Source organism: Pricia antarctica, assembly GCF_900101815.1.
GTDB lineage: Bacteria > Bacteroidota > Bacteroidia > Flavobacteriales > Flavobacteriaceae > Pricia > Pricia antarctica.
The window spans coordinates 173,015-288,357 of sequence record NZ_FNAO01000001.1; the positions used below are offsets into that span (position 1 = coordinate 173,015).

A 115,343-nucleotide genomic window follows, 5' to 3' on the forward strand; every position below is an offset into this window, starting at 1 on the left:
TCCGATAAAACTGCAAAATACCGTCATCATGGAAACCGGCGGAATGAAAGGCCGAAGAAAGGAGTTGATTCGGGAAGAACTGCACCAAATCTTAAAATCCGGGTTCGGGGTTTCCTACATCCACTCGGAATACGGTATGACCGAGTTGTTATCCCAGGCCTACTCCAAAGGAAACGGAAACTTCGAAACCCCACCTTGGATGAAAATTATGGTCCGAGATACCGAAGACCCTATGAGCTATCAGCCCGTGGGAAAGACTGGCGGAATGAATATTATCGACTTAGCCAACATCAATTCCTGTGCCTTTGTAGCCACACAAGATTTGGGAAAACTGCATAAGGACGGTACTTTTGAGATACTCGGCCGTTTCGATAATTCAGATGTAAGAGGGTGCAATTTGATGGTGCTATAAATCATCCCAGCCTTTAAAAGCAACAATTCCTGGAAAAAAGCTTCGTACCTTTGCTTCCTCCAAAAAAAGAGTACCGAATGAAGCCCATCAACTTAAAGGAAAAGCACGCTGCCTTCAACAAACGATGGCATCCACACCAGATTGCCGTCGTAGACGATATGCAAGTACTTCTGGCCAAAATTCAGGGGGAGTTCGTATGGCACGCCCACGAAAATGAAGACGAACTTTTTCAGGTATTGAAGGGTACCCTGTACATGCAGTTCCGTGACCGCACCGAAATAGTTAACGAGGGCGAGATTATTGTCGTACCCAAAGGGGTCGAACATTGTCCGTCGACCAAAAACGGCGAAGAAGTCCAGCTTTTGTTATTTGAAAAATTGACTACGGCGCATACCGGCAATTTGGCCCATGAGCTGACACAAACCCAATACCCGAAGATCTAGTATTCATGAAAATATTACACGTAGACCGAAACCATCCGTTAATCATCGAACAATTTGCCGAACTCGGCTTTCAGAACGATGTCGATTACACTTCTTCGAAGCAGGAGATAGAAGAAAAGATCAGTGCATACGATGGCCTGATTATCCGAAGCCGATTTAGTATCGATAGCGAGTTTTTGAATAAAGCGGATAATCTAAAATTTATAGGACGCTTGGGAGCAGGTCTCGAAAATATCGACGTCAGACATGCCGAAGCGAACGGCATCTTCTTGGCCGCGGCCCCAGAAGGTAATCGAAATGCGGTGGGCGAACATGCGGTGGGTATGTTGTTAACGCTTTTTAACAAGCTCAACAAGGCCGATCGGGAAGTACGTTCCGGAAAGTGGGACCGCGAGGGCAATCGTGGGGTAGAACTGGAAGGGAAAACCGTAGGCATCATCGGCTACGGAAACATGGGCAAGGCGTTTGCCAAAAAATTGCGAGGCTTTGATGTCGACCAAGTTATCTGTTACGATATCAAAGGGGGCGTCGGAGACGAAAATGCACGACAGGTGGGAATTATGGAACTTCAGAACCGCACCGATGTTTTGAGTCTTCATATTCCGCAGACGGATAGTACAATTGATATGATAAATTCGGAATTCATTAGTAAGTTCCAAAATCCGTTATGGCTCTTGAATACGGCTCGCGGTAAATGTGTCGTGACCGAGGATTTGGTTGCTGCCCTAAAATCGGGCAAGATTTTAGGCGCAGGATTAGATGTGTTGGAATATGAAAAATCATCTTTCGAAAATATGTTCGCCGACCGCAAGCTCCCGGAAGCTTTTGAATATCTGATCAAAGCGGAAAATGTCATTCTCTCCCCGCATGTGGCCGGTTGGACCTTAGAAAGCCTTGAAAAGCTGGCGCAGACCATTGTTGATAAAATTAAGGCGGAGTTCTGTTGACATTTATTAAGTTTTCCATCTACATACTTCGTTCTCAATTGTACATTCAAAAATAAATTCTCAATCGGCATCGTTCAGATAACTTAATATTTGCTACATTTAGTGGTACAACCTAAAAACTGTTTACATGTCAGACGAGGATAAAAAATTCGGTGAAGGCTCGGAAGGGTCTTTCGACAAAGACCACAAGAAATCAAGCGAGTTTGGCGAAAAAGCCCAATCGGAATTCGAAAAGGCCAAAGAATCTACGAAGCAATTCAGCGAGGACACCAAAAAGGTCGCCAACGGATTCGGGGAAGGCGCCAAAAAAACGGCGAATGAATTTAGTGAGGGGGCCAAAGAGGCGTTTGCAGGGGGAAGTAAGGAGAATAAAAAGATACTGGCTGGTATTTTAGCCATTGTACTCGGGTCGCTAGGCATCCATAAATTTATCTTGGGATATCAAAAAGAAGGTATCATCTTATTGGTCGCCACGGTTATCGGTTATGTATTAATGTGTGTTGGAATTGGTTTTTTCTTTGTTATGGCAACTGGTTTGGTCGGTCTTATCGAAGGCATCATTTATCTAACCAAAACGGACGAAGAATTCTATAACACCTATCAAGTAGGGAAAAAGCCTTGGTTTTAATGCACTCAAGAAAAAGCCAAGATACTTCAATTCTTGGTTTTTTTGAATAATGGGTTCGGCGCGGACCTTTAGGGTAATAGATTACTTTTGGGGAAGTGAACTCATCGCGAAGTCTTAAAATGTTATAATTACCTTGACTCTGATATTATTGCTTATCACCATTTTGCTGCCCCTCTACAAACTTCCTTTCCAATTCAGCCTGAAACTCCTCCATCACGGGCTTAACTGTGCTTTCGGGAAGATCTGCAATTTTTATATACATGAGCCCGTCGACGGCATTGTTAAAAAGTGGATCGACATTAAATGCGACCACTTTTGCGTTCTGCTTGATGTATTTTTTAATTAACACAGGTAACCGCAGATTGCCCGGTTCGACCTCGTCTATCATACGATCGAACTTGTTCAGATCGGCCTGGGTCTCATCGAAAACGAATTCCTTGTCCGCATCCTTCAATTTTACCTTGAACTCCTTTTTCGGGCGTACATACTGAGCGACATAAGGATCCCAATAATGGCTTTTCATAAACTCGATCATTAGTGATTTCGAGAAATTCGAGAATTGGTTGCTGATACTTACCCCCCCGATAAGATATTTATGCTCCGGATGCCGCAGCGTAGTATGCACAATTCCTTTCCATAACAAAAACAGGGGCATGGGTTTCAGCTGGTATTCCTTCATAATATAGGCCCTTCCCATTTCGATAGATTGCCGCATCATACCAAAAAGCTCGGGCTCAAAACGAAAAAGATCTTGCAGGTAAAAACCATCGATTCCGTATTTGGTAAAAATCTCGGAACCCAGTCCCATACGATACGCACCGGCAATGACCTTGGCCTCGTTGTCCCACAGAAACATATGGTGATAATAGGCATCGAACTTGTCGATATCGATGGAATTATTGGTACCCTCACCGATTTCCCGAAAAGTAATTTCGCGTTGCCGTCCAATTTCTTGCAGCGCGAAAGGTATTTCGCTGGCAGGGGCCAAAAACACTTCATAATTTTTACTCTGTACCATACGTCGGTCTTTCTCGACCAATTTCGTAATTTCCCCCTCTATCAATTCCGTACGGATTGCCTTGGCTATTTTACGGGGCTGTTTGGGAAGTTTTAAGGTTGTGGGCAGATGATTGATCATTCGCTCCTTTTCATAGGCATTGGCAAGAATATAGGTCTTTCGCCGCAGTAGTTCGCCTAACTCTTCGATTCCCGGTTGCTCATTTTGAGTATCTACGGAGATAGGCTGTCCGATACGGACCTTTATGGGTCGGAATTTTTGGGAATAGACCTCGGATGGTAATTTTGCCGTTCGGAAGGTATCGTTTATTTTGGCAAGTCGATAAAACAATTGGCTGTTTCTAGCGTGAAAATAAATCGGCACTACAGGTACTTCAGCTTTACGTATTAACTTGATGGCGGCCTCTTCCCAAGCTTTGTCTACGATTATTTTGCCTTCTTTACGGGTAGATACCTCACCCGCGGGGAAAATACCGAAAGGATGTCCCTCCCTCAAATGAAGCATCGCATTCTTAAAGCCTGCCAAACTGCTTTTGGCGTCTTTTCGATTTTCGAAAGGATTTACGGGAAAAATATACGGTTTCATCGGTTCGAAACGCTGTAACAGAAAATTGGTCATTACCTTGTAATCGGAACGATGGCGTAACATTATTTTCATGAGTACAATACCGTCGATACCACCAAGAGGATGGTTGCTGACGGTGATATACGGCCCTTCTTTAGGTAGTCTTTTAAGGTCTTCAGCTGGAATCTCGTAATCGATTTCGTAATGTTCAAGAGTGGCGTCAATAAAGGCCGGGCCGTCAAGATGGCGGACCGTATCGTACCAGTTATTAAGATTCGATAATTTAGTGGCCTTTAATAAGATCCAGGCAAAGAAAGTACCCAATACACCGAACTTATCGAGGTTGGTGACCTTGGCCACTTCTTTTGCGGTCACTAAACCCATAGTTATTTACCCATTAGATGATTGCGAAGATAGCAAAATCACCACAGGCGAAACCCGTTTTAACATTTTGCCGTGGAAGCGGATGATTATTTGACGACCAATTGCAAGGTCTCTTTTCCGCGTTGTTCCAAAAGAATCTCATGTCCATTTTGCAGGGAGGTAATGGCCTTCTCGTCAAAATGACGGATGGTGTACAACGAGACCCCTTCTTCGCACACCACGTTGAAATGGCTTTTCAATAGCTGTAATAGTTCTTGCAACCTACCGAAACGGTTATCAACACAGACCGAAAAACTGATGGCGGAATTCTGGATCAGGTCGACCTTCATCTTGTGCTCGTGAAACAGTTTAAAAAGGGCACTGATACTATCTTCGACGATAAAAGAAAAATCCAAGGAGGATAGTTTCATCAATACCTGGTTCTTTTTCACAATGAAACACGGCACCTTGGGCTCTATTCCGACACCCTTGCCTACAGTTGTTCCAGCGTCTTTCGGATGGATGAATGATTTCACGTGCAACGGTATCTCCTTTTGCTGTAACGGCTGAAGGGTCTTTGGATGGATTACCGAGGCGCCGTAAAAGGCCAATTCAATGGCCTCGCGATACGATATATTATTCAGAAGTTGCGTTTCCTTAAAATATCTGGGATCGGCGTTCAATACGCCCGGCACATCCTTCCAAATGGTGACGGAATCGGCATTCAGGCAGTAGGCCAGAATAGCGGCGGTATAATCAGATCCTTCGCGGCCAAGCGTAGTGGTAAAATTGTTCTCGTCACTACCCAAGAAGCCCTGGGTGATATTGAGTTTCTTGGTATCGATTCCTTGGGACACCCTTTCTTGTGTTTTATCCCAATTTACGGACACATCGCGATAACTGTCATCCGTTTTTATAAAGTCGCGAACGTCTAGCCAATTATTGGTGATACCGATCTCGGTCAGATAGGCACTTATAATGGTGGTGGCCACCAACTCGCCATAGCCAACAACCTGATCGTACACAAAATTGTATTTAGGGGATTTGTTCCATGCCAAAAAACCCTGCACCTCATCGAAAAGACCTTTGACCCTTACATATATAGGATGGCCCGGATTTCCGAAAAGATCGGTCAGTATCGCATGGTGGTAATCGATTGTTTCCTGGAATACGGCCGGCAATTTCGCCTTATCCTCAAAATAGGTGTTTACAACGGCCTCCATAGCATTGGTGGTCTTGCCCATGGCCGAAACGACCAATAGCGTGTTTTCATGACCTGTGTGGCGCAAAACTTCTACTACGTTTTTTATGCCTTCCGCATCTTTGACCGATGCGCCCCCAAACTTGAAAATCCTCATAAAAAATCGTTTTTTTTTGTTCGACATCGCGAGCGAAGCGATGCAATTTGTTGAGCCTACTAGAAAGTTGGACAGATTGCTTTGCTGCGCTCTAAATTTGCTGCTTTTTTCAATCTTTCCGATTGGTGTTTTCCAAAAAATTCTTTATCCCCGCCTCATCCAACTGCACTACATCCCAATCACGCATAACGTTTGCGCCCTTGCTCTCGTAGAATTTAATGGCCGAATCGTTCCAGTCCAAGACTTCCCAACAGATGCGTTTTACTGCCAATTGATGGCCATATTTGACCACTTCTGCCAACAAGGCGCTACCGAGTCCGCTGCCGCGCATCCTCTTGGTAACGATAAGATCTTCGAGATGTATAACCGGGCCTTTCCAAGTAGAATATCGCTCATAGATCAAGGCCATACCCACAATTTCACCATCAGATTCGCCGATGAAGCAGTGAAATAATTTTCTAGCACCGAAACCATCCCTAATCAAATCATCGACAGTCACCTCAACCGCGTCTCCCTCTTTTTCATAGGTGGCCAATTCATGTACCAATCGTAAAACTTCGGGCATATCCCCTTCCTGTGAAGGTCGTATTGTAAATATCATAATTGTTACAAATAAAACACAAAGTTATAAATTTAAAAAATGAAAGCGGTGTAAAAGCTGAAAAGAGTAACAAAATAGCCGATATTTGTGTAAAGGCGAACATCAAAACGTATCGAATTCAGCCTTAACCAACGCTGCTTATGAAAAGGAAAAAAAATGTCACTCTAGGTGAATTCATTATCGAAAACCAAAGTTCATTTGCCTATTCCACTGGTGAACTATCTAAATTGATCAATGCCATCCGACTGGCCGCAAAAGTCGTAAATCATGAGGTCAACAAAGCGGGGCTGGTCGATATCATCGGTGATGTCGGAGAAACCAATATTCAGGGCGAAGAGCAGCAAAAACTTGATGTATTCGCGAATGACAAGTTCATTCAATCACTTAAGAACCGTGAAATTGTCTGTGGCATCGCATCCGAAGAATCCGAAGAATTTATTAGCATTAACAGCAACGACGAACGCAACCAAAATAAGTATGTGGTCTTGATCGATCCTCTTGATGGCTCTTCGAACATTGATGTCAACGTATCGGTAGGTACCATTTTTTCGGTGTATAGAAGGATAACCCCAGTGGGTACGCCCGTAACCCTGGAGGATTTTCTACAGCCCGGGAAAAATCAAGTCGCCGCAGGATATATCGTTTACGGCACCTCGACCATGTTAGTGTATACAACGGGCGCCGGTGTTAACGGATTTACATTGAACCCGGCCATAGGTACCTTTTACCTTTCGCATCCCGACATGCAATTTCCGGAAACGGGCACCATTTATTCGGTAAACGAGGGTCATTATATCCATTTTCACCAAGGCGTGAAAGACTATATCAAATACTGCCAAAAGGAAGAGGAAGACAGGCCCTACACCGCACGGTACATAGGTTCGCTGGTTTCGGATTTCCACAGGAACATGATTAAAGGGGGTATCTATATGTATCCTAAGAGTAGCGTTACCGAAGAGGGGAAACTACGCTTATTGTACGAATGCAATCCGATGGCCTTCTTAGCGGAACAGGCAAACGGACTGGCTATCGGTGGGCGTAGCCGTATTTTGGATGTCGTGCCCACCGAACTTCACCAACGCATTCCCTTTTTCGTCGGTAGTAGGAAAATGGTGGAGAAACTACAGGAGTTTTTGGATAAATACCATTGAGGTTAAAATTCCAAAAAAAATTAGGGATAATGCGGTATAGTATATGGCATAGCGCCCCTATTTTACCGATTACTGTTTAATGTAAACTGCACCTGATGACCGTCTCAAGTCACCGCTCACTTTTTAAGTAGATACAGATAATCATCGAAGTCGATCCGGCCGCTAAAAATAACGACCGACCGCTGAATGATATCATCGGCCTTATCGCTAGAAAAGCCCAGCCCGATGGCATATTTCTTCAACAGTACCATTTCTTCAATATCGATCTCATGGTCCGAAAAAATAATCCGGAACAGGTCGAACAGGCGTTCCAACCGCCTTTCGGCAGAATTGGGCGGATCGATGGGATATTTATTCTCCGTACGCATGACCTCTTCATATTCCGAATCGGTAATATCCAACTTGTTGGCAAAACTATCCAACATCTTTTTTTCCCTGTCACTTACTTCGCCATCGACCGACGCCAATGTAGCGATAGCCGCAAAATGGGCCAAATTTCTTCTATGCTCACCACTCGTATACAAATCCGAAAAACCCATATTTTAAATTTTTAAGAGAACAAATATAATTTTTTTAGAGGTCATATTTTGTCTTCACCGCAACTTTGTTTTCCAGTCAAATTCGTATTTTCACAAAGCTATGAAAAAACCACTTCTCGAATTTACTGGCAAGGGTATATATTGCAGTGCCGCCGATGTGTATTTAGACCCTTGGAAACCTGTAGATAAGGCTATTATCTCACACGGCCACGCCGATCACAGTCGATGGGGTCATAAGCACTACATCACCCATCATAGGAATGTGCCGATAATTTCACACCGTTTGGGAGATATCAATGTCACCGGAAAAGAATGGGACGAAACCTTCGCCATAAATAATGTGAAATTTTCTCTGCATCCGGCGGGGCATATCATCGCCTCTTCACAGATCAGGGTAGAACATAAAGGCGAAGTCTGGGTATTTACCGGGGATTATAAAACGGAGAATGACGGTATCTCAACTCCCTATGAGGTCGTGAAATGTCACACTTTCATTACCGAATGTACCTTCGGATTGCCCGCCTTCAAATGGACCCCACAAAAAGAAGTTTTCAAGGATATCAACCAATGGTGGGCCGAGAATCAGGCCGAAAATAAAACGTCTGTACTCTTTGGATATTCCTTGGGAAAAGCCCAACGGCTACTGAAATATTTGGATACGGATATTGGAAAAATTTACACGCACGGTGCCATTGAGAATATGACCGAGGTACTTCGGCCACTGGTCGACTTCCCTAAAACCACGCTCATTACCAAGGACACCAAGAAAGAGGAACTTTTGGGCAACGTTGTTCTTGCTCCGCCCAGTGCGCACGGTAGCCCGTGGATACGAAAAATGGTGCCCTATGTCACAGCGTCCGCAAGCGGATGGATGACGTTTCGCGGAGCCCGCCGCCGCCGCGCGATCGACAAAGGTTTCGTTTTGAGCGATCATTGCGATTGGGACGGACTGCTGGAAAGCATCAAAGCGACGGGCGCCGAAAAGATTATCTGCACCCATGGGTATTCGGATATTTTTTCGAGGTATTTGCGGGAACAGGGACATGATGCTCGAACGGAAGAGACCCAGTACGGGGAAGAAGAAGATGCAGGGTCTAAGAAAGATGAATTCGCTCCGGTGTTTTCTGAAGGCGAAGCAAAGTAATCGTCCTTGAGGGGTCGCACAATGAACATAATAAATAGCAGAAGCGGGTTCGACACATTGTCTGGCTTAAAAACGGACAGTCCGCGGTTTTTTTGACAAAGAATAAGGTCTAAAAATGATTAAACAGCGGGAGCGGGTTCGACAGATGGCCGCGCTATACTTGCAATGACCATGAGATGAAACATTTTGCACAACTTATAAAAGCGCTAGATAGCACCAATAAAACCAATATTAAGGTCCAGGCGCTGACGGATTATTTCAAAATTGCCGGTGATACCGATAAGGTGTGGACTATCGCCATTCTTTCGCACCGGCGCCCGCCAAGGCCCGTGAACACGACCCTGTTGCGCGAGTGGGCTTCTGAATTTTCTAATATTCCCCTGTGGCTTTTTGAAGAGAGCTATCACATTGTGGGCGATCTTGCCGAAACGATTGCACTGGTCATTCCTGCCGACCCGGCATCTACAGAAAAGAGTCTTACCCAGTTCTTGGAGGAAATGATCGCCCTCAAAAAAAAACCGGATGACGAGAAAAAAGCCTATCTCTACGAAAACTGGAAAGTGCTCGATTACTACGAACGTTTCGTTTTCACCAAGCTGATTACAGGCAGTTTCCGTATCGGGGTCAGCCAAAAGCTGATGACGCGCGCTTTGGCAAAGGCCACCGAAATCGATGAGGATATTTTGGCCTATAAACTGATGGGCAATTGGAACCCCGATACAATTTCCTTTCAGGATCTGATTTTGGAGGAAAACGAGAGCGATTATCTTTCCAAACCCTATCCTTTTTATTTGGCCTATGCCATCGAAGGCGAAGTAGATGATTTAGGGGATGTCAACGATTGGTCCGCAGAGCATAAATGGGACGGTATCCGCTCGCAGGTCATCCTTAGAAACGATGAAATCTTTGTCTGGAGCCGTGGGGAGGAGCTCGTAACTGACAAATATCCTGAATTTGATGCATTTATCGGTATTATCCCCAATGGCACGGTCATCGACGGCGAAATATTGCCTTATCCAAAAGGTGAAATCGGAACATTTAACGACCTGCAGAAACGAATCGGCAGAAAAACGGTCTCTAAAAATTTATTGGCAAAAGTTCCCGTGATTCTGAAAGCCTACGATTTGCTGGAATGGGAAGGGGAAGATATTCGGGAGATGGCATTTATCGAACGCAGGGAATTACTGCAAAAACTATTTTACTCGGTCACCGAGCCTTCCTCATCTGCTAGCAGGCGGAGCTCTACTAATGTCGAATCGGGTCCTACGATTACGTCTGAACCAAATCCAAGGCAGTCGGCCGGTCGGTCAGCTAGTGACCTTGTATCGAGCCGACAGGCCAGGAACGCAGACATAGTCGAGAATCTTAGTCCGAGCGCAGCCGAGATACCCCTTCACCTCTCCGAAACCGTACATTTTACCTCGTGGGAAGAAGCTGTCAAAGAGCGTGAACGCTCACGGGAAGTCCACAGCGAGGGCCTAATGCTAAAGCGCAAGGACTCTCCCTATCTCGTCGGACGTAAAAAAGGCGACTGGTGGAAATGGAAGGTCGAACCCCTGACCATCGACGCCGTGCTCACCTATGCCATGCGCGGACATGGAAGGCGCAGCAACCTGTTCACAGATTACACCTTCGCCCTTTGGGATGAAAAGGAAGACGGCGAAAAGGAATTGGTCACCTTCGCCAAGGCGTACTCCGGACTTACCGATGCCGAATTCCGAAAAGTGGACAATTGGATCAAGAAGAATACCTTGGAACGTTTTGGGCCGGTACGGTCGGTGACCCCTCATCATGTGTTCGAAATCGCCTTTGAAGGCATTGCGCTATCGAAACGGCATAAAAGTGGCGTGGCCACAAGGTTTCCAAGAATACTGAGATGGCGTCAGGATAAAAAAATCGAGGAGGCCAATACGCTTTCGGATCTTAAGGATTTGATTGTTTGAAAGTGGTGACAAAGGGAAAATAGGTAATGGCCAAATGATGCAATGGTTCCTTTCTCTAGCAAGGGAAGTAGCCAAAATTATTTATGAACAGAGACGAACTTTACAAAATAGCCGAAGCTTGGTTCCAGCAGCAAGACTGGAAACCTTTCAAGTTCCAAAAAGACACTTGGAAGGCCTTTTTGCAGGGTAAGCATGGGCTGCTGAATGCGCCCACTGGCAGCGGTAAGACCTATGCGCTGTGGTTTCCGATTGTGTTGAACTACATAAAGAACAATCCCGGGTACAAAACCAATTATCAAAAAGGACTGAAGGCAGTCTGGATTACGCCACTACGCGCCTTGTCCCAAGAAATCCGACAATCCGCTGAAAGGGTCACGGCCGATCTGGGCACCCAGATGACCGTGGGTATCCGAACGGGGGACACATCGACAAAAGAAAGGACGCGAATGAAAAAACAGATGCCCGACCTGTTGATTACCACGCCCGAAAGTCTACAATTATTGCTGGCATCAAAAGGCTACGATAAAGTTTTCAAGCACTGCTCCGCCATTGTGGTCGACGAATGGCACGAGCTTTTGGGCACCAAGCGCGGGGTGCAGATGGAATTGGCATTATCCCGGATAAAAACGGTTTCCAAAGACCTTCGTATTTGGGGAATTTCCGCCACTATCGGCAATCTAGAACAGGCTCGGGAAGTGCTTTTAGGGCCCGACACCCTAGCCTTTGAAAATTCAGTATTGATCAAGGCAAACCTCAAGAAAAAAATTACGGTCCGGAGTATTATTCCCGAAAAAATGGAAACCTTCCCGTGGCGGGGGCATTTGGGATTGCATTTACTGGAATATGTAGTCCCGATAATCAATACTAGCAAAACGACCCTGCTGTTTACGAACACTCGCAGCCAATGCGAGATATGGTTTCAGAAAATCTTGGAAAAACATCCGGAATACGCCGGCGATATCGCCATGCACCACGGTAGTATCAATAAAGAGACCCGCAATTGGGTGGAACAGGCCATTAGAAACGAAAGTCTCAAAGCAGTGGTCTGTACCTCTAGTCTGGATTTAGGCGTCGATTTTGCCCCCGTGGAAACCGTCGTGCAAATCGGCGGTCCGAAGGGGGTGGCCCGATTTTTACAACGCGCAGGGCGAAGCGGGCATCAACCGGGCAAGGAAAGTGTTATCCATTTTCTACCTACCCATGCCATGGAACTTATCGAGGCATCCGCCTTGCAAAAAGCGGTCACGCACAACACGGTAGAAGATAGACTACCGTATCTCAACAGTTTCGACGTACTGCTACAATACCTGACCACGCTCGCCGTTTCAGACGGGTTTTATCCCAAAGACATCTTACCGGAAATCAGACAGACCTTCTGCTATCAGGCCATTTCAGAAAATCAATGGCAATGGTTGCTCAACTTCTTGGTCATGGGTAGCCAAAGCCTGCAGACCTATGATGAATACAAAAAAATAGAGGTCGAAGACGACGGCAGATTCAAGGTCAACAACCGTGGTATCGCCATGCGGCATAGGTTTCAGATAGGAACCATCGTAGGAAATGCCCACCTTTCAGTCAAATATCAAAGTGGTGGGTATATCGGCTCCATCGAAGAGTTTTTCATTTCAAAATTGAACCGGGGCGATGTGTTCACCTTTGCGGGAAGAAATCTGGAATTCATCCGTATCAAAGACATGCAGGTACATGTAAAGAATTCCAAAAAGAAGACACGTAGAGTGCCGAGTTGGGCCGGTGGCCGCATGACGCTTTCCGCCCAGATGTCGGAACTCTTACGGAACGAATTATACACGGCCAATCAGGCTACAGCAGGGCAATCCAAAGAAATCAAGTCCCTGAACGATTTGTTCAAAAGGCAGCGACGAGAAAGTATTGTGCCCAATACGGACGAATTTCTGATAGAAACTTTTAAGACCCGCGACGGCCACCATCATATCTTTTATCCGTTCGAAGGCCGTTTTGTACATGAGGCTATGGGCAGTTTGCTGGGCTATCGCATCAGTCTGCTTTCACCGATCACCTTTTCATTGGCCTTTAACGATTATGGTTTCGAATTGCTTTCCGACCAAATAATCGATATCCAACAGGTCATCGACAACAATCTATTCTCTACCGACTACATGTCAGATGACCTGTACAAAAGTCTAAACGCAACCGAAATGGCCCGCAGAAAGTTCCGTGACATTGCGGTCATCAGCGGCATGGTCTTTACCGGCTACCCCAATAAAGGGATTAAAATGAAGCACCTACAAAGCAACTCGCAACTACTATTCGATGTTTTTCGGGATTATGAACCTGACAACCTACTCTATCAACAGGCGTTTCGCGAAACTTTTGAACATCAACTCGAAGAGGGTCGTTTACGATTGGCACTCGAACGTATCGCCACGCAGGAAATCGTTTGGAAACCCTGTGAAAAACCGACGCCCTTTTCCTTTCCGTTGATTACAGACCGTATGAGCCGTGAAAAACTTTCGAGCGAAAAACTGGAAGATCGGATCAAAAAGATGGCGGCGATTTTGATGCGAAAATGAAGTTCCTACCCGATAACATGGTCCCAATAAAAAACGTCTGGTTTTTGTGATTTCATTTCCCCCTTACTCCCGAAACTTCTGGATTACAATTTTGAACCGCTGCTAAAGCAATGCATAAAAATTTTGCTTTGGCAAGGCAATAAAAAGTTTCCCAAAATTTCCGAATTTCTAAATGGTATGAGTATAGTACCTTTGACATCCATGAATACCCAATCCATAGAGATAAAAAACAAGAAGTTCATCATGCATCCTTCGGGCGTGCTGTTTTGGGATGAAAAATCAATACTTCTTATCAGTGACGTTCACTTGGGCAAGGTTTCCCATTTCCGGAAGTTCGGAGCTGCCGTTCCCCAAAAAGCGATTTATAAAAATTTTGATCTACTGGGTGAAGCCATTGCCTTCTTCAAACCGGAATACCTGATTTTTATGGGTGACCTATTTCATTCTTCCCTAAATAAGGAATGGCAGTTGTTCGAAAAGTGGACTGTCACGGTCGATTCCAACATCATTTTAGTGGTCGGAAACCATGATATAATTTCTCCTCTTAACTATGAAGATCTGGGAATTCAGGTAGTGTCCGAAATTCAATTGGATGGATTTTTGTTGACCCACCACCCCGAAGAAAGAGATGGTTTTTTCAATTTTTGCGGTCATGTGCATCCCTCTATTAGAATGGTTGGGTTGGGTAGACAATCCGCACGCCTCCGCTGTTTTTTTAAAACGGAAAACCAGCTCTTACTTCCGGCCTTCGGAGAATTTACCGGGTCGCACGCTCTCAAGCCGGTGGAAGGTTGTGAAGTTTTTGCACTTTTAGGCGACATGGTACTTCCTGTGCCTTTTAAAGAGAAAGAACCTAGGGGGCCGCTTTTGTAAATAGTTCAATTTTGATGCGAATGGTATCCTCTTAAATTTTTATAATCCTTAATTTTACAGAAAAGCAAATATGAAAAAGAGATTTGCCCTTTTGAACCTTCTTTCGGTGGTTTTGGTCATTGCGGTCAACTATGTCTCACAGGCCATCCGCATCAACGAAACTACGATTGGCGAGGTTAGCAACAAATACTTTAACCTTTTCACTCCGGCAGCATACGCCTTCGCTATTTGGGGACTCATATTTCTGGTATTGTTGGCCTACGGTATATTTCAGGTACGCCGAGCCTACTTCAGCGACAAACAAAGCGATTTTATCGAACAGACCGGCTACTGGTTTTTGGTCGCCAACCTATTGAACTGCGCATGGGTATTCGCTTTCGCCTATGAATATACAGGACTTTCCGTTTTGATCATGCTGGGAATTCTAGGTTCGTTGATCAAGATTATCTTGAACACCAATATGGAACGATGGGACGCCCCAATCGGAATCATTGCATTCGTTTGGTGGCCGATTTGCCTATACAGCGGGTGGATTGCTGTAGCGACAATCGCCAATATTTCGGCCTATCTATCCAAATTGGGATGGGACGGCGGTTTTCTTTCGGAGTCCGCTTGGACGATAGTTATGATTCTAATTGCGACAGCTTTGAACCTCGTCATGATTAAAACACGTAATATGCGCGAGTTTGCAGCAGTCGGGGTTTGGGCGCTGTTCGCGATTTACATTCGTCATAAAGGTGATATGGAAACCATTGCCTATACGGCCTTGGCCGGAAGTATCGTACTCTTACTTGCAATAGCTATTCATGGCTATCAAAATCGTAAAACCAACCCCGCTTTTAAGCTTATGGAAAGACTTCGGGATAATTAGCGATTGTGCCGGGTAGCATCTCGTTCAAGCTTTGAACATGCGTAATGACAGGCTAGATTAACAACTTTAGGCAACCTTGAATTTAACCCCTCCATTGAGATTGCGCACTGGCACCTAAACTTAAACCATGCTTTTCACATCGTTGGCCCAAGACGGATAAGTGAAAATGGTTCGTTTGATGTCTCCCGCAGTCATTTTATTGTTGATTGCCATAGTGAACAGATTAATGGTTTCCGCTGCTTCCGGGCCTATGATATGGGCGCCGACAATCTCTTCGGTACGCTCGTTCAATAGAATTTTATAGGCATAAACCGGGGCATTAATCCGTTTGGCGTTGAACCAATCGGGTACGGAACCTTGTTTTACGACGACATTTTTATAGCGGTCTCTGGCTTCTTCCTCAGAGTACCCGACACTTGCAAGATTCGGCAGCGTAAATACTACGGAGGGAATGACTGGTGTATCCAATTTCTTTTTATTCCCTTTGACAATATTTTCGCCGACCACATAACCTTGGCGCCCTGATAAGGGGGTCAAGGGAACATCATGGTCGCTCACATCGCCACAGGCATACACATTCGGGTTAGATTTACTCTGTAGATAGGCATCCGTCTCTATTCCCTTTTCGTCGAATGCCACGTTACCGCTTTCCAAATCCAGATCGGAAATCGAAGGAATCCTTCCCGCGGTATTGAACATCATATGCGCTTTTACGGATTCTGTCTTGCTTCCCTTTTTATAGGATATTTTATATTTCTTTTTGGTCTTTTTAATGGATTTGACATCCGCCTTAAAAATAAATTCGATACCCAGCCTTTTTGAGTAATCCGTAAGTTCCTTGACCAGCTCCGCATCGAAAGGTCCCAACGGCCGATCTTCAAAGTCGACAATCGTCACTTTAGAACCGCTACGGGCGGCCATATGGGCGAATTCCATCCCTATATATCCAGCACCTATAAATATGATGCTTTTCGGCAACTTTTTGAGGTTCAGAAAATCGTCGCTCTCTTTTAACAGTTTAGCCCCATCAAACGGCAATTTTCTTGGTTCGTAACCGGTCGCTATAACAATTTTATCGGCATGAACCGTCTTGCCTTCTACGGACAAGGTATTTTCCTCCAAAAATTTAGGGGATTGATGGTACAGTTTTATCCCCAATTTTCCCAAATTCTCTTCTGTTTTTTTGGGAACCGCACTGGTAAATTTCCTTTTGAACTTTTGTAGCTTTTTCCATTTAATCTTGGGCATCTTTTTGAGGCCCTTGCCTTGCAAGTTTTTGGTCATCTCCCAAGCCTCCGTTGCGCCCAGCAATACTTTTTTGGGATCACAGCCGCGATTGGCGCAGGTACCCCCATATTCCCGACGATCGGCGATGGCGACCTTGAGTCCCGCTGCCACACAGGCTTTCGCCACGGTCTGACCCGCGATTCCGCTGCCGATTACGAAAACATCTAAATTCTTGCCTACGGTATTCTCTTTCTTTGCCATGGTGTATTATTTGAAACGTCTTTCTTGTTACATCGCCATCCCATATTATGCGCTGCCGTTGTTAACGGATTTCCAATGACACAAGATGAGAAAATTTTTAGGATAATGGGTAATCCAAATTGGATAAAAATGGATGCAATGCATCAATAACATTTCGCCAGCTATTAGTATCTTTGCACTTTCAAAAAAATAAGGTTGACCTATTCTTCGATCACCCAATTGTTCGCACAGTCTCCGCAAAGCCGGAAACTGCGGGAGGCTATTGCCACATCTGTACCGCTGAGCGGTTCCACTAAGCCAAGTCTAAGTGCAGTCGAAGCCCCTGTTAAAATAAGCATTACCGGCCTTGTAGGTTCATCGCTGTCATTCGTTATTTCGGATGCGTTTCAGCACTCGGATTCGCCCTTCCTTCTAATTTTCAATGACAAGGAAGAAGCCGCCTACTATCTCAACGACCTGGAGCAGTTGATCGGCGAAAAGGATGTGCTGTTCTATCCCGGAAGCTATCGCAGGCCCTACCAGATCGAGGAGACCGACAATGCCAACGTGCTGCTGCGCGCCGAGGTGCTGAACCGCATCAATTCCCGAAAAAAACCGGCGGTAATCGTTACTTATCCCGATGCGCTTTTCGAAAAGGTAGTCACGCGAAAGGAACTGGACAAAAACACCCTGAAAATAAAATTGGACGATTCCCTCTCCCTGGATTTTCTGAACGAGGTGCTTTTCGAATACCAGTTCAAACGGGTCGATTTTGTGACCGAACCGGGGGAGTTTTCCGTCCGCGGGGGTATTGTAGACGTATTTTCATTTTCTAATGACGCGCCCTATCGTATCGAGTTTTTCGGGGATGAAGTGGAAAGTATCCGCACCTTTGACGTCGAGACCCAACTTTCTACGGAAAAGATCAAAAAAATTACCGTTATTCCCAATGTGGCGGATAAACTAATCCAAGAAAAAAGGGAAAGTTTCTTACAGTACATATCCTCTGAAACTATAGTTTTCGCCAAGAATTCCGACTTTATTTTTAATCGTTTGGATGATTTCTACACAAAGGCCATAGAAGCTTTCAGAAAACTATCCGAAGACATCAAACACGCAGAACCCGAGGAACTGTTTATGAATTCCGAGGGTTTTAGGATGCAATTGGAAGGGTTTGGGTTCATCACTATAGGGAACTCGGCTAGCCAAGATATTTCGAAGGAGCCTGTACGGAGTACATCAAAAGTGCCCGAAGCAACCAACAAGGTCACATCGAGCGCAGTCGAGATGCAACCAACGACTATACCTTTCAACACCAAACCCCAACCTTCCTTCAATAAAAAATTCGACCTGCTAATCGAAAACCTCAACGGACACAAAGACCAGGGCTACACCAATTATATCTTTTGCGCCAGTGAAACACAGGCCAAACGCTTTCAGGCCATTTTTGAGGATGCGAACCAGCATGTACACTACCAGACCATCGTTTTTCCATTATACCAAGGCTTTATAGACGATGATTTGAAAATTGTCTGTTATACGGATCACCAGATTTTCGAGCGGTATCATAGGTTCCACCTGAAAAACGGATACGCCAAAAAGCAGGCCATCACGCTCAAGGAACTCAACAAACTCGAGATCGGCGATTACGTGACCCATATCGACCACGGTATCGGGAAGTTCGGGGGACTGCAAAAAATCGATGTAGAGGGCAAAAAGCAGGAAGCTATAAAGCTCATGTACGGCGAGCGCGATATTCTCTATGTAAGCATCCATTCCCTGCATAAAATCTCAAAGTTCAACGGCAAGGACGGGGCACAGCCGAAAATCTACAAACTAGGTTCCGCCGCTTGGAAAAAACTAAAGCAAAAAACCAAGACCCGTGTCAAGAAAATAGCTTTCGACCTTATCAAGGTATATGCGAAACGTCGTTTGGACAAAGGATTTCAATACGGTCCCGATAGTTATTTACAAGACGAGCTGGAGGCTTCGTTCATCTATGAAGATACGCCCGACCAGGGCAAGGCCACCGAAGACGTAAAACGGGATATGGAAAGTGAACGCCCGATGGACCGTCTCATCTGTGGCGACGTCGGCTTCGGAAAAACGGAGGTTGCCATCCGCGCCGCGTTCAAGGCGATAGATAATGGCAAACAGGTCGCGGTATTGGTACCGACAACTATCTTGGCCTTTCAACACGACCGGACCTTCAAGGAACGCTTGTCCGATATGCCGGTAACCGTAGATTACCTTAACCGTTTCCGCACCACCAAAGAGCGTCGGGAAACCTTAGAAAATCTAGCTGCCGGAAAAGTCGATATCATCATCGGTACCCATCAGCTGGTCAACAAAAAAGTAAAGTTCAAAGATCTTGGACTCCTCATTGTGGACGAGGAACAAAAGTTCGGCGTTTCAGTAAAAGACAAACTAAAAGCCATCAAGGAAAATGTTGACGTGCTGACCCTGACGGCCACGCCCATTCCGAGAACCTTACAGTTCAGTTTGATGGCGGCTAGGGATCTGTCCGTCATCAATACCCCCCCCCCGAACCGGTATCCCATCGAGAGCCGGGTCATTGGATTCTCCGAAGAAACTATCCGCGATGCCATCAGCTATGAGATCCAGCGCGGCGGGCAGGTGTTCTTTATCCACAACCGCATCGAGAACATCAAGGAAGTTGCCGGAATGATCCAGCGCCTAGTACCCGATGCCAAAGTCGGTATCGGCCACGGACAGATGGAAGGCAAAAAGCTCGAAAGCCTTATGCTCAGCTTTATGAACGGGCAATTTGACGTGCTTGTTTCTACCACCATCGTTGAAAGCGGACTCGACGTCACCAATGCCAACACTATTTTTATCAACAACGCCAACAATTTCGGACTCAGCGACCTGCACCAAATGCGCGGCCGTGTAGGGCGTAGCAATAAAAAGGCTTTTTGCTATTTTATCACTCCCCCGTACGACGTAATGACCGCCGATGCCCGAAAGCGTATCGAGGCCCTAGAACAGTTCACCGAACTTGGTAGCGGATTCAATATAGCCATGAAAGATCTCGAAATCCGCGGTGCGGGTGATCTGCTCGGTGGCGAACAGAGCGGGTTTATCAACGAGATCGGGTTCGAGACCTACCAAAAAATACTGTCCGAAGCCATCGACGAACTCAAGGAAAACGAATTCAAGGAACTCTACGACGAAGTCGAGGGACACCACGAAAAAATCTTTGTAAAGGAAACCCAAATCGATTCCGATTTCGAACTCCTCTTTCCCGACGATTATATCAACAACATCACCGAACGCCTAAATCTCTACACGGAACTCAACCAGGTCAAGGATGAGGAAGGGCTACAAAAATACGAGGCAGAACTTATCGACCGTTTCGGCGAATTACCCTCTCAGGCCGAAGACCTGTTGAACTCCGTCCGTATCAAATGGATCGCCAACGGTATCGGCCTCGAAAAAATCGTAATGAAAAAAGGCAAGATGATCGGATATTTTATCGCCGACCAGCAATCCGGCTTTTATCAGACAGCTACGTTTACCAAATTGCTACAGTTCGTACAGTCGCATGCGCAACTTTGTAAAATCAAGGAAAAGCAGACCCGGAATGGGCTACGGTTGTTATTGGTTTTTGAAGGGGTTACGAGTATGGAAAGAGCATTAAAAGCACTCGCCCCATTCGAAACACATACCCCGGTAGATGCATCAACGTCATAATAGAAATACCGGAACAGAGGCTGCCAACAGTACATCCATTTTCAATCGTCACTTTCCACTTTATAAACACCCTCTGCAAAATCATTACCTGAAGCAAAACAGATATCAACACAAGCATCAACTAGTGCCAACCGCTTAGGGTTCACTTATCAAAGTAGCTTCCTCCTTCAAATCAATAGCATGGTATAACGCTGCAAAAGCTGAATGGATCCACATAATCGAGACTATTATCCCAATAATAAAACAAATTAATCCAAGGATAAATATAGGGATGGCCAGCAAGGCCATACCTAAAATACGCCAACCGTGGCCTCGGGTCATGGCCCAACTTTTTTCTATAGCGGCGATAGGCTCCATGTTTTTATCCATCACCAAATACGAAACAAAGACGAGCCTACAGGCAAAAATGACTCCCGGAACAATAAAAAAGATAAAGCCGATGATAATTATTGCAGTGGTTATCAAGTGGGCAAGTACGATATTGAGATAGTTCTTTTTAAAACCGACTACCAGTGCGCCGAACTCCAATTCCTCATTGCGAATGCCCCGAAGTATAAGAAGGTCGCCGCCGTATTTGATGATGGGCAAAAAAAGAATACCATAGGCCATGGCCAACATTTGAAGGAAGTAGGTGACAGGGCTATTTTCCCATTCCATATCACTGATCTTTGAAAAAGGGGATTCCGCAATGCTAACAATCAATATGATGGCCAAGAAGTATAAAAAGTACTTCTTCATTTGTTGCCAACCGTACGCATAACTTCCCGAAGCGGTGGCGATAGGAATTTTTTCTCCAGTATGGTTTTCCATGAGTGTGCTTTATTTTTGATAAATGTAGGCTAGCCCTTTTTATTTTACATCCAACTTTAGTAGTGATTTATAAATTCACTACCAAGGTATTGGGTTGTATTATACCCGTTTACCTACTTTTAGCCTATAAATCACCGAACCTTGCTGAGCCTTACTTTTATAGTCGTATTTGTATTGTGTTTTGCCATTGCCATCATATGTATCTTGATTGGCCATGAGCTGGTCAATACGTACAAATCGGCTTTCTGCCGTTCGTATTTTTACTATCTCATTGCTTTTTTTGTTTTTTCCCTCTACGCAGTTTGGGGCCAAATCGGAATGCAGGCGCTACTGGTAGCAATTCATACAACGAACGATGTCGAAATTCTTGTCACTCACTTTATTCCGGTTTTGGGCATGCCTTTTTTTGGTATTGCCATGATTATGTTTCTAAAAATGGTATTTGACTTGGTCGAGGCGCCCTTAAAAAGTAGTGCCCTTTCTTTCCACCTGATTATATTCTTGATTATCGCAACTGTGCTCGGAGGACTATATTTGGGAAATAAAGAAACCCTGCTATTGGGTAAAACTATTTCATTTTACTTTATCCTTTTGATTTGGGGCATTGAATTTCTATATCTCTTATTTTTTACGGGTATCATTGTAAGGCACCAGAACAAAGTGCCCCCCGAAAAACGGAAAAAGGTCCTGCAATTCACCCTTTTACTAGTTACGGGACTTCTACTGCGTGGGGTCTCCCTCGCTTTCTATGAGGCAGTATCCTGGATGCTAGCTCCATTGATCTTACTCTATTTTATTTCGCACTTGATGGCGTTATGGTACATAAGACAGCAGTCCGATCGTCTGTTTGCACCAATCGGTGCCGAGCAACCAAATACGGATAAAAAAGAACACTTGTATCAAAAATACCGGATTACCCCCCGCGAGCAGGAGGTCATTGAGCAGCTTTGCCTGGGTAAAACCAACCAACAGATTGCCGATACCTTATTCATCAGTTTACAGACCGTAAAAGACCACACCCATCGGATTTACAATAAGGTCGGTATCAATAGTCGAATGAAATTGTTGCAGATGGTCAATGATTAGTCCTAGTTTTCTGGATGATGCACTCTGCGGTTTGCATTTATTGGTGGTTTTTGAAAGGGAGTACGAAACTGAGTAGGCTATAGATGTATGACAATTTGATAAGAAAGTTGTACAAATTTATGATTTCAAAAATCGTTAACCTTCACAACTGTGAATGCAAAGAATCTGCCGTGGCATTAAAGCCTCGATTACGTAACACCTCCAATACGCAGTCATTGGCAAATATCTCTTTTGTTGATTTTGCGAAAGGCCTGTTTTAAGAACTATTTTCAAAGATACCGATAGTCTAAGAAATCGTACTTTTAAGCAGTGAACCCAAAAATCAGTGCTATTATGGACAAAAAATTGATGTTATTCTTTTGCGCTACGTTGTTTATACCTTGGGCCTGCGCCCAACAAACTACAGGCCCCAGCCCAAAAGAAAAACCCCTCTACACCCTGATCGACCAATACGCCCAGGCACGAGAAACCAAAGACACGGTACTGCTTAAACAAATTCTTACCGATAATATCGACCAATTGGTATCGACCGGCGAATGGCGCAGGGGTTTTGAAACGGCGAAGCAAGGGATGCTACGAAGTTCTAGTGCTAACCCGGGGAGCCGGACCTTGACTGTAGACCAGATTCGTTTTTTGAGCCAAAAAACGGCAGTGGTCGATACCCGATATGAGATTGAGAATGCCGACGGCTCCCTTCGGAAAATGTGGAGTACCTTTATCGTAGTCTACGAAGGCAAGCGTTGGAAAATCAGCGCGATCCGCAATATGTTGCCTGCCGGAGGATCGTAGCAGTTCATTAATATTCGTTGATTTACTCATTAGTATATATTCGAAAAACAAAAAATATCAATCCCCCTTATCCCCATCTATTATGAAATCGAACAACAAGCATCGCAGACAATTTTTAAAACAAAGTGGCCTGGGCCTTTTGGGCCTGACCCTGTTACCCTCGGCATACGGAAAGGTCGCGCCCAGTGACCGTCTACGGGTGGCACACATCGGTGTAGGCGGTATGGGCAATAACCATATGAAATGGTTCGCCGGCCTACCTGAGGTCGATATAGTCGCGCTTTGCGATGTCGATGAACAGCACCTGGCCACAAGTCTAAAAACGATGAACGCCTTACAGCCCGGCAAAAAGGTGGACGGGTATGGTGATTTCCGACATATTCTAGATCGAAAAGATGTGGATGCCATTACCTGCGCTACGCCGGATCACTGGCATGCCCAGATTGGTAGCCTCGCTTTTCAAGCTGGAAAGGATGTGTATGGGGAAAAACCCTTGTCCTATGATGTAAAGGAAGGCCGGATGATGCTCAAAAACATGGAAAAGAACAATCGCATTTTTCAATTGGGCACACAGATTCATGCGACCGATAACTATCACCGGGTCGTCGAAATCATTAGGGCCGGTGCTATCGGCAAGGTCCATACCGTGCGTTTATGGAAAAATGGTCAGCCTCCCAATTTAGGCAATCCGAAAAGTGTGGCCGTACCAAAGGGCCTCAACTGGGATATGTGGCTGGGGCCTGCACCCTACGTGGATTATATACCCGAGCGGTGTCATTTTACCTATCGGTATTTCTTGGATTACTCCGGAGGTATCTTTGCCGATTTTTGGTGCCATATCGCCGATGTGGCTTTCTGGGCGCTACAGCCAAAGGGCTTAAAAAGTATTGCCGCCCAAGGCGAGGAAGCCGAAGGTATTGCCGACACTCCACAATGGATCAATGTCGATTATGAATTTGAGGATTTAAACCTGCATTGGACTACCGAGCCCCCAAAAGTGCCCGGTGCCGCGGAACGCAATATTGGTGCCTATTTCGAGGGAGACAAGGGTACACTTATCTGCGATTACGAAACGCGTGAAATCACTATCAATGGCGAAACGGTCACCGATATTCCCGAAGTACCGAAAACCATAATCCGCTCGCCCGGACACCAACAGAATTTTGTGGATGCCATAAAGTCGAGAACCTCCCCAGAATCGAATCTCGCCAATGCCCGGGAATTGACCCTTCCCATGCATTTGGGACTCATCTCATACCGCTTGAAAAGAAAGCTTCAATGGAATTCGGATAAAGAAAAATTTATTGGTGATTCAGAGGCTAATAGTCTGTTATCCCGAAAGCCAAGGAAAGAATGGCGGTTGGCAAAATAAAACGTATCTCATAGGTATTAACTACCATTCAGCATCCATTTAAAATCAATGCCAATTTCCATTCGAAGGGCATCTAAAACTATCCGAACAAATGAAAACTAATCATTACAGCACCTTCCTCGCAGCCCTCCTCTTCACGGTCTACCTCACCGCCCAGCCCAGCAAACAACTGGTCGAGGTCATCGTAAGCCCCAATCATACGGACTGGACGTACGAAGTCGGCGAACAGGCCGAATTCTCGATCAATGTATTGCGAAACCATGTGCCGATCGAAGGTGTGAAAATCAACTATAAAATCGAGACTGACCCCGGCTATCGCGAAGTCAAGATTTGGGACGAGGGCACGCTATCCCTAAACAATAAGACAAAAATCAAAGCTGCAAAATTTAAGGAACCGGGGTTTCTGCGCTGCACCGCCACCGTAACGGTAGATGGCAAGGAATATTCTTCCTACGCTACTACGGGGTTTGCACCTTACAAGATAGAACCGACCACGACCCTGCCATCCGATTTCGAGGCGTTTTGGGACAAAGGCAAGGAAGAACTGGCCGAAGTGCCCATGAACCCCGTATTGACTTTGCTGCCCGAACGCTGTACCGATAAGGTCGATGTGTACCATGTGAAACTGGACAATGTTCAGGGCAAGATCTATGGTATTTTATGTATCCCGAAAAAGAAGGGAAAGTATCCAGCCATCCTACATGTGCCCGGGGCGGGCATTCGGCCGTATTACGGGGAGGTCGATGAAGCGGCCGAGGGTTTTGTTACATTTACCATCGGTATTCATGGTATTCCCGTTACTTTGGACAAGAGCGTTTACGATGATCTTCAAGCCGGCGCGTTAAACAATTATCAAGTCTTTAACCTTGACGATAAAGATAACATGTACTACCGCCGTGTCTATTTGGGATGTGTGCGAGCGGTGGATTTTCTGGACAGTCTCGATAGTTTTAACGGCAATAATATGGCCGTAACCGGAGGAAGCCAAGGCGGGGCGCTTTCCATCGTCACCGCAAGCCTCGATGACCGTATCGATTATTTGGCCGCCTTTTATCCGGCCCTTTCCGATATGACGGGATTCTTGCATGGCCGCGCCGGCGGATGGCCCCAGATCTTTGTGGATGAATTTACCAATAAAACCGAAAAAATAGAGGTATCAAAATACTACGATGTGGTCAATTTTGCACGCTCGGTAACCGCCGAAGGCTGGTACAGCTGGGGCTATAACGACAATGTGTGTCCGCCTGCCTCGACCTTTTCAGCCTACAATGTCATCGACGCAAAAAAAGAACTTCATGTTTTTCAGGAAACCCAACATTGGACCTTCCCAGAACAGCAAGAATTAAAAAACCAATGGTTGTTTGGGAAACTAAAGCAGTGAACCAGTACTGGGTTAAGCCAAAATCACAGCATAAATCAATGCGTCTTTTGTGGCATTTATGCTTTAACCCAGTACTGGTTTACACCTTTTCTTTTGCCGAGTTCAGTAGTTTTGCCAAATGAAAAAAGCAATCTATGCCGTAGCTCTGTGTGCCCTGATAGCCGGTACGAACGGCCTACTCATAAAATATATGTCCACCTTGAGTACGGGCGCCATCGCTTTTTTTCGGACCATGGTACCCATCCTATTTTTGGCGCCCGTTCTGTTCAGCAAGTCCAACCCCCTGTTTACCGGCAACTACAAAAAGATGCTGCTCGCCTCGACCATAAACGTAGTACGTATCTATCTGTACCTAGTCGCCTTTATTTTTACATCCATCGGCAATGCGGTCGTGCTATTCTATTCATGGCCCATTTTCGTGTTTATTTTCGAAACGGTCTACTTTAAGAAACCGCTTAAAAGGAGTCACGTAGCGCTATTGTTCTTGGCATTTACCGGTTTGGTTGTCACGTATTCCAACAAAACCTTCAGTTTTGGAAATGAGGATATCTTGGGTATGGTGGCCGCGGTTTTATCAGCAATCACCTATGCGGTGACCGTACTAATCTTTAAGTCCGAATCGCAGCATTACAATAAGGAGCAGATCATCATCTATCAAAATCTGGTAGGTGCGTTTTTTTTTATCCCCTTTCTGTTCTTTATTCCCGATGCATCTTTAGAGCAATTGGGGGTAGGTGTATTTTACGGATTTTTGATCGGTATCGTGGTCTTTAAGCTCTTCTTCTATGGCCTGAAATATTTAGAAGCTTCCATCGCTTCGTCCTTAATGTACCTTGAGGTGGTAAGCGCCATCGTGTTGGGATATTTTATCTTGGATGAAAAAGTGACGTTGAACACCTTGATCGGCGGGGTATTGATAATCGTCAGCAGTTATTTTATTACTAAGAGGAACGCAAAAAAGGGGTAACTTGCACAGAACCAGTCTTGAATTCTTAACATCATATGTAAAACTTATTACCCATGAATCCCAAATCCCTTACCATTCCATTTGACGAAATGCAAGAGGTTTTATATCGCCTCTTCCGGAAGCATTCCTTTATGGAGGAAAAAGCGAAACTGCTCGCCAAAACCCATTCAGAAACTACTTTAGATGGGGTCAACTCCCACGGCATCAATCGCGTACCTCTTTTTATCGAATATGTGGAAAATGGAGTGATCAAAGTGAATGCCGAAGCGGAAAAAATGGAAGCCTTTGGAAGCATTGAACGCTGGGACGGCAACTCGGGGCCGGGAATCATCAATGCCATCAAATGTACCGACCGGGCGGTCGCCTTGGCAAAAGAACATGGCATGGGATTGGTTGCCCTGCGCAACAACAACCATTGGATGCGAGGCGGCACCTACGGATGGCGAGCGGCCGATGAAGGATGTATATCCATCCTCTTTACCAACACCCAACCGAATATGCCCCCTTGGGGCGGGAAGGACAGCCGGTTGGGGAATAATCCTTTTATTGTTGGAATTCCCAGAGCAGCAGGCCATGTGGTTTTGGATATGGCGATTTCACAGTTCGCGTTCGGCACTATCAACAACTACAAATTGAAAGGCGAAAAACTGCCCTATTCCGGCGGTTGGGACAACCAGGGTGAGCTATCCAAAGATCCGGAAAAGATTCTCGGAAACCAACGCGGCCTGCCCATCGGCTACTGGAAAGGTTCGGCACTTTCTATGGTTTTGGATATGCTGGCAACCCTGTTATCCGCAGGAAAATCCACCTATAAAATCGGCCAAGACGACTATGAGACGGGTGTATCCCAGGTTTTCTTATGCGTATATCCCGAAATATTCGGCGATAACGGCCTACAGGAAAAATTGCTCAACGAAATTATCGATTATACGCACGATGTGGAACCCTTGGAAAAAGGTGGGCGTACGTATTATCCCGGCGAGCGCACGTTGCAGACCCGCAAGAAAAATTTGGCGGAAGGCATCCCTGTTAGTGCAGAAGTTTGGGAAAAGGTGTTGCAGCTGTCAAAATAAACTTTCGGGGGAGAAACTCCAAATCCCAAATTTCAAATCCAAAAAAAACCTGGGTCGCGCCCTGGTGTATCAAGCCCGAAAAACTGAACAAAAAAGAGAAGGGATATCCGCAATGAAAAAGTAAGATAGCCTGCGCATCCATCCCATATCAAACCGCCCTTTTCCGTCGGTTCACCAACCAGACGCCGAGTAAGATGATTAGTCCACCCAGCAATTGATAGCCGTTCATGGTCTCCCCATCCCAAACGGCCCAGAGCAAGGCAACCAAGGGAATCAGATAGGTTACCGAAGCCGCAAAAACGGGACTTGAAAGATAAATGAGCTTATTAAAAATAATGTTCGCTATCGAAGTGCCAATAATTGCAAGAACCAAAAGATACCACAAGGCGGTGTGCATCGCTTCGTTATTTTGGTATTCTGCAAAAAATCCGGAGAGGGATACCAGCAGTAGCGCCGGAATAAAAGCAACGGCAAAACTGCCCGTGGTAACGGCAAGCGGACTTAAATGCGCCAAATGCTTTTTGATAATATTGATATTAAATGCATAACACAAGGCCGAGATCAATATAAAAATGGCATAGGCGTAATTACGGTCCGGCTTGAACTCCATGCCCGATACGATCAAAGCAAGTGTTCCCAATAAACCGATAACGACCCCTAAGATCTGCCGCTTCGTCACTAGGGCCCCAAAGGCCACAATGCCGACCACGGTGGTCAATAAAGGCACTACCGAATTAAAGATGGACGTCACCCCGCTATCGATTTCCGTTTGCGCCAAAGCGAACAAAAAGGGAGGGAAAAATGAGCTTAGAAGTCCCGCTGCTATAATCCATTTCCAATCTTTGGGGTTGATGGTTTTCAGGCTGCGGTATCCAAACAAAAATAAGACCAGCGAAGCAAAGACGATGCGCAGACCGCCCAATTGCAAAGGCGTTAGACCTAGGAGCGCTTTTTTTATAAGGATAAAGGACGAGCCCCAGACCAAGGACAGCAAAATCAAGTAGACCCACTTTTTCGAATAGTCGTTCAAGTCTTGGATAGTTTTAGACGATACAAAAATGATGATTTTTTCGTTTCAGACCTAAAGGAAGTAAAACCTGTCGTAAATTTGGGCTATCCTATGGGATCAAGAAATATAATGAAATCCAAAGGCAAGTTGCGACCTTTGTGGACAACCAAAAAAGTTGAAAAATGAAGAAATTAATGCTACTGATGACTATTGCCTTGATCACATTCAGCACCTCCTGCAAGGAGAAAAAAGAATCCATTCAAATGAAAGAGGTCATGGCCGTGCACGACGAGATCATGCCGAAAATGGGCCAATTTGGAAAATTGGTAGGACAACTCAAAGGGATGGAAAACGATAGCACCGAAATGGGAATGCAATACAAAAAAGCCCGAATAGATCTTCAGGATGCCCATAAAGCTATGATGGATTGGATGCAAAACTTTGGAAATCGCTTTACTCTCGATGAAATAATGAAAGGAGCGGAACTCTCGGAGCAGAAACTGCAATGGCTCGATGAAGAGGAAGAAAAAGTGAAGGCTTTAAAGGAACAAATCAATTCGAGTATCGAAAATGCCCAGAATCTATTAGGGAAAGAGGACTGATTTGCCGGAAGCTGTCGACCTGCGACTGCCTATCAATCCTTCCACCTCAAAGTCTCCATAATCCCCCGAATATCGTTTTGCAGATAGGCAGCGGCGGGATAGATGGAATCGTAGTTCGGCTTTGTGAGGAAATACAGCGAGCCAGTCAAGAAATGTTCGGTACTGTCGGTCACATAGAACTGTGCTTGGGAAGCGGCATTGCCACTGACTTCGTAGAACATACCATACACGTTGTGCGCTTCACTGACAAAAGGCTGCTCGAGGATGCCATCGGCCTTTACCGAATGCTCGTAACTTAGTTTTTGGGCATCGGAAAGTAGTTTTTCAATATTGTTATCGATCTTTCTGTAGTTGATGAAAATCTCACCTTTCATTTCAGGATATTTCAAGGTTAGTGCCGTGCTGTTCTTGATTTTTACCTTGGCCAATTTGTTGTATTCGAACCGAAAATGGTCGGTCACCAACTCGGTAAGCTCTGGCTTCGAATATTCCAGACGGAGCTTGGCGTTCGGTTTGGGCAGCACCTCTTCTTTACATGCGACAAATAACACACCCAATACCCCTATTGCAATGTAAGATCTAAACTTCATGTGGCAAGGTCACTTTGATCTGTTTCAGTCGCTTTTTGTCAAGGCCCTCTACGACGAACCGATACTCGTTGAAAGCAATAATATCGCCCTTTTTTGGAAAACTACCTGCTATTTCAAGAACGAAACCGGCTATGGTCTCCGATTCGCCCTTTTGTTGTTCGAATTCCGTTTCATCTTCGATTTTGACGACCCGATAGAAATCCTTAAGTGTGGTCTTTCCTTCGAAAACGAAATTGAAATCGTCCAATTTGGAGAAAATCAGGTCTTCATCGTCGAACTCGTCGCTGATATCGCCCACGATTTCCTCAATAATATCCTCGAGGGTGACGATGCCCGAAGTTCCCCCGTACTCGTCGACGACAATCGCCAAATGGTTTTTCTTTTCTTGGAATTCCAACAAAAGATCATCGAGTTTTTTATTCTCGGGCACAAAATACGGTTCACGGATCAAATCCATCCAGTTCAGGGTTTTCCTATCTATATAGGGCAACAGATCTTTAACGTAAAGTACCCCCAGAACATTGTCCATATGCTCGGAAAAAACAGGAATACGGGAGTAGCCATTTTTTTTGATTTCTTCCAGAACTTCCAGAAATTTCATGGCCTCGCTCAGCGCAAAAATATCGATACGCGGTCGCATGACCTGCTTGGTATCGGTATTGCCGAAGGAAACGATGCCTTGTAAAATTTTTTGCTCGTCTTTGGTGGTATCCCCTTCAGAGGTCATTTCCAGAGCCTGTGAAAGATGGTCAACGCTCAGGCTCGATTTTTGTTTGCCCAGCTTGTTGTGCAGAAAAAGGGTACCCGAACGCATGGGAAGGCTCAGGGGCGAGAACAGAAAATCCAATACTCTCAGGGGATAGGCCATAAAATGGGCAAATGCCTCGCGGTTTCTGTTGGCATAGACCTTGGGCAATATTTCGCCGAACATCAAAATAAGGAAGGTGGCCACGACAACTTCCAATAAAAACCGAACCCATTCCAATTCTATATGCGCAAAAGCGGTCTCGCCGATGATACTAAAAAGTAGCACTACCCCAATGTTGATGGCGTTGTTGGCGACCAAAATGGTGGCCAACAATTTTTTGGGCCTTTCCAACAGCTTAACGATAATGGTTCCGCGGGTCGTCTTGCGCTCTTCGATGTCTTTTACGTCGGATTGCGAAAGTCCAAAAAAAGCAACTTCTGCTCCGGAAATCAGAGCGGAACAGATCAATAGCAAGACAAGAAATATGATTTTAAACGCAAAAGCACCGACGGATGCTACGACGTTGGGAAGTGAAATAATGGGGTCAGGGTCCAATTGGTAGGGTTTATTTTTTAGAAGGGTAGATCATCCTCTTCGGATGGACTCAGAGCCGATTTTTTGTGGGAATCGGCGGTTTTTGTAGTATCCGAATTGGTCGAATCCACATTTTGGTTTTGGGGCTGCTCGCTCTGTTGATCGCTAGCGTTGCTTTGTCCTTTTGGGGTCAGAAAAGTAAAATCTTGGGCCTGCACTTCGGTAGAATAGCGGGTGTTGCCGGTGTCATCTTGCCACTGGCGCGTTCGCAGTCGTCCCTCAACATAGATTTTATCGCCTTTGCCCAAGTATTTTTCACAGATTTCGGCCGATTTGTTGCGAACGATGATATTGTGCCATTCGGTCGTTGTAGTGCGTTCGCCTGTCTTCTTATTGGTATAGGTCTCACTCGTCGCTATGGGAAACCGCCCGATACAATCGCCGTTCTCGAAATAGTGCATTTTCACCTCATCCCCAAGATTACCTATCAACATCACCTTGTTCAATGTACCGCTCATTGCTTTTTCTTATAAATTAATCCTCAAAAGTACGAATTTTTGGATGTTTACGAGCATGTTCAAAACCCTGGTTCCCGAAAACCACTATTTTGATTCCGAAGCTTTGAAATCGAGCTACTGATGATCAGTTTCCGGTTTTTTTAAAAGTACCTGTAAGAACTCGGCAATCAATACGGGTACAGGATACTTTTCAACTTCGGATAAGCGGATGCTATTTTGCAGCACCTCATCCGTTTTGACTATCCAAAATACGGTGTACAGGTGCTGATGAGACAGTTTATGGATGATGGGTCGTTCATTATATCTTATTATTTCCCGTACTTTTTTGGCATCCACAAAATCATCCAATTTCTTGATTACCGCATCCTCATCAATTGCCTGCTTGGATTCCAGTAACGGAAATTCCCAAAGATGCTGCCAAATGCCCTTTCCTGTCCGCTGTTTCAATAGGGTTTTTCCATCGGCATCCCTAAAAGACAAATAATTGAAATGGCGACGCCTTACTTTGGTCTTATTGATTTTAATGGGCAGCTCTTGAACCTTGCCCTTTTGCAAGGCAACACAGCTATCGTTCAACGGGCAGTACATGCAATTGGGGTTTTTCGGGGTACACTGAACGGCACCGAACTCCATGATCCCTTGATTGTAATTCCGAATACTATCGGGATCCATGACCTCACGAGCCAGATCTTTGAAATATTTGACGCCTTCCGTACTATTAATAGGTAATTCTACACCAAAATATCGGGCAAGTACCCGATATACATTACCATCGACTACAGGTTCAGGAAGGTCGAAACAAATGGAGGCTATGGCACTTGCGGTGTAGTCCCCCACTCCCTTCAATTTTAGGAGTCCTTCGAAGGTCTCTGGGAAAGTGCCATCATAAGTCCCAACCACCGTTTTTGCAGCAGCATGCAGATTTCTGGCCCGGGAATAATAGCCAAGGCCCTGCCAAAGTTTCAGCACGCGTTCTTCGGATGCGTTCGCCAAGTCGTATACCGTCGGAAAAGCGGCTATAAACTTCAGGTAGTAGGGTGTGCCCTGCACCACCCGCGTCTGCTGAAGAATAATCTCCGAAAGCCATATATAATAGGGGTTCCGGGTTCCCCGCCAAGGCAAGTTTCGTTTGTTCGAAGCATACCACACTAAAATTATTTGGGCAAAGGTCATCTGCAAAAAAGCTAAGGTGCAAAAATAACGGATTATCCCAGGAACCATCCCATCATTACAATCTTAAAAAAATTGGCGAAAGATGAATCGTTTAAAATTAGTCCGTTAGCGGGAAGTATGTAATTAAATTTATATATTTGCATCCCAAAAAAACAGCATCCACATTGGATTCTAACTACTTAAAATTTAACACGAAAGATGACGAAAGCAGAAATTGTATCGAATATCTCGGATAAACTGGGAATCGAAAAAGGCGATGTACAGGCAACCATCGAAACCTTTATGGAGGAAGTGAAAAATTCCTTGGAAGGTGGCGACAATGTCTACCTTAGAGGTTTTGGCAGTTTTATTGTTAAAACCAGGGCCGAAAAGACCGGAAGGAACATTAGCAAGAACACGACTATAAAGATTCCGGCGCACAATATACCGGCGTTCAAGCCCGCTAAGGTTTTTGTTGAAGGCGTCAAAAGTAACGTGCAGGTAAAATAAATAACCCAAAAAATAAATATATATGCCGAGTGGTAAAAAAAGAAAAAGACATAAGGTAGCTACCCACAAGCGTAAAAAGCGCAGAAGAGCTAACCGCCACAAGAAAAAGTAATTTTTGTAAGTGCCGTAATGGATGTAGGAACTGAAAATCTTCAGTACTTACCACCAATACGGCCTTTATTATTTTATACGTTCATTGACATAGAAATCCAAAAAAGTGGATTCCGACGGATTTTATTAAATCCGTTTCAAGTATTGTTTAATCAATTTGTCCACTTCCAGTCCGGTCATCATCGGAATTATTGTGAAGGGGCAAGTACAAATATATTCAGGTGAATAGAGAATTAATCGTAAGATCTAGTTCCGATGCCGTTGATTTTGCCCTTTTAAAGGATGGAAAGCTCACTGAATTGCATAAAGAGGAAGACAACAACGATTTTTCCGTTGGCGATATACTTCTGGCCAAGGTACGCAAACCGGTAACCGGTCTCAATGCAGCCTTTGTCAACGTGGGTTATGAAAAGGATGCCTTTTTGCATTATCATGACCTTGGGCCACAACTGGCCACTATGCTTAAATTTATAAAGCAGGTAAGTACCGGGAAATTGAAGGATTATACCCTTACCAATTTTCCTACAGAAAAAGACATTGACAAAAATGGTGTCATTACCGATGTCATCAAGGCAAACCAGTCTTTACTCGTGCAAATTGTCAAAGAGCCCATTTCCACCAAAGGCCCAAGAATCAGTTCCGAACTTTCCATTGCGGGGCGTTATCTGGTCATGGTGCCTTTTTCCGATCGTGTATCCGTTTCTCAAAAGATAGCGAGCAATCAAGAAAAAGACAGGCTAAAAAGACTGGTAAAAAGCATAAAACCAAAAGGGTTTGGTGTTATTATCAGAACCGTCGCAGAAGGCAAAAAAGTAGCGGAACTTGACAAAGATCTAGAAAACTTGTTGGCCAAATGGTCGACAATGTGTGAAAAATTACAAAAAGCGCATACCCCCTCGAAAGTATTGGTCGAGCTCAACAGGGCTTCTTCGATACTCAGGGACGTCTTTAATGATTCCTTTACCGGTATTCATGTAGATGACGAAACGCTTTACGACCAGATTCAGGATTATGTACAGGAAATCGACCCCGGAAAAGAGTCGATTGTAAAGCTGTATCAATCGCCGGTTCCTATTTTTGAAAAGTATGGGATAGAACGGCAGATCAAGACTTCTTTTGGCCGTACCGCCAGCATGAGCAAAGGTGCGTACTTGATTATCGAACATACCGAGGCATTGCACGTTGTAGACGTGAACAGCGGTAACCGTTCGAGCAGGGGCAAGGGCCAAGAAGATACCGCTCTGGAAGTGAACCTTTTGGCAGCTTCCGAAATCGCCAGGCAATTACGCCTTCGCGACATGGGTGGCATCATTGTGGTAGACTTTATCGATATGGTAAAGGCACCGCACAGAAGAAAGCTCTTCGACCATCTTCGCAACGAGATGAAAGACGATCGTGCCAAGCACAAAATTCTGCCGCCCAGTAAATTCGGGCTGATACAGATAACACGGCAACGCGTTCGTCCCGAAATGAACATCAAGACGACCGAAGAGAACCCCAACGGGAGCGGAAAAGAAGTTGAAGCCCCTATCGTTTTGGTAGATAAAATCAATTTCGATCTCGAAAAGTTGTTGAAAGGGCCTAAAAAGGATGAGAAGATTACTTTGAACATCCACCCTTTTATCGCGGCATACATTACGAAAGGCTTTCCATCCATGCGGTCCAAATGGTTTTTGGAGCATAAAAAATGGGTGAAAATACAGCCACGCGATGCCTTTACGTATCTCGAATATCGATTTACGGATAAAGACGGTAAGACCATTTATTGAATTGGTAATTACCAATTATTAAAGCGATTCTTCGGCAACGAAGGGTCGCTTTTTTTGTTTAAATTACAGCATGATGAAAGCCTACTCCTTAAAGGAAGCGACAAAAAAACTCGAAGGCTATTGCGCGTACCAAGAGCGCTGCCATAAGGAAGTGGTGAATAAATTACGGGAGATGCGTATGATTCCCGAAGCCATAGACCAAATTGTCGTTCACCTTATCGAAAACGACTACTTGAACGAGGAGCGTTTTGCCAAAAGCTTCGCCCGGGGAAAATTCACTATTAAAAAATGGGGTCGCAAACGGATTCGGTTGGAATTGAAGCAGCGAAGCATTTCAAGGTTCAATATCAAGACGGCGTTGCAAGAAATTAACCAAACTGCTTATCTTGATACCTTCGACGCCCTTGCCGACAAAAGATTGTCTCAAATTACCGAAAAGAACCGGCTAAAAAGAAGAAAAAAACTAGCCGATTATCTACTGTATCGCGGATGGGAAAGTGAGTTGGTGTACGCGAAAATCAAGGAACTTGTCCCGTGAAACGTATTGCGCTTTGGGCCGTAGCCCATTACCCAGTAAAAAAAATCGAGTCTCTGTATGCCAGTGCCTCCCAATCCTTCCAAAACCGGGGTCAGACTGAGCACCCAGCAACTTAAGAAACTACAAAAAGTTGAACGAAGCCCCAAGATTTATGGTAAACTGATTATGCAGTTCTTCCGCCGGGCTCAAATCACCAGTATCATACTTTGCAATAGGAAAGCCCAGTTCCGTAAATACACCGAACCCATCTGAAAAGAAATACCGAGCTCCAGTATGAAAACCAAAATTCTTTAGCCCCAGATCAAGTCCCGGATACAGATCAAATCGGTCGCTGATACCCATTACCGGACCAAGGTGGGCGCTGAACCTTGCTTTGGCATCGAAGCGTTCGCGCGCGCCATTATCAAGGCCGCTACCGATTCCCAGGGAATATGAAGAAGTTGCCCCTATCGATATATTCTCGCCCAACCCGTAATCGTAGGAGGCGGTGATGCCTGTACCGTTATTTTGCAAATTTGCGCCTACCTGAAATTTTTGATCCCCTTTGCCCGAGTATCCTTGTGCCCATGCCGAAATAGTGCCGGCCAATAAAAATAAAATTGCTATGAAACTTTTCACATGTATGAATTTAGAGTATGAATTGAAAGTACAAATTTACGAAACGATATCAGATTATAGAAATCGGTATTCTAAGCCAACATCGCATTCGTCCGCTCCACCGCCTTCGCATTTTTATGCTCTATCCACTTTTGGCCTTGTATTTTACGCATGGCGATATCGAAACTTCGCATTATTATGATATTGTACAAGCCCTTTGCGAAATTGAAAGGGCTTTTAGGCCAAGAACGTAAACTCATCGAAAATCCGGGGGTGACATATTTCATATAATGCCAATAGCCTTCGGGCATGTAGAGCACGTCGCCATGGTTCAATTCCGTTTTAAATCCATGGGCCGATTTCAAAGCGGGCCATTTTTCGAAATCGGGATTTTCGAAATCGATGCTTTCATGGGTTATCAATGAATGTGGCACCTTGTACAGGTATTTTGTCTCGGATTGTGGAAACAGAATACATTCCTTTTTTCCCTCAAAATGGAAATGGAAAATATTGGACATATCGATATCGTAGTGCATAAAAGTGAAGGAATCCCGTCCTCCAAAAAACAGCATGGGCAGTTTTTTCTTTAATTTGAGACCGAAATCAGGAAAGCTGAAATCCTTTTGCAGTTGCGGTACTTCCTTTAAGATGTTCCAAAGGAAGATACGATACTTGGTAGGTTCCGATTTCAAGAGATTTACATAATCGGACATCTTCATCTGGGCATGCGGCTCGTTAAACCCATCTTCGTGGTTTACAGGCCGATTATCATATAAAGGAACGGTCTTATCTCCGGCAACCTCTTTTATGTAGTCTAAACTCCATTTTTGAGTAGCTGGCCAGTCATCGACTGCATGTTCGATGACCACCGGCTTTTGCGGTTTGAAATATCTCTCCAAAAAATCTTCCTTGGTAATGGACTTCACCCTCGGAATAGCTTCTAAATTCAAGGCTTGATGATTAAAAACATTTAAATCGAAAGCGGCAAATTTAATTATCCCTGAAGGATAAACTTCTTAAATCTATTCTAAATTCATTATCGGTAGCTAAACGATTGCGACAAAGTAGGTCAGAAAATCGTTTCTGATAGCGAAGCGATAAGGCTGGCTAAATAGAAAATTTTCCGTAAAAAGGCAGAATATTTGCTACCTCTATAAATCAGTGGTGCTAACAGATGGTTTGGGTTTCGCTTTGGCCGTTTCGTTGCGTTCTATGGAATGCCCTGGTCGGCTCCATTTTGGTTTTTCGCCCAATGGCTGTAGCTGCGACTCGGAAGCCTCTAAAGTCTTGGGTTGCGAGACTTTCGTGAAGGGTTTCTGCGGGGTCAGTCCCAACAACTTGAACATGGCCATGTCCTCGCCTACATCGGGATTGGGAGTGGTCAATAGCTTATCGCCCGCAAAAATAGAATTCGCCCCTGCAAAGAAGCACATGGCCTGCCCTTCGCGGCTCATTTCGGTACGCCCAGCCGACAGTCGTACTTGGGTTTCGGGCATCACGATACGGGTCGTGGCGACCATACGGATCATTTCCCAGATACTGATGGGTTCCATCTCCGCCATAGGAGTACCTTCCACTGCGACCAGGGCATTGATCGGTACGGATTCAGGCTGTGGGTTCAAGCTTGATAGCGCGACCAGCATTCCTGCGCGGTCTTCCAAAGCTTCGCCCATTCCGATTATCCCACCGCTACAAACGGTAACATTGCTCTTGCGTACGTTGTCGATAGTATCCAAACGATCTTGAAAGGCTCGGGTAGAAATTACATCCTTATAATAATCCTCGGATGTATCCAAGTTATGATTGTAGGCGTAAAGTCCGGCTTCTGCCAGACGCTTCGCTTGGTTTTCGGTGATCATCCCAAGGGTACAGCAGACCTCCATATCCAATTTATTGATGGTACGCACCATTTCAAGTACTTGGTCGAATTCCGGGCCATCCTTGACGTTACGCCAAGCAGCACCCATACAGACGCGTGAACTTCCCGAAGCTTTTGCCCGTAAAGCTTGTGCCTTAACATGTGGAACGGTCATCAAATCGTTACCCTTGATATCGGTATGGTATCGGGCCGCTTGCGGACAATAGCCACAATCTTCAGGGCAACCGCCCGTTTTAATCGATAGCAGCGTAGATACCTGCACCGTATTGGGGTCGTGGTGTTTTCTGTGGATGGTGGCCGCGTCGTAAAGCAGTTCCATCAATGGGGTATTGTAGATATCGAGGATTTCGGACTTGGTCCAGTCGTGTTTCGTCTTGGTCATGTGCGTGGATTCATTCGAAATCAAAAATAGGCTTTAAAATAGAAAAGAGACAATAGAAAATAAAAAAAAGACCTACTACAGGATAAGTGCCGCAGGTCATTTGTACAATGGGTTGCTATAAAAACTAGGTATTTATCCGATAGCAAACCTAAAACGGCGTTGGACAATAGTGTATGAATTAGGACAATGGGTCTGTCAAAAAATATCCTACACTTTTCTAGACAGACCCCAATAATATGCTTACCGCGTTACCCCCAAACCCGACCGCATTCACAATTATTTTTTGAATGCTTTTAGGCTTCGGAAAGTATTCAGCGCAAGGAACTTCGATAAACTGTTGGTGCTGCAACATTAAAAGGGCCATTTCAAGGCTCAACATCCCCGAAGTGCCAAAAGTGTGCCCTATTTTCCACTTATTGGTGGTCAAAAATGGAAGTTTGTTACAAAAAACTTTTACGATGGCCCTGTATTCGGACAAATCGCCTTTTATCGTGCCCGGGGCGTGCATTACGATTATATCGACCTCTTCGGGTTTCGTTTTTCCCAAGGCCATGCGCATGGAGCGTTGAAAGCATTCGGCATCGGTGGAGATGGAGGTATTGTGCCGTAAAGGCTCGGTAGCGTAGCCGATACCTTCGATTACGGCCAAGGTATTTTCATGTATCCCTTTTTCGAGGCAGGCAACCGAGGCGCCTTCGCCCAAGATCATGGTATTTTGTTTTTTCGTGAGATTTAGGGCTTGGCAGGGGTAATTTTGGCCAAACCCATCCATCGAAGTCTGGGATATTTCGGCTCCGCTGGGCAAAGGCCGCTCGGGTGCTTGGTTTTGGCCCCTTTCTGTTTCGCTTGATATAGATTGATTGGCAACGCTATCGCAGGTAGCATAGATTTTCAGTGCCTTCATTTGGGCGATGGTAAAAGGGGTCAATGGGGCTTCACTTCCCCCGACCAGAAACTGGTCCGCCATACCACTTTTGATCCAGGCCACCCCGTTCAACAGGGCATGAAGGGCGGTGGAACAGGTAATGGAATGGGATATTTCTGGGCCCTTGGTCTGCAAATCGTGGGCTACCCAAGATGAAATATTGCCTAAGGTCGTGGTCGGGGAGGAAAGTGTCGATGCCCGTTTGTCTTTCAGAAATTCTTCATGGTACTTTTCAAAAAGTGTGGTCGCGCCTCTTGATGAACCAATATTGATTCCGAAACGGATGTCATCCCGAGCGCCTCGACCGCTCTCGGCACGAGCTCCTTCAAGAGACCATCCTGCTTGCTCTACTGCCTTTCGTGAGGCGTATAGGGCGAATAGGACCGAATCGTCAAGATTTCTGTATTTCGCATCCCCGTTTTTTAGTTGGTCGATTTCCTTTTTTGCGAATTCTTGCAAAGGGGCTATCCATTCGTCGGTCCCGCTGAAATTTCTTTTGGTGAAACAAGGGGTGTTTTTTTGATAGTTGGCCCAAATCTCATCCTTGGAAATACCAAGCGGGGAAATGGAGGCTATTGCGGTTATGGAAATTGGTGTTTTCAATAGAATTTTTCAAGTTTGAAAGCGGATCGTTGAACCGCATAGGGCTCATAAACATACAAAATTCACAAGTTTAAATGGATTGCTGCGCTAAATCTTCAACATCATTAAGCGCAAGCCTTGCGCTACAACTTTAATATCATATGTAAGCCTTAAAGCGCATCCAAGGCACTTTTTATGGTATCATAGATTTTTTGTAATTGCCCGTCGGAAATTACATAAGGTGTCAGAATATAAATCGTATTACCGAGCGGGCGTAAAAATACCCCGTTTTCCATAAAATGACCCATGAGCTTATCCCGAAGATTACCGTAACGTTCCATTTTCACATTCAGATTCAAGGCGTAGATAGTTCCGCATTGTCGGGTATTTTCTATTTTAGGATGATTTTTGATTTCTTCATTAAACCGCTGGTGGGAAACTATAATCCGCTGGATATTATTCTGTATTTCTTCGGATAGCAATAGTTCCAATCCTGCCAAAGCCGCTGTGCACGCCAATGGATTGGCGGTGTACGTATGCCCGTGAAAAAGGCCTTTGGCCATATCATCACTGTAAAAAGCGTCATAAACATCTTGGGTGCAACTGGTAATGGCCATGGGCATTAGACCTGCGGTCAGGGCTTTTGACAGGCAAATGATATCCGGTTTAGTTGTCAAATGGTCCGAGGCAAAATGTTTACCGGTCTTTCCGAAACCGGTCATAACCTCATCGGCAACACAGAGTACCTCATGCCGTTTCAATAGCCTTAAAATTTGGTCAAGCCCCTCCGCATCGTGCATTTTCATGGCTGCGGCGCCCTGTACCAAAGGTTCGTAGATGAATCCGGCTATGTTGTTCTGTTGAAGTCGGGAACTCAATTGTTTCAAAATATCCGTGATATTTTCCTTAGTCGGCACGGGTATACGTTCTACGGCTATAAAAAAATCCTCGAAGGGACCATTGTATACGGATAGACTCGAAACGGACATCGCCCCAAAGGTATCGCCATGAAACCCATCTTCAAAAGCGAGCATGATTTGGCGTTTTTCACCTTTGTTAAAATGATATTGCAACGCCATTTTTATCCCGATTTCCACAGCCGTGGAGCCGTTGTCGGAAAAGAACAGTTTTTCTTGGTTTGCAGGAAGTATCTTTATGAGTTCTTCGGATAGCCTAACGGCCGGTTCGTGGGTAAATCCGCTAAAGACCACTTGGTCCAAACGTTGCATCTGTTGATGGACTTTTTCCAGAATGTAGTCGTTACAATGTCCGTACATGCAGGTATACCAAGAGGCGATTCCGTCGATGTATTCCTTTCCGTGTTCATCGTATAGTACGGCACCTTTCGCCTTGGCGATGGCCAGCATTTGGGGATGCAATTTGTGCTGTGTAAGCGGATGCCAAAGGTGTTTTTTGTCGCGCTCCGATAAGGATTCCGTAGTCATTAGTTGTGTGGAATGCCTATTTGGTTTTCTCAAGTGCATATACAAAGATGGGGAAATAAAATTCCAAATCCCAATCACCAAATCACAAGTACCAAACTTAAAATCCCAAAAATTATCGGGAAGATGGACTGTTGGGGGAATTGCATTGGAAGGAATTCAATCAAAGCGATTGTAACATCGGTGCGAAGCGATCTGCGTATTTTTTAATCACGGTTTTGTCAAAAGTCGCTTCTTCGTCTATACGGCCTATAAGCGAAACACCGGTTTTATGCAGTATAATGTCCTCGGTATGCGGATTGGGATTCCCGCTAAAAATCAAGGAAACATCATAACCTTTGCTCGTCAGCCAGTTCACGGTCAACAGCGTGTGGTTGATACTGCCCAAGTAATGTCTTGAGACCACGATCACTTGATACGTTGGCATAATAATGTCCAACACCGTATCTGTCTCGTTCAGGGGCACCAAAAGACCCCCAGAACCTTCAATGACTAAATAATTATCGGTTTGAGGTTCGTGAATTTCAAGGCGATCAATGGTTATACCATCGATTTCGGCGGCCGCATGCGGACTCATAGGAGATTTCAGCTCGTAACTGCTTTTATGGAAAACGGTTTTTTTGTTCGATATCAATTCCTTCACCCTGTCCGTATCCGTATGGTCGAGATTTCCCGCCTGTACGGGTTTCCAATAATCGGCTTCCAAGGCTTCGGTGATAATGGCCGAGGCGATGGTTTTTCCGACGTCCGTCGATATTCCTGTTACAAAAATTTGCTTCATTGTATATTGAACTTGTTTTTACAATTTTCACATCGGTACTCGTACTTCGTATAGAAGGGCAAGACGCCAAACAAAAATCCGAATAAGAAGGACGCCAACGATTTAAAATCCTTGACATTCGTGAAATAATCGACTTTGATACTCTTGCACTCCGGACAGTAGATTTCTTGGCCTTCGTCATCGACCGAGTACTGCCTTATAGATTCTAGAATTCGAATCGCCTTTAAAGCGTCCTCGGTGTGAACTCTCAACTTAACGCCGCCAATGGCATTACTTACCAAGGGGTCGGTATCGATAGTAATATTATCGGAAAGAAATACGGAAATCCCGTCCGCTTCAAGACGTCCCTTTACGATTTGTGCCTCAGAGGAATATTGAAATCGCGCTACGGTAGCAAAAATTGCGTTATTGTTGTTATGTTGTAGTTTTCGTACGGTCAAAATACGGGAGTATCAGGCTTCTTTGGTAAAAATAGCCAATAATTGTAAAACTTCGCTTATTTCTTTTTCGGTATTAAAGGTATGCAGGCAAATACGCAGCCGTTCTTGGCCTTTGGGTACCGTCGGCGAAAGAATGGGTCGCACGTCAAATCCTTTTTCCCGAATTTTTTCGGCGATTTTTTTCACCCTTTCGTTTCCCGGAATTATACAACAATGGATGGCGGAGGTACTGGGGATGAAAATTGGTTTCAGTACGCCTGCCGGCGAGGTAAGGTCGCCCCCTTTGACATTGCCTATACTGGGCGCGTTCGAAGTACTCAGGGCAGGTGTTTCCAGCTCAAAATTGAAATGTTTTATCTTTTCGGAAAGGTCACGGACAATGCGATGCCTTGGCGTTCCGTCAGCTGCATTGTCGGACATCAATAGGTATTCATAGGATGCAGTAATGGTTGCCACGGAATGTGGGGGAAGTCCCGTTGTATAAATTAAGCTGCGGGCAAAATTGACCAAATAGTTCTTTAGGATGATACTTCCTAAGATAGCTGCACCGTGGCATCCCATCGCTTTTCCGAAGGTAACGATACGCGCGAAAATGGTATGCTGTAATCCCAATTCCTGTACTAGACCTTCTCCGCATTTTCCAAATACTCCTATGGCATGGGCTTCGTCCACTACCAAATGATACTTGTTTTCTTGACAGAATTCGGCAAAAGCCTTTAGGTCGGGAGAATCACCATCCATGGAGAAGACGGATTCGGTGACAACGTATACCTCGGCTGTGTTAGGTAAAGGCACTTCGGCTTCGCCTGCCTTGCCCGGAATCAAGCGCGATGGCCGCAGTTCCGTTTTAGGCAACTTCCTTTCCGCTTGGCCCCGCTTCTCTTTGGTTCCGAATAGGCTTCGACGGCGCTCAGCCTGCTCTCTTTTTTTTAAATCCCCTAAATCGTTATGCTTGAACTTATAGCTTTTGGCATTTCCCATTTTGATGCCGTCGCGGATACTAGCGTGAATGTATTCGTCATAAAAAACAATATCACCACGCTGGGGTACGGCCCCGAAAAAGCCGATGTTGGCGTCGTAGCCCGAATTGAATACCAAAGCGGACTCCGTTTGGTGGAATTCCGCCAATTTTTCTTCCAGTTCGGTATATAAAGGATGATTTCCCGAAAGCAATCGCGAACCTGTTGACCCGTTCTGTACGATATGCTTCTCGGATAGTATTTGCGATGCCCGCTCAAAGATTTCCCCGTTTCTGGAAAGACCCAGGTAATCGTTAGAGGAAAAATCGACAAGAGTATTGCGTTCCGGCAAACTGCGTAGCGTTTTGTCACCCGTTCTTGCCAGCAGTTTTTCTTTTAATTTTTTCGGGAATTCCACCATACCACAAATGTAGCATATCCCTATTTTATATATTGAAGTCGTTTAGACTTTTCCTTTTACCTGCGATATTCACATTTTTCACCCTAATTTCGTCTTTTTTAAGTTCCGTAGCTTAGGCTATGCAACTGAAAAATGACATCATTAGGGCAAAAAAGCCGAATATCTCGGTTCCAAACAAAAAGTCTAAATGACTTCAGTATATTCGTTGAAACAAACCATCTTCAATGACACGTTTTACCTTGCTTTTCCTGTGTATTGTTTCTGGACATTCCCTGTTGGCGCAAACCAACCGTTATGAAATCTCCTTTGAAAACGCCGTGCACCACGAGGCGATAATCAATGGAAAATTTACGGATTTAAAATCCGATACTGTCGCTTTCAGGATGAGCCGCAGCTCACCAGGACGCTATGCCCTGCATGAATTTGCTAAAAATGTCTATAATTTTAAGGCCACCGATAGCCAGGGAAAGGACTTGCAAATCTCCCGCCCGAATCCCTATCAATGGGATATTACCGGTCACGACGGCACGGTGAATATCAGCTACACCCTGTTCGCCAACCGCGGTGGGGGCACCTATTCGCAGGTCGACGAGACCCATGCGCACTTGAATATTCCGGCCACCTTTATGTATCCACCTGAGCTTAGCGAACGTAAAATTGAAGTGGATTTTAAGATCCGTGAAGACCTGAACTGGAAAATCGCTACGCAGATGCCCCTTGTCTCCGGTACCACCTACTCCGCGCCCAATTTTCAGTATTTTATGGACAGTCCCGTTGAAATCAGCGATTATCAAATGCGGGAATTCGATGTAACCTCAAATGGGAAAAGTCAAAAAGTGCAATTTGTACTACACCATAACGGTACCGAAGAAGAACTGGATACTTATTTCGAAAAGGTCAAGAAAGTCGTGCTGGCCGAAAAGGAGGTATATGGCGAAATGCCGGATTACGATTATGGAAAATACACTTTTTTGGCCTGCTACGTCCCCAATGCCTCCGGGGATGGTATGGAACATCGAAATTCCACCGTTTTAACGGATGTCGAAGGTTTGGCCGAAGGTGGCATGAAAAATAATATCGGCACGGTTTCCCATGAATTTTTCCATAGCTGGAACGTTGAGCGCATCCGCCCGAAATCTTTAGAACCCTTTAATTTTTCGGAAGCCAATATGAGCGGTGCCCTTTGGTTCGCCGAAGGCTTTACGAGCTATTATACCAACTTTATTCTTTGCCGCGCGGGACTCATCACTCCCCAGGAATATATCGAAGGGATTTCAGGCACATTCAACTACGTCTGGAATTCCCCTGCGCTACAGTTCTTCAATCCCATCGAAATGAGCTATCAAGCACCTTTTGTCGATGCGGCGACCTCGGTAGATCCCGTAAATCGCGAGAATACCTTTATTTCCTACTATTCTTACGGAAGTGTGCTGGGTCTGGCACTAGATCTGTCTTTGAGGCAGAACGATCTGAATTTGGACGGTTTTATGAAACAGGTCTGGCAGACGTATGGAAAAAATGAAAAACCCTATGTTTTGGAAGACTTACATAATTCCCTGAACGATTATGCAGGAACGTCTTTTGGAGATACTTTTTTCAACAAATATATCTACAAAAGTGGAATGCCCGATTATAAATCCCTGTTGGAATCGGTCGGCGTAATGCTTCAGCAAAATCCGGAAAGCCCTTATATCGGTATATCGGCACAACTTGACGGCGATGGTAACGGGGTGATTCGAACGAACCCTAAAATCGGTAGTCCTGCCTATGAAGCGGCGCTCGACATGGGTGATGTAATCACGTCGATCAACGGCAACGATTTCCCTACTGGGCAGCAATTTAATGCCTTTATCAAGCAATTTAAGGTGGGAGATATGCTGAAAATCGGTTTTGAACGCTACGGCAAAGCGAAAACTACTTCGGTAACCCTAAAATCAGACCCGGAATATAGCCTCCATCTTATGGAGACCCTTGGGGGAAAACCTTCGAAAAAGCAATTGAAAAATAGGGAGGAGTGGCTTAAAACTGAGTAAGCGGTAAGGATGTGGGGTTTAAAAAAGAATTTGGGTCTCTTGAACAGATCACTTCACTGCGCTCGTAATTATCCACTATTAGGTAAAGTTGTATGATAATTTATGGCAGAGTAACCTCCGAAGAAGAGTTGAATCAGATACTTGCCTTACAGCAAAAGAATTTGCCCTGGGTCGTTTCATCCGAAGAAAAGAAAATAGAGGGTATTGTTACCGTTTGCCACACGCTCGACATCTTGAGGGCGATGAACGAGCTCTGCCCGCATATCATTGCAAAATCCGACGGTATCGTAATTGGCTACGCCTTGTGTATGCATCCAAAATTTGCGGATGCAATTGAAGTGCTTCGCCCCATGTTCGATGAAATAAATGTGGTACATCCCAAGATTAAAAACTACATCGTGATGGGTCAAATCTGTATCGCAAAAGCGTTTCGCGGTCAAGGGGTCTTTCGCAAATTGTACCAAACCATGCTGGAGAACATTCAACCTGAATTTGGACTAATTATTACCGAGGTCGATGCCGAAAATAGGCGTTCGCTGCAAGCGCATTATTCGGTCGGGTTTGAGGAATTTAAAACATATCGGTCGGGAGACCAAAATTGGAAATTGATTGGGTTGAGTTGAAAAAATTGGTGTCAATAAAATTTCAAAGAGCCATCTGAGAAAACAGATGGCTCTTTGAATTTCAATTCGTTTTTGAGGATTAAAAAGTTGGTTCTAAGGCGCTTAATCCGCCAGGATAATAATCTTATTATCCTTCATCTCAACCGTACCGCTAGTAATATGCAGAACCGTTTTTCCATTGACATCATTAGAAAATTTGGAGGCATGGGCTTTGGAAATGGAAGTAGTACCGTCGAACTTGACATCACCTTCCTGCAATAGGGAAACGATGGCCGCGTGGTCTTTCAACATCTGGAACTCGCCTTCGACTCCGGGTACGGTTACCGAGGTGACTTCTCCGGCAAACAATGTTGCCTCTGGGGATACGATTTCTAAATGCATTCTTTCGATTAGTTAGTAGTATGTTTTAGGAAACTGAAACTTTCTGCAAAGAAAAGATTCCAAATTCTAAATTCCACCGCCAAAACCCTGTATTGGCATTTGGTGCTTGTCATTAGGGATTTTCCCAGCTCCGCTCGATTAAGCCTCTGCGAGCATCTTCTCTCCGGCTTCCATCGCTTCTTCAATAGTACCTTTCAAGTTAAAAGCTGATTCCGGCAAGTGATCGAGTTCGCCGTCCATAATCATATTGAAGCCTTTGATGGTTTCCTTGATATCGACCAATACTCCGGGGATACCGGTGAACTGCTCGGCCACATGGAAAGGCTGGGAAAGGAAACGCTGTACCCGTCGGGCACGGCCTACGGCCAGTTTATCTTCTTCCGATAATTCTTCCATACCGAGGATGGCAATGATATCCTGTAATTCTTTATAACGCTGCAACAACTCTTTTACACGCTGGGCGCAGTTGTAATGATCTTTGCCTAAGATATCGGCGGTAAGGATCCGTGAGGTAGAATCCAATGGATCCACTGCAGGATAGATTCCTAATTCCGCAATCTTACGGGATAGTACCGTAGTAGCATCCAAGTGGGCAAAGGTAGTTGCCGGCGCGGGATCCGTAAGGTCATCCGCAGGTACGTATACCGCTTGTACCGAAGTAATGGAACCTCTTTTTGTGGAGGTAATCCGTTCTTGCATGGCCCCCATTTCGGTGGCCAAGGTGGGCTGATACCCTACCGCTGAGGGCATACGGCCCAAAAGTGCGGATACTTCCGAACCTGCTTGGGTAAAACGGAAAATATTATCTACGAAGAAAAGTACATCCTTTCCTTGCCCCTCGCCTGCGCCGTCACGGAAGTACTCCGCAATAGTCAGACCGGATAGGGCCACACGCGCACGTGCTCCGGGAGGTTCGTTCATCTGTCCAAAAACGAAGGTCGCCTTCGAATCTTTCATCACTTCTTTATCTACTTTCGAAAGGTCCCAACCCCCTTCTTCCATCGAATGCATAAAAGCGTCGCCGTATTTGATGATGCCGGATTCCAGCATTTCGCGCAAAAGATCATTTCCTTCGCGAGTTCTTTCTCCCACCCCGGCAAACACTGAAAGTCCACCGTGCCCTTTGGCAATATTGTTGATCAATTCCTGAATTAGTACGGTCTTGCCGACTCCTGCTCCACCGAACAGACCAATTTTACCTCCTTTGGCATAAGGTTCGATAAGGTCGATAACCTTGATTCCCGTAAAAAGGACTTCGGTAGAAGTAGTAAGGTCTTCAAATTTAGGTGCTTCCCTGTGAATGGGCAAGCCATCTTTACCGGCTTTTGGTAAATTCCCAAGGCCATCAATAGCATCCCCGATTACGTTGAAGAGGCGTCCGTAAACATCTTCGCCTATAGGCATTTGTATGGGTGCTCCTGTCGAAAGTACTTCGGTTCCCCTGCTCAATCCATCGGAAGAATCCATTGAAATCGTTCTGACCGTATTTTCACCGGTATGGGACTGTACCTCCAAGACCAGTTTGGAACCGTTTTTATTGGTAATTTCCAAGGAATCATAGATTTTTGGAAGTTCATCGCCCGATTGGAATTCCACGTCGACGACCGGCCCGATGATTTGGGAAACTTTACCTGTAACTTTTGACATTGCGCTTGTGTTTATATGACAGGTCTATCCCGATGGGAATCCCATCCTGTTTTTCAGGGGGCAAAGATAGGGTATTAGGCTTAATTTGAAAACTACTTTTTGCTGTTTTTTGGGATGTCGATTTACGGCAAAAAAAGAGCGGCCGAATTGGCCGCCCCTAGGTTTCATTTTTTGTACAAAATCATGGATTAATTGCCCAAGAGAGGTAATACAATGACCCTATATTTCCGGTACCAACGGCTGAAAAATACTCGTGGCCCGTTAGGTTCGAACCGCCCAATTTGAATACGGACTTGATACTGGGCACCGAATAGTTGATCTGTGCATCTAACACGCCGTATGCAGGTATGTCGCCATCGGCAAACGTAGCCTGCCATAAATAGGTATCGCTCCATCGGTAATTGATATTGAAACCGAAATTCTTGAACAGGTCCGTATTTCCGAAGGAAGCCTTGAACTTATGTTTGGGCGTGTTGAAACTCGTTCTAAAATCAGGGAACGCCGCTTGATTGAAATCCAGTTCGCTAAAGGTATAACTGCCTCCTATATCAAAGTTGCCCAATATTTTGGCATCGATACCGATGGTCGCCCCGTAAGAGTTGATATCCGCAAGGGAATTGGTATAGGTTTGAAACGCTTGAAAATCTCCGTTTTTCAGTGCTAAAAGCGATAAGCCTCCATCTCCCGCCTCACCGTATAGAGGAACAACTACGGTAGTATTGGATATAAAATTTTTGTATGCATTGTAATACCCACTTAAATCAATAGCTACTTTTCCAAGTTGAGCCCGATACCCAACCTCATACGCCGTTATTTCTTCGGGCTTAACGAATGGGGTGTTTACAGTCGTCGGATTTTTAGCCTCTACGGAACTCTGCGAATAGGCGTTTTCGTAAGCGTCCCTACCTGTAAGAATAACTGATGACTGACCTGTCAACACCCTCCCCTTAGTACTCAATAGAATTGGTGACGAAGTATATCGGTCAGGATTGTTAGGAGCGGAACCCACCAGAATAGCTCGCCCTGCATTCAGACCAATGAATAGGTCTTGGGTCGTAGGGTTTCTAAAACCCTGTTGTATCGATCCACGAATGTTGTGGTTTTTCTTTTCCCCCAGAGTATAGACCAAGGAACCCCTGGGCGAAAGGAAGCCGTCGAAAAATTCGTTCTTATCGTATCGCACCGACCCCGTAAACTTCAAACGTTCCTCAAAAAATTTCTTCTGCAATTGGGCATAGGCCCCATATTCCCCGTAAACAATGGGCTTATCAACATCGGTAAAGATGGTGCCAGTGGAGTTTAAAACATATTCCCTGAAGGAACCCCCGACCTGAATTTCGGCAAAATCTTGCGTCAGATGGCTGAAATTATAATTGGCATCAACATGGCGTACTTTAGTATTATCGATAAACTTGGCACCGGTGGTCAGGTTTCCGTCCGTAATGACGTTTGTAAGGGCATTTTCAAAAGCCGGCGTACCGGGAATTAACCTTCCCGAATCGGCCGCCTGTCTTGCAGCGGCATGTGCAGTGGCATCATCCAATTGTATTCCAGTTGGGTTTGCCGGTGTCACTACCCCCAGCTTGGCACCGATAAACGTTCGAGCATAATCGCCGAACCAAGAAGGCTCACTTGCATCATCGGGATTGGGTGCATCCCTTTTCCAGCGACGGTTTACGTTTATGGCGGCAAAACGAGTGTCGTAGGAGTTTCCGGAGTTTTCGGCCGTCAGATATCCCCGTAAAAAGAAATTATCGTTTCGGATTTCGAGTTTATGCTGCTGCATGATAAAATCTTGTATGGAATATCGGTTGGCACCTTGGTAAATCGTATTACCCCGACCGACCCTGGCCTGATAGACGATTTCAAAATCATCGGCAAAAGGCCTAAAATGCAATGCGCCGTCGAACTTGACGCTTTCCGCGCCATAATCCAACAAATCCGCTTCGTCATAACCCGTCCTTGAAACTAATGCGGATCCAATTGTTCCCGACGGTAGCGCCTGTGTTGTACCATCTGGCAAATCAGGCACCGCAAGATCATCAAAATCAAGTGTCGTTGAAACCTCATCCCCGTAAATATTGAGTCCATCGTAAGCAGGATCGATTCGAGTGCGCCCTGGATTCAGCAAATCAATATCGTTGTTCGCATGCCAGTCTTCTCCCCTCAATATGGAAAAATTGACCTTGGCGGCAAACTTGTCGCTGAAGGCATGTGCCGCACGGATACCAAAATCGTAATATCCGTTCGTCCCCGCTGCATCTTGGGAAGTGGCCCCGCCCTTAAGATAGGTGCTGATCCCTTGATAGTTCCAAGGATCTTTACTGGTCATAAAGAGGATACCGTTAAATGCGCCCGCCCCATAAAGTGCGGAAGAGGCCCCAGGAAGTATCTCGACGCTCTTGACCTCGAGTTCTGACATACCTACCAAGTTCCCTAACACAAAATTAAGGCCCGGGGCGGAATTATCCATTCCGTCTACCAATTGCATGAATCGATTATTCGCAAAAGTGGCAAAACCACGGGTATTTATGGATTGAAAAGTAAGACTGTTGGTATTGACATCAACCCCTTTCAAATTCTGAAGTCCACTATAAAAAGACTCCGAAGAAGTAGTCTTGATCTCCTTCAGTCCGAACCGCTCTACGGAAACGGGAGATTCGAAAATACGTTCCGGAGTTCGTGAGGCGGAGATGACGACCTCGTCTAAAAAGGTCTGGGTTTCGTTCAAAACAATGGTCAAGGTGACGCCGGTTTCCGTGACTTCCTCCTTTCCCTCGGTATAACCTATACTTGTAATATTCAGCTGAAAAGGGGGGACTTCGGAAGTTTCTAAAATAAAATTTCCATCAAAATCGGTCGTAGTCCCGATGGCTTTCCCATCGATTACAATATTGGCCCCGGGTACGGGCTGTTCGTTCTGATCGACTACTTTACCGTTTACGGTAGTCTGCGAAAAACCGAAGCTCGCCATCAACAATAGGGGGAAAAATAGTATTGCTTTCATGTTAAGTTTAAGTTAAATTGATTTGTATCGGCAAGTTAACATTTTTTTTAAACCGAAAATCATAAAATGAAAAAAATTATGCATGCATAGTATTTTTTTCGTAAATATCATCGCTGAGATTGCTATATTCCCAAAATAAAAGACCATCGATCGTGCGATGGTCTCTATCAATTTTTTCTATTTGAGGATGCTCGCTACTCCACCGTAACCGACTTGGCCAAGTTTCTAGGCTGATCCACATTACAACCGCGCATTACGGCGATATGGTAAGACAGCAACTGCAAAGGTATTGTAGTCAGTAGCGGTGTTAGGCTTTCAAAGGTTTCCGGCACTTCGACCACATGATCGGCCAGTTCGGTAACCTGTTCGTCGCCTTCGGTAACAATGGCAATGATCTTCCCCTTTCGGGATTTTATTTCCTGAATATTGCTTACTACTTTTTCGTAGTGCCCCAACTTGGTGGCGATTACAAAAACGGGCATTTGTTCGTCGATCAAGGCTATCGGACCGTGCTTCATTTCGGCCGCTGGATAGCCTTCTGCATGTATATAGCTGATTTCCTTTAATTTAAGCGCACCTTCTAAGGCGACAGGAAAATTATAACCCCTACCTAGATACAAGGCATTGGTAGAATCTTTGTACACTTCGGAAATAATTTCGACCAACGGGTTCGATTCCAAGGCCTTTTCGACCTTGGCAGGAATGGTTTCCATTTCCACCAAGTATTCACGGAAGCGAGCTTCTGAAAAAACGCCCTTTTCTTTGGCCAGTTTCAGGGCAATCAAGGTCAAGACCGTAATTTGCGTGGTAAATGCTTTGGTAGAAGCGACTCCGATTTCCGGACCGGCATGGGTGTAAGCCCCCGCATCGGTCTCACGGGCAATCGAAGAACCAACCACGTTACAGACACCGAATACAAAAGCTCCATTTTCCTTGGCTAGTTTGATAGCGGCCAAGGTATCGGCCGTTTCGCCGGACTGAGAAATCGCTATCAACACGTCTTTATCGGTAATTACGGGATTTCGATATCGAAACTCCGAGGCATATTCTACCTCAACGGGAATTCGTGCCAGATCTTCAAAAATATATTCGGCCACCAGCCCGGCGTGCCAAGAGGTGCCACAGGCTACAATAATAATACGGTTGGCATTCATGAACTTGTCAAGATGCTCATCTACCCCGGCCATTTTTATAAGACCTTGTTCCGTACGCAACCTGCCGCGGTACGTATCGAGAATAGCGCGAGGCTGCTCATAGATTTCCTTGAGCATAAAGTGGTCGTAACCGCCCTTTTCGATTTCCTCTATGTTCATTTTTAGTTCTAGGATGTTCGGATAGGTAATCGCGTCATCTTTGATTTTCCTCAATTTGATCTCTTTTCCGAGACGGATTACCGCCATCTCCTCATCGGCTAAATAAATCGCATTGTTGGTAAATTCAATAAACGGGGAAGCATCGGAAGCAATGAAGAACTCGTTTTCCCCGACGCCAATAGCCAATGGGCTACCCAATTTGGCCACAACGATCTCATCCGGTTTTTGTTTGTCAAAAACCGCAATGGCATACGCACCGACCACTTCGTTCAAGGCCAGCTGTACCGCTTTCCCGAGCTTGACATCTTCTTTTTTCTTGACTTCTTCTATGAGGTTGACCAACACCTCGGTATCTGTATCGGAGTGAAATGTATAGCCTCTTATAATCAACTCTTTTTTGATGGATTCGTAATTCTCTATGATTCCGTTGTGGATGATAACCAGGTCGCCGGAATTTGAGTAATGGGGATGTGAATTTACATCGTTGGGCACCCCATGGGTCGCCCAACGCGTGTGACCGATACCCAAACTGCCCTTTGTAGAAATTTGCTCCTCCGATTTCTTTTTCAAGTCTTCGACCTTTCCCTTGGTTTTGGAAAGATTAATAGCATTACCGTCGTAAAGTGCGATACCGGCACTGTCATACCCTCTGTATTCTAGACGCTGAAGTCCTTTGATAATAATCGGATAGGCATCTCTATGCCCTATATACCCAACAATTCCACACATAATATTAGTTCTTTAGTTATGGGGGAAGCTCTGTTTCACGACAAATTTAAGCGAAATGAGTAAAAAATATCCCTGTTCTAGAAATTAAACGAAGAAATGTGGGAACTCGTATGTAGCAGTCCGGGAAATTAAGATTTAATGATTAAACAAGGTTTTGTCCCGCATTGATTTATAGAATTTGGAATTTGACCCTTTTTGAATTTCAATTCGACTCGGTATAAAAGATTTCAAGCTGCAGTTTTTTACCTGCGTTGGCTGTGGAAACGTTACTACCGAAAAGCACAGTACCTAACGGACTCAGCGTGGCTGCCACCGGTAGTTCCGTTTCGGTATCGTTGTCGAGCATGGCATTGGCACTATTGAAAAGCCCTATGTTCGGCGTAATCGTCAGTCCCAATGTGGCATTATCCGCATTACGCACGACCAAATCGTTCATATAATCGGTAATCTTTACCGTATATTTCAGCTCGGACCCGCTGCTCTCTCCCTGTAAGAGTCCGCCATAAAATGGATAGCTACTTAAATGGGATTGACCCTGCGCGGCCGGTGCGTCATTTCGGCCGATAAGGGGTGCATTGGTCTCCGTATTGTACAGATACAGTCTCGGTGGCTCGACTACGCCCGGTTTCTTGTCTACATAAAAGACCAAATTGGCCTCATTGATGATCCAGTTGTTGGCCTTAATCTGCTCGATGGCCTGCCTTCCATTGGCATCATCGAAAAGCTTGATTTCCGCAAAACTACCGGCACCGCCTTTGAGGTAAATACGCTCCGCATTTTCTTCGGAAGCAATTCCGTCGGCAACCTCAGGCGGATAGGCATCGTTGATAAAACTGTTCACCGCATTGCCCGCTATCGAACCTACCTGCGTAGAGGGGTTGGTCTGTTGCGTTACAAATTTGAGCTCTAACTCTTTGTTCTTGACCGCTTCACTGGCCGTATAACTATAGGATATGGTGATTTTGGCATCCCTCAAATTGAAAAGCATCATCAGCTCTTCTCCCGCCGAGGGTTCCAGCGAGAAGTGTATGCCCCGTAAAAAATTAGCGAAGTTGGCCTGGGTCAACAACTCGGAACTGCCCTCCCTATCCAAAATGTTCTTTTGAAAGAATTCTTTGCTTAACGCCACACGTATACCGGGAGCCAATCTCGTGAACTGCTCCGCCTCGTTGATGTTCTCGGTAGCGGCATCGTCCTTCTTGGGCAACAAAATCTCTTTTTCACTTATGGTAATCGTTTCGGAATCCAATGAAATTTTATCAGTCAAAAAGCCCGAAAAATCTTGATCGGAATAATATTCCTGCGCCTCTTGAAAATTGGTGTTCGGATCCAAATCCCTTAAAAAGTAAGTGGAGCGTTGCAGGTTTAATTGAAACGGCATATCGCGATTTCCATAAATACTATCTACGTCGATGGTGCGTGCAAATTGATCCTTAACAAAACCATCCGCTTCATTGCTATCCCTTACGAGAGGGTCGGTTCCCCTACTTTTTTCCTGGTTATCGGTAAATCCATCACCATCGGTATCGCTATTAGGGTCTAACGGATCCTTGTCCAACGCATCTATCACACCATCATTATCGGCATCGCCGGACGGACTGGTCAAAAAGGGAATATAGAGATACACCGAATCGACGGTCTCGTTTTCGGGAGTACTCTCCGCTTCCGGTCTGGCATCTCCAAAAAGCGGGTTTTCGGTCGGCAATTGAACTTGTGAGGTAATCGTTGCCTCGGTCTTTCCGTATATGGGATGATTATACGTCCCCAATTGATACACGGGAAGCTGATTGGCACGTACTGCCCGTATCTTTTTATTAACGGCAAAGACGTCGAAAACGGCCTTATCGGTATTGAAAGGTTTGTTACCGATAACACCGGCACCAATGGTAGTCAGGTCTTTTTCACAGGCTGCCAATACGGTAACGAGCGCAATTACCGCCAGTGCGGTAAATTTAGGTCGATTCAAAAAAATCATTCAGGCTATTTTAAAACTTCAGTGTTATAGAAATTGGCATAGGCATCCTCGAATTCTTGCAAGGATACGTAAGGCAACACAGGTTTTTGAAGGTTGGAGATGTGGTCTTGTAAATCTTCTGGAATTCCTTCCGCCGCTAAAATAACCGCATCTGAATTATCGACCGCAATCTTTAACAAATTATTATAGGTAGGGGTATCAAGCGAGGCGATACTTTCTTTAGGGATGCCATCAAAAGCAATCTTATCGATCATAGCGGAATCCAGCTCGCCCTCGAAGGACTTCCCGTAAACGGAAATGACAATCTTACTGGTTTCGAACAAAGGCTCGTCAGCATAGAATTTTTTCAGGTATAAAGGCAACAAGGAAGCCATCCAGCCGTGCACGTGTATGATATCGGGCGACCAGTTCAATTTCTTGACGGTCTCGACCACTCCTTTTGCAAAGAAAATGGCGCGTTCATCGTTATCGGGATATAGGTTTCCCTCCTTATCCGTAAAGGTGCCTTTTCGTTTAAAATATTCATCGTTATCGATAAAATATACCTGAATACGCTCTTTGGGGATGGAAGCTACTTTGATAATCAACGGCATATCCATATCATTGACTACCAAATTCATTCCCGAGAGGCGAATTACCTCGTGCAATTGGTGCCTGCGTTCATTGATATTGCCGTATCTGGGCATAAAAATCCGTATCTGGCCCCCATTACTGTTGACCATTCTAGGAGTTTCGTAAGACATCAGGGAAACTTCGTTCTCCGGAAGATAAGGTACTAGTTCCGACGATACGAACAATATCTTTTTACCATTCATGTAATTTCATTTTTAAGAGGATAGAATACAAATTGGCTGCAAAATTACAAAATTTATAGAGATTAGCCGTATTTATAGTAAGTTTGCTCGCTTTAAAAATCCCCTATGCCGGTCATAACCACCAAGAAAGAACTCGACCAACGTCTCTCTTCATTGCCGAAAAGCAGAAGCCTGGGGCTTGTGCCTACCATGGGCGCCCTCCATGAAGGGCATGCGGCCCTGGTCAAAAAGGCCATTTCGGAGAACCGCTGTGTCGTGGTCAGTATTTTTGTGAATCCTACCCAGTTCGACAATAAAGAAGATCTTGAGCACTACCCGGACACGCTCGAAAAGGATATTTTTTTATTGGAGGGTATTTCCGGGGATATCCTAATTTTTGCGCCTACCGCCAACGAAATCTATGACCATCGGATACTATCAAAAACCTATGATTTCGAGGGATTGGACAAAGTCATGGAAGGAGCTTTCAGAAACAATCATTTCAATGGGGTAGGCACTATCGTAGAAACCCTATTGCTGTTGGTTAAGCCGGACAGGGCCTATTTCGGGGAAAAGGATTTTCAACAATTACAGATAATTAGGAAGCTGGTCGACAAAAATGACATCCCTGTAGCTATAATAGGATGCCCGATCGTCAGGGAAGCCAGTGGATTGGCCATGAGCTCGCGTAACGAAAGATTGTCGGAAACCCTGCGCCAAGACGCATCCTTCATCTACGAGACCCTACGGACTGCCAAAGCGAAATTTGGCATGAAAAGTGCTAAATACGTGAGGGATTGGGCGGAAAAACAATTTGAAAACCATCCTGATCTGCAGTTGGAATATTTCGAGATAACGGATCTCGATACCCTAACCCCCATCCAAACAAAAAAAACGGATGTAAAATATCGGGCCTTTGTGGCCGTTTTTTGTGGGGCAGTTCGTTTGATCGACAACATAGCACTGAACTAAAGCGCTGTTCGCTTCACGCAATACGCTTAGCGCAATTTATAGTAAAAAAGCGTAAAGCGATAGGCGTAAAGCGCGCAGCAAAAATTTTCAATTTTTAGTTACCTTTGACCCATGCAAATAGAAGTCGTTAAATCGAAGATACATCGTGTAAAGTGCACTGGTGCCGACCTGAACTATATCGGCAGCATCACTATCGACGAAGACCTAATGGATGCCGCGAACATCATCCGTGGCGAGAAGGTACAGGTCGTGAACAACAACAATGGCGAAAGGCTCGAGACCTATGCCATTCCCGGTCCTCGGGCCAGCGGTGAGATTACGTTGAACGGGGCGGCCGCCAGAAAAGTGGCGACCGGTGATATACTCATACTCATTACTTACGCAAGAATGGACATCGAGGAAGCGAAAGTTTTCAATCCATCATTGGTGTTTCCGAACGAAGCGAACAATTTGCTGAACTAACGCCGACACTATTCGCGAATTGCTATACGCTTTATTGTTAGCGTAACGCGTTTGGCGCATGGCACATCAAACTACCAACCTTGGGCGACAACCTTAAAAAAACTTTAAAAACCATATTACCGATAGCCTTGGGCGTTTTCTTGGTGTGGTATTGGTACAATTCTACCGCCGAAGAAGAAAGAAAACAGATTTTTTACTATATAAAGGACGCCGATCTTTTCTGGGTCGGGCTTTCGATGGTATTGGGCATTCTTGGCCATATTTCCCGCGCCATCCGTTGGAATTACCTTCTGCAACCCTTGGGTTACGCACCGAAATTAAGTAACAACGTATTTATCATCCTCATGGCCTACCTGACGAATCTGGGTATTCCGCGAACCGGGGAAATCTTGAGGGCTACGGCACTGACCACCTACGGGAATGTCCCGTTTGAAAAGGGTATCGGAACTATCATCACCGAACGCGTCATCGATGTAATCATGTTATTTTCGATTATTTTGGCTACCCTATTATGGCAGACCGATATAATTTTGGGCTTTCTTGAAAAGGTGGGCATCCCATTTAATAAAATCCTGATCCTGATGGGTACGGGCATTCTGATGTTGGCCGCTTTTTTCCTATTTATCAAAAAATCCTCGCATAATTTCGCGTCTAAAATCAAAAAATTCGTCAAAGGCCTTATGGACGGGCTACTAAGTATCTTCAAAATGAAGAACAAATGGGCTTTTCTATTCCACACCCTATTCATCTGGGCCTGCTATATCGGAATGCTCTGGGTCATCAAGTTCACCGTACCGGAGACTATCGACCTGTCGCTGGGCCAACTCATGGTAGCCTTTGTGGCCGGCGCATTGGCCATGATGTTCACCAATGGCGGCATCGGTCTTTATCCTATCGCCGTAAGTCAGGCCTTGACCATTTTCGGCATCAGCAAAATATCCGGCGACGCCTTCGGCTGGATCATGTGGATATCGCAGACCTTGATGATCGTCGTTTTTGGGGCAATATCTTTCCTCGTTCTACCGTTATTGAACAGGAACCGTTAGAATAAATTCCAAGCACCAAATTCCAAATTCCAAAAATGTCTTGGTCAATTTGTGAAGGGGCTTCCAGCCTATCTGTCAAAAAACCTTAACCAAGGAAGCAAGTATGGAGGTCCTCAATCTTGGAGCTTATCAGTAGCGGAGCCTACACCCAAATCTTAGACCATGCTACGAAACTTTAGCCTTTTCGCAATTTTGCTATGCGCCGACCTGAGCGCCCAAGTAACCCAAGAAATTTTTGAATCTTTTAAATTGCAGGAACGCCGCGACGTTCGCTATTACGTTCCCGAAGATTACGATGCAGCACAAAAATATCCCGTTATCGTCGTACTCGATGGCGATTACCTCTTCGACCAAACGGTAGCCAATGCCAAGTTCTATCACAACTTTCACGGTATGCCCGCAAGTATTGTCGTAGGAGTTGACCAAAGTAAAAACGGCCTGCGCTATGACGATTGTGCCTTCGAGTCCGATACTGGCCTGCCCGCCGAAAAAGGAAAACTATTCTTCGAGTTCGTGGGTTCTGAGCTCATTCCCTATATCGATACCAAATATAGCACAGCGTCTTTCAAGACCATTGTCGGCTATGACATCACGGCGAATTTCCAGAACTATTGGCTATTCAAGGAAAAATCGTTGTTCAACGCCTATATCAATATTTCCCCTTCCTTGGCGCCGCAGATGGAAGCCCGCGTACCGGCCCGCTTGATGTCGTTTGACCAACCCATGTTTTACCAGCTTATCGTAGAGAGTTTAAAGGATGACGATACCGCCCGGATACTTCAAATGAGCAACGCCATAAAGGCCATCTCCAAAGAAAACTTACATTTCGGGTTTACCCAGTATGACGGAGCCGACGACATTTCCATCGCCACCTATGGCATCGGAAAGGCATTCGATAATATCTTCAGAATGTTCAAACCCATCAGTCCGAAAGAATATAAAGAAAAAATCTTGACCTTGGATGGCCCTGTTTTTCAATATCTCGCGGATAAATATCAAGAGATCGAAGACCTTTTCGGCATCGAAAAGCCTGTTGAACTTAACGATATCATGGCCATATACGCCGCTTCCCGCAAAAAAGAGGATGTAGAATCGCTAAAGCCACTATCGGATATGTGTAAAAAACAATTCCCCGGGACGATGCTCGGTTTCTACTTTGAAGGCGAATACTATGAGCAGATCGGAGAGCCCAAAAAAGCGTTCAAAACCTTCGAGAAGGCCTTTAACATGGAAGAAATCGACTTTTTGACCAAGGAAATGGCGTTGGAGAAAATTGATGCGTTGAAAGCGGATTTTGGGTATTAAAAACTGAATTCCTTCCGAAAGATCTGTACCATGCACCAAACTGTAAGCAGACAGGTTCTAAAATTCATGATTCCGTCTGCCGGAAGGGCAGGCTTTTTGGCGTATCCTTCGACACGCTCCGTAACCGTAAGCTCATCGCCAGATTATTCGGGCAGATAGATCCGCCTTACGGAACGCTGATCGAAACTTGATAGTTCGTCCTATTTTTGGTTCTAATCGACGGTCGCGGTCGCGACTCCGACCATACTGTCCGCCGTACCATAAAATAAATACCACTTTCCATCAAAGTAGACTAGACCTTCCACAAATGTTGTCCCGTCTTTATATTGGCCGGATTTCTCAAAAGGCAGTTCCGGTTTTAAAAAGGGAGTCTCGCTACGATCGATTAATTTCCAAGGTTCCGTAGCCGAAAACAATGCCTGTCCGCTAGTATAAACCCGGTTGCCCAGATCCTTGACCCCAATATTGGAAGAATTACCGGCATTGTACAACACGACAATACCATCATCCGTCAGCACAGGCGGTGGTCCGGCCTCGACCAACCAGGAATCGAAGTATCCGGGACGGGGATTTAAGACCGGGGCGAGATTACCCGCATAATCTTCAACAGGCACCCAATTGATCAGCTCCGTTGAAGATGCCAGCCAAATATGGGGCACCCCATAATACATATAATAGTTGCCATTGATCTTTGCCGCGACCAGTTTTCCATCTTTAAGTTCGGTGACTATGGCCCCCGATTTGGTTTCCCTTTCGTTGTACTTTCCGTCTTTATAATCTTCGAATACCGGGCCGTGTTTGGTCCATTTTTTTAAATCGGGCGAGGTCGCAAGCGCCAACCGGGGTATTTTACCGTTCCATTGTGTGTAGGTTAGGATATACGTTCCATCATCGCTCTCGACGATACGTGGATCCTCGGTACCGCCGATCCACTCGTATTTTTTTTGATCATCATTATCCGGATAGAAAATAGGCGCTTCTTCGGTTTGGTAATTGACGCCGTCTTTGGAAATGGCCAACCCGATGCGGGAGGTATGCCCCCCTATCGAATCGACGTTACGGTCTTGCTCCGCCCTGTATAGCACATGAATTTTCTTGCCCTTAACGACGGCCGCGGGGTTAAACGTGGCCTTGGATTGCCATGCTACATCGGCACCGCTCATTGGGTCTTTAAAAACAATGGCAGGATTGCTCTGAATGATGGGTTTTGCATTTTCGGGACGCTCGAAAGGCCCTAACATCCAAGCTTTGTCGACAAGCAAGGCCTTGTCCCCCTTTGTATCGGCGACAGTTGGTTTGACTCCACAAGCGGTCAATACAAGCAGAAACAGCAAAATAGCAAGCCTTTTTTTTAATATGTCCATAATTTTCCTGTTCTTGGCAAGCATCCCCTTAACCCAATCTAACCGCACAAAACTAAACTAAATTTTGCAGATTTATCCTTTCGAGAGTTTGTGTAAAAAGCACCTCAAAAGAACCGAATCTTGGACCAAATCATGAAGTCAACCCCGAATTCCGAAGGCATTTGCACCCTGAGGCTTGTTTGGATGAGTTTTTTGCAAGACTAGGCAGCATCACTACTAATTTTTATCTTTACAGCCTGACAAAACGAGAATGCCCAAAACAAAAACAACCTTTTTCTGCCAGAACTGTGGAACGCAATACGCCAAATGGGTCGGACAATGTTCCGCTTGCAAGGAATGGAACACGGTGGTGGAAGAAGTAGTCCAAAAACCGGAAAAGTCGAGTTGGAAGACCATTGCCAGTCCGAAAAAACGAATGTCCAGACCGCTTCGGGTACACGAAATAAGTTCGGACAAGGAGATTCGCCTGAACACTTTCGATCTGGAATTCAATCGGGTATTGGGCGGTGGTTTGGTGCCTGGCGCATTAGTATTGTTAGGCGGCGAACCGGGCGTGGGGAAAAGCACCTTGATATTACAGATCGCTTTAAAACTTCCGTACAGAACCCTCTATGTATCCGGGGAGGAGAGCCAAAAACAAATCAAGATGCGAGCAGATCGCATCCATCCGAACAGTGAAACCTGTTATATTCTTACGGAAACGAAAACGCAGAACATTTTTCAACAGGTCGAGGCCACCGAACCTGATATTGTGGTCATCGACTCCATTCAGACCTTGCATTCCGATTACCTAGAGTCGGCGGCGGGCAGTATTTCGCAAATCAGGGAATGTACCGCCGAACTGATCAAGTTTGCCAAAGAAACGAATACGCCGGTCATTCTGATCGGTCATATTACAAAGGACGGCTCTATTGCCGGACCAAAAATTTTAGAGCATATGGTCGACACGGTGCTCCAATTCGAAGGCGACCGGAATTATGTGTATCGCATTCTGAGATCCCTAAAAAACCGCTTTGGCTCGACCGCGGAACTGGGCATCTACGAAATGCAAGGGGGAGGACTGCGACAGGTGAACAATCCGTCGGAGATATTGATTTCCAAAAATGATGAGGGACTCAGCGGCACGGCCATCGCCTCGACCGTCGAAGGTATGCGGCCGCTGATGATCGAGATCCAGGCCTTGGTCAGTACTGCGGTCTATGGTACGCCACAACGTTCGACTACGGGCTATAACGCCAAACGGTTGAACATGCTTTTGGCGGTGCTTGAAAAACGAGCGGGTTTTAAATTGGGCGCCAAAGATGTTTTCCTGAATATTACCGGAGGCATCTCGGTCGACGACCCCGCCATCGATTTGGCGGTCATCGCGGCCATCCTCTCAAGCAATGAAGACATCCCTATAGAAAAAAGTGTATGCTTTGCCGCGGAAGTCGGATTGGCAGGAGAAATACGCCCCGTGCAGCGCGTGGACCAGCGTATTTCGGAAGCGGAAAAGCTAGGGTTCACTACGATATACGTTTCCAAGAACAATAAAATTGGATTGAAAAATCCGAAAATAGCCATAAAACTGGTATCCAGAATCGAGGATGTGGTTAGTGGGCTGTTCGGGTAAACAATGTCTCCTATATTTCCTACCGCTTATCCCTCATAATCCTAGCAAAAACCATGATAATAACGATTACCGCTATAATCAACACCAACTGACCAAATCCCACGTTTAGAAAATACATAGTCTAGAATTATGGCGCCGGATTCGGTATCGCATTGTGAATCGCTTCGATACCCTCCAACATCTCATCGCTCAAATTAATGTCGATACTGGCGATATTATGTTTTAGCTGCTCCATCGAAGTAGCACCGATGATATTACCGGTAACGAAAGGCCTTGTATTTACGAACGCCAAAGCCATGTGCGTTAATGACAGGCCATGGTCTCTCGCAAGTTTATGATATTTTTCAGTGGCTTTTACAGCGGTTTCGCCGCTATACCGGGAATATTGGGGAAAAAGTACGATTCGCGATGTCGCCGGTCGCATACCGCCCAAAAACTTACCGGTCAAGGTGCCAAAGCCCAAGGGCGAATAGGCCAAGAGCCCTACTTTTTCGCGGATAGCGATTTCCGAAAGCCCGACCTCGAACAAACGGTTCAACAGATTGTACGGGTTTTGAATGGTTATGGTACGCGGCAAACTCGCATGCACCTTGCTTTCCATTAAAAACCGCATGGTACCCCAGGGCGTTTCGTTCGAAATGCCGACCTGCCTGACCTTGCCTTCACGGATGAGATCGCGCAGGGTCTGCAAAACCTCGTGAATGTTATCGGTCCAATGGTCGGTAACATCGTGCCGGTATCCTCTTTTTCCAAAGTAATTGGTACTGCGTTCGGGCCAGTGGAGCTGGTAGAGATCAATATAATCGGTCTGTAGGCGCTCGAGACTTCCATCCACGGCATTTCTGATCGATTCGGGTGTGAACCCTGAATTACGGATGAACTTGGTACCTTCACTTTTCCCCACGATTTTTGAGGCGAGAACAATGTTGTCGCGGTTCCCGTTTTTGTTGAACCAAGTGCCGATAATCTTTTCAGTAACCGATAGTCGGTCTGGATGTGCGGGAATGGGATACATTTCGGCCGTATCAAAAAAGTTGACGCCTTGGTCAACAGCATAGTCCATCTGCTCGTGGCCTTCTTTTTCGGTATTCTGGTTGCCCCAGGTCATGGTACCGAGACATATCTTACTGACTTGGATATCGGTGTGGGGCAGCGTGTTGTAAATCATGGGGTTTGCTAATTCATTGCTATTTGAAGCGCCCAAATTTACAAATTTATATGGGCCGCTCCTCCTACACATGTAAGAAATATCCACAATATCAGGAGTTCTTACTCTTCCCTCCGACGAGTGACCTTCCGCAACCGACCAGGGAGGCACGACTGAGAGATTGCATATCGAGAGAAAGGTATGGTTAAGGTGCTAGGCTATTTCCACCAAAATAGGGCAATGATCACTATGTTTGGCATTGGATAAGATTACCGACCGCGTTAACCGGTCTTTCAACGGCTCGGCGATCATACCATAATCCAGACGCCAGCCTTTGTTATTGTTACGGGCATTGGCACGATAGCTCCACCACGTATAATGGTCCGGTTCCGTATTGAATTGACGGAAACTGTCGATAAAGCCGCTCTCGATAAAATTACCGATCCATTTGCGCTCGACGGGAAGAAAGCCCGATACGTTTTTCAGCCTTACGGGGTCGTGGATATCGATTGCTTCATGGCAAATATTATAATCGCCCAATACTAGTAAGTTAGGATGGGTTTTCCGTAAATCATCTACGTAGGTCTGAAAATCGGCCATATAGGTCAGTTTATGCTCCAGGCGGGCTAAATTGGTGCCAGATGGCAGGTACAGGCTCATTACGGATAGATCGCCAAAATCGGCACGCAGGTTCCGTCCCTCGAAATCCATATAACCGATGCCCGTTCCCGTTTCTACATGATCCGGTTTTGTTTTAGATAGGATGGCCACCCCGCTATAGCCTTTCTTTTGGGCGCTGAACCAATAATTGTGGGAATAGCCCGCATCTTCAAAAAGGGTAAGATCTAACTGATCTTCCATGGCCTTGATTTCCTGAAGGCAAACGACATCGGGGTCGACAGCGAGCAACCAATCCAGAAAACCTTTTTTAAGCGCTGCCCGGATGCCGTTTACGTTGTAGGATACTATTTTCATATTTCCTTGGAGTTTAGTTGCGAAAATAAACATTGTGGAGTAAGAAGCGGTTTAAGTTCATTATTTTTGGATTTCCAAAATTTGAACATAATGCGCAATTTTACTTTTCTGATTTGCTTTTTTTCCGTTTATCTGGCATTGGGCCAAAATCCTATAGTAAACGATAGTATTACCCAACTTGACGAAGTTATTCTCTTGGATGCCCTAAAAATAAAAAACGCAACAGGTATCGTTCCTTCGGATGTCATTGCGGCCAAAATATTCCAGAATTATAGTCCCGTTGAACTTACCTCGGCCATGAACCAGATTCCCGGCGTCTACGTATTGTCGGGCGCCCTGAACACGAACAGGATAACCGTTCGCGGCATCGGGGCCAGAACTGCCTACGGAACGGACAAGCTGCGCCTATATTACAATGATATTCCGGTAACGGATGGTTCCGGTTTTTCTACCATTGAGGCTTTCGACCTTGAAAACCTCAGTCAGATGGAGGTCATCAAAGGGCCGAAGGGAACGGCTTTTGGAGCCAATCTGGGAGGAGCTATTATCCTGAATCCCAAGGAAGCCCTCGGAAAATCTACCAATCTGTCGAACAACTTTACCGTAGGTTCTTTTGGATTGCTAAAAAACAATCTTTCGTTTAACCATAATGATGGGAAGCTCCGATTGGGATTGCAGTATGGCCATTTGGAAACGGATGGGTATCGCGATAACAGCCAATTTGAAAGGGATGGTCTACTGCTGAACACCTCCTACCAAATCAATGAAAAGAATCAAGTAGCATTGCTGGTCAACCATCTCGATTACACGGCCAATATCGCCAGTTCGATAGGGGCAACCGCATTTGCAGAGAATCCGAAACAAGCGGCCGCGAATTGGGGGGGGGTCCAGGGTTTTGAGACCAATAATTACACGTTAGCCGGCATCAACTATGCGCATACTTTCAATGAGCACCTTAAAAACAGCACCAGTATCTTTTACTCCTACCTCGATCATTTCGAACGCCGGCCCGCACCCTTAGGTTTTTTGAATGAAATGACTAACGGTTATGGATTCCGAACACGCTTTACCGGAAATTTCGGCTTTTTAAATAGGACCGCGGAATATAACTTGGGCGCAGAACTCTATAAAGATGAATACGATTGGTCGCTCTTTCGAACACTTGAACAACCGATCAACGGAAGTATACAGGGCGACCGCTTTGCCGACAACAAGGAGTTCCGAACGCAATTCAATACTTTCGGAACACTACTATTGCCCTTAACGGATGCGTTTTCCGCACAATTCGGACTGGCCGTCAACAAAACCAAATACGATTTCCGAGATCGTTTCAATACGGGAACGGACAACACCACTGCCCATCGTGATTTCGACGGCATCGCGCTTCCCAGTCTTGATCTTGAATACCGGTTTTCGGAGGCCGCCCGTCTGTTTGCCAACGTGAGTCGCGGTTTCTCTAACCCCACGGTCGAGCAGACCTTGACGCCTGATGGGGTCATCAACCCCGATATCGCCCAAGAAACAGGCACTAACTACGAATTGGGCACCGAATTGTACGTCAATGACCGCAAGTTTCACCTCAACATGAGCGTTTATCAAATGGACATTCGCAACCTGTTGGTCGCCGAACGGGTGGCCGAAGACCAGTTTATCGGCAAAAACGCCGGCAAAACCCGCCATCGTGGCATCGAAATCGCCATGGAGTATATTTGGACCATCAGCCCAAGGCTGCAAATAGCGCCTTTTCTCAGCTATACCCTCAATGACCACCAATTCGTCGAGTTTATCGATCAAGGTGAAGATTTTTCGGGAAACCCATTGACCGGTGTTCCCAAACAGATGCGTACCGCGGGTATTCAGTCCCAATTTCTTGATGGTTTCTACTGGAATATCGCCCACCGGCATGTCTCCGAAATACCTTTAACAGACGCCAACAGCTTACAAAGCGAAGCCTTTGTCGTTTTCACGACCCGAATGGGCTATCGCAAACCGCTATCGGAAAAATTCACTGTTGGAATTGATTTTGGCATCAACAATATCTTCGATGAAAAATATGCGGAGTCGGTGCTGATCAACGCCGGCAGTTTCGGCGGCGAACCCCGGTACTATTATCCGGGCAATCCACGGAATTTTTATGGGAGTTTGCGGCTGGGATGGCGGTTATGAAACGTCCATCCGCTTCAACCACCCCTTCATATCAACGGCCTCATGAATAATCCCTTTTAAAGATTCAATTGCTACGCGTTGCTGCTCCATTGAATCACGATGCCGTATCGTTACGGTCTTGTCTTCCAAAGTTTGATGGTCGACCGTAATGCAAAATGGCGTTCCAGCGGCATCCTGTCTTCGATAGCGGCGGCCCACGGCATCTTTTTCATCGTATTCGACGTTAAAATCCCATTTTAGGTCTTCGATGATTTCCTGGGCGATTTCAGGAAGGCCGTCCTTTTTTACCAAGGGGAACACGGCGGCTTTTGTCGGTGCCAAGACTGACGGCAGTTTCAGGACCGTTCTCGTACTACCGTTCGCGAGTTCCTCCTCTTGTAACGAATTCGAAAATACGGCCAGAAACATCCTATCGAGTCCGATGGAGGTTTCCACCACGTAGGGCACATAGCTTTCGCGGGTTTCGTAATCGAAATATTGCAATTTTTTACCCGAGTGTTTTTCATGGCTGGCCAAGTCAAAATCGGTTCGGGAGTGTATGCCTTCCAATTCTTTGAATCCAAAGGGAAAACGGAATTCGATATCGGAAGCCGCATCGGCATAGTGTGCCAATTTTTCATGGTCGTGAAAACGGTAATTCTCTGCGCCCAAACCTAATGACAGATGCCATTTCATTCGATTTTTCTTCCAGTTTTCGTACCATTCCTGTTGCGTACCGGGCTTGATAAAATATTGCATTTCCATCTGCTCGAATTCCCGCATACGGAAGATAAACTGACGGGCAACGATTTCGTTTCGGAAGGCTTTTCCCGTTTGTGCGATGCCGAAAGGAATCTTCATCCGTCCCGTTTTCTGTACGTTCAAAAAGTTGACGAAAATACCTTGGGCCGTTTCAGGACGCAGGTATAAGTCCATCGCACTTTCGGCGGTGGCACCCAGTTTCGTGCCGAACATAAGGTTGAACTGTTTCACCTCCGTCCAGTTTTTAGAACCGGACATAGGGCAAGCGATATCAAGTTCTTCAATCAGTTTCTTGACATCGGCAAGATCTTCGGCCGCCAAAGATTTTCCCAACCTTTTCAATATGGTAGTAGCCTGCTCTTGGTAATCGACCACGCGCTGGTTGGTGGCAAGAAATTGTGCTTCATCGAACTTATCGCCAAAGCGTTTGGCGGCCTTGGCGACTTCCTTTTCTATTTTAGCCTCGATTTTGGCGACATGGTCTTCGACCAGCACATCGGCACGATAGCGTTTTTTGGAGTCTTTGTTGTCTATCAATGGATCATTGAAGGCATCAACGTGTCCGGAGGCCTTCCACGTGGTGGGATGCATAAAAATGGCCGCATCGATACCCACGATATTTTCATTCAGCTGTACCATGGCTTTCCACCAGTACTCCCGAATGTTCTTTTTAAGTTCGGCGCCGTTCTGCGCGTAATCGTATACTGCACTCAATCCATCATATATTTCACTGGACTGAAAGACGTACCCGTATTCCTTCGCATGGGAAATTACCCGTTTAAAATCATCATCTTGTTTTGCCATGTGGCAAAAATAGAATTTTAGATACGGTCTTGGAAACTTATTTTGAACTTGATCGAAATTGGTTGGGCACTATCCGCCTTGTGCCATCAAATTTTAAACAATTCGCCAAAAAAAAAGAGAAGATTGCTTATGCGAGGCACTAGAAAATTCAAATTTAGTGCCGAAAGGGTGTTCACGGACAGAAAATACCCTCAGACCAATTAAAATTTAGGTTAGAAAACTTACTTCAATTCAAATTCGGTAGTAGAAAGTAGTTTTTGGTCTTCAAAGACATTAAGCCTATAATTACCATCTTCCAAAGAACCTTGGGGAATGGTTATAAAATCGCAGACAGTGGTTTCCTCCCCTGAAAAAAGAAGCTCTACCCGTTTACTATAGATATTGCCGTTTACGGTAATCGTATTGGCATTGTCTTCGATAACCCGCATATTCGGACTCAAAAACTGAAAATACAGTGCCTTTGGGGAATTTATCTCGGTATCATCGGCTATAAGGGTTACACAGCCCCGAAGCTTTTCGATGATCGAGGCTTTATTGGTCTTGATCGGCTTACCAGAGCGCATTCGAAACCCGCTGCCTTCCGCATTACGCAGTTCCAAATACGTTTTTACTTTAAGTTCTTTGTTGAGCTCCTTTACTTTTTTGCGCTGTAAGGCCTCCGCTTCGGCCAAGGAATTACGTTTGCTTCTGAGTTCCTCTATCTGTTTTTGGTTCTCTTCATTTTTATCGGCAAGCAACATATTGTTATATCTCAAAAAATTATTCTTGAGTTTGAGACTGTCGTTCTTCGCCTCGAGCCGGCGGAGTTCGGTCTTGAAATCCCGCAACTTCTCCACGGTAAAATTCAATCGCCCGATGGAATCCAACAATTGTTGGACACGATATTTCGAGCTTTCAAGTTCGATTTCGTTCACCTCGTTGAGCGCGGAAAGCCGATCGACGTCGGTTTTCATCAAGGTAAGGTCTCTTACCAGCAATCCCTTTTCCTGTTCCAAGTAGTCCATTTGACTTCTCGATTGTGCATAGCTATAGTAAAAAGCGATGAGAATACCGATGATAACGGCAATTAAGGCCGTAAGAACGATCTTATGATTGAATTTCTTATCTTGACCGTCCATTTAGGGGAGTATAGGCTTTAAGTAGGTGGTTAAAAGGCGAGTTATTATGCTGATTCATAATCTAACAAAGATACTAAATGATATCAATTCGGTCTTAATGCCCCGGGTCTGTTTTGGATGTACTGCGCACTTGATCCGAGGAGAGGAACTCATCTGTACCCTTTGCCGAAACGATATGCCGCTCACCGAATACAACTTTAACGATGAAAACCCCGTCGACCGTATATTTTATGGCCGAATTAACATAAAAAAGGCTAGTTCTTTTCTGTTTTTCTCGGAAAATGGCAACGTACAGCGATTGATCCATAATTTAAAGTATAAAAATCAAGAGTGCGTAAGCCGATTTTTAGGAGATTGGTACGGACAGCTTTTAAAAGGGACCGGGGAATTAGCAAAAACCATAGATATGGTTGTTCCGGTACCTTTGCACCCTAAAAAATTACGGCGCAGGGGCTATAATCAGGTGGCCGGATTTGCCCAAAAATTGGCCCATCATCTCGGAGCGGAATATGTAGATAACATCCTCATTAAGACAGCGAACACCAAGACCCAGACCAAAAAAGGAAGAATTGGTAGATGGCAAGACGATACCGCCCTCTATACCTTATCGAATGCCGATTATTTAAAAAACAAGAATATTCTTTTGGTCGACGACGTGATTACGACGGGCGCCACTATGGAAATCTGTGCCCAAACCCTGCAACAAGCGACGGGAACAACGATTTATTTGACAAGTATGGCGGTTGTTCCGAAGTTGTGGAACTGACCGGAAGGAAAATTCCAAAAGGGTACGGAAGAAGGAATACTTGAATTCTCGAGATTTGGTCATAGCTTCAATCATTAGAATAGGTTCTAGGTTCTAAAAGCGAAGTGGTGTATAATCCTTTTGTCGGCAAGAATGTTAAAAAACCCTTTATCGTTTCGACCTACTACCAAAATAATCGTTTCTTTGCCACCAATGAGCTCGTCTTGAGTTCAATATTCCAGATAGATGATCCGTCGTTTCGTCGCATTTCTTTTTCTATTCCTTTTGGCGGCCGCCCTTTGGCAATGCGCGCGGCGGGGAAGCCCTAGCGGAGGCCCGAAAGACATAACACCGCCTCAACTCATAAAGACCGAGCCCGATAGCATGTCCATTAATTTTAAGGCCAAACGGATACGGCTTTATTTCGATGAATTCATCAAGTTGCAGGATATACAGAATCAACTTATCGTTTCCCCACCCTTGAAATACCAGCCCGAAATCAAACCTCAAGGAGGTGCGAGCAAATATCTCGAACTCAAATTCAAGGACACTTTACGCGAAAAAACGACGTATACCATCAATTTTGGCCAAAGCGTGCAGGATAACAATGAGGGTAACCCCAGCAGTTTTTTGACTTATGTCTTCTCGACCGGCGATTATATCGATTCACTCAAAGTGTCCGGGGTCGTAAAGGATGCCTTTAAAAGGAAGCCCGATGAGTTTATAAGCGTAATGCTCTACGAGATCGATACCGCCTATACCGATTCGACCATTTTTAAGCGGCCACCTAACTATATCACGAATACGCTGGATAGTACAGTGATTTTTAGGTTGAAAAATCTGAAGGAAGGCCAATACAAACTTTTCGCCCTAAAAGACGAGGCCAAAAACAATATGTTCGACCAGAACGTCGACAAAATAGCGTATATGGAAGACACCTTGACGCTACCCAACGACTCCACCTATCTCCTGACCCTTTTTAAGGAGGTGCCCAACTATAATATGGCTGTACCCAGTTTAGCGGCCAAAAACCGTATTCAATTCGGTTACTTCGGCGATGCATCCGATATTGAGGATATAGAGATTACCCCGCTCACTCCCCTACCGGATACCGTTAGCGCTAAAATATTGAAACAACGAGATAAAGACACCCTTAATTACTGGTTTACGCCCTTTGAAATGGATTCCATCGTGTTTACCGTTACCAACGAAAGGGCCAAGGTCATCGATACCTTCACCGTCAAAAGTCGAAAAGTGGGTCTCGATTCCTTACAATTGACTGCCAATCAAAACGGTTCGCTCAATTTTAATGACCCATTTTATATCCAGGCCAACACGCCGCTTACGGCGCTTGACACAACCAAAATAAGTATGATGGACCAAGATTCCCTAGCGGTTTCCTTTACAACGGCACTAGATACTTTAATAAACAAGGTAGATATCAATTTCAAGGTGGAACCCAACCAAAACTATCAACTCGACCTTTTACCGGGGGCGATTACCGATTTCTTTGGCGAGACCAACGACACTCTAGTCTATAACCTATCGACCCAAAGCTATGCCGATTTGGGTAATTTGAAGTTCAACATCGAAGCCGATAGTTCGGCATATCCCTTAATTATAGAACTGATCGACGAACAGGGCAAATTGATACGTGAAATCTTCGCTCCCGAAGCAAAACCTCTTGAATTTAACAACATAGAACCTGCCAAATATTTCATTCGTGTGACTTTCGATAAAAATGCCAATCAAAAATGGGATACCGGCGATTATCTTAAAAAACTACAGCCCGAAAAGGTGAGCTACTATCCCGACACCGTCGAGGTGCGAGCGAATTGGGAATTGGAACAAACTTTTAGGATACCGGATTAGAGCCAGTAGGCAGTAAAAAAAAATCTAACCTCATAAATCTACAAACCTACCCGTCCGCAGGCGGCGGAGTTATAATCCTTTTTTAAACTCAAAGCTATCCCTATCATTCAAAAATTTTAATTTCTCCCTAGTAGATATAACATGCTCTTTAGAGAAGGTGGCGTAAACAATCTCTTCCTTTTCAGAAAAAGCCACTCGTTCGCCCAAGGTATCGTAGACCGCAGAATGGCCAATGTATTCATGTTTCATCTCGTCGGCACCTACCCGGTTGACACCGACGCAGTACGCCATATTTTCGATGGCCCTTGCTTTTAACAAAGTATCCCAAGCTACAATCCTAGGCTTGGGCCAGTTGGCGACATAAATCAGTACATCATAGTCTTCGATATTTCTTGACCATACGGGAAAGCGTAAATCGTAACAGACCATAGGGCAGAGCTTAAAGCCTTTATAATCCACAAGTAACTTTTCGGTGCCTGCCTTATACACTTTATCTTCTCCAGCCAACGTAAAGGTGTGGCGTTTGTCGTATTGGGCGGTCTTTCCGTCGGGTTCTATAAAAAAAAGACGGTTGGTAAAGCTACCATTTTCAAAAAAGGGAAGGCTTCCGACTAGGGCAGCTTTTGTTTCCAAGGCTTTTTGCAACATCCAATCCACGGTTTTTGGGCCTTCTTCTTTGGCAACATGTTCTGGGTGCATTGTAAAGCCTGTGTTGAACATTTCGGGAAGTACGATAAGGTCGGTATCCGAAGAAATATTCTGTAAAACCTTGGAGAAATGAACTCTGTTCGCTTCTGGATTTTCCCAAATTAGCTGGGATTGTATGAGGGCCGTTTTTAAGGTTTTTGTCATATTGCTTTTAAAATGAAAGAAGGCTCAATTGGTGTTTTCCAACAACTGGATCAATTCAAGATCTCCCTGAATTCTCGCATGGTCCAAGGCCGTATTGCCACGATTGTCCTTAATCGCTGCATTCGCACCTTCTTCTAACAATAGTTTGGCGATTTCGGAGCGGTTGAAGTTTACCGAATAAATTAGGCAGGTTGCACCCATAGCGTTCTGGACGTTGATATCCGCTCCTTTTTGTATCAACTTTTCGGCACTATCGGCATAGCCTTTAAAGCAGACACCCATTAATGCAGTATTGCCCGAAGCATCCTTGGCATCGATTTTAGCCCCGTGCTGCAATAACAAGTCGGTGATTTCGGGTTCGTCGTAGTAGGTCGCCATGATCAGCGGTGTCGAACCACGTTGATCTTTACTATCGAGCAATAAAGGGTTCTTGGCCAACATGGCCTTCACTTCCTTAAAGTTGCCGTTTCGTATTTCATCGAAAAAGACCTCGTTCATGGTATACGTGTTTGGAGTTTGCGTTTTATCGGATGTCCGAAATTATAAAAAAACGGCTTGGGTCAGACGTTTTAAATGAGATTTTTGATGCTATCAAAATTAAGGTGCGACACCGGTCTAAAATTTTATATCTTCATCGTTAATCATGTAGACCATTTTTATGTCCGAGAACACTAAAGAACAGCAAAGACTTGACGAACACTATTCTAAAAAGAAAGATTGGCTCAAATGGGGACCTTACCTCAGCGAACGCCAATGGGGAACCGTGCGGGAAGATTATAGTCCGAACGGCGATGCCTGGGCCTATTTTCCTCACGATCAGTCCCGTAGCCGTACTTACCGTTGGGGCGAGGACGGCTTGGCGGGAATTTCGGACCGCTATTGTAACCTCTGTTTCTCGGTCGCCCTTTGGAACGGGAAAGATCCCATTTTAAAGGAACGGTTGTTTGGCCTTACCGGCCCCCAAGGTAACCATGGCGAAGATGTAAAAGAGCTGTATTACTATCTTGAAAATACACCTTCCCACAGCTATATGAAACAGTTGTACAAATATCCCCAGAACGAATTTCCGTATGAACAACTGTTGGAGAATAACCAAAAACGCAGCAAAGAGGATACGGAATACGAACTTTTGGATACCGGCATTTTCGATAACAACGCGTATTTTGATGTCTACACTGAATATGCCAAAGCCGATGGGGAAGACATCCTCATAAAAATATCAATAAGCAACCGCGCTCCGAATGCCGCTCCCGTTGCCTTGCTTCCCACCCTTTGGATACGTAACTTTTGGAGCTTTACCGGTATGCCCGAGAAACCAGTAATCAAAAAGCAAGGCGAAAAAGAATCGCCCCATGTTTCGGTGGATCACGCTTATGTCGGCAAATACAACCTGTATTTCGATACCCCGAACAGGTTGCTTTTTACGCAGAACGAGACCAATATGGAACGGGTCTTCGATGGCACCAACGACCATCCCTTTAAAAAAGATCTTTTTAACGAGGCCGTTGTTAACGGAGATTATTCCCTTGCGGAAAAAAACACCGAAGGTACCAAGTTCGCGCCCCTATACGAACTGAATATCGAAGCGGGCGAAACCAAGACCATCCGATTACGGCTTACCCCGGAAACTTTGGGTTCCCCCTTTGATCAAAGTTTCGATTCCGTTTTTTCGGAAAGGATGAAGGAATCCCGCTCGTTTTTAGAGTCGCTAACGGAAAACTCCTCCGAAGAACAACGTGAAATCCAAAAACAGGCCTTTGCCGGATTGCTGTGGACGAAGCAGTACTACAATTACGATGTGGAGCAATGGTTAAAGGGCGATCCGAATACTTCACCGCCGCAGGAACGCCTTCACGGCAGGAACAGCAACTGGACAACCCTACGCAACCACGACATACTCTCCATGCCCGATGCTTGGGAATACCCTTGGTTCGCGGCGTGGGACAGTGCCTTTCACTGCGTTACCTTCTCTATGGTGGACCATCAGTTCGCTAAAAAACAACTGTTGCTGTTCACAAAGGAGTGGTACATGGCCGCCAACGGGCAGATACCCGCCTATGAATGGAATTTCAGTGATGTCAACCCGCCTGTACAGGCCTGGGCAGCCCTACAGATCTATCAGATGGAACAGCGCAAAACGGGCAAGGGCGATATCAAATTCCTGAAGCGTATGTTCAACAAGCTGGCCCTGAACTTTACCTGGTGGGTCAATCGTGAGGACAGCCTCAACAACAACGTCTTCGAAGGCGGCTTTTTGGGCCTCGATAACATCGGGGTATTTGATCGTAGCAACGGTATACCCGGTGGCGGTATTCTAGAACAGGTAGACGGCACTTCGTGGATGGCGCTCTACTGCCTCAATATGCTGGAAATAGCCTTGGAAATCTCTATGGACGACGATACTTTCGAAGATATGTGCCTAAAATATTTCGGGCATTTTGTCTTTATCGCCGAGGCCCTGAACAAAATTAGTGAGGACTCGTCGAGTTCATGGGACGAGCAAGAAGGATTCTTTTATGACAAGTTGATCCTTCCCAATGGGCAATCGCAGCTCATCAAGGTACGCTCCATTTCAGGCCTATTGTCGATGACCGGCGTCCTCAACATCAGAAAGGAACATTTGAGCAAACTGCCGCGCTTTAAGTCGAGTATGGAATGGTATCGAAGGTATCGTATGGACACCCAAAAATATCAGGTCATGGAAGAATATGCTACCGACAAGGATGTGCTTTTGTCACTGGTGCCCCTCGAACGCATGAAAATATTGCTTCAAAGCCTCTTGAACGAAACTGAATTTTTGGGCGACCACGGCATCCGATCCCTATCAAAGGCGCATGAAAATCCGTATAACATCGAAATCGACGGTATCTCCTATTGTATCGAATACGAACCTGCCGAATCGACGACCGATATGTTCGGGGGCAACTCTAACTGGCGCGGCCCGATATGGTTTCCAATGAACTATCTGTTCATTAGCACCCTCAAGGAATACCATAACTATTTCGGGGATGAGGTAAAATTCTCGTACCCGTCTGGCAGTGACAATCAATTGAACCTAAAGGAAATCGCTTTCGAGATCAGCAAACGGCTTATCGGTATTTTTAAGGTGGATGAAAATGGACACCGCCCCGTCAACGCACTATACAGAGAGCAATATACCGACGAACATTTTAAGGAACTTATCTTGTTCTACGAGTATTTCGACGGCAACAACGGCCGCGGCGTCGGGGCGTCACACCAGACCGGATGGACAGCGCTAGTGGCGAATCTGATCGAGGAGATCAATCGGTAATCCGGTACGTTACTACCAATTAACCAAATTATCTCTATATGAAAAAATCGCAATCAATTGTTTGGTCGGGCATTATATTTTTGTTGGTCGTTCTCCAAGTGAATCATGCTATAGGCCAAGAATCTGGATCTAATCGCGTGCTTATGGCAATTTTTGCGCATCCAGACGATGAAATGACCGTGGCGCCGATACTCTCGAAATATGCCAAGGTTGGTGTAAAGGTGTATCTCGTCATCTGCACCGATGGCAGATATGGTACCAATGACTTCACGGATCACGAGGCCGGCGAAGGTTTGGTAGCCATTCGCAACGAAGAGATGAGGTGTGCAGCAGAAAAGCTTGGTGTAGAACTGATTCATTTAAAGTATCATGATCAACTCAAAGCAAGCGAAGGTTATGATGGCCATGTGCCCCATGCTAGAAAATTAATCATTGATCTTGAAGACATCATATCCGAAAAAAAACCCGACGTCATTATCACATGGGGACCGGATGGCGGCAGCACCCATATGGATCATCGATTGGTGGGCGCTTCTGTGACCCAAGTGTTTATCAGTAAAATTTGGGACAAAGCCAAAAAACTGTATTATGTAGGTACACCGTCCAATTTAATCGAAGAAATAGAACAAAAGAAACTGGCCGGAATCGATTCCACCTATTTGAAGACCCGAATTGAATATTCCGAAGAAGATGCCAAAAAAGCCATGGAATCACTTGAATGCCATGTCAGTCAGGTTTCGCCCGCAATAGTAACGTGGAGGGAAGAATTGAGCAAAAAACAGAAGAATACTATATATTTCAGAGAATTTGTCGGGCCTACCGAATTTAAAACTGAGCTTTTTGATTGAGGAGTTTCGTTTGGTTCCGAAGTGGTAGATTTGAAATCGTACAAATCGATACCAAATACACAGAAAAGACGACCAAGTATGAATTCAGGATGATTTCCTTAAACGAATTGGACTACATTGCGACATCCCTGCAGGGAACCTAATTCTCTGCAACCTCAAATTTCCCCCGACAGTATTCCAAACATTGGTTATATGTCGTTCGCATTAGAAAAACTCGTAAATAAGGCCCACGCCGATAAGTCCTTCAAAACTTTGGGCGAAATGTCGCTAGATAGTCTTAATGGCGTATCCGAAAAAGATGCCGACCTTTTGAAGGAGGCCTTCGGTATAGCGGCCATTTCAGATATGGGATCGAACCCGTTCTTTCTTGCCGCACAAAGTATCTATCGCGCCAGTTTGGAAAATGAATACGATCCAGGTCCCCCGCCCTTCTGGGGCCAAAAATTTTCCAGCCTTTCCGACGATTATTTTTTAAACCATCCCTCCGACCGGTTTCGAACGGCATTTGGAGGCGTTCTATATCGGGGAAGATTGGACGATACCGCCAGAGTATTGGTCATAGGCCAAGACCCCTCAACTGACGAGGCCATTGCCAGAAGGGCATTCGTGGGATCGGCGGGACAACGGCTACAGAAGTTTCTCAACAAAGTGGGCATTACCCGTTCCTATACCATCATGAATACCTTTGCCTATAGTATCAAAGGCCAGTTCGACTCCGAAATGAGAGGTATTTCGCTTGAAGCGCCCCTAAAGAACTTTAGGGATGGCCTTATGGACACCATCCTCGAAAGAAATCCCATTCAAGCCGTCTTAAGCTTCGGGGCCGGTGCGAGACATGCCGTGGAGCACTGGGATAATGACAATAATATCAAGGTTTTCCATCTTGTCCATCCAACCGCACCCGAAAGCACGACGCATCCCAACTGGAACGACCAACTTGCCGAAATCGCGGATTTTATTGAACCGGATGACGCCACTATGGGCGACCTCACCCCATATTCCGGTAGATGGAACAAGGCGGTGCATATGACCGATATCCCAAGATACGATTTGCCCTATGGCACCCCCTCCTGGCATGGTACGAATGGTACCAATAGTCGTAGAGATCCTGCCGATAGGATCAAAAACATCATCTGGGAATCCGTATAAATTTCAAATACATTATGCCCAACAATACCATACACGCCAATTTCGGACTGAAATATGCCTTGGAGGGCAGAATCGTTACCATGGACCAGGCGGCCACTGTGATCAACAGGGGCCGCATTTTCGTGGAAAACGGGGTTATCACCGCCATACGCCCCAAAAGCGAAGGCTATGCCGACGGGTTCACAAAATCGGATGTCATCAAATCGGGCGGTACCCTGTATCCGGGAATGATAGAACTGCATAATCACCTCCCTTATAACATATTACCGTACTGGGTCGCGGACAAACAATACCGCAATCGTGCGCAATGGGCCGGTATCAAAGGATATCGAATAAATGTCACCGGGCCCATGCAAACGCTAGGGAAATCGCCCGGTTTCCCGGAGGCGATCGTACGTTATGTGGAGTGCAAATCGATGATTGGCGGCGTAACCACCTCACAGGGACTGACCTTGGCCAATTCCACCTTAACTAAAAAAGTGTTCCACGGACTGATTCGAAATGTCGAGGAAACCAATGAAGATGTGCTGCCGGAAGCCCTTACCAGAATTGCGGACGTGGAGCAAGGAGGCGCCCAGGCGTTTTTAACCTCTTTATCGGATACCAAGACCAGACTACTGCACCTGTCGGAAGGCGTCGACGAAAAAGCGAGATCGTATTTTACCAATTTACAGATCAACGATACGGAGTGGGCAATCACCGACAAACTCAATGGCATCCACTGCACGGGCCTACAACCGGAAGATTACAAGGTACTCGGTGACCGACAAGGTTCCATGACTTGGTCGCCCATGAGCAATCTAGTGCTCTATGGCGGCACTTCGGATGTCAAGGCGGCAAAGGAGAACAAGGTGTTGATCGCGCTGGGCTCCGATTGGTCCCCAAGCGGTAGCAAAAACCTGCTCGAAGAACTAAAAGTAGCTTATCTCGTAAGCAAAAACCATGAAGCCGGACCTATATTTACTGATGAAGAACTGGTACAGATGGTAACCAGTAATCCCGCCAAGATCTTGGGCTGGGAAAATGTCCTAGGCTCATTGCAAGTGGGCATGAAGGCCGATATGCTCATCGTCAGGGGCTATCAGGGCAATCCCTATAAAAAATTGATAAACGCGACCGAGAAGCATCTTTTAGGCGTCTTTATAAACGGTGTTCCGAGATGCGTCCAAAAGCGAATCCTGAACAGGTTCGACTTCGACACCCCCGATATCGAAAAGTTCAAGATTGAAAACGTCACCCGATATATCTACTTGAAGGAATCCGACCCCGAAAATATTTTGGACGGTATCTCCCTAAAAGCCTCCCAGAACAAAATTGCGTCGGGATTGCAAAATCTTAATCATTTGGCGAATCAATTGGAAAATGCCAATGGCAATCCTTTATTGTCAGCACACGACAATCCCTTACAAACCAAATGGATACTGGTACCGGACATGCATGTCGACGCCGATGGCAACGTACTGGAGGAAAGTCATTTGGAATGGGGTGCGGGAATTCCTTTCAGCGAACTGGCCGAACCTTTACCGCTTGATAAATTGACCGTAATCGAAGACGACGAGCATTTCCGAAGAATGTCGTACCATCCCCTACCCGCTTACGTTCGCAAAGGCCTTCCCGGGTTCTACGGTAGGCCGTCGCTTTCGCTGTCCAACAGCGAATACACATTGGAAGGCCTAAAAACGATTCCGTTAGAAGAACCCCTTGCTTTGGTGACCTTCCTTAAATCATCGAGCCATCTTTCCTATAGCGAAAAACTGTGTATTTTGCAGCAAGCAAAAATTGTTCTCGGCGAAGTATACGTGCACCAGATACTGAAACAAACGATGTACGCCGTAAATCCGCTACATCGCATCGATTTGATGATCAGAAACATGAACTACGCGACAAGAATAGATCCCGATGCCGTGGCGGATGACGACACCTTCCATAACGAACTGTTGGACATTTTCAGTTCCCTTCGCGATCTGCATACCAAATACATATTGCCGCGCCCGTTTCGGAACCGGTTCGCATTTCTGCCCTTCCTGATCGAGGAATACTATCCTACACAGGAGGATACGGAGCCCAAATACATCATCACCACCTATTTTGAAAATATCTTGGCCAACAAAACGGCCTATAAAAAGGGTGTGGAAGTTTTGTACTGGAACAACATTCCCATTAAAAAGGCCATTGCGCTCAATTCAAAAAATCAGTCGGGCAGCAACAACGAGGCTCAAATGGCCCGAGGGCTCGACACCCTTACGATCCGTTCGCTGGGCACTACAAGGCCGCCCGATAGCCACAGGGTGCGATTGGATTGCTATGATCCGAGCACCGGAAAACCTCTGGAAATGGATTTTGAGTGGCTAGTATCACACCATCCTCCGCATTTTGAACTAGACAAACAAGATACGAACGCTACGCGAATGTCCTATGGTTTTGACTACGACACTTTATCGGTCAACGGTTTAAAGGCCACACTTTATGGCGGCGTATCTCGAAAGGGAAAGCCGCCCAAGAAAAGCCTTTGGATCAGACCGACGCATTATCCCGACCTAATGAAAGGAACGGTGAAAAATACGGATAGCGAACAGGCTTTTGCCTACATCCGTATCTATAGTTTTGCCGCATCGAACGCCGAAAACTTTGTAGCCGATTTCAGGGAAATACTACAGCAACTGCAAAAGGAACATCTCAGCGGGCTTATTTTAGATATCCGCGGCAACGGCGGCGGACTCATAACGGCAAGCGAGCTGTTGCTGGCCCATTTGACCGGGAACCAAATAGCACTACAAAGGGCGCAGTTCATCAATTCGGCACTTACACTGAGGCTCTGCGAAAAATATACCAAGGGCAACGCTGTTATCGACCTCTCCGATTGGACTCGTTCTATTGACCTATCACGGGTTACTGGAGACCGTTATTCGCGTAGCTATCCGATCACAAGAATCGAGAACATTCACAACCTTCAAAGTATATTTGCAAAACCAAAGGTACTCATTACCGATGCCCTCTGCTACAGTGCCTCAGATATGTTCGCGGCAGGTTTTCAAGATCACGCGCTAGGCAAAATCATCGGTACCCATGCCAATACGGGAGCGGGAGGCGCCAATGTGTGGAGCCATGAAATTTTAAGGAATTTATTCGATGAAGCGAAAACCGATACCAATCCGCTAAAACCCATGCCCAAAGGTGCCGATTTGACCGTTGCGGTGCGACGGATATTACGCAAAAGCGACGAGCCGATCGAAGATTTAGGTATTGTTCCAGACGTACTACACAAAATATCTAAAAACGACCTGCTGTTCGGAAATATTGACTTGATTCGTAGGGCTATGGCGATTCTTCTTCCGGAAACGCAGGTTGACTTAGGTAAGAGTAGGAAGGTATTAGTCGATTAAAGATCCAGGAAAAAGAGCAGTGAGCAGTGAGTATTTAGCCGTGAGTATTGAGTATTGAAAAATTCTTTATCACAATACTTTAAAAGTCAATAATTAATTATCCTCCACAAAATCAAGATAAATGTTCGAGGCCATCTGCTCCGATATCCGTATTTCACGGGTATCGATCTGTATGCCAAGCGAGCCGTCGAATTCTTCTTTGTCCAATATTCGAATCGAGTTGCCTATGCCTATCCGGTTTTTCTCTAAAAATTTGAGAAATGCGGGGGAGGAATCCTTGACCGCTGTGCAGATTCCAGATGCTCCCACGGGCAAATCGCTTAATAGTTTTTTTATCGCATTTTTAAACCTACCCTCTTTCGAAGGTATAGGTTCACCGGAAGGTGCTAGTTGCGGAAAACCTAAATGACCCTCCAATTTATCGATGAGTTCCAGGCTTTTTATATGTTTCAAGTGTTCCGCGATTCTGGGTGCCGCATCCAAAGAAAAATTCAGTTTCTGCACCAAAAAAACTTCCCATAAGTGCTGTTTTCGGATGATGGATAGCGCAAAGGACCGGCCCTTTTCCGTAAGCCTGACCCCCTTGTACATTCTATGGTCGACCCAATCTTTTTTAGCCAACTTTTTGACCATATCGGTCACCGAAGCGGGTTTGGTAGCCATCCGTTCGGCTATGGCGTTTGTGGACACTGTGCGGTTATCCCCCTTGTCCAAATAATAAATGGCCTTTAAATAATCTTCTTCCGCAGGTGTCACGTCGCAAAGTTTTACTTTTGTAAAAGTATTGGTTTTTAAGCAATCCTATTTTGAAATCTACTCTGTACCGATCTGAACTCCATGACACATTACGACTATATTATTATCGGTGCAGGTGCTTCGGGCCTGATGTTGGCCGATGCCCTTGGAAAGGATACTTTTTTTTCCGATACATCCATTTTGTTGTTAGACAAGGCCGCCAAAAGCGATAACGATCGTACCTGGTGTTTTTGGGAAAAAGGCGCGGGCCAATTTGATGCCATCGTTTCGAACAATTGGCATCACATCTATTTCGGCGGACAGGAGGTTTCAAAAAAGTTCGATATCCATCCGTATTCCTATAAAATGATCCGGGGTATTGATTTTTATGAGGAATATCTAATGCGGCTGAATAGCTATCCGAACATCACTTTCCATCAAGAAAGCGTTACACAGGTTGAAGATTACGGAAATCGGGTGCTTGTTACTTCGGATAAAACCCAATATAGTGCCCTGAAGGTATTCAACAGCATCTTCGACTATAAAATGGCCACAAATCAGGAAAAATATCCCGTTTTACAGCAGCATTTTTTAGGATGGACCTTAAAAACGAAATCTCCCGTTTTCAATGCCGACCAAGCCACGTATATGGATTTTTCTATCCCACAGAAAGGCAACACCCGTTTTATGTACGTACTGCCGTTCTCAGAAACGGAAGCATTGGTGGAGTACACGCTGTTCTCCAAAAATCTGCTTCCTAAAAAGGAATATGAAAAAGCCATCAGCGATTATTTAAAAAACGACCTCAACTGCGCTGAATTTGAGATTGTGGATACCGAAAAGGGCAGCATCCCCATGACCTGTTACGATTTCCGCGAGCATCATACCAAGAACATCCGCTACATCGGCACTGCTGGCGGATGGGCTAAGCCCAGCACCGGCTATACCTTCAAGAGCAGCTCGAAAAAAGTGCCCCAGCTTGTGGAATATCTCAAAACCGGCAAACCTTTAAATCAATTGAGTTTCAAAAACAAATTTTGGTTTTATGATTTATTGTTTCTGGATGTGCTTGCCAAAGACAATGGCAAAGGCCACCATATTTTCGAAACCCTGTTCAAGAATCGTAATCCACAATTGATATTCAAGTTTTTGGATGAGGAGACTTCGTTCGGAGAGGATGTAAACTATATTTTGGGATGCCCGAAACTACCTTTTGTCAAGGCCTTGCTAGGGCGGATTTATTAGGGAATCAAATAAGAACTGAACCGCTTTATCGACACGGAAAACACAAGGCTAAAAAATTCTACAAAATCGACAAAGCCCACTACGGAGCACCGAAAGGTCAATCGTATGATTGCCGAGGGCGAGGAAGACATCAATCCCGGGAGATTGGGTAGTAGGGAGAAAGCAAAAGAATTGATAAAAATTTCGAGCCCATGACGATGCAAGAAAAACAGACGAATTCTAACAATCAATCAAAATAAAATCCTCAAAAGCGAATTTAAACAGCAATAAGGTAAAAGCCTAAGCCTCGAAAGGCTCAATGGAAACATAAGACTTTCCACCTACTTTCTTTTCAAATTTCACGAGTCCGTCTACACGCGCATGCAACGTATGATCTTTTCCTAAATATACATTTTGGCCGGGATTGTGCTTTGTGCCCCGTTGTCTTACGATGATGTTGCCGGCGGTAGCGGCCTGCCCACCAAAAATCTTAACACCTAAGCGTTTCGATTCCGATTCCCTACCGTTTTTAGAGCTACCTACTCCTTTTTTATGAGCCATGGCTTGAAAAATTATTTGTTAATTATTGATTATTCTCGAAGTTCCGATAGTATCGATTACTTTTTCTTAAGCAATTCTCTGGCCTGCTTCACCCATTCTTCGGATTCTATTTTTTCGCGGGTAATACCATCCAGTGCAGAAAGTTCATCCCTATCGGCAGCCTTCAGTTTACTGATCTGTTCGTAAGTATAAACGCCCACTTCGTTCAATCTTTCCTCGTAGGCCGGTCCGATGCCGTTGATTTCCTTCAAGTCATCCGCATCTGCCTTTGTGGAAGTACCGATACTGTGAAGCAGCTTGTCCACATCTATCTCAATATGTGAATCTTCTGCCCTATGCTCTGCGCGTGAAATCAAATTCTCGCTGACCTCGTCCTTATCGGGTTTCGCCTTGGTCTCGCTTTTTGTTGAAGCTTCCTTTTGTGGGGTAGCTTTTTCAGCTTTTGCTTTAGGGGCGGCCGCGTTTTCTGCAGGTGCCGATTTTTCCTTGGCGTCTTTCTTAGCTACGGGTTTGGCTTCTTCCTTCTTCTCCGCTTTTTTAGCACCTTTGGTAACGATACTCTCGATTACGATTTCGGTCAACGATTGACGGTGTCCGTTTTTCTTTTGGTATCCTTTACGTCTTTTCTTCTTAAAGACGATAACCTTGTCACCTTTTAGGTGTCGAATGACTTTGGCCTCAACCGAGGCTCCGTCTATAGCCGGGGCGCCAATAGTGATGTCCGTTCCGTCGCCCAAAAGAAGTACGTTACCAAAAGTTACCTTTTTGCCTTCTTCGGTCTGTAAACGGTGCACATACACTTTTTGGTCTTTCGCAACTTTAAATTGCTGCCCTGCCATCTCTACGATTGCATACATAATGTGTGTATTTGTTTGATTTACCACCTATTTTTTCAATAAGCGGATGCAAATATAGTGCTAATTCACTAATGCACAAACGGTATTTCTAATTTTAAGCAGTTTTTTTCTTGGAACTTCGAGGTGTTTTGAAGAGTTGCATAAAAGAAAGGGTTAGGACTAACGTGGTGGCAAAACCCATAATGGCCACTGTGAAGAAAACGATGGCTTCGAAATCCTTAAAACTTTTGAACCAGGTATCGGCAAGCTGACGTAAAAATTCCGGATTGATTTCTGTGGAGTATACAGCAAAAAAAAGAGTAAATAGTATGGTGGCGATAAACCCGGTGACAATTCCCGCAGTGAAGCCCTTGCCATAATTAAAAGCATGCTTTTCGCTCAATCTAAAATACTTGATGGCCTCATAGATACCGAAGCCCGTAATGACTCCGTTGAAAAGGCTGAAAAAGACATTCGTATGCAGGTCGAAAAGCGCCAGAACCAAAAAATACGCGATCAACGAACCGCTTGTAGCTACTCCGAACCGAATGGGCAATGCAAACTCTTTCATAGTTGTTCAATTTTTCAAGTAAGATATTCAAATTAATCAAAATTAAGAAACAATTGCATAAAATTCTTGTTAAACCCATCCCGAATATCTTGACCAGCCAACCCAATTGTCTGGTCAGAGGCCTTAGCAAATAGGGTGCCGATCCTAGAGTTGTCAAGGCAAACTTTGTATTGGCCCATGTAATATTTTTAGGATTTTAATAATTAGCATTGACCAAAGACCAATGTCTACCCGAGGGCAAGGCGGAAGTGGTAGATTTTCTGCATCATGCTATGTGAAGCGATTGTTTTGAGCCGCCTAGCAGGCCCATTTATGAAAGCGTTAAATATAAAGGCATTAATTGGGATAATTTCCTAAATTGGACCATCTAAAACACCTGGAATGAAAATCAAAGCGCTTTGCCTTTCCGTAGGCTTTATTCTTTTTCTTACAATCGCCTGTAAAGAAGCCAAACCCGAACCTAAATCTGAAGTAATCCCGAAAATGTTGGTAACCGACAATGTCAAGTCCGCTTTAGACTCCACATTGCAGGCGTTCGTTGATTCTGGGAATATTGCCGGAGTTTCCGCCCTTATCTTCGAAAAAGACAAAGAAGTCTATTTCAATGCCTTCGGGTATGCCGACCGTGAAGCAAAAAAGCCGATGGATAGAAATACTATCGTACAGATGTATTCCATGACCAAACCGATTACGGGTACGGCTTTGATGAGCTTATACGAGAAAGGAAAGTTCGACCTAGACGACCCGGTATCAAAATACGCTCCTGAATTTGCCCAAATCAAAGTTTATGGGGGAGAAGACGCCTCGGGAAAACCGATTCTCGAAGAGCCGAAACGCCCCATGACAATTCGCGACCTTACCCGCCATACGGCCGGTTTTGGAATTACGGGCGAATCTGGACTTGGAAAACTGGTAGAAGATGCCGATGCCCTGAATCGCGAAAATACCTTGGGGCAGATGGCCGAAAAAATAAGCAAGGTTCCTTTGGCATTTAGCCCCGGGGAACAATGGCTGTACGGCCCTTCCGTTGATGTACAGGCCTTTTTGGTAGAAAGGATTTCGGGGCAGCCTTATGGGGAATATGTGCGTGAACATGTACTAGACCCCTTGAACATGAACGAGACCGGCTATTTCATTCCCGAGAAAAATCGCGACCGCTTCGCTGCACTGTACCGGAGAACAGGCGAAGGCATCTTGGAAAGGGACACCGTCACCTACAGCAACTATACTGAAAAATGGCCGATGACCCGAGGCGGATCGGGTCTCTCCTCGACCCTCGACGATTACATGCGCTTTGCCCGTATGTTGGTCAACGAAGGAACATTGGATTCCGTGACCGTGCTAAAACCGGAAACCGTAAAATTGATGGCCACCAACCAATTGGCCGACAGTGTTACAGAACGTCATTTTTTACCGAGCAAAGGACAGGTCGGTTTTGGTATCGACTTTGCAGTTCGGGTCGCGCCCCCGGTCGATGACGACGAAAACAAAGGTGTGGTAGGCGAGTTTTTCTGGGATGGGGCGGCCAGCACCCTGTTTTGGGTAGATCCGGTGAACGACTTGACCGCGGTGTTGTTCGTGCAATTGTTTCCCTATGACCAGATCGGGCTACACAAAGCATTTCGGGACGCTATTTATGGGCCGTATTCCAAAGATAAATGAGTATCTTTACTTTTGAATTAATCCTCAAGATAGAATGCTGAAAATCAAACTTCCCCTTTGTATACTGCTGTTGCTTTTGTTTGCGACTTCCCATGCCCAAAATGCCGATTCACTGCTGTTGAAGCAAAACTACGACCTGAAGGAATATCGCATCCCCATGCGCGACGGGGCCGAACTCTTTACGGTTGTCTATACGCCCAAGAATACCTCAAAAAAGTATCCCATTCTGATGAACCGCACCTGCTACAATGCCTCCAACAACACCGATTACCAGTACAGCGGATATCCTTCCAAATATTTGGTGGAAGACGGTTATATTTTGGTCTTTCAGGATGTTCGGGGCCGCTATATGTCCGACGGCACCTTCGATAATATGCGGCCGAACATCCCCGGAAACAATCCGAAGAACAAAAAGGATATCGATGAAAGTTCGGATACCTACGATACGATAGAATGGATGGTCAAGAACATCAAGGGAAACAACGGCAAGGTAGGTATGTACGGCATATCGTATCCCGGACATTATACGGCCGCAGGTATGATCGATGCGCATCCAGCCCTCAAGGCATCTTCGCCACAGGCCCCGATTGCGGACTTTTTCTTTGACGATTTCCATCACCAGGGCGCCTATTTGGAAAGCTATACCGCGGCCTTCGCCGTCTTCGGCTATCAAAAGGACAGTTTGACCCGCGAACCTTGGTATACCGATAAGTTGATGCGGTTTTATGAGAATCCCGCCCCCGATGCTTATGATTTCTTCCTCCGGATGGGCCCGCTTAAGAACATCACCGAAAAATTTCATAACGATAATTTCTTTTGGAAGCAGATTACCGAACACCCAAACTATGACGAATTCTGGCAGAAAAGAAACATCCTGCCCCACTTGAAAAATATAACCCCGGCCGTAATGACCGTAGGCGGATGGTTCGATGCCGAAGACCTCTACGGCCCGTTGAACATTTACAAGACCGTGGAAGCTACCAGTCCAAAAGCTACCAATACCATCGTAATGGGCCCGTTTGATCATGGGGGCTGGGCACGGGAAAAAGGAAAGACCGTGCACAACAACATTTATTTCGGAGATAGCATCGCTACGTTTTTCCAAAAGGAAATAGAGCGGAAATTCTTTGCCAAACACTTAAAGGACGAGGTCTCAGATCCTTTGCCCGAGGCCTACATGTTTGATACGGGTTCGAAGGAATGGAAAAAATTCGACCAATGGCCACCCGAAAACATCGAAGCGGTAAGTTTGGGCTTTGGCAAAAACGGCAAACTCAGCATTGATGGCCCCATAGACGAAACGGCGGAATTCGAATACACCAGCGATCCTAAAAAGCCCGTACCCTATACCTCACAGATCGAAGGCTTGACTTTTACGCCCCGCAGATACATGTCCGACGATCAGCGCCAAGCGTCCCGTCGGCCCGATGTGCTCACTTTTGAAACCGAACCGCTAGCCGCCGATAGAATGCTTGCCGGCGAGATTTTGGCCAAACTGAAGGTAGCTATCAGTACTACCGATGCCGATTTTATCGTAAAGCTGATTGATGTGTATCCGCCCGACCATGAAAATTACGAGCATAATCCCGATAATATTGTCATGGGCGATTACCAACAGCTGGTCCGTGCCGAAGTTTTCCGGGGGAGGTTCCGAAACAGTTTTGAAAAACCAGAGCCCTTTGTTCCCGGTAAGGCCGAAGACATAAACTTCCGTTTACAGGATATTCTGCATACCTTCAAAAAAGGACACCGCATCATGGTGCAGATCCACAGCACCTGGTTCCCGTATATCGACCGCAATCCACAAAAATATGTGGACAATATCTACGAGGCCAATGAAGAGGATTTTATAAAGTCCGAAATTACCGTGTTCGGGTCTTCGACCGTCGAAGTCGGGGGTACTCAGGATTGCTGTCAACCTGCTCCGTTTCAGATGAAAGAAAAAGAAACGATCAAGGATTAAAAAACTGAATTTACATCCTCTTATAATAGTCGATCTATCCCAAAAAAAAACCGATACTTTCTACAAGTGGATTACCTACGCAAAGGCTTCAGACTCATTTTAGAATTGAACGATAAAAAGCTAACGGCCAAAACGCTTTTCGATGCCGACCACGACGGGGAAATGGAAATATATGCACTTACCGCCCCAAAATACGAGCCAAAGGACCGTAATACCACAACGGATTCGTTTGCAATAGTATAAGATGAACCCTTAAACGACAAAATACAACTGAGTTAGAGCCTTTATGACGGTTTCTTTGAGCAGCATAGCCATAGCTACGGTGAGAAGAAAAGACAAAATATAGCACGTAAAATTTGAAAATTGTAGCTAAAAGAATACTTCGAGACCAGTTCAATAAAAACAAGTATGACATTTTCATTGGATAAAAGCGGTATTAAAAGTAATTTTGATACCGCTTTTAAATATCCCTTTACATGAAAAAGTTAGTAATTCTAGTCCTATTATTATCCGGCACCATCGGTACTGCACAGCACAGCATCTCCGGCACCTTTACGCCCGCCAAAGATTATAAGTGGCTGATTGCCTACCATCTCAAGTCGGGCAACCAAGCCTATACCGTCGATACCGCGATTAAAAACGGAGCGTTTACACTTAATTTCCCTGCAGAGGCAGAACCTGGTACCTATCGACTGGTCTATGCCGTACCCCAAGAAAAATTTTATTTTGACGTACTCTACAACGGAAAAGAAGATGTGCAAATAAACTTCGATTCCAAAACAGGAGTTTCGTTTACTTCATCGAAAGAAAACCGGATTTTCGATGCCTATTTCAAGGAAATCAATGCCGCAAAACAGGCGTTCATCGACTTTTACCAAGCGGGAAAAACCGATAAGGATGCTTTTGCAAAGCTCATCGATAGAATGGAAACAGCTCAAAACGCCTACGAAGATGAATCGGAAGGCCTCTTGGCACACCATTTTATAGCCGCCAACCGGTCTTACATTCCCTCCGAATATGAAACCAGTGAAACCTACTGGCAGCATAAAAAAGACCGCTATTTTGAACATCTTGATCTGAATGACCCAGTTTTACAGAGCTCGGCATTCTTGACGGACAAATTGAGCAACTATGTCTTTACCGCCGTATCGACAGAAAAAAGATCCAAGGCGGAGACCCAAAAAATCCTTCAGAAAAACATCGACAAAATAGCCTCCGAATTAAAGGGCACGGATGCCGCTTATCGCTTCCATATATACCATACCTTCTACACCAAAGCGACGGCAAACGGGTTTTACGCTACGGCCGACCATATTCTCGACACCTACCTAAAACCCTTAGCTGAAGAAACCGGTAACCAAAAAACCGTCGATGACATAGAAGTCCAAAACCGTTTACAAATAGGCGCCATACCCCCCGAAATCACCTGGAAGGACGGAAATACGACCAAAACCTTGAGCGAAATGGACGGAGCGGATTGCTACATCCTTATTTTTTGGAGTAGCACCTGCTCGCATTGCCTGCACGAGATACCTCCGTTGCATGAGAAGCTAAAACAATATCCCGATATAAAAGTTATCGCCGTTGGCCTCGAAGACGGCAAGGAGAATTGGGAGAAAGAATCGGCCAAACTTCCCGATTTCGAGCATGTACTGGCCCTTGATCATTGGGACAGCGAATACGCCAAAGTATACGACATCCACAAAACCCCTACCTTTTTTATTTTGGATGCGAACAAAAGGATCATTGCAAAACCGGAGAGTGATATTGAGGTCGTGAAGTTCTTGGAAGGAAATACATAGTGGTTAGTAGCCACGGTTGGGAGGTCTTTGGCAGCAAAGGACGTGGCTTACTTCGCAGAGAATCACAGAGAAAACTTAGGGATTTATAGAGAGAAATAAACACGTATTGCACTAGAGCGTTTGCCGGACGTCCCTTTTCACAAAATTGTTTTTGAGAACTTTTGAAAAGTAACTTTAGAGAAATATCACTTGATTTTCAAATTACTACATTTTCAAATTGAGAAATTGTCACAGTGTCTTCAAATCCTTAATCGTCTTGAACGCCACATCGACTTGGTCGTCGTCTACGAGAATGGTAAACTCATTGGTAGTCGAAATCACCTCATAAAGCACGATACCTTCCCAAGCCAATCGCTGAAAAATAAAATAGTAAATACCCGGTACAGAAACGTTTTCCGCGGGTAATTTCACGGTAATCGAAGAAAGGTTTTCTGCCTTTTGGGTACACCGCTCCTTTTCGAAAAGCGACTCGACCGTGGCATCAAGACTATTACTGACCACGATATTCAATTCGTTCACCCCACGGGAAGAGGTATAGAACACCTCCTTGTTCTTGTTGACTTCATCCAACAGTTGAGCTTGGTTATCCAACACGGTTTCGGACACCAAAAAAGTAAAATCCGTTAAGGAAGATCGGACGGTAATTTCACCTATATTCTTTAATATCTTGATAATCTTGTGGGTGGCCCGGAACTCCAAATCGTCTGATAATCTTTTTAAGGCCATTACGATGGCCCCATTGCGGACTTCCTTCCCAAGTTCGTGCTCGATTTCAGGATTTATGATGCGTGACAGCGAAGTCAAGTTGATAATACCCTGGGCCAAAGCACTTTGCAAAAAAGGTTTCTTTTTAATGTATTGTTCGACAATAGAGGAAATGGTTTTCATTGAAAATCAGGTTGATTGACAAAAATAACAGATTGTTACAAATAAAACAACTTGTAGCGTTGAGAACCCCTCAAAAATGATAAAAAGCACTCTCCAAATGCTCAATTTCAAAGACGGACCTATTCTTCAAAATGGTAATGATATCGAAGCGCACCTCAACATCGCTAAGCTTTCGGGAGGTTACATAGTGGTTGGCGCCCTTGAGCAATAGCAGTATCTTTTTTTGGGTAATGGTAGCAGCAATGGGAATGATATGGTCGGTACTGCGCGCCCGCACCTCGACGATGGCAAGAATATCCCCTTTTTGGGCTATGATATCGATTTCGGACTTTAGATGGCGGTAGTTTTTATATTTGATGGTATATCCCTTTCCAATTAGAAAGTTGGTAGCTATCTCCTCCCCCTCCTTTCCGAATTCGTTGTGTTTTCCCATATTGCCCCCTGATTGTTCACGGCATTGTACCATCCACCGAAAAAATAGCCTTTCTTACCGAATAAATTGGCAGATGCCGATCAATTTTTTATGTCATACATCGAAAATACTCCAATGACCACACTATTGCGGAACCTTTGTTCGTTAGGAACTCGACCCTATCAGTTTCCCAAACACGGATAGGGCGTAAAGCCTACTTAGAACTATGGAATACTTCGTGAATTGCAATACGGCCTCTTTGGCGCCGTACACAACGCCCTTAGATCGACCCAAGGCCGCACATCTTTATCGAAGACTCGGGTTCAGTGCCTCCGCCCAGACCCTTGACTTAGCAGTCGGCATGAATGCAGGTACGCTGGTGGACTCCCTTTTCAACCAGGCTTTGAACCAAGCGCCCCTTGCCCCCCCTGCTTGGGCAAACTGGAATAGTAGCAATTACCCAGAAGATGACGATCTGCGCAACGAGATGCAAAGGGAGCAACGGGCAGAATTTAGCCTATCGTATGCCAAGGGATTGCTAAACAACAATCTCTATGACCGAATGAGCTTCTTTTGGAGCAACCATTTCGTTACGGAACTTGATATCTACGAATGCAACCCCTTTCTCTATCGCTATATCAATTGTTTACAGCGCAACGCCCTAGGTAATTTCAAGACATTTGTCAGCGAAATCGGCCTGACCGACGCGATGTTGTATTATTTGGATGGGGCATACAACAACCGCAATAACCCGAACGAAAATTACGGCCGTGAACTTTACGAACTTTTTACTTTAGGCGAAGGGAACGGCTATACCGAACAGGATATCATCGAGACTGCAAAAGCGTTGACAGGATACGTCGAACGTGGCGAATTAGGCTGCGAACCGGTTGCCTTTAGTGCCGATCGACATGATGAGGGTTCCAAGACCATACTTGGCCAAACAGGTAATTGGGGCTATGATGACGTTATCGATATTCTCTTCGAACAACGAGCGGATGAAATTGCGGAGTTCATCTGCAGAAAACTCTACGAATTCTTCGTGCATCCAGATTCAAAGGACGCTGCTGGCAATGCCCAAGCCATCATATCCGGTATGGCAACCACCTTTGTAGCTACTAATTTCAAGATTGCCCCCGTACTATCCGAACTTTTTAAAAGCCAACACTTCTTTGATGATGAAGCTATTGGAGTAATCATTAAAAGTCCTTTCGATTTTTATTTTAATTTTTTAAAGGAAAGCGGTTTTGCCCATGACGACACCACCGTGGCCAGCTTGGTCAACTACGCCGGATTATTGAGCCAGAGGTTGTTCGACCCTTTTGATGTAGCGGGATGGCAGCGCAACCGGCAATGGATCAACACCAACTTTATGATCGGGCGATGGCTGACGATACAAACTATTTTACAGGATTTCTTTGATGCCGACGACGAGCAGTTTCGCTCCTTCGGACTATCCATTTGCAGTAATTGTGGACTCACCAGTAACAACCCTGATCTCATCGCCCGACAAATTATCGATTTTATACTTCCGAAAGGATTGCTTAACGCCCCCGAATATGAAAAGGCCTTCGCCATTTTCAGGGGCGATATTCCACCCCAATATTTTGAAGGCGGAAGCTCTCCAGTTTGGACGTTGGCCACCGCCATGGAAGGTCCGACCCAAATATTCAATCTGATGCAATACCTCGCCAGACAACCTGAATTTCAACTAAAATAACCAACGACCATGTGCGATACCCACAATAGTAGCACCCATAAAACTAGCAGCCCTCACAAAGGCCTCGAACACGAAGCCCATGACCTGGAACACAAAACCTGGAACCGACGCTCCTTTTTGCAGGCCTTGGGCATTGCGGGTTCGGGTTCGATGATGCTGGGCAGCAGTTTTCTGACCGCTTCGGCACCATCGCCTTTGACCGCGGCCATTGCGGATTCCGAAACCGATAAAATATTGATACTGATTCGCCTGTCGGGTGGTAACGATGGTTTGAGCACCGTCATCCCCATCGAACAATATGATGCGTATGCCAATGCGCGCCCCAATATTTACATTCCCGAGAGTAAAGTGTTGAAACTGACCGATAAATTCGGGGTACCTTCTTATATGAAAGCCTTGGAGCCGATGTGGGGCGACGGCCAGTTCAAGGCGGTACACGGTGTCGGCTATGAAGGGCAAAGCCTTTCCCATTTTACAGGTTCCGATGTTTTTGCCAACACCGATCTGACCTCAACGGGATTCAGCGGATTGAACACGGGATGGATGGGTAGGCATTTCGAACAATGCTATCCCGATTATTTAATCAATCCCCCCGCATCTCCGGCAGCCATACAGATCGGTCAGTTCGGAAGTCTAGTATTCGAAGGCGAGGAAACCAACTACGCCTTTGTAAGCTCCAACGTCGAACAGCTCAAAGAGATTGCAGAATCAGGTGTTGTATACGGACTTGAAGAAAACTTGTTCGGGGATTGTATGTACGGTGACCAGCTAAAATTTTTGAGGGGCGTTGCCAATACGACCTACGAATATTCGGGAGTCATCCACGAGGCATGGTCGCGCGGCCAAAACCAGGTCGAGTACCAAAAAAACGGATTTGCCCGTCAGTTGGCCCTTTTGGCCCGCTTGATCAAAGGCAATCTGGGCACCAAAGTCTATATGATATCCATGGGAGGCTTCGACACACATGGCAACCAGCCATTGGCCCACGAGCGCTTGATGAGTAACCTCTCTATCGCCATCGATAACTTTTACGAAGATTTGGGCTACACCCAGCAAGACGGGAAAGTATTGAGCATGACCTTTTCAGAGTTTGGAAGACGTATTTTCGAGAACGGCTCGAAAGGAACGGATCATGGAAAGGCCGCCCCAACCCTATTTTTCGGAAAAGGTTTGGAAGGCAGCGCCTTTGTGGGAGAACATCCGACATTGGACAACCCCGATGGTCGCGGTAATCTGGAATATACTATGGATTTCAGGGACCTCTATGCCACCGTTCTAGCGGAATGGCTCTGTGTGCCTATTCCCTTAGTAGAACAGCATTTATTAGATCATCCGTACGCTCCTGTAAATTTGGGATTCAATTGTAGTGGTACCGATTTTCCGGATATCGCCTACAGCGATGACGCCCCTACCTTTCCCGATCAGCCCAATGCAGAAGCCGAGCAGCCTGTGATACCGAATACCGAGCAGTTGAACAGCATGGTGCATAAACCCTTTTATCCCACCGCGCAAACCCCGCACATCTATTTGGAAATGCCGGTTACCGCACATGTCGATATTGAACTGTTCAATATTCTGGGCCAGCGGGTAGGCACGGTCAAAAACGCTATAATGAGCGAAGGCCCCAACGAAATTAACATAATGGAAAGCATGCCAGGGCATCTAGCACCGGGCAAGTACATTTACCGCATTCAAGTGCAGCAGCATAAAAGCAGCAAATCGGTGATGGTTTCATAGGCCGAATACAAAACGATTGGCAAAGATGTTAGAGCGCTATGGGTAAGTCGATCCTGATGGGATAGGTGAACAAGGATCGGTAATGATGGCCTGACCCGTAAAAAATAGTATTTTTACGGCCTAATTTCAATTTTGATGGCCGAGAACCAAGAATATCCCCAACGGTATACCCTTACTGCAGCATTGCCCTACACCAATGGCCCCATTCATATTGGGCATTTGGCAGGGGTCTACGTCCCCGCCGATATTTATGCCCGTTATCTACGCTTGACCGGCAAAGACGTACTTTTTGTTTGTGGTAGCGACGAACATGGGGTCGCGATTTCGATGAAAGCCAAAAAGGAGGGCGTTTCTCCCAAGCAAATTATCGACAAATATCACAGCATCATTAAAAAGTCCTTTGCCGATTTTGGGATTACCTTCGACAATTATTCCCGAACCTCGGCAGAAATTCATCACAAGACCGCATCCGATTTTTTTAAAAAGCTATATGAACAGGATGATTTTATAGAAGAAACGACCGCCCAACTCTATGACGAAGAGGCCCAGCAGTTTTTGGCCGACCGCTTCGTCACGGGCATCTGCCCCAAATGCGGCCATGAGGAAGCCTATGGCGACCAATGTGAAAACTGCGGGTCTTCACTTAATGCAACCGACCTCATCAATCCGAAATCGACGATAACCGGAAGCGTGCCGACCACGAAGGAGACCAAACACTGGTTCCTGCCCTTGGATAGATACGAAGGTTTTTTACGGAAATACATTCTAGAAGGTCATAAAAACGATTGGAAACCCAATGTCTACGGCCAATGCAAAAGCTGGATCGATGGCGGACTCGAGCCTCGCGCCGTGACCCGAGACCTCGATTGGGGCATTCCCGTACCTGTAGAAGGTGCCGAGGGCAAGGTACTTTACGTCTGGTTCGATGCTCCGATCGGATATATTTCCTCTACCAAGGAATGGGCCGATCGCGAAGGCAGGGATTGGGAGCCGTATTGGAAAGATGAAGGTACCAAGCTCGTTCATTTTATAGGAAAGGATAACATTGTTTTCCACTGTATCATCTTCCCATCGATCTTAAAGGCCCATGGCGATTTTATCCTTGCGGATAACGTGCCCGCCAACGAGTTCCTGAATCTTGAAGGCAACAAACTCTCAACTTCTAAGAACTGGGCAGTATGGTTACACGAGTATTTGGAAGAATTCCCCGATATGCAGGATGTGCTGCGCTATACCCTTACCGCAAACGCCCCAGAAACCAAGGACAACGATTTTACTTGGAAGGATTTTCAGGCCCGAAACAATAACGAGCTAGTCGCCATATTCGGGAATTTTATCAATCGCGTAGCCGTTCTGACCCATAAATATTACGATGGCGTAGTGCCGGAACCTTCCGATTTCACCAAAGTCGACCAAGAAACTTTGGAAACCCTTCGAAACTATCCCGAAACCATTTCCAGTTCCATCGACCGCTACCGCTTTCGAGAAGCCAGTCAAGAATTGATGAACCTCGCCCGCTTGGGCAATAAATACCTCGCCGATGAAGAGCCGTGGAAAGTGGTCAAAGAAGATGAAGGGCGCGTCAAGACTATCATGTTCGTTGCGCTTCAGATTGCTGCGGGATTGGCCGTTTTGAGCGAGCCATTTTTACCGTTTACTTCTAGAAAATTGAAAAAAATCTTAAAGGTCAGGTCGAGCACCTCGGCGGCGCTCGGCACTGGCTCAGTCGAGACCTCGATAAACACAGGCGAAGTGGAGATACAATGGAAACATGTAGGCATAAATGAAATCTTGTTGCCCCCCAGCCACCAACTCAACAATGCCGAACTCCTTTTTCGAAAAGTCGAGGATGAAGAAATTCAAAAGCAGCTTGAAAAATTAGAGTCCACAAAAAAATCCAACCAAAACGCATCCGAGGAAATCAACAATCCTATGCCACAGAAAGACACCATCACCTTTGACGATTTCACCAAACTCGATATGCGGGTCGGCACCATCGTCGAAGCCGAAAAAATGGCCAAGACCAAGAAATTAATGGTTTTGAAAGTCGATACAGGACTCGATACCCGTACCATCGTTTCGGGAATTGCAGAGAGTTATTCTGCAGAAGAAATTATGGGTAAAAAGGTAACTGTTTTGGTTAATCTCGCTCCACGTGCCTTGCGTGGTGTGGAGAGTGAAGGCATGATTTTAATGACCGAGAATACAGAGGGGAAACTGGTTTTTCTGAACCCTGATGAAGATGGGGTCGGGAATGGTTTGGCGATAAGCTAACTTTGAAAGATCGCACAAAAAAAGGCCCCAAAGAATTGCCAACAAAATAAATACCGGCAATCCGCCCTTTCACTTCCCGAAAACAAAACCTTTGGCTGTTGTGCTGGGCTCCGATGTCTGACATGCAAACTCGATACATTATATTTGCATTTCGCAAATCCTGAAACTTCCCCTTGCCCTCCCTACCATGGAAAATGGAGCGTACCAGCGAGGTAAAGAAGTGTTAGAAAAAATACCTTATGAACCTACAATCCTACCTATTAAAAAACACGCGGCTCCCGCAAAAAAGTATTCAAAACACGGTCGAACTCCTTGATCAAGATTGTACCGTACCTTTCATTTCCCGCTACCGAAAAGAGAAAACAGGCCATCTCGATGAAGTCCAAATTGGAAATATTGTAAAGTTCAAAGCTGAATTCGAAGCCTTGGAAAAACGAAAATCGACCGTCATAAAGGCTATCGGGGAACAAGATGCCCTTACGGATGAGCTCCGCCAAAAAATTAAAAGCTCCGAAAATCTGACGAACCTTGAAGACCTCTACCTGCCCTTCAAGAAAAAACGCAAGACCAAAGCGGAAACGGCCCGAAAAAACGGATTGGAACCTTTGGCAAAAATTATCATGGTCCAGAACCATACTAACATCGGTTCCGTAGCTTCCCAATATGTGAACAAACAGGTACAAAACGAAGAAGAAGCCTTGGAAGGTGCGCGACATATCATTTCCGAATGGCTCAACGAGCGGATTTCGGTAAGGAACCACATCCGCAATCAGCTAGAACGTTCGGGGATGCTGACCACCAAGGTCATCTCCTCAAAAAAGGAAGAGGACAAGGCACAAAAATACCGGGATTACTTTGATTGGAGCGAGGCCTTAAAACGTTGTCCGTCGCATCGCCTATTGGCGATACTCCGGGCGGAGAACGAAGGTTTTATTCGGGTCAAGATTGAAATCGACGACGAATACATCCTATCCAAAATAGCGGGCCGAATCATAACATCGAATACTTCTTGTACGCCGTATGTGCGTTTGGCGTTAGAGGATGCCTACAAGCGGTTGCTCTTTCCATCCTTATCCAACGAAATACTGAAAGCAGCCAAAGAAAAGGCGGATGACGGGGCTATCGAAGTGTTTTCCAAAAACCTGCAGCAACTGCTTTTAGGGGCTCCGTTAGGCGAAAAACGCATTTTGGCCATTGATCCTGGCTTTAGAACCGGCTGCAAGGTCGTTTGCTTGAGTGCCCAAGGCGCCTTGGAACATAATGAGACCATTTATCCGCATGCGCCCCAGAACAAAAGTACGGAGGCCATCAAAAAGATCAGCTCGCTCTGTGATGCCTATAAGATCGAGGCCATTGCCATCGGTAACGGAACGGCTTCCAGGGAAACCGAGCGGTTGGTCAAGCGGGTCCATTTTAAGAATCCCGTCGAGGTATTTGTCGTGAGCGAGGCCGGGGCTTCGATATACTCCGCCTCTAAAATCGCGCGGGACGAATTCCCGAATTACGACGTTACCGTTCGAGGTGCTGTTTCAATCGGACGACGCTTGGCCGACCCCTTGGCGGAATTGGTGAAAATAGATGCCAAATCTATCGGAGTGGGCCAATATCAGCACGATGTAGACCAAAGCAAATTACAAACTTCATTGGATAGCGCGGTCGAAAGCTGTGTCAACTCCGTCGGTGTCAATATCAACACGGCCAGCGTTTCGTTGTTAAGCTATGTGTCGGGTATCGGCACGAAATTGGCGGATAATATTGTAACCTATAGGACCGAGAATGGCGCTTTTGCGGATAGGTCAAGTATCAAGAACGTACCCCGTTTGGGAGAAAAAGCCTTTGAACAAGGCGCTGGTTTTCTTAGGATAAAAAACGGGAAGCATCCTTTAGACGATTCCGCCGTACATCCGGAGAGTTATAGCATCGTCACTCAAATGGCCAGGGACATCGGAATAACGATATCCGATTTAATAGGAAATAAAAATGAGCTGCAACAAATAGATTTGGATACATACCGTACGGAAACCGTGGGCATCCCGACCCTTAACGACATTGTCGAAGAACTAGAAAAACCCGGACTCGATCGCCGCCAAAAAGCTAAAGTGTTCGCCTTTGACCAAAATATTCGGAGCATTTCCGATGTGCGGGATGGGCAAGTGCTTCCGGGTATCGTGAACAACATTACCAATTTTGGATGCTTCGTAGATATTGGTATCAAGGAAAGTGGTTTGATCCATGTTTCCAATCTATCGGATAGTTTTGTCAAAGACGTCAACGAGCATGTACATCTACATCAACAAATTATGGTGAAAGTGATATCCGTCGATATTCCAAGAAAACGGATTCAATTGGCCTTACAGAAGAAGTAGCTCTGTAGGCCACTCGAAAGGGAATGAAATTCAAAAGATTCCCGTCCTCCCTGGAGAATCACAATGAAATGGTCTTATATGCTTAAAATCGCCTTCCATCCCATTTACAAACATCCTTTGCCCGAAGGCCATCGCTTTCCGATGCTGAAATATGACCTGTTGCCAAAACAGTTAATGCACGAGGGCACGTGTTCGACCGACAATTTTTTCGAGCCCGAGATTCCCAATGACAAGTACATTTTAGCGGTTCATGATCCGGAGTATTTCTACGATTTGCTGAACATCAATATTCCACCCAAGGAAGCCCGGAAAATCGGATTCCCGTTGACCGAAGATTTAGTGCAACGCGAACGTATCATAGCCGATGGCACGATGAAAGGATGTGAATTCGCTTTGGAACATGGGGTTGCCATGAACATCGCCGGCGGCACCCACCATGCCTACACCGATCGTGGGGAGGCATTTTGCATGTTGAACGACCAGGCCATTGGGGCACGCTATCTTCAAGCTAAGAATTTGGCAAAAAAAATAGTAATCGTAGATCTTGATGTGCACCAGGGCAACGGTACGGCGCAAATCTTTCAAAACGATGCATCCGTATTTACCTTTTCGATGCACGGGGCGGGCAACTATCCCTTTAAAAAAGAAAAGTCGGACCTTGATATTTCCTTGGAAAAGGGTACAGGGGACGCAACGTACTTAGCCCTTCTCAAGAAAACCCTTCCTGAATTGATATCCGCTGAAAAACCCGATTTCATCTTTTATCTCTGTGGGGTAGACGTGCTTGCATCCGATAAATTAGGAACACTGGCCTTGACCGCCGAGGGATGCCGTGAGAGGGACGAATTTGTGCTCGAAACCTGCTATAAACTCGAGATTCCGGTGCAATGCAGTATGGGCGGCGGCTATTCCCCCGATATCAAAACTATCGTTGATGCCCATGCCAATACCTTTCGGGCTGCCAAAGACATCTATTTTTAAACGGATTTAAATAATATGCAATTGTTCTTCACTAGATTACAATACTTTCTTTGCCTTTGGATCTTAAAATCCCGTAATTTTATTCAAAAGTAAAATCATGAAAAAAACGATTCCAGTCCTCTTTCTGGCCCTCCTAACGCTAACCCTACATGCCCAATCAAAATCTACCCAAACCTCTCCCCCGCTTTCCGAAGGCTCTCCGGAGAATGTGGGTATGTCGCCCGAACGCCTCTCTAAAATCGATGCCATGCTCAAGAAAGCCATAGCCGAAGATCAGGTGCCAGGTGCGGTAGCGCTCATAGCCCGCAACGGAAAAATTATATTCTATAACGCTTATGGCATGGCAGACAACATGGTAAAAAAGGAGATGAAAAAGGATGCCATCTTTAGAATAGCTTCCCAGACCAAAGCTATTACCTCGACTGCGGTTATGATGCTTTGGGAGGAAGGAAAGTTTCAATTGGACGACCCCATTTCAAAGTACATTCCCGAATTTGGAAAGGCGCAAATTCTCGACACTTTCAACGAAGCCGATTCCACTTACACCGCAAACCCGGCAAAGGACCAAATTACCATCCGAGATCTGATTACCCATACTTCCGGATTGGGATACGGGGTCATCGATGGCGACCAACGGTTTCAGAAAATCTATGCTAAAGCAGGTATTACCGATCTGTTTACGACCGAGGACATAACTATTGCGGAAAGCGTCAAGAAACTGGCGAAATTGCCCCTGCACCACAATCCTGGAGATGCGTTTGTCTACAGTGAAGGCTTAGATGTACTCGGCCATTTCGTCGAAGTGATCTCTGGCCTACCATTCGACCAGTTCTTACGGACCCGCATTTTTCAACCGCTCGGCATGAACGATACTTGGTTTTACCTTCCAAAGGAAAAACAGGATAGATTGGTAGCGGTTCAGGAAATTGAAGATGGGAAATGGAAGACATACCCTGAAACTTTTTACGATACCGACTATCCCATCAAGGGGGCCAAACGCTTTTTCTCCGGGGGTGCGGGACTTTCAAGTACAGCGAAAGATTATGCGACCTTTTTGCAGATGTACCTCAACAACGGTGAACTGAACGGAAAACGAATCCTCAGCAGAACGACCGTACAGAGCATTATGGGCAACCAAACCGGGGACCTTTTCGGTGGCGGCCTGGAATATTACGGACTCGCTTTCGGGGTAGTCAACCAAAACGGACAGGATTCTGGCGGAAAGGGAAGTATGGGCACTTTCGATTGGGGCGGTTATTTCAACACCCAATACTTTGCCGATCCGAAAGAGCAGGTAATCGGTGTCTTGATGAAACAGACCCAAGGCGATGTTTCGGATGAAACGGGGTGGAAGTTTAGACAAATGGTTTTTTCGGCTATTGACGATTAGGTTTTGTTAACCTAATCTACTTCAGTTTCATTAAATTTAAAAAATACATAATCCTAAAAAAAACTAACATGAAAAACTTGGCAACACTGACCCTGCTATTGCTTGTAGCGACCACAGCTTTCGGGCAAAAATTAATTGAGGAAGAAGGCGATATAAAACGTTTAAAAGACATAAAAGTATATAAGATGGAATTCGATTATACGGATGTACAGATTCCGAAATTCGATAATGAAGAGGCTTTTTTGAAAGATAAAATGGATAAACGCGAAGAAAAGGAGGCCGGAGATGGCGAGCGGTTCAAAAAATCGTGGTTCGATGATCGCCCCGAAAGATATCATCCGAAATTCATCGAATCCTTTAACAAACGATTTGACGACTCCGCTGTACAAGTTCAAGAAGAGGAAGCCGATTATACCATGAAAATACATACCACAAAACTGTATCCCGGATACAATGTGGGAATCGTGCGACATAATGCCGAAATCGATGCTACCATTACCGTTTTTAAAACGGCCGATGAATCCAACGTTTTGTTTTCAGGCAGTTATAAAGATGTGCAGGGTAGTGGCGCCATGGGCTATGATTACGATTCAGGATATCGTATTTCTGAATGTTATGCAAAGTTGGCCAAAACCTTTGCCAAAGACTTGGAAAAGAAAGCATTGTAACCAACCTTTCATTGTTAGGAATCTTAACTATTCCTAGTAAATTGAATGTTTATGGCGATGCGGTAATCTGTTCGACTCTTGTAAGTGGGTTCAGCGGATTGCCGCGTCCTCTTTTGCCCCATTAAATTCAACCGACTTCAAGCTTCCTAGCAGTGACAAGCTTCAAAGCCCCCGTTCCAGCTCCGCGACCCGCGCCACGGTCTTCACCAAACGGTGATGGTTCTTTACAAACGGATTCGTCCGGTCCCAAACATAGCCGGCCAGCACTGCACAGATCTGCGCCTTGATGACCGGGTTTTCGTTACTGTCGAAAAAGATGGTCTGCAGATTTCCCGAGTACCATTCTTTTACATAGGTGGAAAAAACCTTCACACCCTCTTTCATATGTGTGGCATAATCGTTTTCCCAATCGACCGTTTCGCCGTTCAATTGCCGGGCTATTAATTTAGCGGCCACTAAAGAAGACTCGGTGGCAAAGGTCACGCCGGACGAAAACACGGGATCTAAAAACTCGGCGCTGTTTCCGGTCAGTACATAACCGTCTCCATAGAGCTGCTTTACGGATTTGGCGATGTTCTTGATCATTTTCGGCTCAAATTCGTAGTCGATGCCTTCGAAACGATCGAAATAATAATCGGACAACTTCATCATTTCATGAAGTTTTTGGGTATTGTCGCCCTCGAAGGATTCGAGATATTCGGTGGGGCCAACATAACCGATACTGGTATATCCGTTGGAAAATGGAATGACCCAAAGCCAGGTTTCGCGACTTACGATATCGAAGGTAATTAGTGTGCCCTCGCGACCTTCCGGACGTTTTCCATCTTTGACATGGGTAAAAATAGAAGAGTGTTTGGGAATTTCGGAAGGCGCATCCAAATCTAACAAACGTGGTAGTACCCTGCCGTGACCGCTGGAATCGACAATGTATTTGGCAGATACGGTAGATAGCTGTCCCTCGGCATCCATAATAGTAGTGGTGGAATCACTTCCGTTGAACTCCACGGCAACGACTTCCTGTTCAAAAGCTACATCTACGCCCCATCCCGTTAAAGTATCCGTCAAGGTCTTGTCAAAATCCGCCCGCGGTACTTGCCACGTCCAATCCCATCCTGCCGTATACTTCTTACTGAAGTCGAAATTACAGATTTTATCTCCGCGCATAAATCGGGCGCCTCCCTTGACCTCGAAATTTTGTGCCTTGAGGGCCTCTAAAAGTCCGACTTCCTCAAAATGTTCCATGCAGCGGGGTAAAAGACTTTCCCCAATCACAAACCTTGGGAACTTACTCTTTTCCACGACCTTGACCTGAAGTCCGTGTTTGTGAAGATAGGCTGCGGATACGGCTCCCGAAGGCCCTGCCCCGATAATCAATACATCTACTTGTTGGTTTTTCATACTACTTACTTTTCGGAGAAAATTCAGGTATCTGGTTGAAATTCAAAGTAAAAATACAATAATCATGGCCTAATTGTTATAAATTTACATATCAAAATCGCTACTTTTGCCCTCCGTTCTCAACACGACAGGAATTCAACCAACTGCAGATGCCGACCATTAAGGGAAAATTAGGAATACAGGATTTTTACGATACCATTTTTGAGGGACAGTCGATTACCATTGACCCGAAAACTATAAAGACCGTGCAAGAAAGTTTCGATTTTCTGAAGGATTTCTCAAAAAACAAGGTCATTTATGGCGTAAACACGGGCTTTGGACCCATGGCGCAGTACAAGATCAAGGATTCCGAGACAATCCAACTGCAGTACAACCTTATTCGAAGCCATGCTTCCGGTATGGGAAACCCGATTCCACCGAAATACGTAAAGGCCGCCATGTTGGCGCGTTTGAATACCCTTAGTTTAGGTAATTCGGGCGTACATACCTCGGTCATCGAGACCATGACGGCCTTGATCAATAAAGACATTACCCCTTTGATCTACGAGCACGGCGGGGTAGGCGCAAGCGGTGATCTCGTACAATTGGCCCATCTCGCCCTTGTACTGATCGGCGAAGGCGAAGTTTTTTATAAAGGAGAGCGAAGGCCTACTCTGGAGGTGTTTAAGGAGGAAGGCATCCAACCCATAGCCGTTAAATTACGCGAAGGCCTAGGCCTTATCAACGGCACTTCGGTCATGACGGGAATAGGTATGGTAAACACCATTTACACCCGGCGTTTGCTGGAATGGATGATTGCCTGCTCATCGGCCATCAACGAAATCATGCAGGCTTATGACGACCACCTTTCCGAAAACCTGAACCAGACCAAAAAGCATAAAGGCCAGCGTGAAATCGCAAGATCGATGCGCAGCCATTTACATGATAGTACCCTGACCCGTAAGCGCGAACACCATCTGTATACCGATAACAACGGGGTTTCGGTCTTCGAGGAAAAAGTGCAGGAATATTATTCCATTCGCTGTGTGCCCCAAATACTCGGGCCGATACTCGACACCCTAAACGAGGTCGAACGTGTGCTGATCGATGAGGTCAATTCTGCGAACGATAACCCTATCGTCGATGTAGAACGAAAGAACGTCTACCACGGCGGCAATTTTCATGGGGACTATGTATCCCTCGAAATGGACAAGCTAAAAATCGTCGTGACCAAAATGAGCATGCTGGCCGAAAGGCAATTGAACTATCTTTTAAATCATAAATTGAACGATATTCTTCCCCCTTTCGTAAATTTGGGTACCTTGGGATTAAATTTTGGAATGCAGGGCGTACAGTTCACGGCCACCTCGACGACCGCGGAAAACCAGATGCTCAGCAATCCGATGTACGTGCACAGCATCCCCAACAATAACGACAACCAAGACATTGTGAGCATGGGCACCAATGCCGCCCTAATCACTAAAAAGGTCATTGAAAACGCCTACGAGGTTATCGCGATAGAGATGATTACCGTGGTACAGGCCATAGAATATCTGGAGGTACAGGATAAGGTTTCCTCGAAAACCAAAAGCATGTACGACGCCGTTCGTAAAATCGTTCCGCCGTTCAAAGAAGACGAAATTATGTATCCGTATGTCAACCAGGTGAAGGATTTTATCACTAACCATAAGAATGTTTAAAAAAAGAATACGGAAAATAGACATTTCTATATGCTTTAAAAACTTAAAATCAATCCAAATGAAAACAACGTACACTTTACTTTTCACGCTACTTCTGACTTCTTCTACCCTCTTCGCCCAAGAATTGGCCTTGGTTCGGGCAGGTGGCAATTTTGGCTATATCGACAAAGCCGGGAAATATGTGATCGAACCTAAATTCAACGATGCCAAATCGTTTTCCGATGGCCTTGCCGCGGCCGAGCAGGATAAAATGTGGGGCTTTATAGACGCTTCCGGAAAATGGGCCATCGAACCCCAATACGATAAGGTCAAGTATTTTAATTCGGGATATGCCTTGGTTTTAAAGGATGACCAATGGCAATACATTGACAAAAAGGGGCAAGTACTTGAAATTCCCACTACCACCGATAAATTATATGATTTTGAGGAAGGGGTCGCCTTTTTTAGGAACGGCGATAAAATAGGCCTTTTGGGAACGGACGGGAAACTCGTTTTGGAACCTACCTATGATGCCATCAAGGATGTCAAAAATGGTCACGCAAAAGTTGAAAAAGGAGAATTATGGGGCATGATCGACATGAATGGAAAAGAAATTATTCCCACAGAATATGAAGATATCGACAACGCGTGGTCTCCAAATGGCGTTTATGGAAAAAAAGGCGGTGTGTACGGTATCATCCATGACGGTAGTTTCAATGCCATTGACGGCGCAACAAATGTTTGGACATTTCATGGGGACTCCAAATTGACCTATGCCGAACGGGACAAAAAGATAGGATTTGTAGATAGCAGCGGAAAATGGGTCATCGAACCCCAATTTGATAAAGCGAGAGCATTTTCGGATGGGTTGGCCCCTGTCGCGAACGGTAAGACTTGGGGTTTTATCAACGAGAAAGGTGAAATGGTCATCGAACCGCAATTCCGCGATGCGGAAGTATTTTCGGACGGGATGGCCCCCGTAAAGGACAAGGACTGGGGCTTTATTGACACCTCCGGAAAGTTGGTCATCCCCATGGATTACGATATTACGGCCGGATTCGCATTTTTGGCCGGAAAAAACGAGAAGGGCTTTATAAACGGTATTGCCCGCGTAAAGACCAAAAAAGGATGGGGGTTTCTGGACAAGAACGGGAAATTGCTCGGGGATACTTGGTTTGAGAACGTAGAACCTTTTGAAACGGTAAAGTAGAAAGAAGTTTTTTGGGTATTTTACGGTTTCCCAAGATTTTATATTTTCAGTATATGCAGGACAAAAAAGCGGTAAAGCAAAAATTCGCGTTGGTAACGGGCGGATCGCGCGGTATTGGAAGAGCAATCTGCATTCAGTTGGCGAAGGATTCCGAATACAACATCCTCATTAATTATTATAGCAACAAGACAGCCGCGAAAGAAACCCTGAAATCGGTCGAAGAGGCCGGAGGTCATGGCGAACTTATGCCCTTTAATGTGACAGACGCGGAAAACGTAAAATCCACTTTGGATACATGGCATGAAGCCAACCCCAATGCCATTATCGAGGTCATCGTAAACAACGCGGGCATCACCCAAGACGGAATGTTCATGTGGATGAAAGCGGAAGATTGGTCCAAAGTCATCGATACAAGCCTCAACGGGTTTTTCAATGTCACGAATCATCTGATTCAAAAACTGTTGGTGAACAAATACGGCCGGATCATCAACATGGTTTCCGTATCCGGATTAAAAGGTACGCCCGGTCAAACCAACTATTCCGCTGCCAAGGGCGCCGTAATCGGTGCGACCAAAGCCTTGGCGCAGGAAGTGGCCAAAAGAAATGTTACGGTCAACGCCGTGGCCCCAGGTTTCATTTCCACGGATATGACCCAGGATCTGGACGAAAAGGAACTGAAGAAAATGATTCCCGCCAATCGGTTCGGTACTGCCGAAGAAGTGGCCCATTTAGTTTCTTTTTTAGCTTCTGAAAAGTCCGGATATATCACGGGTGACATTATCAACATCAACGGAGGCATTTATTCTTAGCAGATAGACGAAAAGTTCCCGCCCAAAAGGGAAAAGGCTTCTATAGATATAAGATACTAAAAAACACTCCTTTCCTGAACACGGACAATTTTCAAGCTAAAACTTCGTTAGAATTTCTAATTTTAGTACATTAGAAAATCAAGTATAACCACCCCAAAAGAATGAGGCGAGTAGTAATCACAGGTATGGGCATCTATTCCTGCATCGGGAAAAATCTCGATGAGGTCAAAACATCGCTATACGAGGGCCGCTCTGGCATCGTTTATGATTCCGTACGCGATGCTTTTGGTTTTCGATCTCCTATTACGGGCATGGTCGACACCCCGGAACTCAAATCGCTATTGTCCAGAAGACAGCGTATAAGTATGGGCGAAGAGGCCCAATACGCCTATATGGCTACTATCGAGGCCTTAAAAAATGCCCAGATCGACCAAGATTTCTTAGAAAACAATGAAGTCGGGATTCTTTACGGTAACGACAGCACCGCCAAATCTACTGTAGAATCGGTCGATACGATGCGCGAAAAGAAGGATACCACTTTAGTGGGATCAGGCGCGATTTTTAAGGCGATGAATTCTACGGTAACCATGAACCTTTCCACGATTTTCAAGCTTCGTGGCATTAATCTAACCGTAAGTGCTGCGTGTGCAAGCGGTTCACATTCGATTGGGCTCGCCTATCATTTGATTAAAAGTGGATTACAAGATTGCATAATTGCAGGCGGAGCTCAAGAAATAAACCCCATGGCGATGGGTACTTTTGATGGATTGGGCGTTTTTGCGACGAATACGGAATATCCAAAAAAAGCATCCAGACCTTTCGACAGAGATCGAAACGGATTGGTGCCCAGCGGTGGCGGTGCGAGTTTGATCATCGAAAGTTACGAATCGGCCATGGGACGTGGCGCGCCTATTTTGGGAGAGATTGTCGGATATGGCTTTTCATCGAACGGCGACCACATATCGACACCCAATGTCGAAGGGCCGACCAGGGCCATGAAACGCGCATTGGATGATGCCAATCTAGCGGCTTCCAACATCGCCTACGTAAATGCGCATGCCACTTCGACCCCGGTCGGTGACGCCAACGAGGCAAAGGCCATACATGCCGTTTTTGGAACTAACAGTCCCTATGTTAGCTCTACAAAATCGATGACAGGTCACGAATGTTGGATGGCGGGCGCAAGTGAGGTCATTTATTCGGTGCTCATGATGCAAAACGATTTTATTGCCCCTAATATCAACTTGGAAAATCCAGACGAGGACTCCGAAAAACTTAACCTTGTTAAGAAAACCCTAAATAAAAAATTTGATGTATTTTTGTCCAATTCCTTCGGCTTCGGCGGAACGAATTCAGCCTTAATAGTCAAAAAATGCTAGTGTTGTGTTAGATCTGTCGTGGCCGTTAAGCCTCTAGTATTTTTTGCCGGGTAGAGGCAAAAAAATTAGTACATAGCCGTAGTTACGGAATCATTTTTTAACGCAGAACTGGTGAAAAAGAACAAAGCTTGGGCCAGCTAAGACAGGTTCAACAAAATACGGATGAAAATATGGTGATGACCAAGGAAAATATAGTTGAAAAGGTAGATGAATTCCTCATCGATGATTTCGAGGTAGCCGAAGAAGCATTAGTGCCCGACGCCAATCTAAAGGATGCCCTTGATCTTGACAGTCTTGATTTTGTAGACCTTGTGGTTGCGGTCGAGAGCAATTTTGGAGTCAAGTTGACCGGTGAGGATTTTGTGAACATCCATACCCTCCAGAATTTTTATGACCTTATCGAAAGAAAGCTGGCTTGACCCTTTCTTACAAAACCCAAGATATGGCCACTGAATGGGAAGGAAAATCAAGAGGCACCCTTTTGGGGTATCAAATCTATATTTTCTTTCTTCGGAATTTTGGTATCTCCACGGCTTACTTTTTGCTACGTATCGTTATCGTGTACTATACCCTGTTTTCGCCGAAAAGCAATCGGGATACCTATACCTATTTTCGAAAGAGGCACGGCTTTTCAAGAGGAAAAAGTATGTTGAGCATTTACAAGAGCTATTATACGTTCGGACAGACCATTACCGATAAAGTTGCCATCGCAACGGGGCTACGCGATAAATTCACTTATACGCACAACGGTATCGAACACATCGACGATTTGCTTCAAAAGAACCGAGGGGGCATTTTGATCAGTGGCCATGTCGGTAATTTTGAGATTTCGCACTATTTTTTGGAAGACCGATACCATATTGCCAATATCAGCATGGTGACCACCCACGCCGAGCATCAAGATATCAAAGAGTATATGGAGCGTATTTCGGCGAAATCACATTTAAAGTTCATTGTAGTTAAAGACGACCTGTCACATATCTTTGAAATTCACAAAGCAATAGATGACGGTGGATTGGTGGTCTTTACCGGCGACCGTTATATGCCCGGTTCCAAAACCCTAACGGAGGATTTTTTGGGCAAAAAAGCCCATTTTCCGATGGGTCCCTATCTTTTGGCCGCACGATTGAACCTGCCGGTATTGTTCGTGTATTTCATGAAAGGCCTGAATCGCCATTACGATCTTTACGCCCAAACCGCAGAATTTAAGGCGCGGGATGCCCAAGGACTATTGAAGGAATATACCGAAAGTATGGAACGTATCTTGAAAAAGTATCCGTTACAATGGTTTAATTATTTCGATTTTTGGGGAGATCGGGAAGGTGAAAGTTAAAGTTTGAGGGCTGTTCTTAGTTGTTGATTCAGGGAAATTGCTCCTAGAATCGAAATTTTTACAGGAAATATTTATTTGTAAAATAAAACCCGATTTCAAAGCATCCCGAAACCAATATCAGGAAATTGAAATAAATGAAAGAGGTTCTCATCATACATTACTCCCAGACGGGGCAGTTGACCACTATCTTAGAAAATATGGCCAACACGCTTACAGGTGACCATATCACTATTTCCCATTACCAAATCGTTCCTAAGTCCAAGTATGGTTTCCCTTGGAAACCGACGCGATTTTACGATGTTTTCCCGGAAACCTTTTTGCAGATTCCTTCGGATTTCCATCCTCCGACACCAGAAATACTAGAAAAGAAGTATGATCTTGTGATTTTGGGGTATCAAGTATGGTATTTAACACCGTCCATTCCTATAAATTCCTTTTTACAATCGGGTTTTGCCAAGAAACTCCTTAAAGATACTCCCGTAGTATCGGTAGTCGCCTGCCGGAACATGTGGATTCAGGCACAGGAAAAAATAAAATGCTTGTTGGCTTCCATCGATGCCAACCTGGTCGGACATATTGCCCTCGTGGACCGTCACATCAACCATATCAGCGTGATTACCATCGAACATTGGATGATGTCAGGCCGTAAAGACCGCTATTTGGGCATTTTCCCAAAACCGGGCATTTCGGATAGCGACATTGAAAATGCTTCAAAATTCGGACATCCAATAAAGAACGCATTATTGGCGGAGGATTTTACGGAACTTCAAGAAAACCTTTTGCAATTGGATGCCGTACGCATAGACCCACTTTTGGTACGCACCGACGAAAGGGGCAACGTACTGTTTTCGAAATGGGCGAATCTTATCATTAAAAAAGGGGCACCGGGCGACCCTAAACGTCTAAAATGGCTCCGTTTGTTCAACTTTTACCTGAAATTCGCCATCTGGTTCATAGCACCTATAGTTTTTGTGGTATTTTTGCTCACTTATTTCCCCATGACCCAAAAGCGGAACAGGGAGCGGAAATACTACGCTTCCGTAGCTTTAAAGCATACATAATGAAGGACGTTTATATCACACGAATCGCTAAATTTTTGCCTAACAAACCTGTTGACAATGAGCAGATGGAAGAAAAACTGGGCGTTATCAACGGAAAAGCTTCCAAAGCCAGACGTCTCGTGCTCCGTAACAATAAAATCAAGACCCGATATTACGCGATTGACGAAAATGGCAATGTGACCCATAACAATGCCCAATTGACCGCCGCTGCCATTGAGGCGCTTTGCGATGATAAATTCACTACGAAAGATATTGAGTTGTTGTCTTGTGGCACTTCGAGTCCCGATCAGATATTGCCCTCGCACGCCAGCATGGTACACGGCTTTTTGAAGAATCGGAACATGGAGATCAACTCGCCTTCCGGTGCCTGTTGCTCGGGCATGAACGCCTTGAAATACGGATATCTTTCCATCAAGGCCGGTCAGACCGAAAATGCCGCCTGTGCCGGTAGCGAACGCACCTCTTCGTGGATGAGAGCGGATGTCTTCGAGAATGAAGTCGCCCATCTGAAAGAAGTGGAAGAAAATCCGATTTTGGCCTTCAACAAAGAATTTTTACGTTGGATGCTCTCCGACGGTGCGGGTGCCGTACTTTTGGAAGACGCCCCAAACGGGCCAAATCCACTAAAAATAGAATGGATTAACGGCTATTCGTATGCCCATGAAATGGAGACTTGCATGTACGCCGGGGCCGAAAAGGAAGATAATGGCCATCTGACGCCGTGGAGCGAAATACCCGCAGAACAATGGGGCAAAAAATCCCTTTTTGCGATGAAACAGGATACCCGTCTTTTGGGCAATAATATTTTACAAAAGGGAGTTGACAGCTTAAAACAAGTGTACAAAAAACATAATATCGGTCCGGATGATGTTGATTATTACCTACCACATATATCATCCTATTATTTTAAACAAGGTTTGTACGATGAAATGGCAGCACAGGGGGTAGAGATGCCTTGGGAAAAATGGTTCTTGAACCTTGAACACATTGGTAATATTGGTGCCGCATCGATTTATGTGATGTTGGAAGAGCTGGTCGCTTCCGGCAAACTCAAAAAGGGCGATAAAATTCTCTTCCAAGTGCCCGAAAGTGCGCGATTCTCTTACATGTATGCTTACCTTACCGTGTGCTGATGAGCGGTTCGAAACCCTATATCGCCGTAGGAGAACTGCTTCAAAGCCTCATTCCCCAAAAAAGTCCTTTTGTCATGGTCGATACCTTGGCAGAATACTCTGAAAAAGGGATTGTATCGCATTTTTTGGTGGAAGCCGATAATATATTGGTCACAGAGAACCACTTTTCCGCATCGGGTCTAATTGAAAACATGGCCCAGACCATTGCGCTGCATACGGGCTACAAATTTTATCTGTTAAAACGACCTTCCCCGACGGGCTATATCGGCGCCATAAAAAAAGCAGAGATATTCCAACTGCCCAAAGTGTCCGACACCTTAGTGACCACTGTTGAAGTTGTACATGACATTATGGGGGTGACCTTGGTGCAGGCCAAAGTCGAGTGTAATGGCGCTCTGATAGCATCAAGTGAAATGAAAACGGCGTTGGCACAATGAAATGAAAAAAGCTAGGTACGACATCAACATCAAGAACTTCCTACCGCATCGCGAACCCATGTTGATGGCCACCGTCACCCCCTATCTCGACGCAGATTCCGTAATCACCCATTTCGAGATAAAGGAAGATTGTATCTTTTTGGATTCCGCTGGACGCCTGTCCGAAAGCGGACTCATAGAAAACGCCGCCCAAGCCAGTACAGCGATTGTCGGCCAAAGTTATTT

Annotated in this window: 96 protein-coding genes (2 of these 96 running past the window's edge); 57 read left to right on the top strand and 39 right to left on the bottom strand. The window is 45.4% G+C overall.

All coding sequences use genetic code 11. From position 1 onward, the window contains the following. The 4 genes from BLT07_RS00710 to BLT07_RS00725 all read left to right on the top strand — a co-directional run. Window positions 1-412, top strand: partial view of a LuxE/PaaK family acyltransferase gene (locus BLT07_RS00710; RefSeq protein ID WP_091864737.1) — the end only. The gene continues 566 nt to the left of window position 1, outside the view; the window shows 412 of its 978 coding nt (coding positions 567-978); its start codon lies off the left edge, out of view; its stop codon occupies window positions 410-412. 77 nt (window positions 413-489) lie between these two features. Further along, window positions 490-855, top strand: a complete 366-nt coding sequence (locus BLT07_RS00715) for a cupin domain-containing protein (RefSeq protein WP_091864738.1) — start codon at window positions 490-492, stop codon at window positions 853-855. Between the two features lie 5 nt (window positions 856-860). After that, entirely contained in the window at window positions 861-1,802 is a 942-nt protein-coding gene (locus BLT07_RS00720) for a 2-hydroxyacid dehydrogenase (protein ID WP_091864740.1), read from the top strand. A gap of 127 nt (window positions 1,803-1,929) precedes the next feature. Then, window positions 1,930-2,430: a TM2 domain-containing protein gene (locus BLT07_RS00725; RefSeq protein ID WP_091864742.1), complete on the top strand. Its 501-nt coding sequence runs from the start codon at window positions 1,930-1,932 to the stop codon at window positions 2,428-2,430. Window positions 2,431-2,575: 145 nt separating this feature from the next. Here BLT07_RS00725 and BLT07_RS00730 read toward each other — a convergent pair whose 3' ends face one another. From BLT07_RS00730 to BLT07_RS00740, 3 genes are all read right to left on the bottom strand, one after another. Further along, complete coding sequence (locus BLT07_RS00730; RefSeq protein ID WP_091864744.1) at window positions 2,576-4,396, bottom strand: GNAT family N-acyltransferase; 1,821 nt, start codon at window positions 4,394-4,396, stop codon at window positions 2,576-2,578. An 86-nt stretch (window positions 4,397-4,482) separates the two neighbouring features. Then, entirely contained in the window at window positions 4,483-5,733 is a 1,251-nt protein-coding gene (locus tag BLT07_RS00735) for an aspartate kinase (RefSeq protein WP_091865556.1), read from the bottom strand. A 109-nt stretch (window positions 5,734-5,842) separates the two neighbouring features. Continuing rightward, window positions 5,843-6,334 carry a GNAT family N-acetyltransferase gene (locus BLT07_RS00740; RefSeq protein ID WP_091864746.1) on the bottom strand — a complete coding sequence of 164 codons (492 nt, stop codon included), beginning with the start codon at window positions 6,332-6,334 and terminating at the stop codon, window positions 5,843-5,845. Window positions 6,335-6,474: 140 nt separating this feature from the next. Between BLT07_RS00740 and fbp the strand changes: the two genes are divergently transcribed. Then, window positions 6,475-7,485 (top strand): class 1 fructose-bisphosphatase, encoded by a 1,011-nt coding sequence (gene fbp / locus BLT07_RS00745; RefSeq protein ID WP_091864748.1) that lies wholly within the window; start codon window positions 6,475-6,477, stop codon window positions 7,483-7,485. Between the two features lie 116 nt (window positions 7,486-7,601). Here fbp and BLT07_RS00750 read toward each other — a convergent pair whose 3' ends face one another. Next, window positions 7,602-8,024 (bottom strand): tellurite resistance TerB family protein, encoded by a 423-nt coding sequence (locus BLT07_RS00750; RefSeq protein WP_091864750.1) that lies wholly within the window; start codon window positions 8,022-8,024, stop codon window positions 7,602-7,604. Between the two features lie 100 nt (window positions 8,025-8,124). On the opposite strand from BLT07_RS00750, the gene BLT07_RS00755 reads away from it, so the two are divergent. From BLT07_RS00755 to BLT07_RS00780, 5 genes are all read left to right on the top strand, one after another. Continuing rightward, window positions 8,125-9,168, top strand: coding sequence for a ligase-associated DNA damage response exonuclease (locus tag BLT07_RS00755; RefSeq protein WP_091864752.1), 1,044 nt, complete (start codon window positions 8,125-8,127; stop codon window positions 9,166-9,168). A 176-nt stretch (window positions 9,169-9,344) separates the two neighbouring features. Then, window positions 9,345-11,111, top strand: coding sequence for an ATP-dependent DNA ligase (locus BLT07_RS21265; RefSeq protein WP_245726413.1), 1,767 nt, complete (start codon window positions 9,345-9,347; stop codon window positions 11,109-11,111). 83 nt (window positions 11,112-11,194) lie between these two features. Continuing rightward, the gene (locus tag BLT07_RS00770) at window positions 11,195-13,663 is read left to right on the top strand and encodes a ligase-associated DNA damage response DEXH box helicase (protein WP_091864754.1); all 2,469 of its coding nucleotides are present in this window, start codon (window positions 11,195-11,197) and stop codon (window positions 13,661-13,663) included. A 177-nt stretch (window positions 13,664-13,840) separates the two neighbouring features. Beyond that, window positions 13,841-14,536 carry a ligase-associated DNA damage response endonuclease PdeM gene (gene pdeM / locus BLT07_RS00775; RefSeq protein WP_245726414.1) on the top strand — a complete coding sequence of 232 codons (696 nt, stop codon included), beginning with the start codon at window positions 13,841-13,843 and terminating at the stop codon, window positions 14,534-14,536. Between the two features lie 70 nt (window positions 14,537-14,606). After that, window positions 14,607-15,407, top strand: a complete 801-nt coding sequence (locus tag BLT07_RS00780; RefSeq protein ID WP_091864756.1) for a hypothetical protein — start codon at window positions 14,607-14,609, stop codon at window positions 15,405-15,407. A gap of 120 nt (window positions 15,408-15,527) precedes the next feature. Here the strand turns inward: BLT07_RS00780 and BLT07_RS00785 are convergent, their stop codons facing one another. Continuing rightward, window positions 15,528-16,895 carry a dihydrolipoyl dehydrogenase family protein gene (locus BLT07_RS00785; protein WP_091864758.1) on the bottom strand — a complete coding sequence of 456 codons (1,368 nt, stop codon included), beginning with the start codon at window positions 16,893-16,895 and terminating at the stop codon, window positions 15,528-15,530. 195 nt (window positions 16,896-17,090) lie between these two features. On the opposite strand from BLT07_RS00785, the gene mfd reads away from it, so the two are divergent. Next, window positions 17,091-20,588, top strand: a complete 3,498-nt coding sequence (gene mfd / locus BLT07_RS00790; RefSeq protein ID WP_091864760.1) for a transcription-repair coupling factor — start codon at window positions 17,091-17,093, stop codon at window positions 20,586-20,588. 135 nt (window positions 20,589-20,723) lie between these two features. Here the strand turns inward: mfd and BLT07_RS00795 are convergent, their stop codons facing one another. After that, window positions 20,724-21,398, bottom strand: a complete 675-nt coding sequence (locus BLT07_RS00795; RefSeq protein ID WP_091864762.1) for a hypothetical protein — start codon at window positions 21,396-21,398, stop codon at window positions 20,724-20,726. 141 nt (window positions 21,399-21,539) lie between these two features. Here BLT07_RS00795 and BLT07_RS00800 point away from each other — a divergent pair, with 141 nt between their 5' ends. The 6 genes from BLT07_RS00800 (at window position 21,540) to yiaK (ending at window position 28,066) form a co-directional block, all read left to right on the top strand. Then, window positions 21,540-22,484 carry a helix-turn-helix transcriptional regulator gene (locus BLT07_RS00800; RefSeq protein WP_091864764.1) on the top strand — a complete coding sequence of 315 codons (945 nt, stop codon included), beginning with the start codon at window positions 21,540-21,542 and terminating at the stop codon, window positions 22,482-22,484. 333 nt (window positions 22,485-22,817) lie between these two features. Further along, window positions 22,818-23,273, top strand: a complete 456-nt coding sequence (locus BLT07_RS00805) for a YybH family protein (RefSeq protein ID WP_217633274.1) — start codon at window positions 22,818-22,820, stop codon at window positions 23,271-23,273. Between the two features lie 82 nt (window positions 23,274-23,355). Continuing rightward, window positions 23,356-24,645 carry a Gfo/Idh/MocA family protein gene (locus BLT07_RS00810; protein WP_091864766.1) on the top strand — a complete coding sequence of 430 codons (1,290 nt, stop codon included), beginning with the start codon at window positions 23,356-23,358 and terminating at the stop codon, window positions 24,643-24,645. A gap of 91 nt (window positions 24,646-24,736) precedes the next feature. Next, window positions 24,737-26,026: an acetylxylan esterase gene (locus tag BLT07_RS00815; protein WP_091864768.1), complete on the top strand. Its 1,290-nt coding sequence runs from the start codon at window positions 24,737-24,739 to the stop codon at window positions 26,024-26,026. Between the two features lie 118 nt (window positions 26,027-26,144). Then, window positions 26,145-26,993 (top strand): DMT family transporter, encoded by an 849-nt coding sequence (locus tag BLT07_RS00820; RefSeq protein ID WP_091864770.1) that lies wholly within the window; start codon window positions 26,145-26,147, stop codon window positions 26,991-26,993. A 53-nt stretch (window positions 26,994-27,046) separates the two neighbouring features. Continuing rightward, window positions 27,047-28,066, top strand: coding sequence for a 3-dehydro-L-gulonate 2-dehydrogenase (yiaK, locus tag BLT07_RS00825; RefSeq protein WP_091864772.1), 1,020 nt, complete (start codon window positions 27,047-27,049; stop codon window positions 28,064-28,066). A 148-nt stretch (window positions 28,067-28,214) separates the two neighbouring features. Here yiaK and BLT07_RS00830 read toward each other — a convergent pair whose 3' ends face one another. Further along, window positions 28,215-29,096, bottom strand: a complete 882-nt coding sequence (locus BLT07_RS00830) for a DMT family transporter (protein WP_091864774.1) — start codon at window positions 29,094-29,096, stop codon at window positions 28,215-28,217. A gap of 161 nt (window positions 29,097-29,257) precedes the next feature. On the opposite strand from BLT07_RS00830, the gene BLT07_RS00835 reads away from it, so the two are divergent. Then, the gene (locus BLT07_RS00835) at window positions 29,258-29,677 is read left to right on the top strand and encodes a hypothetical protein (RefSeq protein ID WP_091864775.1); all 420 of its coding nucleotides are present in this window, start codon (window positions 29,258-29,260) and stop codon (window positions 29,675-29,677) included. Window positions 29,678-29,709: 32 nt separating this feature from the next. Here the strand turns inward: BLT07_RS00835 and gldD are convergent, their stop codons facing one another. The 4 genes from gldD to mutY all read right to left on the bottom strand — a co-directional run bounded on the left by gldD (window position 29,710) and on the right by mutY (window position 33,240). Next, window positions 29,710-30,267: a gliding motility lipoprotein GldD gene (gene gldD / locus BLT07_RS00840; protein WP_091864777.1), complete on the bottom strand. Its 558-nt coding sequence runs from the start codon at window positions 30,265-30,267 to the stop codon at window positions 29,710-29,712. Beyond that, window positions 30,257-31,570: a gliding motility-associated protein GldE gene (locus BLT07_RS00845; protein ID WP_091864779.1), complete on the bottom strand. Its 1,314-nt coding sequence runs from the start codon at window positions 31,568-31,570 to the stop codon at window positions 30,257-30,259. The genes gldD and BLT07_RS00845 overlap by 11 nt, the downstream gene beginning before the upstream one ends. Window positions 31,571-31,587: 17 nt before the next feature. Next, a complete protein-coding gene (locus tag BLT07_RS00850; protein WP_091864781.1) occupies window positions 31,588-32,067 on the bottom strand; it encodes a single-stranded DNA-binding protein in 480 nt (159 codons plus the stop codon). Window positions 32,068-32,181: 114 nt separating this feature from the next. Beyond that, the gene (mutY, locus tag BLT07_RS00855) at window positions 32,182-33,240 is read right to left on the bottom strand and encodes an A/G-specific adenine glycosylase (protein ID WP_091865565.1); all 1,059 of its coding nucleotides are present in this window, start codon (window positions 33,238-33,240) and stop codon (window positions 32,182-32,184) included. Between the two features lie 198 nt (window positions 33,241-33,438). Between mutY and BLT07_RS00860 the strand changes: the two genes are divergently transcribed. From BLT07_RS00860 to BLT07_RS00870, 3 genes are all read left to right on the top strand, one after another. Continuing rightward, window positions 33,439-33,729: an HU family DNA-binding protein gene (locus tag BLT07_RS00860; protein ID WP_091864783.1), complete on the top strand. Its 291-nt coding sequence runs from the start codon at window positions 33,439-33,441 to the stop codon at window positions 33,727-33,729. Window positions 33,730-34,061: 332 nt separating this feature from the next. Then, on the top strand, window positions 34,062-35,609 hold the full coding sequence (locus BLT07_RS00865) for an Rne/Rng family ribonuclease (protein ID WP_091864785.1): 1,548 nt from the start codon (window positions 34,062-34,064) through the stop codon (window positions 35,607-35,609). Between the two features lie 70 nt (window positions 35,610-35,679). Beyond that, a complete protein-coding gene (locus BLT07_RS00870) occupies window positions 35,680-36,147 on the top strand; it encodes a regulatory protein RecX (RefSeq protein ID WP_091864787.1) in 468 nt (155 codons plus the stop codon). 120 nt (window positions 36,148-36,267) lie between these two features. Here the strand turns inward: BLT07_RS00870 and BLT07_RS00875 are convergent, their stop codons facing one another. The 8 genes from BLT07_RS00875 to BLT07_RS00910 all read right to left on the bottom strand — a co-directional run bounded on the left by BLT07_RS00875 (window position 36,268) and on the right by BLT07_RS00910 (window position 44,555). Then, window positions 36,268-36,765 carry a DUF6646 family protein gene (locus BLT07_RS00875; protein WP_091864788.1) on the bottom strand — a complete coding sequence of 166 codons (498 nt, stop codon included), beginning with the start codon at window positions 36,763-36,765 and terminating at the stop codon, window positions 36,268-36,270. A gap of 71 nt (window positions 36,766-36,836) precedes the next feature. After that, window positions 36,837-37,694, bottom strand: a complete 858-nt coding sequence (locus BLT07_RS00880; protein WP_091864790.1) for a cupin-like domain-containing protein — start codon at window positions 37,692-37,694, stop codon at window positions 36,837-36,839. 201 nt (window positions 37,695-37,895) lie between these two features. Then, window positions 37,896-39,005: a biotin synthase BioB gene (bioB, locus tag BLT07_RS00885; protein WP_091864792.1), complete on the bottom strand. Its 1,110-nt coding sequence runs from the start codon at window positions 39,003-39,005 to the stop codon at window positions 37,896-37,898. Window positions 39,006-39,222: 217 nt separating this feature from the next. Next, on the bottom strand, window positions 39,223-40,533 hold the full coding sequence (locus BLT07_RS00890) for a beta-ketoacyl synthase N-terminal-like domain-containing protein (protein WP_091864794.1): 1,311 nt from the start codon (window positions 40,531-40,533) through the stop codon (window positions 39,223-39,225). Between the two features lie 149 nt (window positions 40,534-40,682). Next, entirely contained in the window at window positions 40,683-41,957 is a 1,275-nt protein-coding gene (bioA, locus tag BLT07_RS00895) for an adenosylmethionine--8-amino-7-oxononanoate transaminase (RefSeq protein WP_091864796.1), read from the bottom strand. A 160-nt stretch (window positions 41,958-42,117) separates the two neighbouring features. Continuing rightward, complete coding sequence (gene bioD / locus BLT07_RS00900; RefSeq protein WP_091864798.1) at window positions 42,118-42,735, bottom strand: dethiobiotin synthase; 618 nt, start codon at window positions 42,733-42,735, stop codon at window positions 42,118-42,120. Continuing rightward, window positions 42,732-43,175 (bottom strand): putative signal transducing protein, encoded by a 444-nt coding sequence (locus BLT07_RS00905; protein ID WP_245726415.1) that lies wholly within the window; start codon window positions 43,173-43,175, stop codon window positions 42,732-42,734. Before BLT07_RS00905 ends, bioD begins: the two co-directional genes overlap by 4 nt. 12 nt (window positions 43,176-43,187) lie before the next feature. Next, window positions 43,188-44,555 (bottom strand): aminotransferase class I/II-fold pyridoxal phosphate-dependent enzyme, encoded by a 1,368-nt coding sequence (locus tag BLT07_RS00910; protein WP_091864800.1) that lies wholly within the window; start codon window positions 44,553-44,555, stop codon window positions 43,188-43,190. A gap of 224 nt (window positions 44,556-44,779) precedes the next feature. Here BLT07_RS00910 and BLT07_RS00915 point away from each other — a divergent pair, with 224 nt between their 5' ends. Together BLT07_RS00915 and BLT07_RS00920 are read left to right on the top strand one after the other, a co-directional pair. After that, a complete protein-coding gene (locus BLT07_RS00915) occupies window positions 44,780-46,588 on the top strand; it encodes a M61 family metallopeptidase (RefSeq protein WP_091864802.1) in 1,809 nt (602 codons plus the stop codon). 92 nt (window positions 46,589-46,680) lie between these two features. Further along, window positions 46,681-47,211 (top strand): GNAT family N-acetyltransferase, encoded by a 531-nt coding sequence (locus BLT07_RS00920; RefSeq protein WP_091864803.1) that lies wholly within the window; start codon window positions 46,681-46,683, stop codon window positions 47,209-47,211. Window positions 47,212-47,313: 102 nt separating this feature from the next. Here the strand turns inward: BLT07_RS00920 and BLT07_RS00925 are convergent, their stop codons facing one another. The 6 genes from BLT07_RS00925 to BLT07_RS00950 form a co-directional block, all read right to left on the bottom strand. Then, complete coding sequence (locus BLT07_RS00925) at window positions 47,314-47,592, bottom strand: F0F1 ATP synthase subunit delta/epsilon (RefSeq protein ID WP_091864805.1); 279 nt, start codon at window positions 47,590-47,592, stop codon at window positions 47,314-47,316. Between the two features lie 138 nt (window positions 47,593-47,730). Continuing rightward, on the bottom strand, window positions 47,731-49,239 hold the full coding sequence (gene atpD / locus BLT07_RS00930; protein ID WP_091864807.1) for a F0F1 ATP synthase subunit beta: 1,509 nt from the start codon (window positions 49,237-49,239) through the stop codon (window positions 47,731-47,733). A 181-nt stretch (window positions 49,240-49,420) separates the two neighbouring features. Further along, complete coding sequence (locus BLT07_RS00935; protein ID WP_091864809.1) at window positions 49,421-52,246, bottom strand: TonB-dependent receptor; 2,826 nt, start codon at window positions 52,244-52,246, stop codon at window positions 49,421-49,423. A 194-nt stretch (window positions 52,247-52,440) separates the two neighbouring features. Continuing rightward, window positions 52,441-54,288: a glutamine--fructose-6-phosphate transaminase (isomerizing) gene (gene glmS / locus BLT07_RS00940; protein WP_091864811.1), complete on the bottom strand. Its 1,848-nt coding sequence runs from the start codon at window positions 54,286-54,288 to the stop codon at window positions 52,441-52,443. A 202-nt stretch (window positions 54,289-54,490) separates the two neighbouring features. Beyond that, window positions 54,491-56,263, bottom strand: coding sequence for a DUF4270 family protein (locus tag BLT07_RS00945; protein ID WP_091864813.1), 1,773 nt, complete (start codon window positions 56,261-56,263; stop codon window positions 54,491-54,493). Window positions 56,264-56,268: 5 nt separating this feature from the next. Then, window positions 56,269-57,078, bottom strand: a complete 810-nt coding sequence (locus tag BLT07_RS00950) for a glycogen/starch synthase (protein ID WP_091864815.1) — start codon at window positions 57,076-57,078, stop codon at window positions 56,269-56,271. 105 nt (window positions 57,079-57,183) lie between these two features. Here BLT07_RS00950 and panC point away from each other — a divergent pair, with 105 nt between their 5' ends. The 4 genes from panC to BLT07_RS00970 all read left to right on the top strand — a co-directional run bounded on the left by panC (window position 57,184) and on the right by BLT07_RS00970 (window position 60,842). Then, a complete protein-coding gene (gene panC / locus BLT07_RS00955) occupies window positions 57,184-58,029 on the top strand; it encodes a pantoate--beta-alanine ligase (RefSeq protein ID WP_091864817.1) in 846 nt (281 codons plus the stop codon). A gap of 111 nt (window positions 58,030-58,140) precedes the next feature. Continuing rightward, window positions 58,141-58,491: an aspartate 1-decarboxylase gene (panD, locus tag BLT07_RS00960; RefSeq protein WP_091864819.1), complete on the top strand. Its 351-nt coding sequence runs from the start codon at window positions 58,141-58,143 to the stop codon at window positions 58,489-58,491. 80 nt (window positions 58,492-58,571) lie between these two features. Continuing rightward, on the top strand, window positions 58,572-59,537 hold the full coding sequence (locus tag BLT07_RS00965) for a lysylphosphatidylglycerol synthase transmembrane domain-containing protein (RefSeq protein WP_091864821.1): 966 nt from the start codon (window positions 58,572-58,574) through the stop codon (window positions 59,535-59,537). A gap of 162 nt (window positions 59,538-59,699) precedes the next feature. Next, complete coding sequence (locus BLT07_RS00970; RefSeq protein ID WP_091864823.1) at window positions 59,700-60,842, top strand: alpha/beta hydrolase; 1,143 nt, start codon at window positions 59,700-59,702, stop codon at window positions 60,840-60,842. 212 nt (window positions 60,843-61,054) lie between these two features. Here the strand turns inward: BLT07_RS00970 and BLT07_RS00975 are convergent, their stop codons facing one another. Beyond that, window positions 61,055-62,206 carry a glycoside hydrolase family 130 protein gene (locus BLT07_RS00975; RefSeq protein WP_091865570.1) on the bottom strand — a complete coding sequence of 384 codons (1,152 nt, stop codon included), beginning with the start codon at window positions 62,204-62,206 and terminating at the stop codon, window positions 61,055-61,057. A gap of 250 nt (window positions 62,207-62,456) precedes the next feature. Here BLT07_RS00975 and radA point away from each other — a divergent pair, with 250 nt between their 5' ends. Further along, window positions 62,457-63,818, top strand: a complete 1,362-nt coding sequence (gene radA, locus BLT07_RS00980) for a DNA repair protein RadA (protein ID WP_091864825.1) — start codon at window positions 62,457-62,459, stop codon at window positions 63,816-63,818. Window positions 63,819-63,945: 127 nt separating this feature from the next. Here the strand turns inward: radA and BLT07_RS00985 are convergent, their stop codons facing one another. Then, complete coding sequence (locus BLT07_RS00985) at window positions 63,946-64,986, bottom strand: aldo/keto reductase (RefSeq protein WP_091864827.1); 1,041 nt, start codon at window positions 64,984-64,986, stop codon at window positions 63,946-63,948. Window positions 64,987-65,178: 192 nt separating this feature from the next. After that, window positions 65,179-65,940, bottom strand: coding sequence for an exodeoxyribonuclease III (locus tag BLT07_RS00990; protein ID WP_091865573.1), 762 nt, complete (start codon window positions 65,938-65,940; stop codon window positions 65,179-65,181). A gap of 90 nt (window positions 65,941-66,030) precedes the next feature. Here BLT07_RS00990 and BLT07_RS00995 point away from each other — a divergent pair, with 90 nt between their 5' ends. After that, entirely contained in the window at window positions 66,031-68,106 is a 2,076-nt protein-coding gene (locus tag BLT07_RS00995; RefSeq protein ID WP_091864829.1) for a TonB-dependent receptor family protein, read from the top strand. Here BLT07_RS00995 and BLT07_RS01000 read toward each other — a convergent pair. Next, window positions 68,101-69,651, bottom strand: a complete 1,551-nt coding sequence (locus BLT07_RS01000; protein WP_091864831.1) for a glycine--tRNA ligase — start codon at window positions 69,649-69,651, stop codon at window positions 68,101-68,103. The genes BLT07_RS00995 and BLT07_RS01000 overlap by 6 nt on opposite strands. Before the next feature lie 221 nt (window positions 69,652-69,872). Further along, window positions 69,873-70,769, bottom strand: a complete 897-nt coding sequence (locus tag BLT07_RS01005; RefSeq protein WP_091864833.1) for a coiled-coil domain-containing protein — start codon at window positions 70,767-70,769, stop codon at window positions 69,873-69,875. Between the two features lie 46 nt (window positions 70,770-70,815). On the opposite strand from BLT07_RS01005, the gene BLT07_RS01010 reads away from it, so the two are divergent. Both BLT07_RS01010 and BLT07_RS01015 read left to right on the top strand, forming a co-directional pair. Beyond that, the gene (locus tag BLT07_RS01010) at window positions 70,816-71,535 is read left to right on the top strand and encodes a ComF family protein (protein ID WP_175455222.1); all 720 of its coding nucleotides are present in this window, start codon (window positions 70,816-70,818) and stop codon (window positions 71,533-71,535) included. A 225-nt stretch (window positions 71,536-71,760) separates the two neighbouring features. Then, window positions 71,761-73,386, top strand: coding sequence for an Ig-like domain-containing domain (locus tag BLT07_RS01015; protein ID WP_091864837.1), 1,626 nt, complete (start codon window positions 71,761-71,763; stop codon window positions 73,384-73,386). 69 nt (window positions 73,387-73,455) lie between these two features. On the opposite strand, the gene BLT07_RS01020 is transcribed toward BLT07_RS01015, so the two are convergent. After that, complete coding sequence (locus tag BLT07_RS01020) at window positions 73,456-74,238, bottom strand: amidohydrolase (RefSeq protein WP_091864839.1); 783 nt, start codon at window positions 74,236-74,238, stop codon at window positions 73,456-73,458. A gap of 24 nt (window positions 74,239-74,262) precedes the next feature. Continuing rightward, complete coding sequence (locus tag BLT07_RS01025) at window positions 74,263-74,736, bottom strand: ankyrin repeat domain-containing protein (protein ID WP_091864841.1); 474 nt, start codon at window positions 74,734-74,736, stop codon at window positions 74,263-74,265. Between the two features lie 160 nt (window positions 74,737-74,896). Here BLT07_RS01025 and BLT07_RS01030 point away from each other — a divergent pair, with 160 nt between their 5' ends. The 4 genes from BLT07_RS01030 to BLT07_RS01045 all read left to right on the top strand — a co-directional run bounded on the left by BLT07_RS01030 (window position 74,897) and on the right by BLT07_RS01045 (window position 82,910). Continuing rightward, window positions 74,897-77,530 (top strand): MGH1-like glycoside hydrolase domain-containing protein, encoded by a 2,634-nt coding sequence (locus BLT07_RS01030; RefSeq protein ID WP_091864843.1) that lies wholly within the window; start codon window positions 74,897-74,899, stop codon window positions 77,528-77,530. Between the two features lie 38 nt (window positions 77,531-77,568). Continuing rightward, window positions 77,569-78,378, top strand: coding sequence for a PIG-L deacetylase family protein (locus tag BLT07_RS01035; protein WP_091864845.1), 810 nt, complete (start codon window positions 77,569-77,571; stop codon window positions 78,376-78,378). 192 nt (window positions 78,379-78,570) lie between these two features. Next, a complete protein-coding gene (locus BLT07_RS20855) occupies window positions 78,571-79,527 on the top strand; it encodes a uracil-DNA glycosylase family protein (RefSeq protein WP_175455223.1) in 957 nt (318 codons plus the stop codon). Window positions 79,528-79,541: 14 nt separating this feature from the next. After that, the gene (locus tag BLT07_RS01045) at window positions 79,542-82,910 is read left to right on the top strand and encodes a S41 family peptidase (protein WP_091864847.1); all 3,369 of its coding nucleotides are present in this window, start codon (window positions 79,542-79,544) and stop codon (window positions 82,908-82,910) included. Between the two features lie 93 nt (window positions 82,911-83,003). Here BLT07_RS01045 and BLT07_RS01050 read toward each other — a convergent pair whose 3' ends face one another. Next, window positions 83,004-83,666, bottom strand: a complete 663-nt coding sequence (locus tag BLT07_RS01050) for a metal-dependent transcriptional regulator (protein WP_091864849.1) — start codon at window positions 83,664-83,666, stop codon at window positions 83,004-83,006. A gap of 81 nt (window positions 83,667-83,747) precedes the next feature. Here BLT07_RS01050 and BLT07_RS01055 point away from each other — a divergent pair, with 81 nt between their 5' ends. Then, window positions 83,748-84,890 carry a lycopene cyclase family protein gene (locus BLT07_RS01055; RefSeq protein ID WP_091864851.1) on the top strand — a complete coding sequence of 381 codons (1,143 nt, stop codon included), beginning with the start codon at window positions 83,748-83,750 and terminating at the stop codon, window positions 84,888-84,890. A 279-nt stretch (window positions 84,891-85,169) separates the two neighbouring features. Here BLT07_RS01055 and rpmA read toward each other — a convergent pair whose 3' ends face one another. The 3 genes from rpmA to BLT07_RS01070 all read right to left on the bottom strand — a co-directional run bounded on the left by rpmA (window position 85,170) and on the right by BLT07_RS01070 (window position 86,837). Continuing rightward, entirely contained in the window at window positions 85,170-85,430 is a 261-nt protein-coding gene (gene rpmA / locus BLT07_RS01060; RefSeq protein WP_091864853.1) for a 50S ribosomal protein L27, read from the bottom strand. Between the two features lie 56 nt (window positions 85,431-85,486). Beyond that, a complete protein-coding gene (rplU, locus tag BLT07_RS01065; protein WP_091864855.1) occupies window positions 85,487-86,287 on the bottom strand; it encodes a 50S ribosomal protein L21 in 801 nt (266 codons plus the stop codon). A 94-nt stretch (window positions 86,288-86,381) separates the two neighbouring features. Further along, entirely contained in the window at window positions 86,382-86,837 is a 456-nt protein-coding gene (locus tag BLT07_RS01070) for a DUF4199 domain-containing protein (protein WP_091864857.1), read from the bottom strand. A 381-nt stretch (window positions 86,838-87,218) separates the two neighbouring features. On the opposite strand from BLT07_RS01070, the gene BLT07_RS01075 reads away from it, so the two are divergent. The 4 genes from BLT07_RS01075 to BLT07_RS01085 all read left to right on the top strand — a co-directional run bounded on the left by BLT07_RS01075 (window position 87,219) and on the right by BLT07_RS01085 (window position 92,264). Beyond that, window positions 87,219-88,499 (top strand): serine hydrolase domain-containing protein, encoded by a 1,281-nt coding sequence (locus BLT07_RS01075; RefSeq protein ID WP_091864859.1) that lies wholly within the window; start codon window positions 87,219-87,221, stop codon window positions 88,497-88,499. A 34-nt stretch (window positions 88,500-88,533) separates the two neighbouring features. Beyond that, on the top strand, window positions 88,534-90,462 hold the full coding sequence (locus BLT07_RS01080; RefSeq protein ID WP_091864861.1) for a CocE/NonD family hydrolase: 1,929 nt from the start codon (window positions 88,534-88,536) through the stop codon (window positions 90,460-90,462). Window positions 90,463-90,528: 66 nt separating this feature from the next. Further along, window positions 90,529-90,705, top strand: a complete 177-nt coding sequence (locus tag BLT07_RS20860; protein ID WP_175455224.1) for a hypothetical protein — start codon at window positions 90,529-90,531, stop codon at window positions 90,703-90,705. A gap of 233 nt (window positions 90,706-90,938) precedes the next feature. Then, a complete protein-coding gene (locus BLT07_RS01085; protein ID WP_091864863.1) occupies window positions 90,939-92,264 on the top strand; it encodes a thioredoxin-like domain-containing protein in 1,326 nt (441 codons plus the stop codon). Window positions 92,265-92,492: 228 nt separating this feature from the next. On the opposite strand, the gene BLT07_RS01090 is transcribed toward BLT07_RS01085, so the two are convergent. Next, window positions 92,493-93,152: an aspartate kinase gene (locus tag BLT07_RS01090; protein ID WP_091864865.1), complete on the bottom strand. Its 660-nt coding sequence runs from the start codon at window positions 93,150-93,152 to the stop codon at window positions 92,493-92,495. A 70-nt stretch (window positions 93,153-93,222) separates the two neighbouring features. Then, entirely contained in the window at window positions 93,223-93,585 is a 363-nt protein-coding gene (locus tag BLT07_RS01095; protein ID WP_091865576.1) for a YraN family protein, read from the bottom strand. 205 nt (window positions 93,586-93,790) lie between these two features. Here BLT07_RS01095 and BLT07_RS01100 point away from each other — a divergent pair, with 205 nt between their 5' ends. From BLT07_RS01100 to BLT07_RS01130, 7 genes are all read left to right on the top strand, one after another. Continuing rightward, window positions 93,791-95,284: a DUF1800 domain-containing protein gene (locus tag BLT07_RS01100; protein WP_091864866.1), complete on the top strand. Its 1,494-nt coding sequence runs from the start codon at window positions 93,791-93,793 to the stop codon at window positions 95,282-95,284. Window positions 95,285-95,293: 9 nt separating this feature from the next. Then, window positions 95,294-97,021 carry a DUF1501 domain-containing protein gene (locus BLT07_RS01105; RefSeq protein WP_091864868.1) on the top strand — a complete coding sequence of 576 codons (1,728 nt, stop codon included), beginning with the start codon at window positions 95,294-95,296 and terminating at the stop codon, window positions 97,019-97,021. Between the two features lie 135 nt (window positions 97,022-97,156). Then, a complete protein-coding gene (metG, locus tag BLT07_RS01110; RefSeq protein WP_091864870.1) occupies window positions 97,157-99,295 on the top strand; it encodes a methionine--tRNA ligase in 2,139 nt (712 codons plus the stop codon). Between the two features lie 239 nt (window positions 99,296-99,534). After that, window positions 99,535-101,661, top strand: a complete 2,127-nt coding sequence (locus tag BLT07_RS01115) for a Tex family protein (RefSeq protein ID WP_091864872.1) — start codon at window positions 99,535-99,537, stop codon at window positions 101,659-101,661. A gap of 78 nt (window positions 101,662-101,739) precedes the next feature. Continuing rightward, window positions 101,740-102,642, top strand: coding sequence for a histone deacetylase family protein (locus BLT07_RS01120; protein WP_091865579.1), 903 nt, complete (start codon window positions 101,740-101,742; stop codon window positions 102,640-102,642). A gap of 97 nt (window positions 102,643-102,739) precedes the next feature. Beyond that, the gene (locus tag BLT07_RS01125) at window positions 102,740-104,032 is read left to right on the top strand and encodes a serine hydrolase domain-containing protein (RefSeq protein WP_091864873.1); all 1,293 of its coding nucleotides are present in this window, start codon (window positions 102,740-102,742) and stop codon (window positions 104,030-104,032) included. Window positions 104,033-104,100: 68 nt separating this feature from the next. After that, the gene (locus BLT07_RS01130; protein ID WP_091864875.1) at window positions 104,101-104,700 is read left to right on the top strand and encodes a hypothetical protein; all 600 of its coding nucleotides are present in this window, start codon (window positions 104,101-104,103) and stop codon (window positions 104,698-104,700) included. 162 nt (window positions 104,701-104,862) lie between these two features. Here the strand turns inward: BLT07_RS01130 and BLT07_RS01135 are convergent, their stop codons facing one another. After that, entirely contained in the window at window positions 104,863-106,098 is a 1,236-nt protein-coding gene (locus tag BLT07_RS01135) for an NAD(P)/FAD-dependent oxidoreductase (RefSeq protein WP_091864877.1), read from the bottom strand. Between the two features lie 149 nt (window positions 106,099-106,247). On the opposite strand from BLT07_RS01135, the gene BLT07_RS01140 reads away from it, so the two are divergent. From BLT07_RS01140 to BLT07_RS01185, 10 genes are all read left to right on the top strand, one after another. Continuing rightward, window positions 106,248-107,777 (top strand): flexirubin biosynthesis tyrosine ammonia-lyase FlxA, encoded by a 1,530-nt coding sequence (locus BLT07_RS01140; RefSeq protein WP_091864879.1) that lies wholly within the window; start codon window positions 106,248-106,250, stop codon window positions 107,775-107,777. Between the two features lie 58 nt (window positions 107,778-107,835). Beyond that, window positions 107,836-108,966: a WG repeat-containing protein gene (locus BLT07_RS01145; RefSeq protein ID WP_091864881.1), complete on the top strand. Its 1,131-nt coding sequence runs from the start codon at window positions 107,836-107,838 to the stop codon at window positions 108,964-108,966. A gap of 53 nt (window positions 108,967-109,019) precedes the next feature. Continuing rightward, the gene (gene fabG / locus BLT07_RS01150; protein ID WP_091865582.1) at window positions 109,020-109,775 is read left to right on the top strand and encodes a flexirubin biosynthesis SDR family reductase FlxB; all 756 of its coding nucleotides are present in this window, start codon (window positions 109,020-109,022) and stop codon (window positions 109,773-109,775) included. Window positions 109,776-109,936: 161 nt separating this feature from the next. Further along, window positions 109,937-111,154, top strand: a complete 1,218-nt coding sequence (locus tag BLT07_RS01155) for a beta-ketoacyl-[acyl-carrier-protein] synthase family protein (protein ID WP_091864883.1) — start codon at window positions 109,937-109,939, stop codon at window positions 111,152-111,154. Between the two features lie 176 nt (window positions 111,155-111,330). Further along, window positions 111,331-111,573 carry a phosphopantetheine-binding protein gene (locus BLT07_RS01160; protein WP_091865585.1) on the top strand — a complete coding sequence of 81 codons (243 nt, stop codon included), beginning with the start codon at window positions 111,331-111,333 and terminating at the stop codon, window positions 111,571-111,573. Between the two features lie 23 nt (window positions 111,574-111,596). Continuing rightward, window positions 111,597-112,487 carry an LpxL/LpxP family acyltransferase gene (locus BLT07_RS01165; protein ID WP_091865588.1) on the top strand — a complete coding sequence of 297 codons (891 nt, stop codon included), beginning with the start codon at window positions 111,597-111,599 and terminating at the stop codon, window positions 112,485-112,487. A 134-nt stretch (window positions 112,488-112,621) separates the two neighbouring features. After that, window positions 112,622-113,548 carry a hypothetical protein gene (locus BLT07_RS01170; protein WP_091864885.1) on the top strand — a complete coding sequence of 309 codons (927 nt, stop codon included), beginning with the start codon at window positions 112,622-112,624 and terminating at the stop codon, window positions 113,546-113,548. Next, entirely contained in the window at window positions 113,548-114,681 is a 1,134-nt protein-coding gene (locus BLT07_RS01175) for a dialkylresorcinol biosynthesis protein DarB (protein WP_091864887.1), read from the top strand. The genes BLT07_RS01170 and BLT07_RS01175 overlap by 1 nt, the downstream gene beginning before the upstream one ends. Continuing rightward, a complete protein-coding gene (locus BLT07_RS01180) occupies window positions 114,681-115,118 on the top strand; it encodes a hotdog family protein (RefSeq protein ID WP_091864889.1) in 438 nt (145 codons plus the stop codon). Before BLT07_RS01175 ends, BLT07_RS01180 begins: the two co-directional genes overlap by 1 nt. 1 nt (window position 115,119) lies before the next feature. Then, a protein-coding gene (locus BLT07_RS01185) for a hotdog family protein (protein ID WP_091864891.1) crosses the window boundary here: on the top strand, window positions 115,120-115,343 show its start. 238 nt of this gene lie beyond the right edge of the window; the window shows 224 of its 462 coding nt (coding positions 1-224); the start codon lies at window positions 115,120-115,122; its stop codon lies off the right edge, out of view.

Coding starts and splice junctions, on each gene's coding strand:
- BLT07_RS01090 (WP_091864865.1), bottom strand. CDS start 93,152: ATGAAAACCATTTCCTCTATTGTCGAACAATACATTAAAAAGAAACCT.
- BLT07_RS00735 (WP_091865556.1), bottom strand. CDS start 5,733: ATGAGGATTTTCAAGTTTGGGGGCGCATCGGTCAAAGATGCGGAAGGC.
- BLT07_RS01105 (WP_091864868.1), top strand. CDS start 95,294: ATGTGCGATACCCACAATAGTAGCACCCATAAAACTAGCAGCCCTCAC.
- metG (WP_091864870.1), top strand. CDS start 97,157: ATGGCCGAGAACCAAGAATATCCCCAACGGTATACCCTTACTGCAGCA.
- bioA (WP_091864796.1), bottom strand. CDS start 41,957: ATGACTACGGAATCCTTATCGGAGCGCGACAAAAAACACCTTTGGCAT.
- BLT07_RS01100 (WP_091864866.1), top strand. CDS start 93,791: ATGGAATACTTCGTGAATTGCAATACGGCCTCTTTGGCGCCGTACACA.
- atpD (WP_091864807.1), bottom strand. CDS start 49,239: ATGTCAAAAGTTACAGGTAAAGTTTCCCAAATCATCGGGCCGGTCGTC.
- panC (WP_091864817.1), top strand. CDS start 57,184: ATGCCGGTCATAACCACCAAGAAAGAACTCGACCAACGTCTCTCTTCA.
- gldD (WP_091864777.1), bottom strand. CDS start 30,267: ATGAAGTTTAGATCTTACATTGCAATAGGGGTATTGGGTGTGTTATTT.
- BLT07_RS00755 (WP_091864752.1), top strand. CDS start 8,125: ATGAAAAAACCACTTCTCGAATTTACTGGCAAGGGTATATATTGCAGT.
- yiaK (WP_091864772.1), top strand. CDS start 27,047: ATGAATCCCAAATCCCTTACCATTCCATTTGACGAAATGCAAGAGGTT.
- BLT07_RS00715 (WP_091864738.1), top strand. CDS start 490: ATGAAGCCCATCAACTTAAAGGAAAAGCACGCTGCCTTCAACAAACGA.
- BLT07_RS01160 (WP_091865585.1), top strand. CDS start 111,331: ATGACCAAGGAAAATATAGTTGAAAAGGTAGATGAATTCCTCATCGAT.
- BLT07_RS01175 (WP_091864887.1), top strand. CDS start 113,548: ATGAAGGACGTTTATATCACACGAATCGCTAAATTTTTGCCTAACAAA.
- BLT07_RS01170 (WP_091864885.1), top strand. CDS start 112,622: ATGAAAGAGGTTCTCATCATACATTACTCCCAGACGGGGCAGTTGACC.
- BLT07_RS01045 (WP_091864847.1), top strand. CDS start 79,542: ATGCCCAACAATACCATACACGCCAATTTCGGACTGAAATATGCCTTG.
- BLT07_RS00815 (WP_091864768.1), top strand. CDS start 24,737: ATGAAAACTAATCATTACAGCACCTTCCTCGCAGCCCTCCTCTTCACG.
- BLT07_RS01035 (WP_091864845.1), top strand. CDS start 77,569: ATGAAAAAATCGCAATCAATTGTTTGGTCGGGCATTATATTTTTGTTG.
- BLT07_RS00995 (WP_091864829.1), top strand. CDS start 66,031: ATGCGCAATTTTACTTTTCTGATTTGCTTTTTTTCCGTTTATCTGGCA.
- BLT07_RS20855 (WP_175455223.1), top strand. CDS start 78,571: ATGTCGTTCGCATTAGAAAAACTCGTAAATAAGGCCCACGCCGATAAG.
- BLT07_RS00975 (WP_091865570.1), bottom strand. CDS start 62,206: ATGGACATATTAAAAAAAAGGCTTGCTATTTTGCTGTTTCTGCTTGTA.
- BLT07_RS01025 (WP_091864841.1), bottom strand. CDS start 74,736: ATGAACGAGGTCTTTTTCGATGAAATACGAAACGGCAACTTTAAGGAA.
- BLT07_RS01095 (WP_091865576.1), bottom strand. CDS start 93,585: ATGGGAAAACACAACGAATTCGGAAAGGAGGGGGAGGAGATAGCTACC.
- BLT07_RS01140 (WP_091864879.1), top strand. CDS start 106,248: ATGCCGACCATTAAGGGAAAATTAGGAATACAGGATTTTTACGATACC.
- BLT07_RS00750 (WP_091864750.1), bottom strand. CDS start 8,024: ATGGGTTTTTCGGATTTGTATACGAGTGGTGAGCATAGAAGAAATTTG.
- BLT07_RS01125 (WP_091864873.1), top strand. CDS start 102,740: ATGAAAAAAACGATTCCAGTCCTCTTTCTGGCCCTCCTAACGCTAACC.
- glmS (WP_091864811.1), bottom strand. CDS start 54,288: ATGTGTGGAATTGTTGGGTATATAGGGCATAGAGATGCCTATCCGATT.
- BLT07_RS01005 (WP_091864833.1), bottom strand. CDS start 70,769: ATGGACGGTCAAGATAAGAAATTCAATCATAAGATCGTTCTTACGGCC.
- BLT07_RS01130 (WP_091864875.1), top strand. CDS start 104,101: ATGAAAAACTTGGCAACACTGACCCTGCTATTGCTTGTAGCGACCACA.
- BLT07_RS00850 (WP_091864781.1), bottom strand. CDS start 32,067: ATGAGCGGTACATTGAACAAGGTGATGTTGATAGGTAATCTTGGGGAT.
- BLT07_RS00945 (WP_091864813.1), bottom strand. CDS start 56,263: ATGATTTTTTTGAATCGACCTAAATTTACCGCACTGGCGGTAATTGCG.
- BLT07_RS01155 (WP_091864883.1), top strand. CDS start 109,937: ATGAGGCGAGTAGTAATCACAGGTATGGGCATCTATTCCTGCATCGGG.
- BLT07_RS01075 (WP_091864859.1), top strand. CDS start 87,219: ATGAAAATCAAAGCGCTTTGCCTTTCCGTAGGCTTTATTCTTTTTCTT.
- fbp (WP_091864748.1), top strand. CDS start 6,475: ATGAAAAGGAAAAAAAATGTCACTCTAGGTGAATTCATTATCGAAAAC.
- BLT07_RS00810 (WP_091864766.1), top strand. CDS start 23,356: ATGAAATCGAACAACAAGCATCGCAGACAATTTTTAAAACAAAGTGGC.
- BLT07_RS00935 (WP_091864809.1), bottom strand. CDS start 52,246: ATGAAAGCAATACTATTTTTCCCCCTATTGTTGATGGCGAGCTTCGGT.
- fabG (WP_091865582.1), top strand. CDS start 109,020: ATGCAGGACAAAAAAGCGGTAAAGCAAAAATTCGCGTTGGTAACGGGC.
- BLT07_RS01055 (WP_091864851.1), top strand. CDS start 83,748: ATGACACATTACGACTATATTATTATCGGTGCAGGTGCTTCGGGCCTG.
- BLT07_RS01165 (WP_091865588.1), top strand. CDS start 111,597: ATGGCCACTGAATGGGAAGGAAAATCAAGAGGCACCCTTTTGGGGTAT.
- BLT07_RS00725 (WP_091864742.1), top strand. CDS start 1,930: ATGTCAGACGAGGATAAAAAATTCGGTGAAGGCTCGGAAGGGTCTTTC.
- BLT07_RS00925 (WP_091864805.1), bottom strand. CDS start 47,592: ATGCATTTAGAAATCGTATCCCCAGAGGCAACATTGTTTGCCGGAGAA.
- BLT07_RS00820 (WP_091864770.1), top strand. CDS start 26,145: ATGAAAAAAGCAATCTATGCCGTAGCTCTGTGTGCCCTGATAGCCGGT.
- BLT07_RS00805 (WP_217633274.1), top strand. CDS start 22,818: ATGGACAAAAAATTGATGTTATTCTTTTGCGCTACGTTGTTTATACCT.
- BLT07_RS01015 (WP_091864837.1), top strand. CDS start 71,761: ATGATCCGTCGTTTCGTCGCATTTCTTTTTCTATTCCTTTTGGCGGCC.
- BLT07_RS00985 (WP_091864827.1), bottom strand. CDS start 64,986: ATGATTTACAACACGCTGCCCCACACCGATATCCAAGTCAGTAAGATA.
- BLT07_RS00860 (WP_091864783.1), top strand. CDS start 33,439: ATGACGAAAGCAGAAATTGTATCGAATATCTCGGATAAACTGGGAATC.
- BLT07_RS00780 (WP_091864756.1), top strand. CDS start 14,607: ATGAAAAAGAGATTTGCCCTTTTGAACCTTCTTTCGGTGGTTTTGGTC.
- BLT07_RS00910 (WP_091864800.1), bottom strand. CDS start 44,555: ATGGTGGAATTCCCGAAAAAATTAAAAGAAAAACTGCTGGCAAGAACG.
- BLT07_RS01080 (WP_091864861.1), top strand. CDS start 88,534: ATGCTGAAAATCAAACTTCCCCTTTGTATACTGCTGTTGCTTTTGTTT.
- BLT07_RS01115 (WP_091864872.1), top strand. CDS start 99,535: ATGAACCTACAATCCTACCTATTAAAAAACACGCGGCTCCCGCAAAAA.
- BLT07_RS00990 (WP_091865573.1), bottom strand. CDS start 65,940: ATGAAAATAGTATCCTACAACGTAAACGGCATCCGGGCAGCGCTTAAA.
- radA (WP_091864825.1), top strand. CDS start 62,457: ATGCCCAAAACAAAAACAACCTTTTTCTGCCAGAACTGTGGAACGCAA.
- BLT07_RS00970 (WP_091864823.1), top strand. CDS start 59,700: ATGCTACGAAACTTTAGCCTTTTCGCAATTTTGCTATGCGCCGACCTG.
- BLT07_RS00770 (WP_091864754.1), top strand. CDS start 11,195: ATGAACAGAGACGAACTTTACAAAATAGCCGAAGCTTGGTTCCAGCAG.
- BLT07_RS00920 (WP_091864803.1), top strand. CDS start 46,681: ATGATAATTTATGGCAGAGTAACCTCCGAAGAAGAGTTGAATCAGATA.
- BLT07_RS01030 (WP_091864843.1), top strand. CDS start 74,897: ATGTCCGAGAACACTAAAGAACAGCAAAGACTTGACGAACACTATTCT.
- pdeM (WP_245726414.1), top strand. CDS start 13,841: ATGAGTATAGTACCTTTGACATCCATGAATACCCAATCCATAGAGATA.
- mutY (WP_091865565.1), bottom strand. CDS start 33,240: ATGACCTTTGCCCAAATAATTTTAGTGTGGTATGCTTCGAACAAACGA.
- BLT07_RS01145 (WP_091864881.1), top strand. CDS start 107,836: ATGAAAACAACGTACACTTTACTTTTCACGCTACTTCTGACTTCTTCT.
- BLT07_RS01135 (WP_091864877.1), bottom strand. CDS start 106,098: ATGAAAAACCAACAAGTAGATGTATTGATTATCGGGGCAGGGCCTTCG.
- bioB (WP_091864792.1), bottom strand. CDS start 39,005: ATGACCAAGACGAAACACGACTGGACCAAGTCCGAAATCCTCGATATC.
- BLT07_RS01180 (WP_091864889.1), top strand. CDS start 114,681: ATGAGCGGTTCGAAACCCTATATCGCCGTAGGAGAACTGCTTCAAAGC.
- BLT07_RS00835 (WP_091864775.1), top strand. CDS start 29,258: ATGAAGAAATTAATGCTACTGATGACTATTGCCTTGATCACATTCAGC.
- panD (WP_091864819.1), top strand. CDS start 58,141: ATGCAAATAGAAGTCGTTAAATCGAAGATACATCGTGTAAAGTGCACT.
- BLT07_RS00785 (WP_091864758.1), bottom strand. CDS start 16,895: ATGGCAAAGAAAGAGAATACCGTAGGCAAGAATTTAGATGTTTTCGTA.
- BLT07_RS01085 (WP_091864863.1), top strand. CDS start 90,939: ATGAAAAAGTTAGTAATTCTAGTCCTATTATTATCCGGCACCATCGGT.
- bioD (WP_091864798.1), bottom strand. CDS start 42,735: ATGAAGCAAATTTTTGTAACAGGAATATCGACGGACGTCGGAAAAACC.
- BLT07_RS00730 (WP_091864744.1), bottom strand. CDS start 4,396: ATGGGTTTAGTGACCGCAAAAGAAGTGGCCAAGGTCACCAACCTCGAT.
- BLT07_RS00950 (WP_091864815.1), bottom strand. CDS start 57,078: ATGAATGGTAAAAAGATATTGTTCGTATCGTCGGAACTAGTACCTTAT.
- rplU (WP_091864855.1), bottom strand. CDS start 86,287: ATGTATGCAATCGTAGAGATGGCAGGGCAGCAATTTAAAGTTGCGAAA.
- BLT07_RS00720 (WP_091864740.1), top strand. CDS start 861: ATGAAAATATTACACGTAGACCGAAACCATCCGTTAATCATCGAACAA.
- BLT07_RS01010 (WP_175455222.1), top strand. CDS start 70,816: ATGCTGATTCATAATCTAACAAAGATACTAAATGATATCAATTCGGTC.
- BLT07_RS01020 (WP_091864839.1), bottom strand. CDS start 74,238: ATGACAAAAACCTTAAAAACGGCCCTCATACAATCCCAGCTAATTTGG.
- BLT07_RS01070 (WP_091864857.1), bottom strand. CDS start 86,837: ATGAAAGAGTTTGCATTGCCCATTCGGTTCGGAGTAGCTACAAGCGGT.
- BLT07_RS01000 (WP_091864831.1), bottom strand. CDS start 69,651: ATGGCAAAACAAGATGATGATTTTAAACGGGTAATTTCCCATGCGAAG.
- BLT07_RS00795 (WP_091864762.1), bottom strand. CDS start 21,398: ATGGAAAACCATACTGGAGAAAAAATTCCTATCGCCACCGCTTCGGGA.
- BLT07_RS00870 (WP_091864787.1), top strand. CDS start 35,680: ATGATGAAAGCCTACTCCTTAAAGGAAGCGACAAAAAAACTCGAAGGC.
- rpmA (WP_091864853.1), bottom strand. CDS start 85,430: ATGGCTCATAAAAAAGGAGTAGGTAGCTCTAAAAACGGTAGGGAATCG.
- BLT07_RS00915 (WP_091864802.1), top strand. CDS start 44,780: ATGACACGTTTTACCTTGCTTTTCCTGTGTATTGTTTCTGGACATTCC.
- BLT07_RS01120 (WP_091865579.1), top strand. CDS start 101,740: ATGCTTAAAATCGCCTTCCATCCCATTTACAAACATCCTTTGCCCGAA.
- BLT07_RS21265 (WP_245726413.1), top strand. CDS start 9,345: ATGAAACATTTTGCACAACTTATAAAAGCGCTAGATAGCACCAATAAA.
- BLT07_RS00740 (WP_091864746.1), bottom strand. CDS start 6,334: ATGATATTTACAATACGACCTTCACAGGAAGGGGATATGCCCGAAGTT.